Consider the following 94,321-nt stretch of genomic DNA (forward strand, 5'->3'; position numbering starts at 1 on the left):
CCTGTTCTTCCTGTTTGTCGTCGTGCTCCTGGTCGCCCGGGGCCACGGCCAGGACCGCGACTTCCGCGTTGCCGCGACCCTATTCCTCGTGCCCATCTTTTGCTTCCACGCCTTCGCCAGCTTTCCGCTGGTGGCCGGGCGGGTCTACGAGTTCCTGGGCGTGCTGCAGGTGCTGTTCGTCGGCTGGGTGGCGACGCGGCTGCGTCGCGACGCCGTCGTCAACCTGCTGCTGGCGGTGATCGTCGTCGCGCAGTTTTCCATCCTGGTCTATCACGTTCGTTTCGTCGACTTCTTCTATTTCTACGGCCAGCCGTACAAGATCGATACGGACCACCGGAACTGATAGGGGCCGGAGCCTTGGGCTCCCCCTTTTGACAATGAAAACCCGATGAAGCAACACCTGGTGCAATTGATCGTGGAGCGCCTCGCGAACGAGCGTGAGGCCCTGCGCAAGGCTTTCGAGGCCTCCAAGGCCGAAGTCGGCGTGCGCTATTGCGTCGTCGACGACCTGCTGCCACAGGCCATGGCGGAGCGCATCCATCAGGTCTTTCCCAAGCCCGAGGCGATGCGGCTGATGGACAGCTTCCGCGAGAGGAAGTACACGTCCAAGAACTTCGACCAGTTCGACCCGCTGATGGCCGACATCACCTTTGCCGTGCAGGACCCTCGCGTGCTGGCCGAGGTGGAGCAGATCACCGGCATCCGCGAGCAGATCCCGGATTCCAGCCTGTATGCCGGTGGCCTCAGCGCCATGACCCGCGGCCACCACCTGGGGCCGCACATCGACAACTCCCACGACGGCTCGCGCAGCCACTACCGCACGCTCAACTTGCTGTACTACGTGACGCCCGGCTGGGCGCTGGAGAACGGCGGCAACCTCGAGCTGTGGGACCTGGACGTGCGCAGGAACGCCACCATCGTCAGCCGCTTCAACCGCCTGGCCATCATGGAGACGACGCCCACCTCCTGGCATTCCGTCAGCCCGGTCGTTGCCGACGGCACGCGCAACTGCGTTTCCAACTACTACTTCTCGCCGCGCTCGCCGACCGGGGAGGACTATTTCAACGTCACCTCCTTCAGTGCCCGTCCCGAGCAGCCGTTGCTGCGCCTGCTGGCGCGCGTGGACAACGGCCTGCGCCAGGGCGTGCGCGCGCTGGTGCCCCAGGGCCTGGGCAAGAAGGACGTGTACCAAGGCCGCAAGCCGTGACGGGGTCGGCTGGGCGCCTGCTGCTGTACGCGCCCAATGTGCATACCGGCGGCGGCTTCGTGCTGCTGCAGGCCTTGCTGGCAGCCTGGCCTTCAGACCGACCCCTCGTCGCCTGGCTCGACGCGCGGGCGCGTGAGCGCCTGAGCCTGCCGCAGCAGGCTTCGGTGCAATGGGTGCAGGCCGCGGCGGCTTCGCGCCTGGGTGCCGAGCTGTCGCTCGCCGCGGCCGGCAGGGCCGAGGACCGCGTGCTGTGCTTCCACGGCCTGCCGCCGCTCAAGCGCAATGCCGCGCCGGTGTGGCTGTTCCAGCAGAACCGCAACTATCTCGGCCAGGTGCCGCTGGCGGCCTTCGGCTGGAAGACGCGCCAGCGCCTGCGCTTCGAGCAGGCCATCAGCCGCTGGTTCCGCCACCGCGTGGCCTGCTACTGGGTGCAGACGCCGTCGATGGCGCGCGCCGTGCGGGACTGGTATGGCCCCGGGAAGGCCGACATCCGGGTGTTGCCGTTCGCGCCGCCGGCGCCGCAGGCCTTGCCGCCGGCTGGCGGGTCGTTTGACTTCATCTATGTCGCCGATGGCGAGGCGCACAAAAACCACCGCGGCCTGGTCGAGGCCTGGAAGCTGCTGGCAGCGCAGGGCCTGCGGCCGACGCTGGCGCTGACGCTGTCGGACCGCGACGCCGGCTTGGCCGCCTGGGTGCAGGCGCAGGCGGCCGAGCACGGCCTGAAGATCAGCAACCTCGGCCCGCGCTCGCATGAGGAGGTGCTGACCCTGTACCGCTGCGTCCGGGCCCTGGTCTTCCCGTCCAAGGGCGAGTCCTTCGGCCTGCCGCTGATCGAGGCCGCCCAAGCCGGCCTGCCCATCCTGGCCGGCGAGCTGGATTTCGTGCGCGACGTCTGCGAGCCGGTGCAGACCTTCGACCCGGCCTCGGCCGTGTCCATCGCCCGGGCCGTCAAGCGCTTCCTCGGCGCGGCCGAGGCCCCGCTGGAGCCGGCTCGCGCGGCGGACTTCCTGCAGGCGCTCTTCGACGCGACCGCATGAAGGTGCTGCTGCTGAGCCAGCATTTCTGGCCCGAGTCCTTCCGCATCAACGAGATCGCCCAGTCCCTCGTCGAGCAGGGTTGCGAGGTCACGGTGCTGACGGGCAAGCCCAACTACCCGGAAGGCCAGCTCTTCCCCGGCTACCGTGTCGGCGGCATCCAGCGCGAGCGCCGCGAGGGCTTCGAGATCGTGCGCGTGCCCCTGCTGCCGCGCGGCAGCGGCGGCGCGAAGAAGCTGGTGCTGAACTACCTGTCCTTCCTGTTCTGCGCCTCCGTCATGGGGCCCTGGGCCCTGCGCGGGCGGCGCTTCGACGCCATCTTCGTCTACGGCACCAGCCCCATCCTGCAGGCCATCGCGGCTGTTCTGTTGAAGTGGATCAAGGGCGCCGCCCTGGTCGTTTGGGTGCAGGACCTGTGGCCCGACAGCCTGCAGATCACCGGCTTCGTGAAGAACGCGAGGCTGCTGGCGACCGTCGCGGCCGTCGTGCGCTGGATCTACCGGCGCAGTGACCTGCTGCTGGTGCAGTCGCCGGCCTTCGTGGCGCCCGTGCAGGCCATGGCGGGCGGCACGCCGGTGCGCGTGCACGAGAACCCGGGCGACCGCGCCGCGGCCGGCCCGCGCCTGCCGACGGCGCTGCGGCTGGACGGCGGCGTGTTCAACATCGTCTTCGCCGGCAACCTGGGCACGGTGCAGTCGCTGGACTGCGTGCTCGATGCCGCCGAACTGCTGGGTGCCGACAGCGGCGTGCGCTGGGTGCTGGTGGGCAGCGGCGCGCGCGACGCCTGGCTGGCCGAGCAGGTGGCACGGCGCGGCCTGGCCCAGGTGCAGCTCGCCGGGCGGCTGCCGCCGGAGCAGATGCCGGCCGTCTTCGGCCAGGCCGATGCCCTGCTGGTCAGCCTGACCGGCGGCCCGGCCTTGAGCCGGACGGTTCCGAGCAAAATACAGGCCTATCTGGCGGCGGGCCGGCCCATCCTCGCGTCCATGGACGGCGAGGGCGCCCGCGTCGTGCAGGCGGCCGGAGCCGGCCTGGCCAGCGCGGCGGAGGATGCCCGGGGGCTGGCCGATGCGGCGCGGGCCCTGCAGTCCCTGTCGCCCGAGCAGCGGCAGGCCATGGGCGAGGCCGGCCGGCGCTATTACGCCGAGCATTACGAGCCCGAGCGTCTGGCCCAGGCCCTGGTGAAACATTTCGAGCGCGCCGTCGCGGCGCGCCGTTGAAGAGAGTGATGGTGATGAGTCAGAACAAGCAGCGCGTCCTGGTGCTGGGCGCCAGCGGCATGCTGGGCAATGCGGTGCTGCGCGTCTTCGCGGCCGATCCTGCCTTCGAGGTGTTCGGTTCGGTGCGCAGCCCTGGCGTCATCGCGACGCTGCAGGCCAAGGCGCCCACGGCCCGCTTCGTCGCTGGCGTCGACGTCGAGAGCCTGGACAGCCTGACCCGCGTCTTCGGCCAGGTGAGGCCCGCCCTCGTCATCAACTGCATCGGCGTCGTCAAGCAGCTGGCCGAGGCCGACGACCCGCTGACGGCCATCCCCATCAATGCGCTGCTGCCGCACCGCCTGGCGCGTCTCGCGCAGGTGGCCGGCGCCCGCCTCATCCACGTCAGCACCGACTGCGTGTTCTCGGGCAAGCAGGGCGGCTATCTCGAGAGCGATCCGTCCGACGCCTACGACCTGTACGGCCGCAGCAAGCTGATGGGCGAGGTCGACTACGAGAACGCGGTCACGCTGCGCACCTCCATCATCGGCCACGAGCTGGCCAGCGCCCATGGCCTGATCGGCTGGTTCCTGGCGCAGACCGGGCCGGTGCGCGGCTTCACCAAGGCGGTCTTCTCGGGCTTCCCGACCGTCGAGCTGGCCCGCATCATGAAGGACTTCGTCGTGCCGCATCCCGAGCTGCGCGGCACCTGGCATGTGTCGGCCGAACCCATCGACAAGTACAGCCTGCTCAAGCTGGCCGCCGCTGAATACGGCCGCGACAACGCGATCGCGCCCGACGACAAGCTGGTCATCGACCGCTCCCTCGATTCGAGCCGCTTCCGCGCCGCCACCGGCTATGCGCCGCCCTCCTGGCCCGAACTGGTGCGCCAGATGCGCGCCTTCGGCTGACCCTTTTCCAGAGGTTTCCATGTTCAAAGACAAAGTCCTGCTGATCACCGGCGGCACCGGCAGCTTCGGCAATGCCGTGCTGCAGCGCTTCCTGAAATCCGACTTCGCCGAGATCCGCATCTTCAGCCGCGACGAGAAGAAGCAGGAGGACATGCGCATTGCGCTCAAGAGCGACAAGGTCAAGTTCTACATCGGCGACGTGCGCGACTACGACAGCGTGCACGACGCGCTGAACGGCGTGGACTACGTCTTCCATGCCGCGGCGCTCAAGCAGGTGCCGTCCTGCGAGTTCTATCCGATGGAGGCGGTCAAGACCAATGTCGTCGGCGCCGAGAACGTCATGCGCGCGGCCATCGCCCAGGGCGTCAGCCGCGTCGTCGTGCTGTCTACCGACAAGGCCGTCTATCCCATCAATGCGATGGGCATGTCCAAGGCCATGATGGAGAAGGTCATGGTCGCCAAGTCGCGGCTGTGCGACCCGGCCAAGACGGTGTTGTCGGCCACCCGCTACGGCAATGTGATGGCCTCGCGCGGCTCGGTCATTCCTCTCTTCCTGCAGCAGCTGCAGGAGGGCAAGCCGCTGACCATCACCGACCCGACGATGACGCGCTTCCTGATGTCGCTGGAGGAGTCGGTCGACCTGGTGCTCTACGCCTTCGAGCATGCCCACCCCGGCGACATCTTCGTGCAGAAGGCACCGGCCTCGACGGTGGGCGACCTGGCCGAAGCGATGCGCCAGCTGCTGAAGAAGGACAACGACATCAACATCATCGGCACCCGCCACGGCGAGAAGCTGTACGAGTCCCTCGTCTCGCGCGAGGAGATGGCCCGCTCCGAGGACCTGGGCGGCTACTACCGCATCCCGGCCGACTCGCGCGACCTGAACTACGCCAAGTATTTCGTCGAGGGCGAGACGGCCATCTCCGAGATCGACGACTACACCTCGCACAACACCCAGCGCCTGAGCGTCGAAGAGGTCAAGCAGGTGCTGCTGCAGCTGGACCTCATCAAGGAGGCGGTCAATGCTTAAGGTCATGACCGTCGTGGGCACGCGGCCGGAAATCATCCGGCTGTCCCGCGTCATCGCCCAGCTCGACCGGCATACCGAGCATGTGCTGGTGCACACCGGCCAGAACTACGACTATGAGCTCAACGAGGTCTTCTTCAGTGACCTCGGCATCCGCAAGCCCGACCATTTCCTGGAAGCCGCCGGCGCATCGGCCGCCGAGACCATCGCCCAGGTCATCGCCAACGTCGACAAGGTGCTGGCGCTGACCAAGCCCGACGCGCTGCTCATCCTCGGTGACACCAACTCCTGCCTGGCGGCCATTGCCGCCAAGCGTCGCAAGGTGCCCATCTTCCACATGGAGGCCGGCAACCGCTGCTTCGACTTCCGCGTGCCGGAAGAGATCAACCGCCGCATCGTCGACCACACCTCGGACATCAACCTCAGCTACAGCCAGATCGCCCGCGACTATCTGCTGCGCGAGGGCTTCCCGCCCGACCAGGTCATCGTCACCGGCAGCCCGATGCGCGAGGTCATCGAGCACTACCGCGAGGGCATCGAGGCCTCGGACGTGCTGCAGCGCCAGGGCCTGACATCGGGCCAGTATTTCGTCGTCAGCTCGCACCGCGAGGAGAACGTCGACGCGCCGGAGAACCTGCAGCGCCTGCTGGGGGTGCTGAACACCCTGGCCGAGCGCTATGACGAGCCCGTCATCGTCTCCACCCACCCGCGCACCCGCAAGCGCCTGGAGAGCCTGCTGGCGACCCAGGCCATGCATCCCCAGGTGCAGTTCATGAAGCCCTTCGGCTTCCTGGACTACATCAAGCTGCAGAGCGGCGCCCGCGCCGTGCTGTCGGACAGCGGCACCATCACGGAAGAGTCCTCGATCCTGAACTTCCCGGCCCTGAACCTGCGCGAGGTGCACGAGCGCCCCGAGGGCTTCGAGGAAGCGGCCGTGATGATGGTGGGCTTCGACGTCGAGCGCGTGCTGGACGGCCTGCGCATCCTGGAGGCCCAGCCGCGCGGCGACGAGCGCCTGCTGCGCCTGGTGCACGACTACGCGCCGGCCAATGTCTCCGACAAGGTGCTGCGCATCATCGTCAGCTACACCGGCTTCGTGAACCGCAAGGTCTGGCGCAAGCCGGGGGCCTGAGGGCCGCACCAACAAAAAGGCCGCTCAACCGAGCGGCCTTTTTTGTTGCCGGGTCACCCGCTCAGCTGCGGCGGCCGGCCATCAGCTCGCGCCGCAGCACCAGACCGGCGCACAGGGCGAAGGTGAGGCCGAAGGCCACCATCATGAAGATGCTGCGCTTGGGCTTGGACTTGCGCTCCGGCACCTGGGCCGCGTCTACGAGCTGGAGCTGGCCGCCGTCGCGGCTTTCATCGATGCGGGCCAGCTCGTACTGGCGGCCGATCTGCTCGAACAGCGTTTCCTGGTATTTGTATTCCCGGTAGGCGCTGATGTAGCCGTTCTGGGTCGACGGCTCCTCGTTCTGACCCTGCCTGGCCATCTCGGCACGCAGTGCATCCACCTTGGCCGATTGGGCAATCACCTCGGCCGCGCTGTCGTGCATGACGCGCCGCAGCACCTGCAGCTTCACCTCGGAGGTCGTCAGTTCGGCCTTGAGCTTGGCGAAGCCCTCGGCCGTGGCCTTGGGCTCTGCCTTCATCGATCCGATGCTGATGCCGGTGGCCGCCAGCGCCTGCTGGGCGGCTGTCAGCTTTTCGCGCACCTGGGTCAGCTGGCGCTCGAAGAAGGCGCGCCGCTGCTGGGCTTCCGTCAGGGCCAGGCCGGCGGTCAGGACGCGCAGCTCCTCGATGTAGGCCTTGGCCATGCCGGCGGCCGCGACGGGGTCGTGGTCATCCACCTCCAGCACGATCTGGCCGTCACGGCGGCCCAGGGACACGCGGGTTTTCTCGCTGAGTTCCTTGCGGGCATCGCTCTTGAACTTGCTGTCGTACTTCTCCACCAGGTTGAAGCGCTCGACGATCTTGTCCGTCACCGTGTAGCTCTGCACCAGCGCGACGTACTGGTCGCCGGTGTTGCGGCCGGCGCCCCCGCCGCCCGCCAGGCCCGCGAGCGCACCCAGCGACGCCAGGGCCCCGGCCGCGGCGCCTTGCTGCTGCTGGGGCGGCAGGAAGGCCACCCGCGCCGTGAAGGTCGGCTTCACCAGATAGCTGGCGCCCAGCGCGACAAAGCTGGCAAGCAGGGGGGCGCCCACCATCAGCAGACGCTTGCGCCACAGCGCGGCAATCAGCGGACCGAGCGCGAACGATTCCGACGCTGCAGGCGCGCCGTGAGCGGCGGTTTCAGGCCGCTCGACTGTGCTGGAACTGTTCATTGCTTAGTTCTTCAGGGAGTTCAGGGCCGCAGCACCCAGGCCGAACTGGTAGAGGATCTGCGTCCATTCCTTCGCCTCCTGGCTGAAGGTGACCTTGGTCAGGTCCTCGGGCACATAGATGGTGTCGCCCGGCTGGGCCGCGACGGCCGACAGGCCCGTGCCCGAGCTGAACCAGCCGCTGCTGTGCTGGCGCGAGCTGACCACATTGCCGTTGGCGCGGATGACGAAGGTGCTGCCGGCGTCGGATCCGCGCGTCGGGCCGCCGGCCAGGCGCAGCATGTCGTCGATGCTGGCGCCCTGGCTGTAGACATAGCTGCCGGTGTTGAAGACGCTGCCGAACACGCCCACGGTGGTCGGGCGGGCCGGGATGGTCAGGCGGTCGCCATCCTCGACGGCCAGTTCGGGCAGGCTGCCGGCCGTCGGGGCGATCTGCATCACGACCCGGCCGGTCAGCTTGACGGCGCGCAGGCGGTCGATCAGCCGGCCGGAGGCCTGGCCGCGGTTGCTCTGGGTGGTGGGGTCGTCGGGGGTCGTGGTGGCCCGCGGCTTGACCATGACGCGGGCGAACTCGCCCTCGAGGTCGCGCAGCGCCCGGTCGTACTGGGCCTGCTGGGTGACGCGCACGCTTTCGCGGCTCAGTTCGGAGCCATAGATGAAGGCTGCAGGCGTCAGGCCGCCGGCGGCCTTGACGATGTCGCTCAGCGTGCTGTTGGGGGCCAGGATGTATTCGCCCGGCCTCTGCACTTCGCCGTCGACGCGGACGCGCTTGTTCTGCTTGTGCTGGGGCAGCACGGTGTCCAGGGCATTGAAGGCGCGCACGACGTCGCCACCCTGCAGGGCGAGGTTGCCCTGCTGCGGCAGCTTGACCTCGGCGACGCGGCCCTCGTTGCGCTGGGCCATGCTCTCGATGGCCAGGCGGCCGCGCTCGGCCGCGGCGCTCAGGCCGCCGCCCATCAGCATCAGGTCGTTGACCGTCTCGCCGGTCTTGAGCTCGAAGATGGCCTGGCGGTTGACGCTGCCGATCAGTGCCACCTGCTGGCCGATGGGGCCGATGTGGACGACGTCGTCGGCCTGCAGCAGGCGGTCGCCGCTGCGGTCGCCGCGCAGCAGCAGGTCATAGAGGTCGAAGCTGCTGACCAGCTTGCCGCCGCGGCGCAGTTCCAGGTTGCGGAAGCTGCCGGAAGCCGACGGGCCGCCGGCCTGGATCATGGCGTTGACGATGGTCGACAGGCCGCTCACCGTGTAGGCGCCGGGGCGCTGGGTGAAGCCCGTCACATAGATGCGGATGCCGCGCAGCTTGCCCAGCGAGGCGCTGAGCCGGTAGTTGCGGAACACCTGGCCGACGCGCTGCTCCAGCGCGGTGTTGAGGTCGGCATAGCGCACGCCGGCGACGAGGACGGGGCCGACGCGCGGGATGGTGATGCGGCCGGAGCGGTCGACGGTCAGGCGCAGGTCGGCCTCGACCGCGCCCCAGATGTTGACCAGCACTTCATCGCCGACGCTGATCACATAGTCGGACGGGATCTGGCTGGAGGTCTCGCCCAGCGACGACAGGCCCGAGCGTTGCTGCTGCGTCTGCTGCTGCGACTGCGGCAGTTCATAAGTCTGGGGCAGGGCGGGCGTCATCAGCTCCGCGCCGAAGCGCTTGATCTCGACGTCGTCGCCCACGGCGCGCTGCACATAGCGCTCGAACTCGGTCTGCTGGGCGGCGCGGGCGGCCAGTTGTTCCCGCGTCAGCGGCTGGCCGGGGATGGGCTGCAGCAGCATCTGCAGCTGCAGCAGCATCTGTTGCTGCTGCTGCAGCACGGTGTCGCGCTGCGAGGGCGTCAGCGGCGCCGCGTTCTGCTGGTCGGCGCTGCTGTTGTTGCCGAGCCGGTTGGGCACCAGCAGGCGCACCGGGCCGACGGCATTGGGGTCGTTTTCTTCGGCCGCCGTCGCCGTGGCAGGCAGCCCGAGGCTGACCGCCAGGGCCATCAGAGTCATTCCCTTGAGCAACCCGGTCAAAAACGGTGTTCGGTCCCGGGGCAGGCTGATATTCATTGACGAGGCTCGCATGGATTGACTGTTCGCGCACTTTCACGCCCGCCGAGACGGGGGCAAAGGCGGCGCGGATTCTAGCCAGCGCTCCGGGCACTGCTGCGGTGCGCAAAAGTCACTGGCTACACTTCGGTTCTCGGGTCGACAGGCGGGCTGGCCGCCGGACATCCCTGCCCATGGCCCGCGGAACTTCATGCTCCCCATCCTTGCCCTGAGCTTCGCCATCGCGGCAGCCGCCACACTGCTCATCATCCGCTCGTCGCACCTGCATGGTGCCTTGTCGGCCGACCATGACCTGTCAGGGCCCCAGAAATTCCACTCGCGGCCGGTGCCGCGCATCGGCGGCCTGGCCATCTTCAGCGGTTTCACCGTCGGTACGGCCTTGCTGGCCTGGCGCTACCCGGCCATGCGCACCATGGCGGTCCTGCTGCTGGCCTGCAGCGTGCCGGCCTTCGTCTCGGGCGTCATCGAGGACCTGACCAAGCGCGTCAGCCCGCTGCGCCGCATGCTGGCCACGCTGGTGGCCGCGGCCCTGGGCGCCTGGCTGCTGGGGGCCCAGATCAAGGAGACGGCCATCCCGGGCCTGGACCTGATCGCCTCGACGGCCATCGGCGGCTATGTGCTGGCCCTGCTGGTCGTCAGCGGCGTGGCGAATTCCATCAACATCATCGACGGCATGAACGGCCTGGCCTCGATGTGCTCGGCCATCATGCTGGCGGGCCTGGCCTATGTCGCGCTGCAGGCCGGCGACCAGCTCGTCGCCGCCATGGCCATCGCCGTCATCGGCGCCGTGCTCGGCTTCTTCATGTGGAACTACCCCTTCGGGCTGATCTTCCTCGGTGACGGCGGCGCCTATTTCCTCGGCTTCATGCTGTCGGAGCTGGCCATCCTGCTGCTGGTGCGCAACCCCGACGTCTCGCCGATGTTCCCGCTGCTGCTGTGCGCCTACCCGGTCTGGGAGACGGTCTTCTCCATGTACCGCCGCAAGGTCGTGCGCGGCCGCCCCGTCGGCATGCCCGACGGCATCCATCTGCACAGCCTGATCTACCGCCGCCTGATGCGCTGGGCCATCGGCAGCAAGGACGCCGCCGTGCTGACGCGCCGCAACGCGCTGACCGCGCCTTATCTGTGGGTGCTGTGCAGCCTCTCCGTCGTGCCGGCCACGATCTGGTGGGACGACACCGTCATGCTGCAGGTCATCCTGGGCCTGTTCGTCGTCTTCTATGTGCTGCTGTACTGGCGCATCGTCCGCTTCCGCACGCCGCGCTGGATGGTGCTGAATCCGCGGGCCGAATCCCAGCCGCCGGTGGCCCGGCCGGAGTAGGGCGGGCGTAGTTTTCCTGCATCCGGGATAATCAGCGGATGCAAGAAACCCCCGAGTCCGCAGCCGCGGCGCCCGTTGAGGCGGCGCCTGCCCGCTTCGACACCCTTCCTCTCGACGCCAAACTGCTGCGCGCGGTGGCCGATTCCGGCTACCTGACGATGACGCCCATCCAGGCCAAGGCGATCCCCATCGTCCTGGAAGGCCGCGATGTCATGGGCGCCGCCCAGACCGGCACGGGCAAGACGGCCGCCTTCTCCATCCCGCTGCTGCAGCGCATGCTGCGCCACGAGAACCCCAGCGTCTCGCCGGCCCGCCACCCGGTGCGCGCCCTGGTGCTGGCCCCGACGCGCGAACTGGCCGACCAGGTCGCCGAGAACGTCAAGAAGTACGCCAAGCACACGCATCTGCGCTCGACCGTCGTCTTCGGCGGCATCGACATGAAGCCGCAGACGGCCGCGCTGAAGGCCGGCGTCGAGGTGCTGATCGCCACGCCGGGCCGGCTGCTGGACCACATCGAGGCCAAGAACTGCGTCCTCAACCAGGTCGAGTACGTCGTGCTGGACGAAGCCGACCGCATGCTGGACATCGGCTTCCTGCCCGATCTGCAGCGCATCCTGAGCTACCTGCCCAAGGCCCGCCAGACCCTGCTGTTCTCGGCCACCTTCTCACCCGAGATCAAGCGCCTGGCCCAGAGCTATCTGCAGGACCCCATCCTGGTCGAGACGGCCCGCCCCAACCAGACGGCGTCGACGGTCGAGCAGCGCTTCATTGCCTGCACCGACGACGACAAGCGCGCCGTGGTCAAGCAGATCCTCAAGGACCGCGCCATCCGCCAGGCCATCGTCTTCGGCAACTCCAAGCTGGGCGTCGCCCGCCTGGCCCGCTCCTTCGAGCGCGACGGCCTGCGCACGGCGGCCCTGCACGGCGACAAGTCCCAGGACGAGCGCCTGAAGTCGCTGGACGCCTTCAAGCGCGGCGAAGTGGACCTGCTGGTAGCCACCGACGTGGCGGCCCGCGGCCTGGACATCGCCGACCTGCCGGCCGTCTTCAACTTCGACGTGCCCTTCAACGCCGAGGACTATGTCCACCGCATCGGTCGCACTGGCCGTGCCGGCGCCTCGGGCCTGGCCGTCACCCTGGTCACCAAGTCCGATGCGCGCCTGATGGCCGACATCGAGAAGCTGATCAAGCGCAAGATCGACCTCGACCCCTTCGAACTGCAGGACAGCCGTCCGCCGCGCTTCGAGCGCCGCCGTCCGGAAGAAGAGGAACAGCCGGCCAGCCGGCCCGCGCCGCGTGCGGCCTTCCGTCCGCCGGCTCCGCCCAAGGATCCCTTCTTCGACAAGCCCTACGAGGCCCATGCGGGTGGCAGCGAGCCGCCGGCATGGGAGAAGGCCAAGGCCGCGACGCCCGCCGCCAAGGGCCTGTCCAGCTATATCAAGCCCAAGAAGCAGGTCGCCGCGCTGTTCGGCGCCAAGAAACCGGCGCCGGCAGAGAGCTAAGCCAGCAGGGCGAAGACCGCAGGGATGCGGTCGGGCAGGGTGGTGCGATTGGCTCGCCAATCCGCCACCGTGGCGGTCTGTGTCCAGCCGCCTGGCAGCGTCAGGCCGACGCTGATCGACAGCCGCGTGCCCGGCTTCAGCGTCGCCAGCAAGGCCTGGCGCAGCGCCTCGTTGCGATAGGGCGTCTCGATCAGCAATTGCGTCTGCTGGGCCTTGGCGGACAAGGCCTCCAGCTCGCGGATGCGCGCCGTGCGGCCGCCCGCATCCACCGGCAAGTAGCCGACAAAAGCAAAGCTCTGGCCGTTGAGGCCGCTGGCGGCCAGGGCCAGCAGCAGCGAACTCGGCCCGGACAGGGCCACCACCTCGATGCCGGCCTCGTGGGCCAGTGCGACGAGGCGTGCGCCGGGGTCGGCCACGGCGGGCAGGCCGGCTTCCGAGATCAGCCCGAGGTCGTGCCCGGCATGCGCGGGCTCCAGCAGCGCCAGCCAGGCGGCCGAGTCATCGCCGCCGCCTCGGCCGCCCTTGGGGGGGCGCGGCAGCTCAGCGATCTGCATGGCCTGCAGCGGCTGCACCAGAGGCGCAATCGCATCGACGCGTTTGAGCAGCGAGCGCGTTGTCTTGGCGTTCTCTGCCGCCCAGTGCGTCAGGCGTGCCGCCTGCTCGATGACGCGCTGGGGCAGCACATCGCGCAGGTCCAGCGAGTCATCCACGCCGAAATCCAGCGTGTTGGGCATCAGGATGAGGCGACCGGGCTTGCTCATGCCAAAGGCTCCAGGCCGGCGCGGCGCAGCAGGGCGCAGGTGCGGATCAGCGGCAAGCCGATCAGCGCGGTCGGATCGTCGGACTCGACGGCCTCCAGCAGGGCGATGCCCAGGCTCTCGACCTTGGCGCTGCCGGCGCAGTCATAGGGTTGGTCGGCGCGCAGATAGGTTTCGATGGCGGCATCGCTCAGCTCGCGCAGCCGCACGCGCACCTCGGCCCGCTCGATGGCAGCGAGGCCCGGCGCGACGACGGCCACGGCGGTCTGGAACACCACCTCGCGGCCGCTCATGCGGCGAAGTTGCGCAGTTGCAGCCTCGTGCGTGCCCGGCTTGCCAATGGCCTCGCCGCCCAGGTCGGCGACCTGATCCGAGCCGATGACGATGGCGCCGGGAAAGCGCGCCGCAACGACCCGCGCCTTGGCCAGGGCCAGTCTTTCGGCCAGCGCCGCCGGAGCCTCGCCGGGCTGGGCGGTCTCGTCGACCTCGGGGGCGACGGCCTCGAAGGGCAGGCGCAGCCGGGCCAGCAATTCCTGTCGGTAGCGCGATGTCGAGGCGAGGATCAACTGGGGCATCGCGGCATTCTCCCCCGCCTAAACTCTCGTCCATGAAATCGCGCGCCTTTGTTCCCGAGAAGCTCGACGTCGCAGCCCTGGCCCACGACGACGCCAGCCTGGCTGGGGAGTGGCCTGCCGCGTCGCTCGAGCGGCTGGCCGACTCCGCCGCTCCCGAGGCCCCGGCCAGTGGCTGGCCTGCGCTGCAATGGAGGCTGCATGGCGAGATCCGCCAGCCCAAGGGCGCCAAGGCCCAGACCTGGCTGCACCTGACCGCCTCCGGCCGGGTCGCATTGACCTGCCAGCGCTGCCTGAAGCCGGTGCATGAAGACATCGACATCGATCGCTGGATCCGCTTCGTCGACACCGAGGCCGAGGCGGCCGCGCTGGACGTCGACAGCGACGACGATGTGCTGGCTCTGCCGCGCCACCTGGACGCCCGTGAACTCATCGAAGACGAATTGCTGCTGGCCCTGCCGCTGGTGCCGCGCCATGAGGCCTGCCCCGAGCCTTTGGCCCACAGCGATGAGCTGCCGGAAGCAGATGAGGACGAGCGCCCCAATCCTTTTGCCAAGCTTGCCGCCTTGAAGCGAGGCGGCAGCGCCTGAAACCATGGCCCGTACCGCTTTCTCCCGGCGCCCCATCGGCGCGGCTTGGCGGTTTCCCTATCCGGTGCTACACTCGTGGGCTTTTCTGCGGCCTGGAGTTCGAGCTTTGATCTCACTCCCAGGGGTCGCGCCCCCAAACCCCGCAGATTCTGGAGAATTTCATGGCTGTTCAGCAAAACAAGAAGTCGCCTTCCAAGCGCGGCATGCACCGTTCCCACAATGCCCTGGTCACCCCGGGCACGGCCATCGAGCCGACGACCGGCGAAGTGCATCTGCGTCACCACATCAGCCCGACCGGTTTCTACCGTGGTCGCAAGGTGCTGAAGAGCAAGGCCGACGCGGCCTGATGGTGCCGGGTGCCGCCTGGTGCGGCGCCAAACCATCGATGAATCTGCCGACCCGGCCTGCGTACCGCGCAGGGCCGGGTTTGGTCTTTGTGGCTCACGAAAACCACTGAGATGACCGTCGCCCCCCTGTCTGAAGCTATCCGCCTGTCCGTCGACTGCATGGGCGGCGACCACGGCCCCTCGGTCACGCTGCCGGCCTGCCGGGCCTTCCTCGACAAGCATCCCGGCGCCGAACTCATCCTCGTCGGCAAGCCCGAAGAACTGACCGCCGCTGCCGCCTGGCCGCGTTGCCGCATCGTCGCGGCCAGCGAGGTCGTCACGATGGAAGACCCGGTCGAGGTCGCCCTGCGCCGCAAGCGCGACTCGTCCATGCGCGTTGCCATCCAGCAGCTCAAGGCCGACCGCGAAGGCAACCCGGCCCTGGCCCATGCCTGTGTGTCCGCCGGCAACACCGGCGCGCTGATGGCCGTGGCCCGCTATCTGCTGAAGACGCTGGACGGCATCGACCGCCCGGCCATCGCCACCGTCATGCCCAACCAGCGCGGCGGCTTCACGACGGTGCTGGACCTCGGCGCCAACGTCGACTGCACGGCCGAGCACCTGCTGCAGTTCGCCGTGATGGGCAGCGCCCTGGTGTCGGCCGTCGAAGGCAACGAAGAACCCAGCGTCGGCCTGCTGAACATCGGCGAGGAAGCCATCAAGGGCAGCGAGACCATCAAGCAGGCGGGCGAGTTGCTGCGCGCCGCGGGCTCGGCCGGCCAGCTGAACTTCTTCGGCAATGTCGAAGGCAATGACATCTACAAGGGCACGACGGACATCGTTGTGTGCGACGGCTTCGTCGGCAACGTCATGCTGAAGACCTCGGAAGGCCTGGCAACGATGATCGGCGCCTTCATCAAGGAAGAGTTCAGCCGCAACTGGCTGACCAAGATCGCCGCCTTGATCGCCTTGCCCGTGCTGAAGGCCTTCAAGCACCGCGTCGACCACCGCCGCTTCAACGGCGCGGCCCTGCTGGGCCTGCGCGGCCTGGTCTTCAAGAGCCATGGCTCGGCCGATGCCTTCGCCTTCGAGCAGGCTTTGGCCCGCGCTTATGATGCCGCCCGCAACCGGCTGCTTGACCGGGTCCACGACCGCATCGTCGCCACGCTGCAAGTGAAGGCGAGCGATGCAGGAGACAACGCGGCGAACTCCGTCGCGCAGGCTGCATGAGCCCTACTGGAACTCACACCCCCCGCTATTCCCGCATTCTCGGCACCGGCAGTTTCCTGCCCGCCGACCGCGTGACCAACCAGGCCCTGGCTGATCGCCTCGCGGGCGACGGCGTCGAGACCTCGGACGACTGGATCGTCGAGCGCACCGGCATCCGCGCCCGCCATTTCGCGGCAGCCGATCAAGGCTCCAGCGACCTGGCCTTCCCGGCTGCGCAAGCGGCTCTGGAAGCCGCCGGCATCGCGGCCGAAGAGATCGACCTCATCATCGTCGCCACGTCCACGCCGGACATGGTTTTCCCGTCCACTGCCTGCCTGCTGCAGAAGAAGCTCGGCGTGCACGGCTGCGCGGCCTTCGACGTGCAGGCCGTCTGCTCCGGTTTTGTCTACGCGCTGAGCGTGGCCGACTCCATGATCAAGAGCGGCGCGGCCAACAAGGCCCTGGTCGTTGGTGCCGAAGTGTTCTCGCGCATCCTCGACTTCAAGGACCGCACCACCTGCGTGCTGTTCGGCGATGGCGCCGGCGCCGTCGTGCTGGGCGCGAGCTCTGAGCCCGGCATCCTTGCGACCGAACTGCATGCTGACTCCCGCCACGTCGACGTCCTCTGCACGCCCGGCACGGTCGCTGGCGGCCAGGTGCTCGGCAGCCCCTTCCTGAGGATGGATGGCCAGGCCGTCTTCAAGCTCGCCGTCGGCGTGCTCGAAAAGGTCGCCCGCTCTGTGCTGGAGAAGGCCGGCCTCACCGAGACCGACCTGGACTGGCTCATCCCCCACCAGGCCAATATCCGCATCATGCAGGGCACGGCCAAGAAGCTGAAGCTGGACCTGAACAAGCTCATCGCCACTGTCGACGAGCATGGCAACACGTCCGCCGCCTCGGTGCCGCTGGCCCTGGACGTCGCCGTTCGCAGCGGCCGCATCCAGCGTGGCGACACGATCATGCTGGAAGGTGTCGGCGGCGGCTTCACTTGGGGCGCCGCGCTGCTCAAATATTGAGCGACGCCGGCTGCGCCGACGAATCAACTGGAACTGATCTCATGACTGCACCTTTTGCCGTTGTCTTTCCCGGCCAAGGCTCGCAGGCCGTCGGCATGCTCGACGCCTGGGGCGACCACCTCGAAGTCCGCCGCACGCTGGAAGAGGCGTCTGCCGCTCTCGGCGAGGACATCGGTGCGCTGATCCACGCTGGCCCCAAGGAGCAGCTGGACCTGACGACCAACACCCAGCCCGTCATGCTGACGGCCGGCATCGCCTGCTGGCGCGCCTTTGTCGCCGAGACCGGCGCCGTGCCGGTGGCTGCCGCTGGCCATTCGCTGGGCGAATACACGGCCCTGGTCGCCGCCGGTGCCCTGAGCCTGGCCGATGCGCTGCCCCTGGTGCGCTTCCGCGCCCAGGCCATGCAGGAGGCCGTGCCCGTGGGTGCCGGTGCCATGTACGCCATCCTGGGCCTGGACGGTGACGCTGTGCGCGCGGGTTGCGCCCAGGCCGCCGCCGAAACGGGCGAGGCCGTCGAGGCCGTCAACTTCAACGACCCCAAGCAGACGGTGATTGCCGGCAGCAAGGCCGGTGCCGACAAGGCCGCCGAGATCCTGAAAGCCGCCGGTGCCAAGCGCGCGCTGCCGCTGCCGGTGTCCGCGCCCTTCCATTCCAGCCTGATGAAGCCAGCGGCCGAGCGCCTGAAGGAAAAGCTGGCCTCGGTGCAGTTCCAGGCTGCCGCCTTCCCCGTCATCAACAACATCGACGTGGCCGTCACCGACAACGACGCCGCGCTGCGCGATGCCCTCTACCGCCAGGCCTTCGGCCCGGTGCGCTGGGTCGAGGTCGTGCAGGCCTTGAAGGCGCACGGCGTCGGCCACCTCATCGAAGCCGGCCCCGGCAAGGTGCTGACCGGCATGGCCAAGCGCATCGACGGCGAGCTGCAGGCCGCCTGCGTCTTCGACCCCGCTTCGCTTGCCGAAGCTCGCGCCCTGCTGGGTGGAGGCTGAACCCATGACTGAATCCGCATCCAAGGGCGTCGCCCTCGTCACCGGCGCCAGCCGCGGCATCGGCCGCGCCATCGCGCTGGCCCTGGCCAGCGAAGGCTGGCGCGTCGTCGGCACCGCCACGACCGAATCCGGTGCCGCCGCCATCACCGAAGCCCTAGCCGCCCACGGCGGCCGCGGCATCGCACTGAACGTGACCGACGCCGCCGCCAGCCAGGCCGCCGTGGACGACATCGTCGCCAAGGAAGGCGGCCTGCATGTCCTCGTCAACAACGCCGGCATCACCCGCGACACCCTGTCCATGCGCATGAAGGACGAAGACTGGGACGCCGTGCTGGACACCAATCTGAAGGCGGTGTTCCGCCTCGCCCGCGCCGCGACCAAGCCGATGATGAAGCAGCGCAGCGGCCGCATCATCAACATCACCTCCGTCGTCGGCGCCTCCGGCAATGCCGGCCAGGCCAACTACGCCGCCGCCAAGGCCGGCGTGGCCGGCCTGACGCGCTCGCTGGCCCGCGAGCTGGGCAGCCGCGGCATCACGGTCAACTGCATCGCGCCGGGCTTCATCGCCACCGACATGACCGAGGTCCTGCCCGAGGCCCAGAAGGCCGCGCTGCTGGCCCAGATCCCGCTGGGGCGCCTCGGCGCGCCCGAGGAAATCGCCGCTGCCGTCGCCTTCCTGGCATCACCGGGAGGTGCCTACATTACGGGCACCGAGCTGCACGTCAACGGTGGCATGTACATGGCCTGAAGTGGCCCGGACGCCTTGATTTAGGGGCGTCCATCTAGTGCCCGTAGAATGCTGGGCTGTTTTCTGCAAACCTCTCCTGGAGGAGTTTCATGAGCGATATCGAAGCACGAGTGAAGAAGATCATTGCCGAGCAACTCGGCGTGGCGGAAGCCGACGTCACCAACGAGAAGGCTTTCGTTGCTGACCTGGGCGCCGACTCTCTCGACACCGTGGAACTGGTGATGGCCCTCGAAGACGAGTTCGGCATCGAGATCCCGGACGAAGAAGCCGAGAAGATCACCACCGTGCAACTGGCGATCGACTACGCCGTCAAGCACCAGAAGGCCTGAGCGCTTCGGCCTCAGCCCTTTTCTCTCGCAACTCTGATCCGCACTGCATGAGCCGTCGTCGCGTTGTCGTCACCGGTCTTGGCCTGATCAGTCCTGTCGGCAATACCGTTGCCGAAGGCTGGGCCAATATCCTCGCCGGTCGTTCCGGCATTGCCACCGTCACCCGCTTTGATGCCAGCAACCTGGCATGCCACTTCGCGGGTGAGGTCAAGGGCTTCAACATCGAGGACTACATCCCCGCCAAGGAAGCCCGGCACATGGATGGCTTCATCCATTACGGGCTGGCGGCGGCTTTCCAGGCGGTGCGTGACTCCGGTATCCCGACCGGGGATCAACTGACCGAAGAACAGGCCGAGCGCATCGGCGTGCTCGTAGGTTCGGGCATCGGCGGCCTGCCGCTGATCGAAGACACCCACACCGAGCTGATGAACCGCGGCCCGCGCCGCATCTCGCCGTTCTTCATCCCGGCCTCGATCATCAACATGATCTCGGGCCATGTCTCGATCAACTTCGGCTTCCAGGGACCCAACCTGGCGATCGTGACGGCCTGCACCACGGGCCTGCATGCGATCGGCGAAGCCGGCCGCCTCATCGAGTACGGCGACGCCGACGTGATGATCGCGGGCGGTGCCGAAGGTGCGGTGTCGCCGCTGGGCATCGGCGGTTTCGCCGCGGCCCGGGCGCTCTCCACCCGCAACGACGACCCCGCGACCGCGTCCCGCCCCTGGGACAAGGACCGCGACGGCTTCGTGCTGGGCGAGGGTGCCGGCGTGCTGGTGCTCGAAGAGTACGAACACGCCAAGAAGCGCGGCGCCAAGATCTACTGCGAACTGGCCGGTTTCGGCATGGGTGCGGACGCGTACCACATGACCGCGCCCAACGTTGACGGCCCCAAGCGCTCCATGCGCGCGGCGCTGCGCAACGCGGGCATGAACCCGGATCAGGTCCAGTACATGAACGCCCACGGCACCTCCACGCCGCTGGGCGACGTGAACGAGACCAACGCGATCAAGCTGGCCTTTGGCGACCACGCCAAGAACATGGTCATCAGCTCGACCAAGTCCATGACCGGCCACCTGCTGGGTGGCGCGGGTGGCATCGAGTCGGTGTTCACGGCCCTGGCCATCCGCGACCAGGTGGCGCCGCCGACGATCAACATCTTCAACCAGGATCCCGAGTGCGACCTGGACTACTGCGCCAACGAGGCGCGGCCGATGAAGATCGACGTCGCCGCCAAGAACAACTTCGGCTTCGGCGGCACCAACGGCACGCTGATCTTCAAGCGCGTCTGATCGCGCCCGCCGGCGATGCGCCGCACGCCGCCGGTCGTTGCGCATCTGCAGCCCCAGCCGGCCGTGCAGGCCATCGTCGCGCTGATCGCGATGCTGGCGCTTGGCGGTCTGCTGGCCTGGGCCTTCAGTCATGGATTCCAGGCCTGGCCGGCCTTGCTGGCCATTCCCGCCTTCGCTTTCTGGGCCTGGCGCCAAGCCGGCGTGCTGCCACGGCGGCTGCGCTGGGACGGCCAGGCCTGGTGGCTGGCCGACGCGGGCCGCGATGACGAAACCCAGGTGCAACTCGCCGTGCTGATCGACCTCGACGCCTGGCTGCTGCTGCGTGCTCAGCCGGGGCCGTGCTGGCTGCCGCTGTCGCGTGCCCAGCAACCGGCCTGGGCCGCCTTGCGCGCGACCTTGTTTGCCGCTCCACACGGGGCGGGCCGGCCATGACGGCGGACGCCGACGCCCTGTTGGTGCGCCAGGCCCAACAGGGCAGCCGCGCCGCCTTCGACATGCTGGTGCTGAAATACCAGCGCCGCGTCGAGCGCCTGCTGTCGCGCAGCGTGCGGGACCCGGCGGACGTGGCCGACCTCTGCCAGGAGACCTTCCTGGCCGCCTACCGGGCCCTGCCGGCCTTTCGCGGCGACAGCGCCTTCTACACCTGGATCTACCGCATCGCCATCAATGCGGCCAAGCGTCACCGCTCGCAGCAGCGGCCGCTCGAATCCCTGGCGGACGACGAGGGAACTTTCGGCACCGCAGCTGCTCCAAGCGACGATGCGACTCCCGAAGCCCTGCTCGCCGGCCGCCAGCTGGCGCGCGAACTGGACGAGGCGGTCGCGACCCTGGCCGAGGAGCAGCGCCGGGCGCTGCTGTTGCGAGAGGTGGATGGCTTGAGCTATGACGAGATCGGCGATTTGATGGGCTGCCCACCGGGCACCGTGCGCTCGCGCATCTTCCGGGCCCGCGAGGCGGTGGCTGCGAAGCTGCGGCCGCTGCTGGGCGGAGGAGGGCGGCCATGGTGAACGAGATCGACGACCCGCTGGGCCAGGCCCTGTCCGCCGTGATGGACGGCCGCGCGACGCCGGCCCAATGGGCGCGCGTCGAGGCGGCCTGGGCCGGGGATGCCGGGCTGCGCGAGCGCTGGGCGCAGTGGCATGCCGCGGGCGACGGCCTGCGTTCCGCGGAACTCGCCCCGCTGCATCGCGATCCCCAGCTGCTGCTGGACGCCTTGCATGCGCAGATGCCGGCGCCCGTGCCGGCCCACCCGCGGCGATTCGACTGGCTGGCGCCCATGGGCGTGGCGGCCGGCTTCATTGCCCTGGCCCTTGGCGTGGTCGCCCTGCGCCCGCCGGCCGTACAGGAGCCGGTCCTGGCCGCTGCACCGATTGCAACACCGCGCGCGCAAGGGCTTAGCGGCATGAGTTTTGCCCAGACGGCCGCAGGCCGTACCCTGACGGGAGATGCGCCCCCGGAAGTCATCGACTGGGGCCTGGCCCTGCCCGAGCCGACGGCCTCCCAGCCGCGGCCTTGAAGCCTCGCCGCACCGCCCCACCTGTTTTGCCCGCCCCCGCTGTATCCCTGGAATCTCCTATGCACGCTGAGAACCGCTTCCCTCCCGCCCGCGCGCGCTTCCTGCTTTCCGGCGCGGCGCTGGCCTTGATGCTGGCCCTGGGCCAGGCTCCCGCCACGGCGCAGGCGCGCGAGCTGCCCGACTTCGCCGAACTCGTGGAGCGTGTCGGCCCGGCGGTCGTCAACATCCGCACCGCCGAGAAGGTCAAGGTGCCCGAAGGTCAGGCGGAGATGAACGAGCAGATGCAGGAGTTCTTCCGCCGCTTCGGCATCCCCGTGCCCAACCAGCGTCGCGGCGCGCCGCGCGGCGGCGGCACGCCGGAAGACGACGGCCCGACGCGCCGCGGCGTCGGCTCCGGCTTCATCCTCAGCGCTGACGGCTACGTGCTGACCAACGCCCATGTGGTGCAGGGCGCCGACGAGGTCATCGTCACGCTGACCGACAAGCGCGAGCTCAAGGCCAAGCTGATCGGCGCCGACCAGCGCTCCGACGTGGCCGTCGTCAAGGTCGAGGCCACCGGCCTGCCCGTCATCAAGGTGGGCGACAGCAACAAGTCGCGCGTCGGTGAATGGGTCATGGCCATCGGCTCGCCCTTCGGCCTCGAGAACACCGTGACGGCCGGCATCATCAGCGCCAAGCAGCGCGACACCGGCGACCTGCTGCCGCTGATCCAGACCGACGTGGCCATCAACCCCGGCAACTCCGGCGGCCCGCTCGTCAACATGCGCGGCGAGGTCATCGGCATCAACTCGCAGATCTACAGCCAGAACGGCGGCTACATGGGCATCTCCTTCGCGATCCCCATCGCCGATGCCATCCGCGTGGCCGACGAGCTGCGCGCCGGCGGCCGTGTGGTGCGCGGCTTCCTGGGCGTGCTGCCCCGCGACGTCACGAAGGAAGAGGCGGAGGCCCTGGGCCTGAGCAAGCCGCTCGGCGCCGTCGTCAGCAATGTGACCGCGGGCAGCCCCGCCGAGAAGGGCGGCATCGAAGGCGCGGACGTGATCACCAAGGTCGACGGCAAGGTGGTCGAGAAGGCGCTGGACCTGCGCCGCATGATTGCCGCCGTGAAGCCCGGCTCCAAGGTGACGCTGACGGTGCTGCGCCGCGGCGCCTACAAGGATGTGGTGGTCGCCATCGGTGAAGTGGAGCGCCCCAAGGCGGAGGCCGAGAGCCCCGCCGGCAAGGAGGCGCCGGCCGCCTCGGGCGCCACGGCGGCCCTGGGCCTGAAGGTGTCCGAACTGACGGACGCGCAGCGCAAGGAGCTCAAGCTCAAGACCGGCGTCAAGGTCGACAGCGCCACGGGGGCCGCTGCCCGCGCCGGCCTGCGCGAGGGCGACCTCATCCTGTCGGTGGACAACGTCGAGGTGTCCTCGGTCAAGGCCTTCCAGGCTCAGATCGCCAAGGCCGACAAGAACAAGACCCTCAACCTCGTCGTGCGCCGGGAAGACGTCACCAGCTTCGTGCTGCTGAAGCCGACCCGCTGATCTAGCGGAAAACCTCAGCCGGCGCCTCGGGCTTTCCGCGATGCGGCAAGCCGGGGCTGGCGGGTGGTCAGGGTTGTCCACCGTTTTGGGAAGTTGGCGCCGGCTAACTTTCGTGCTCCGGCACGGATTGTTCGCGCCATCCGCTAAAATCAGGGTTCGACGCGCCCTAGAAAGCGGTGTCTGGCGGTGGAATCGAAGGCCGTTCATGACACCAGGATTTCTTCCACAGGCGATCCACAAGGAGTTGTGGATAAGCTGTGGTTAAAATCCTTGTTGGCAGCCTGCAACGGCCGGAAAACCAATGCTGGTGCGGCTTCCCGGCTGGGCCTTTTCGCTACAATGAAAGCCCAACAAGCAGTTGCCATACCTTTTGTTGGAAGGCACGTCGCCTCTTCGACGTGCCTTTTTTTTACCTCCGACACGGCGCTCCCGCGCCTTCACATCGCTGCGCGATATGAGTCTCGGTGCAACGGCTGAAGCCGTCGCATGTCCGGCGATCAAGCGCAGCAGGTCAGCATGAATCACATCCGCAACTTCTCCATCATTGCCCACATCGACCACGGCAAGAGCACGTTGGCCGATCGCATCATTCAGCGTTGCGGAGGCTTGAGCGATCGCGAGATGGAAGCGCAGGTGCTGGATTCCATGGACCTGGAGCGCGAGCGCGGCATCACCATCAAGGCCCAGACCGCCGCGCTGCAGTACAAGGCCAAGGACGGCCAGATCTACAACCTGAACCTGATCGACACGCCGGGGCATGTGGACTTCTCTTATGAAGTCAGCCGTTCGCTGTCGGCCTGCGAGGGCGCGCTGCTGGTGGTGGACGCGTCACAGGGTGTCGAGGCCCAGACGGTGGCCAACTGCTACACGGCACTGGACCTCGGCGTCGAGGTCGTGCCGGTGCTGAACAAGATGGACCTGCCGTCGGCCGATCCGGACAACGCCAAGGCCGAGATCGAGGACGTCATCGGCATCGACGCCGACGACGCCATCCCCTGCTCGGCCAAGACCGGCATGGGCATCGACGAGATCATCGAGGCCGTCATCGCCCGCATGCCGCCGCCGCGCGGCAACCCCGAGGCGGCACCGCGCGCCATGATCATCGACGCCTGGTTCGACAACTACGTCGGCGTCGTCATGCTGGTGCGTGTGGTGGACGGCGAACTGCGCAAGGGCGAGCGCATCCGCATGATGAACACCAACACGGTCTACCCGATCGATCACCTGGGCGTGTTCACGCCCAAGAGCGAGAACCGCGAGGGGCTGAAGGCCGGCGAGGTGGGCTTCATCATCTGCGGCATCAAGGAACTCGCCGCGGCCAAGGTGGGCGACACCGTCACGCTGGAAAAGAAGCTGCCCAACAACGCCGGCCCGGCGACCGAGGCCCTGCCCGGCTTCAAGGAAATCCAGCCCCAGGTCTTCGCGGGCCTGTACCCGACCGAGGCCAGCGAATACGACCAGCTGCGCGACGCGCTGGAAAAGCTCAGTCTGAACGACTCCTCGCTGCGCTACGAGCCCGAGGTCAGCCAGGCCCTGGGCTTCGGTTTCCGCTGCGGCTTCCTCGGCCTGCTGCACATGGAGATCGTGCAGGAGCGCCTGGAGCGCGAGTTCGACCAGGACCTCGTCACCACCGCGCCCAGCGTCATCTATGAGGTTGAGCTGAACACCGGCGAGGTCATCCAGGTCGAGAACCCGTCCAAGATGCCCGAGATCGGCGCCATGAAGGAGATCCGCGAGCCCATCGTCACGGTGCATCTCTACATGCCGCAGGACTACGTCGGCGTCGTCATGACGCTGGCCAACCAGAAGCGCGGCGTGCAGCTGAACATGGCCTACCACGGCAAGCAGGTCATGCTGACCTACGAGATCCCGCTGGCCGAGATCGTGCTGGACTTCTTCGACAAGCTGAAGAGCGTCTCGCGCGGCTATGCGTCCATGGACTACGAGTTCAAGGAATACCGCGCCGCTGACGTCGTCAAGGTCGACATCCTGATCAACGGCGACAAGGTCGACCCGCTGTCGATGATCGTGCACCGCAGCCAGAGCCAGTACCGTGGCCGCGGCGTGGCTGCCAAGATGCGCGAGCAGATCCCGCGCCAGATGTATGACGTGACCATCCAGGCCGCCATCGGCGCCAACATCATCGCCCGCGAGAACATCAAGGCGCTGCGCAAGAACGTGCTGGCAAAATGCTACGGTGGTGACATCACCCGCAAGCGCAAGCTGCTGGAAAAGCAAAAAGCCGGCAAGAAGCGCATGAAGCAGATCGGCTCGGTCGAGGTGCCGCAAGAAGCCTTCCTCGCCATCCTGCAAGTCGACGACTGACCCCCCCATCCAGCCTTGAAAACCTCATTGATGAGCGCTCTGACCGGTGTTTTGTACGCGGCCCTGGTGGCCTATCTGGGTGGCTGGTACATGGGGCGCTGGAACGGCAACTTCGCCCTGCTGCTGTTCGCCCTGACGGCCGTGACCTTTTTCTACTGGCTGGCCGAGCGCTTCCATTTCGCGCCGGCGCGCCGCGCCGCTGCCGATGCACTGGCGGCTGCCGACGCCAAGCGCCGCGACGCGCTCGCAGCCCAGGGCATTGCCCGCGTCGATGGCGACATCGAGCCGGCCCGCCAGCAGATCCTGCAGCAGCCCTGGTGGCTGGACTGGACCGCCGGCCTGTTCCCGGTCATCCTTGTCGTCTTCCTGCTGCGCAGCTTCCTGTTCGAGCCCTTCAAGATCCCGTCCGGCTCCATGGTGCCGACGCTGCTCGTGGGCGACCTGATCCTGGTCAACAAGTTCCACTACGGCATCCGCCTGCCGGTGATCAACAAGAAGATCGTCGCCAACAACGACGTCAAGCGTGGCGACGTGATGGTCTTCCGCTACCCCGAAGACCCCAGCACCGACTTCATCAAGCGCGTGGCCGGCATCCCGGGCGACGAAATCAGCTACGTCAACCAGAAGCTCTATATCAACGGCCAGCTCGCGCCGACCCAGCCGCAGGGCACTTTCTACGACGACAGCGGCTCGCCGCGCGTCTACCGGCCGCGTTTCCTGGAGAAGCTCGGCGACAAGGAACACCAGATCCTCGTGCAGCCGCAAGCCCAGACCTTCTTCCGCGCCGACCGTGCAGACGGCCCCTTCCCCTTCCAGGAGAATTGCCGCTACACCATCGAGGGCGTGACCTGCAAAGTGCCCGCCGGCCACTACTTCATGCTGGGCGACAACCGCGACAACTCCCGCGATTCGCGCTTCTGGGGGTTTGTGCCGGATGAAAACATCGTCGGCAAGGCCTTCTTGGTCTGGATGAATTTCGGTAATCTCAAGCGCATCGGTACCTTCTTCAATTGATGCCCCCCAGATGAGCTGCCGCCGCCTACCGCCGTCCTCCCCCTCGTTCCGCAGCCAGCGTGGCCTCACGCTGATCGGCCTGCTGTTCTGGGGCGCCGTCGTCGCCGTTTCCGTTGTCGTCGCCATGAAGGTCTTCCCGACCGTCCTGGAGTACTACACCGTGCAGCGCGTCGTTGACCGCATCGCTTCGGGCAACCCGGCCACCGTGCCCCAGGTGCGCCAGGAGTTCGACAAGGCCACGGCCACCGAATACTCGATCCAGAGCATCAAGAGCGCCGACCTGGTGGTCACCAAGGACGCCAACGACAAAGTCGTCATCGAATTCGCCTGGGACAAGGAGATCGACCTCTTCGGGCCGGTCTATCTGCTGATCAAGTACCAGGGCAAGTCGCGTTGACGGCGCCGAGCGCGCCGCGCCCCCGACGATGAGCGCCTCGCTGGACGACCTGCAGCTCCGCATCGGTCACCGCTTCCAGCGGCCCGAGTTGCTTGCACGGGCCCTGACCCACCGCAGCTTCGGCGCGGACCACAACGAACGCCTGGAATTCCTCGGCGACGCCGTGCTGAGCCTGGCCGTGTCCAGCCTGCTCTATGAGCGCTATGCCGGTTCCGACGAGGGCGACCTGACCCGCGTGCGCGCCCATCTGGTGCGCGAGGACAGCCTGCACAAGCTGGCCCTGGCCCTGGGCCTGCCCGCCGTGCTGAAGATGTCCGACGGCGAAGCCCGCGGTGGCGGCGCCCAGCGCCCGTCCATCCTGGCCGATGCCGTCGAGGCCGTGCTGGGCGCGGCCTATATGGATGCCGGCTACGACGCGGCCCTGGCCATCGTGCGCCGGCTGCTGGGCGACACCATCTCGACCGCCAGCAGTGCCGGCGACTTCGCCAAGGACGCCAAGACCGCGTTGCAGGAATGGCTGCAGGCCCGGCGCATCGCCGTGCCGAACTACCGTATCGTCGCCACGCGGGGCCAGGCCCACGCCCAGACCTTCGAGGTCGAATGCGCCGTGCCCGCCCTGGACGCGGCTGAACTCGGCGAAGGCCGCTCGCGCCGCACCGCCGAGCAGGAGGCCGCCCGCCGCCTGCTGGATAGACTGACCGCCGAACGAGGCAGACCATGACCACCGAGCCCAAGCCTGATTCCAGTGCTTCCGAAGTCCCGCAGCGCTGTGGCCTCATCGCCATCGTCGGCCGGCCCAATGTCGGCAAATCCACGCTGCTGAACGCCCTGGTCGGCCAGAAGGTCAGCATCACCTCCGACAAGGCCCAGACGACCCGCCACCGCATCACTGGCGTTCGCACCGTCGACGAGGCCCAGTTCGTCTTCGTCGACACGCCCGGCTTCCAGACCAAACACAACGCCGCGCTGAACCGCACGCTGAACCGCACCGTGCACGGCGTGCTGGCCGACGTCGACCTGGTGCTCTTCGTCGTCGAGGCCGGCCGTTTCGGCCTGGACGACGCCAAGGTGCTGGGCCTGCTGCCCGAGGACAAGCCCGTCGTGCTGATCGCCAACAAGCTGGACGCCGTGCACCGCCGCGCCGAGCTGGCGCCCTGGCTGAAGGGCATGCAGGAGCGCCGCAATTTCAGCGAGTTTGTGCCGCTGTCGGCCAAGAAGGAGGCCGACGTCACCCGCCTCTTCAAGATCCTCAAGCCCTATCTGCCGGAGCAGGGCTGGTTCTACGAGGAAGACGCGCTGACCGACCGCAGCGAGAAGTTCCTGGCCAGCGAAATCATCCGCGAGAAGCTGTTCCGCCTGACCGGGGACGAGCTGCCCTACACCTCCACCGTCGTCATCGACAAATGGGAAGAGGAGGGCGAGCTGCGCCGCATCAGCGCCAGCATCGTCGTCGAGCGCGACGCCCATAAGGGCATGATCATCGGCCAGGGTGGCGAGCGCCTGAAGCGCATCGGCTCCGAGTCGCGCCAGGAGCTGGAGCATCTGATGGATGGCCGCGTCTTCCTGGAGCTGTGGGTCAAGGTGCGCTCGGGCTGGGCGGACACGGAAGAGCATCTGCGCAGCTACGGCTACGAGTGAGATGACGACGTCGTCGGGCCGAGCGCCGGGCCGCTCCCAAGCAGGCCCGCGTCCCCCCGGGGGACCGTCCGGCGTACCCGCCGGGCGAGGGGCGCCAGCTCAGCCGGCCTATGTGCTGCACCAGCACGACTGGAGCGAGTCCAGCCTCATCCTCGACCTGTTCACGCGCGAATCCGGCCGCATCGCCGTCGCCGCCAAGGGCGCCAAGCGGCCTTATTCGCAGCTGCGTGCCGTGCTGCTGCCGCTGCAGCGCATCACGGTCAGTCTCAGCAAGCCTGCCAAGGCGGACGGCGGCGAGGTGCAGACACTGCGCAGCGCCGAATGGGGCGGTGGCGCGACCCTGCCCGGCGGCGCCGCGCTGTTCTCCGGCTACTACCTGAACGAGCTGCTCCTCAAGCTGCTGGCCCGACACGACCCGCATCCCGGGCTCTTCGACGCCTATGCCGATACCTTGGCCCATCTGGCCGAGGGCGATGTGGCGCTGCGGGCCTTCGAGATCAAGCTGCTGGCCGAACTGGGCCTGCTGCCCGACCTCAGCGTCGTCACGCCCACCCAGGCGCCCATCGAGCCGGCGCGCAAATACCAGCTCTCGCCCGAGTCCGGCCTCATCCCGCCCACCGGCGACGCCCATCTGCCCGGCGCCCTGCTGATCCAGCTGCAGGCGGCGCTGCTGCACGGCAGCCCGGCGGCCCTGCGCCAGGCCTGCTCGGCCGCACCCGCGGCCCTGAAGACGACGCTGCGCGGCCTGCTGCACTTCCATCTCGGCCACCAGGCGCTGCGCACCCGCGCGCTGATGGTCGATGTCCAGCAGCTGCTGGACGGCGCTAGGGCCAGCCGCAGCTAGGGTTGGTGCTCGGCTAGGGCCAGACGCAGCTTTCGGCGCTGTCGCCGGCTGCGAAGAATGCGCTGCACGAGCCGGGCCCGTCCCCGGTGCCCTGCAGTCCATCTGAGAGCCCCCATGCCGCCCAATACCGTCGACACCGCCGTCAAGGACATCCGCCACCACATGGAGTCGGGACTGTTCAATCCCGTCACCAACGGCGACATCAAGAGCGTCAAGTCCATCCTGTCCAACCTGGACGCGGCCGACAGCCGCGCGGTGATCGCCAAGCTCGGCAAGGACGAGCTGCGCCAGATCGCCGACGAGATGAACGACGACTCGTGGTTCGGCAATGGCGGGCTGAGCCAGGGCGAGCGCCGCGACTTCTTCAACGAGATGGCTCGCGACCTCGATGGCGCCGGCCTGGCCCAGCTGTCGCAGGCCTTCGACCGCACCACCGGCCGCCAGACCTCGCGCGATCGCCTGCTGTCCGACGACAACATCACGGCCCTGGCTGCCGCCGTCGGCCAGCACAGCAGCAACGCCACCAAGCTCGATTTCGTCAAGCAACTGGCCGGCGCCTCGACCGACCAGACCGCCATCGACACGATGCACGAGTCGCGCCTGCACGACCCGCAGGCCCGCGCCATCGCCGAGGTCATCGGCAGCATGGATTCAGCCACCGCGCAAACGGCATTGCAGGGCCTGCTGCCCGAACAGCGCCAGGCGGTGCTGAAGTCCGCCACCAACGAGGTCCTCCGGGTGAGTGGCGGCATGGGCGGCGGCACCGGTGCCGTGCTCACCGACACCAAGCCGCTGGAGCAGCTGCTCAAGGTCGCCAGCGGCATCAGCGACGCCGACACCAAGGCGCGCGTCTTTGCCGATGCTGCGGGCGTCATGACCGACCTGGCCGCCCGCGGCCGCGGCGACGCCGCCGAGAACGTGCGGCGCAGCATGGGCCAGCTCATCCTCAGCGACACCAATGGCGTCATGCGCGAGCTGGCCGCCAACCGCGAGACTGCCAACGGCTCGGCGCTGGCCTCCTATCTGAAGGCCTCGCTGAACGCCAAGGACTTCGGCACCCTGGGCGAGATCCAGGCGCAGATCTCCCTGGGCAACGCCAAGAACGAGAACCCGGCCGCGCGCTTCGAGGCCCAGATTGACGCACCCGGCGGCGGCAAGCGCTTCGTCAACGCCGAGACGGCCGGCTACTACGCCGGCGCGGTCAGCGCTGCGGTCAAGGACATCACCCAGGACGCCAAGGAGCAGGGCGACCTCATCAATGCGACGCTGAAGAGCGTGCTCACCGTCGTCGACAAGACGGCGGGCCGCGCCCATCCGGGCGTCGGCATTGCCGCATCCGTGCTGAAGGAGTGGACGCAGTTCGGCGTCAAGGCAGCCATGGACGCCAAGATCAGCGACCAGGTCAGCGCCGACGACAAGTTATTCTGGGCCCTCGTGCCCACCGCGACCACGCGCACCCTGCCCAATGGCCGCCCCGACCTGGAGCAGGCCGCCAGCAGCGGCGCCGGCGCCGCCTTCAACGGCACCTGGATCGTCACCCGCGAACATGCCAAGGCATGAGCTCCCGCCCCTTGCCGCTCCGGCCTGCCGCCGGCGCCTGCTGGCCGGCTTCGGCCTGCTGATGATGAGCGCCGCCGCCGTCTCCGCCCCCCCCACGACCTTGCCCCCGCCGCCGGCCACCGCCAGGGCGGTGGACTGGGACCATTTCGGCGAACCCTCGCTGTCCGCCGCGCGCCGCGCCAACGTGACGGTCAGCCGCCTGCTGCAGGCGCCTGCCGTGGACACCCAGCTCTACCGGCTGCCCGGCGACACCGCCTGGGAGCTGGTGCTGGGCCACTACCAGCGGGCCGCCAAGCCGGCCTGGAAACTGGCCGCCAGCGCCGGCCGGGTCGAGACCGGCAACCCGGCCTGGCAGCAGCGCTTCACGGCCTCGGGCGATGCCGGGCGTGGCTTTGCCGTTGTCTGGTTGCCCGCTCTCGGCGAGGGGCGCGATGCCCTGCTGATGGTGCTGAGCACCACGCCGGCGCGCTGAGCGGCACAGGGCTACCATGTGGGTGATGAACCCGCTAGCCCATGCCGGCGCGCGCTGCGCCCTCTCGGTCAACGTCAACAAGGTCGCGCTGCTGCGCAACACCCGCCACCTCGGCATTCCCAGCGTGCTGCGTGCCGCCGAGCAATGCCTGCTGGCGGGTGCCCAGGGCATCACCGTGCACCCGCGGCCCGATGCGCGCCATATCCGCACCGGCGATGTCGACGACCTCGCCGCCTTCCTGAAGGACTGGCCCCAGGCCGAGTTCAACATCGAGGGCAACCCGACCCAGAACCTGATGGACTTCGTGCGCCGGCACCGCCCTCACCAGGTCACCTTCGTGCCCGATTCCGAAGACCAGTTCACCTCCGACCATGGCTGGACGCTGCCGCAGGACGCGGAGCGCCTGAAGCCGCTGATCCGGGAGGCCCAGGAGCTGGGTGTGCGCGTCAGCCTCTTCATGGACCCGAACCCGGCCGCGATGGCTGCCGTGGCCGAACTGGGCGCCGACCGCATCGAGCTCTACACCGAGACCTTCGCCAGCGCCTTCGGCACCGAGCGCCAGGCCGAGGTGCTGGCGGGCTTTGCCGCCACCGCCGAAGCGGCCATCAAGGTGGGGCTGGGCATCAACGCCGGCCATGACCTGAACCGCGACAACCTCAGCGTCTTCCTGCGCCATGTGCCCGGTGTGCAGGAGGCCTCGATCGGCCATGCGCTGATCGCCGACGCGCTGGAGATGGGTTACGCGGAAACCGTGCGGACCTATCTGCGCGTCATCGCGACGGCCTATCAGTGATCTACGGCATCGGCACCGACGTCTGCGACATCCGCCGCATCCGCGCCACGCTGGCGCGCCGCGGTGAGCGCTTTGCCGAGAAGGTGCTGGGGCCGCATGAGCTGGCCGTGTTCCGCGAACGCCTGGCCAAGGTGGAGGCGCGCGGCGAGGCCTATCTGGCGACGCGCTTCGCCGCCAAGGAGGCCTTCTCCAAGGCCATCGGCATGGGGATGCGCATGCCCATGACCTGGCGGGCCATGGAGGTCGTCAAGGCGAAGAGCGGCAAGCCCGAGATCGCCCTGCATGGCGCCCTGGCCGAGTGGTTCGCGGCGCGGGCCCTGCGCGCCCATGTGACGGTCAGCGACGAGCAGGACTATGCCGTCGCCTTTGTCGTCGTGGAGAAGGCGGCCCCGTAGAGCCGCACCCTGATCAGCGCGCTGGCTGGAACAGCAGGCGCTCGGCGAGATCCCGGCGTGCCGGCGTCTGGCCCTGCAGCCGGTCCAGCATCGCGATGACGGGATCGCAGCTCGCCGCGGCAGCGGGCTTGGCGGCGTCGGGCGCGTCCGTCCAAAGCCGGGACAGCATGCCCATGGCGGTCGGGCCTACGGTGCGCTCCAGCACCTCGATCTCGATGGTGCTGGGCGGCTTGGCCTGACGGCGCGCGGGTGTGCCGTCGGCGGCTTCCTTCACCCATCGCGCCTCGCGCACCTGAAGAGCCTCGGGCAGCTGCTGGCGCACACCGAGGCGACCATCCAGCAGATCGCGGCAGGCACCGGGGGCCACGCCGGCCGGTGGCGTGCGCAGGGCCTTCAGCTGGTCGGACACCAGTTGCACATAGCGGTGGCGCAGGATGGGGTCGGTGCCGCCGAGCAGCTCGGGCATCTGGCGGGCCAGTGGCGACAGCAGTGTGGCCTGCACCTCTTCCTCGCTGGCGCCGGACTGGTGGACGGCCAGCATGCGTTTGGCCAGGTCATCCACGAGGCCCGGCGAGCGCTTGTCCAGCGCCTCCCACACCGGGTGCAGGTGCAGGGCGTCGTCGAAGTCGGCCAGCGTGGCATTGGCGGCCGGCAGCGGCACGGCCAGCGTCGTCGGGGCCGGCGCGATCAGCGCATAGGAGATCAGCTCGTCGCGCGGCACGAACCACATGCTGCGCGAAGGCGTGCTCAGCGTCTTGTCGATCATGGGCTGGGGCAGGCCCAGCTCGGTGTAGGTCTTGGCGAGCTGCTGGTTGGCCAGCTCCTCGAAGACCGGGTTGTAGGTGCCGGTGGAGGCGCGATGGAAACCGAGTTCGCCGGTGCCCGTCATGTGGCGCGGCTGGCCGGCCAGGAAGACCAGGGTGCAGGCGCTGGCGCAGGTGCCCACGGCACGGCTGGCATGGCCGCGCGCTTTCAGGGCCGTGGCCATGCGCTCGGCCTCGCGCACGCGGCCGCCGGGCGAGGCCAGCTCCACGCGCTTGATGTCCTTGGCGGCCTCGCTGGCGAGCAGCTGGCGCAGGCGTTCGCCGTCGCCCATGCCGATGACGCCGTCCAGGCGCAGGCTGCGGCCATCGGCGGAGAAGGTGAACTTGGCCTGGCCCAGCGGGTCGACACCCCGGGCCATCGACCAGTACTGGCCCAGGCTGGGCAGGAAGCCGAGCAGGATGGAAAGGCCCAGCTGCAGGGTGCCCAGCGCAATCGTGATGCGCGCGAGCCAGCCCCACAGCCCCGAGCCGCCGTCGCGCAGGTAGTTGGTCGCCGCGCGCCAGGCGCCGACGATGCACCAGACATCCAGCGACATCAGCAGCGGGACGCCCACCAGCAGCACGATGGCGCTGACCTGCAGCGAGTCGCCCTTGACGCTGATCCAGGTCATCAGGCCCGTCAGCAGGAAGGCCAGCGGCATGGCCACGACGATGTTGTTGACCCAGTAGCTGCGCACCAGGCTCATCTCGCCATGCCAGTGGCGGGCGAAATAGCCGCGCCGGGCTTCCTTGGCGACGCGGCTGCGCGCCGGCCGCGCGCTGGCTGGCCGCGGGCGGTGAGATGACTCCTGCCAGGCGGCTGGCTCAGGGGCCGGCTCGGGGGCCGCGCGCGGCTTGTCGTAGTCGACCAGCGTGGGATCGACGTAGGGGCGGGGATTGCGTGCGTCTGTCATGTGCCGCGCAGCTTACTGAGGCGGATGCTCAAGCCAAGGTGGCTATTCACCGCCGGGTGTCAATTGCGGTAGTTGTTCAACATCGGGTAGCGCCGGGCCACCAGCGCGAACAGCGCCGCGGCCACCAGCGCGAAGCCGGCGAAGAAGAACATCAGGCAGGCCGTCTCGCTGTAGCCGGTGGATTTGATGGCGCCGAGCGCCGCGGGGCTCTTGATGCTGACGTTGGACAGCAGCACCCACAGATTGCCGACCGTCACCGACAGGTTCCAGAAGCTCATGATGGTGCCCTTCATGGACAAGGGCGCCTGGCTGTAGGCGAACTCCAGGCCGGTGGCCGACACCAGCACCTCGCCCAGCGTCAGCAGGGCATAGGGCAGCATCTGCCAGACGATGCTGACCGTGCTGCCTTCGTCCAGCCACAGCTGCAGCACGCCAGCGACGATCCAGGCCGCGCCGGCCAGCGCGATGCCCGCGCCCATGCGGCGCAGCGCCGTCACCTTCAGGCCCATGCGCTGCAGCGACGGGTAGAGCACCAGGTTGTTGAAGGGGATGAGGATCATCACCAGCAGCGGGTTCAGCGCCTGCATCATGGAAGACTGGAACCACTCGGGCTTGGCCATCTGGTCGGCCTGCAGCACCCAGGTCGAGGCCTTCTGGTCGAACAGCGACCAGAACGGCGTGACGAGGGCAAACAGCACCAGCACGCGCAGCACGGAGCGCACGCCGTCGACGGCTTCATCCGGGTGGATGCCGCGGGCACGGTCCAGCTGCAGGGCGGCGCCCACACCGCCGAAGCCCATCACCAGCACCAGGGCCAGGCAGACACCGGCGACGATGCCCAGGCTGGGAATCTGGCTCAGGCTGTAGGCCGCCAGCAGCAGGCCCAGCGCAGCGACGCCCATGCCGAGGCCGCCGGCCTTCAGCGCCGTCCAGACCACCTTCAGGAAGCTGTGCGGGTTGGCGCCGCGGGGCGGCTGGTGCACATACTTCTTGCGGCCGCTCCACAGGATGATGGTGGCCAGCAGCATCAGCAGGCCCGGCAGGCCGAAGGCGACGCTGGCGCCGTAGCTCTTCAGCACGATGGGCATCAGCAGCGAGGCGAAGAAGCTGCCGAAGTTGATGATCCAGTAGAAGGCGTCATAGACCTTCTGGGCCAGCGAGCGGTTGCTCTTGTCGAACTGGTCGCCGACGAAGCTGGTCACCAGCGGCTTGATGCCGCCCGAGCCCAGCGAGATCAGGAAGAGGCCGAAATAAAAGCCCTTGATGTTGTTCTCGAAGATCGCCAGGCAGGCGTGGCCGCAGCAGTAGAGAACGCTGAACCAGAAGATGGTCGGGTACTTGCCGAAAAATCGGTCGGCCAGCCAGCCGCCCAGCAGCGGGAAGAAATAGACGCCGATGACGAAGGTGTGGAAGACCTCCTTGGCCTCGGCCTTGCGCAGGTCCTCGGGGATGGCCAGCAGCAGGCTGGTCATCATGAACACCGTCAGGATGTTGCGCATGCCGTAGAAGCTGAAGCGCTCACATCCCTCGTTGCCGATGATGTAGGGGATCTGCGGCGGCATCTTGGCCGCGGGTTGGGCCGCGGTGGCGGCGTCGGCGGTGACGGTCTTCGTCATGGGGGCCTCGTGTTCAGGCTATGAGAAACGCCGCACGGCTTGTGGCCGGCGGCGTTCGGGGAGGGCACTACAGGGCGGTGATCAGGCCTCGAACGGCAGCTTCACCTGGCTCAGGTCCTTGCGGGTCTCGACCAGCACCAGCGGGCCCTCGTCGACGACGACGACGGGCGCCGGCTCGCGGCCCAGCGGGGCCGGTGCGGGCTCGGCGGCGATGGCGGCCTGGGCGGCGGCGATCTTGTCGGCATCGGAGTTGACCCATTGCAGGCCGGCACCTTCGGCGATGGCCTGCAGATCACCCATGGGCAGCTTGAAGGCCTCGACGACGGGTGCGGGCGCCGGAGCGGGCGGCGGCGGTGCAACGATGGGTGCCGGTGCTGCGATCGGCGCGGCAGGCGCGGCCGTGCTGGCCATCGCGTGCTCGATCAGCGAGCTCTGCACGGGCGCAGCTGGCTCGGCGGTGTCTTGCTCGGCTGCTGCGGCCTCCTGGCCTTCGACGGCACCTTCCTCACGGCGGTTGCGATTGCGGTTGCGACCACCGCGGCGACGGCCGTCGCGGCCATGGCCTTCACCGGCGTCGTCGCCCTCGACCGCCGGAGCGGCCTCAGCGGCGGCTTCGGCAGGTGCGTCCGTGCCGGCTTCCGCGGCGCCTTCGGCAGGGGTCGCTGCCTGGTCGTCACGGTCACGGCCACCACGGCGGCGGCGGCGGCCGCGGCCCTGGCGCTCTTCGCCGGCCGGCGTGTCGCCGGTCGGGGGCAGGGCGGCTTCGGCCTGGCTGTCGACGAAGGCCGGCGGCGCGTCATGGACGGCGGCCAGGTCTTCGCTCAGCGGTGCGGCGATGGATTGGGCAGCTTCGACCGGCGGGCGCTCCTGGCGCTCACCGCGCGGGCGGCGCTCGCCGCGTTCCTGGCGCTCGCCACGTTCACCACGCTCACCGCGTTCGGCACGCTCGCCGCGCTCAGGACGCTGCTGCTGTTCGGGCTTGTCGCCAGCCTCGGCGCGCGGCTTGCGATCGCCACGCTCAGCGCGGTCGCCACGGCCTTCGCCTTGTTTGCCGTCACGGCGGCCACCCTGGCCGCGCTGCTCGTTGCGTTCACCGCGCTCGCCACGCTCACCGCGTTCGCCACGGCGGCCACCGTCGCGGCGGCCGTCACGGCCGCCTTCGCGCTTGGGCTTGTCGGTCGTGGCCGGCGCTGCGGGCTTGGCCTCGACGGCCGGCACGGGTGCCGGGGCGGGCGCGCCGCCACCGAAGAAGCTGAACAGGCGGCTGAAGAAGCCCTTGGCCTCGGGAGCCGGCGGAGGCGGCGCCACGATGGCGACCGGCGGCGGAGGCGCCACTACGGGCGCCGGGGCCGGCAGCGGCGCGGGCTGCTCGGGCAGGATGCCCTTGATGACCGGCTCCTGCTTGTTCTTCTTGTCGCCGGCGTCGCGGCGGGTGATGCCCACCTCGTCGTCCGGCTCCTCGATCATGGTGTAGCTGGCCTGCAGGTTTTCCAGACGCGGGTCGTCGTGGCGCAGGCGCTCCAGCTTGTAGTTGGGCGTCTCGAGATGCTTGTTGGGCACCAGCAGCACGGTGACGCGCTGCTTGAGTTCGATCTTGGTGATCTCGGTGCGCTTCTCGTTCAGCAGGAAGGAGGTCACTTCCACCGGCACTTGCACGTGCACGGCGGCGGTGTTGTCCTTCATGGCCTCTTCCTGGACCATGCGCAGGATCTGCAGCGCCGAGCTTTCCGTGTCGCGGATGTGGCCGGTGCCGTTGCAGCGCGGGCAGGTGATGTGGTTGCCTTCGCTGAGTGCCGGGCGCAGGCGCTGGCGGCTCATTTCCAGCAGGCCGAACTTGCTGATGGAGGCGAACTGCACGCGGGCGCGGTCCTGGCGCAGCGCATCGCGCAGGCGCTGTTCCACGTCACGGCGGTTCTTGCTCTCCTCCATGTCGATGAAGTCGACGACGATGAGGCCGCCGAGGTCGCGCAGGCGCATCTGGCGGGCGATTTCATCGGCCGCTTCGAGGTTGGTGCGGGTGGCGGTCTCTTCGATGTCGCCGCCGCGGGTGGCGCGGGCGGAGTTGACGTCGACGGAGACGAGGGCTTCGGTGTGGTCGATGACGATGGCGCCGCCCGAGGGCAGGTTCACCGTGCGGCTGAAGGCCGTCTCGATCTGGTGCTCGATCTGGAAGCGGCTGAACAGCGGCGCGTCGTCACGGTAGCGCTTCACGCGATGGCCCTGGTCGGGCATCACGTGGTTCATGAACTGGTGGGCCTGCTCGAACAGATCGTCCGTGTCGATCAGGATCTCGCCGATGTCTGACGTGAAGTAGTCGCGGATGGCGCGGATCACCAGGCTGGATTCCTGGTAGATCAGGTAGGCGCCCTTGCCGCCCTTGGCCGCGTCATCGATCGCGGTCCAGAGCTTGAGCATGTAGTTCAAGTCCCACTGCAGCTCCGGCGCCGAGCGGCCGATGCCGGCGGTGCGGGCGATCAGGGACATGCCCTTGGGGTACTCGAGCTGGTCGAGGTTTTCCTTCAGCTCCTCGCGGTCCTCGCCCTCGATGCGGCGCGAAACGCCACCGCCGCGCGGGTTGTTGGGCATCAGCACGAGGTAGCGGCCGGCCAGCGAGACGAAGGTGGTCAGGGCGGCGCCCTTGTTGCCGCGCTCTTCCTTCTCGACCTGGACCAGCAGTTCCTGGCCTTCCTTGATCGCGTCCTTGATGGTCGCGTTCTTGACGTCGGTGCCTTCGCGGAAGAACTGGCGCGAGATTTCCTTGAACGGCAGGAAGCCGTGGCGGTCCTCGCCGTAGTCGACGAAGCAGGCCTCGAGCGAAGGCTCGACCCGCGTCACGACGGCCTTGTAGATATTGCCCTTGCGCTGTTCGCGGCCTTCGATTTCGGTTTCGAAGTCCAGCAGCTTCTGGCCATCAACGATCGCGAGGCGCCGCTCTTCCGGCTGCGTCGCATTGATCAGCATGCGTTTCATGTCATCACTCCTTCGCGCGTCCCGTGCGGGAACGCGCCACGTCATGCCACCCAAAGGTGGCGTTCAAGACGCACGAGCGACAGCGTGGAACCGTGGAAGGAGTGCCCTGGACCGCTCGGGTTTCTGACGGAGGTCAGACGACGAGCGGCGTTGGCGCATGCGACCGGGCCGTCATGTCGCAGGGAAGCTCTGCCTCGACCCAGCCGCGCGTGAACGCGAACGCGCAGGGCCGGACGACCACCGCAGCTTCTGGCTGGGGTCGCGCGGCGGGGCGCATCGGGTGGGGGAGGAAGGGGCTCATCCGCGAAGGAGGGCTGGAAGCTGGCGCGAGCTGTTGCGGTGGGTACCGCGCGTTCTCGCGCCGTGAAAACCTTGTTCGGCAACCGGATCTCTTTGGGCTGTTAGCCATGGAAGAGAGGCCGGGTGGGTTCCGGGTGTCATCGCTCTGCCACACCGCGCCGCCAACCGCCGTTTCACTTGGGGAAACTGCCTGTCGGCCGCAGGATGCGTTGCATCGCCTGTTGTGACCCGAGGGGCAAGCCCGTCGAGCCCCGCGTTGTCGCCGCTAAAATCAAAAGAATCAAACACTTACGGCAGCAACGTGGTGAAAAGGATTATAGGGGCAGGCAATACCGCCCCTGCCACGGGGTCGGCAGCCGCCGTGAGTACGGACAAACCCGCAGTCCGGCGCGTCATCGTGGACGAAGGATCGGCCGGGCAGCGCCTGGACAACTTCCTGCTTCGCGAGCTCAAGGGCGTGCCCAAGACCCATGTCTACCGCGTCATCCGCGCGGGAGAAGTGCGGGTCAACAAGGGGCGCGCCCAGGCCGACACGCGGCTGGAGATCGGCGACGAAGTCCGCATCCCGCCGGTGCGGGTGCCCGAGAGAGCCGAAGCGCCCGCCGCACCCGCGCGCGAATTCCCCATCGTCTTCGAGGACGAGCACCTGCTCGTCATCGACAAGCCGGCCGGCGTCGCCGTGCATGGCGGCTCGGGCGTGAGCTACGGCGTCATCGAGGCCCTGCGCCGCTCGCGGCCGACCGCCAAGTTCCTGGAACTGGTGCATCGCCTGGACAAGGAAACCTCGGGCCTGCTGATGATCGCGAAGAAGCGCAGCGCCTTGGTCCATCTGCAGGACCAGTTGCGGGAGCGCGAGACCGGCAAGACCTACGCAGCGCTGGTCTGGGGCGACTGGCCGGCCAAGCTCAAGGTCATCGACGTGCCGCTGGTGAAGTTCGTCGGCAGCGACGGTGAGCGCTGGGTCAGGCCGGGCAAGGAAGGCGAAGAGGAGGCCAAGCGCTCCATCAGCCTGGTCAAGGTGATGCAGAAGACGCCGCGCTTCAGCCTGCTGGACGTGACCATCAAGACCGGCCGCACCCACCAGATCCGCGTGCACCTGCAGCAGGCGGGCCACTCGATCGTCGGCGACCCCAAATACGGTGATTTCGAGAAGAACCGTGAGCTGGCGCGTGGCGCGGCGAAGTTTGATCGCATGTTCCTGCATGCAAGGCGGCTGCAGTTCCAGCATCCGGCGACCGGGGAGGCGGTGACCTGCGAGGCGCCGCTGCCGGTCGATTGTCAGCATCTGGTGGCGGGGGGCGTATGAAGCTTTGGCGGGCGATCGAGAAGGTGGGTCGGGTGATCTGCGTCGTCGCGGCCGCGCTGGGAGGCTCGGCCGCCTGCGCTTATTCGATCTCGCCCCCGGCCGCCATTGCCCTGCAGTTCGAAGCCCGCACGGACCGCCTGACGCGCGAAGGGCTGCTTGCCCTGGACGAACTGGCCGTGCTTGCCGGGCAGTGCTCGGCCGAAGCACTGGCCGTGCACGTGTTGCCGGCCGCAGGCGTCGAGAGGTCAATGACCGAGCGCCGGATCGCGGTCGTCCAGAAGCGGTTGGATCGCCTCGGATTGAAGCTGACGGTGGAAATGAAACCCCTGCGCCATGAGAACACGGCGCGCCCGCGGCACCGCGGCATGCTGCTGGCCGACGTGGGCGCTGACGACGATGTCTGGTGTGACCTGCGAGAGGGATCGCAGGCCTTCACATGGGCTGACGAGTTGGGGCGCCATGTCGAAGGTGTCGAGCCCAGGCTGCCGGCCTTCTGGCAGCGCTTGTCGGAGCAGGGCAGGTTGAGCCTGGCCCTGCCGCTGGCGACCGCGGCCCTGTGCGCCGAGTCCTCGGGCTGCACGCGCCATCCGGAGCTCTATCACTGGCTGGCCGAGAAGGCGTTGGCGACCACATCGCCCAAAGGCCAGCGCTGGTGGCTGCTCAATCTGTGGGCGCAGGCGGAGGACGCCGAAGTGGAGCGATTCCGGCGCCGCTGGGCCCTGGCGCCACTGACCCTTGAAGAGCGCGCCCGCCAGGCCCATGAGCTGGGCTCTGGTGGCCTGCCTTGGGCCGTGATCGAGCAGCGCCTGCTGCAGCCCGGCTTGATGATGCAGTTTGGCGGGCAGCCGATGATCGCCGGCGGGCCGGGGCCGCATTGGCTGCTGAGCGCGGCTTCCAGACGCGGCGAGCTGGATTCCTTTGATCGACTCATCGATGCGGCCGGCCCGGCGAAGACCTGCTTCGTCGCAGACGCCTTCCAGAGAGCCGCGGCACTGGAGGACGAGTTCGAAGGCCTGAGGCCCCATTTCGAGAACTGGTCTCGTGGCATTGCCACGCCCTATTCGCCGCCGCAGGCATTCGACGCCTGCAATCCCCTGGAGCAGGTCCTGGTGGGGGCCTTTTGCGAGAAGGTGCCGGAAGACGGTGGAATTGCGGACCGCTACCAGGTGATCTGGGGCGCTCTCCAGCAAGCGGGCATCACCAAGGACATGGCCGCCGTCCAGTCGCTGTTCGTGCCGGGCCAGGAGGTGCGTGCCTGGCAATGCAAGCTGGAACCTGAACCGGGTTCGGCATCGCGCTTCCGACCGGTCGCCAAGCCCTGAGACCCGCCAGACCGACGCCGCCACCGCCGACAATCTCTCCATGACCTCCCGCCCCCAACGCTTCGACCTGATCGCCTTCGACTGGGATGGCACGCTGTTCGATTCCACCGCGCTGATCGCCCGCTGCATCCAGCGTGCCGCCGTCGACATCGGCCTGCCGGAACCCGACTTCGACAACTGCCGTTACGTCATCGGCCTGGGCCTGCGCGATGCGCTGGAGCATGCGGTGCCCGGGCTGGCGGAGGATCGCTATCCGGAACTCGGCCTGCGCTATCGCCACCACTATCTCGCCTCGGAGCATGAGCTGGCACTGTTCGACGGCACGCTGCAGATGCTGGAGGCGCTGAAGGCCCGCCACCACTGGCTGGCCGTGGCCACCGGCAAGAACCGCGTGGGCCTGGACCGGGTGCTGGCCTCCAGCGAACTGGGCCATCTGTTCGACAGCAGCCGCACCGCCGACGAAACGCGCTCCAAGCCGCATCCGCAGATGCTCAACGAGCTGATGCGCGAGTTCGGCACCGAGCCCGAGCGCATGCTGATGATCGGCGACACCACGCACGACCTGCAGCTGGCCATGAACGCCGGCGTGCCTTGCGTGGCCGTCAGCTTCGGCGCGCACGACCACGAGACCTTCGCCGAGTTCAAGCCGCTCTTCGTCGCCCACTCGACGCGCGAGCTGCACGACTGGCTGATCGCCAATGCCTGAACCCGAGATCGCACCTCTGCAACGCCTTTGTGCTTCCGCCGAATTGGAAGAGCGCGGCAAGGCGGTCAGCTTCGACGTCATCCAGTGGCGCGAGCATGTACGTGCTTTCGCACTGCGCTTCGACGGCCAGGCCGTGGCCTATCTGAATCGCTGCGCCCATGTGCCCACCGAGATGGACTGGCAGGAAGGCGAATTCCTCGACCACGACAAGCGCTTCATCATGTGCAGCATCCACGGTGCGGTCTACGACCCGCTGACCGGCCAATGCCTGATGGGCCCCTGCAACCGCGGCCGGCTGACCAAGATCGAGCTGACCGAGCGCGACGGTGAAGTCTTCTGGCACCCCACGCGCGACACCAAACCTGCTTTCGAAGGCTGAAGTGAAGCAGCCCCTCGCCCAGTCCTGCGGCGCTGAGCGCGCGCAAACCTGGTCGGTCCCCCGCGGGGACGGCGATGCTTGCCGGATTGACCGGCAAGCACATCGCCTTACGCGGGCCGGCTAGGAGCGGCCCGGCGCTCGGCCCGCAAATTCAGAACGGAAACGATGACATGACCTCCACCTCCGACGATTCCCTGCCGCCTCCGACGCAAGAGCCCGTGGGCGTGCCCGCGCCGCCGCCCCTCGTGGCGGCCCAGCATGAGACCGTGCTGGCCCAGCTGGCGCGCGAGTTCCTGCAGGAGAGGCGTGTCGAGAGGCGCTGGCGCACCGTGTTCCGCCTCTTCTGGCTGACGCTGGCGGCCCTGCTGGCCTACAGCCTGTGGCTGCAGGGCAAGCACGTCACGCCGACGACCGCGCCCCACACGGCCCTCGTCGAGGTGCGTGGCGAGATCGCCGCCGACACCGAGGCCAGCGCCGAGCTGCTGCTGGCCGCGCTGAAGGATGCCTTCAAGGACGACGCGGCCCGGGCCGTTGTGCTGCGCATCAACTCGCCTGGCGGCAGCCCCGTGCAGGCCGGCATCGTCTACGACGAGATCCTGCGGCTGAAGAAGCAGTACGACAAGCCGGTCTATGCCGTCGTCGAGGAGATCTGCGCCTCCGGGGCCTACTACATCGCCGCGGCGGCCGACGAGATCTATGTCGACAAGGCCTCGGTGGTCGGCTCCATCGGCGTGCTGATGGACGGCTTCGGCTTCACCGGCCTGATGGACAAGGTCGGCGTCGAGCGCCGCCTGCTGACCGCCGGCGAGAACAAGGGCATGCTGGATCCGTTCAGCCCGCTGACGGCCAAGCAGCGCGGCTATGCGCAGGCCATGCTCGACCAGATCCACCAGCAGTTCATCGCCGTCGTGCGCGAAGGCCGCGGCAAGCGCCTGAAGGAAACGCCGGAGATCTTCTCGGGCCTGTTCTGGAATGGCGAGCAGGCCGTCAAGCTGGGCCTGGCTGACCGCTTCGGCAATCTCGACTACGTCGCCCGCGAGGTCGTCAAGGCCGAGGACGTCATCGACTACACGCCGCGCGACAACGTCGCGGAGCGCCTGGCCAAGCGCTTCGGCGCCGCCATGGGCGCCGGCGCCGTGAAAGCGCTGAGGGAGATGGCGCCTATCCGCTGATCAGGCGCGACGGCGGCGGGCGATGCCTGCCGCCGCGAGGCCCAGCGCCACCAGGGCCAGCGAGGCCGGCTCGGGCAGGCGCTGCAGCTGGTTGGACCGGCTGTTGGGCATGGGCGCGTCATTGACCTGCACGCTGCTGTTCCAGTCCTTCACGACGACCTGGCCGTTGATCTGGCCCCAGCCCTGGCCGACGCTGGCGTTCATCGCCAGCAGCGAGGCATTGATGCCGCCGTTGAGCATGACGCTGGCGGCTTCGGGCAGGTTGAACAGCACCTGGCCCTTGTTGAATCCGGTGTAGCCGTGGTTGCCGAAGTCGACCGCCGTGCCGTGGATGTTGATCAGCACCTGGGCGCCGTCGGCCAGCGCGTCGATCTGCATGTTCTTCAGCGCGTCGGCGGCCTGGATGTCGAAGATGGCCAGCGACAGGCCCGCGGCATTGAAGTGCAGGGTGCCCCACTGGTCCACGGCCATGCCGGTGTTGGCGCGCGAGTCCAGCGAAGACGACAGCGCGCTCAGGCGCTGGTACTCGCTCGCGAAGCCAAAGCCCTGGCCCTGGGTGACACCGCCCATGACGGTGCCCGAGGCATGGGGCGTGTAGCTGCCGCCGACGATGGCGCCGCCCCAGATGGAGCCGCTCGTGAAATCGAGGTTGCCGCCCACCGTCAAGCCGGTGCCGCCGTACAGCGCGCTGGAGCCGGTCTTGGTGTTGATCGAATACGCGCCGATGGTCGCGTTGCCGCCGACGGCCACGCGGCCTTCGACGTCGCTGCTGCCGACGTTCATGTTGCCGAAGGCCAGCAGGTTGAGGCTGGCATCCAGACCCAGGCTGATGGGGCTGGCATGGGCGGCGGTGGCGAAGCAGGCGGCGGACAGCGCGAGGCCGCGCACGGAGCGGGTGAGGGACAACTGCATAGCCCGCCAGTCTAGGAATCGGCCCTCGAGCGCGACACGCCTCGACGCGGGGGTTGGCGAGGCCGTTCGCGACGCAGTTCACAACTTGCTGGTGCCCTGGAACGAAAAAGGCCGCAGCCCTTGCGAGCTGCGGCCTGCGCGGAGCGCTGTTGCGCTTACTGCGTCTTGGTCTCGGTCTTGGCGACGGCCTCGGCCTTGACGGCCGCATGCTTCTTGGCGTGATGCTTCACGGCCGGCTTGGCGGCGCTGGCGGCTTCGGCCGGCGCGGTGGCGGCCGGCATCGCGGCGGCGGTCGTGGTCGGAGCGGCCTTCGCGGCCGTGGTGGCAGCTGCAGGAGCGGGCGTCGCCGTCGCGGTGGTGGCCTGGGCCACCGTCGTGGCGGCCGGCGTTGCCACGGCTGCCGTGGTCGTGGCCTTGGCGGCGGCGGGGGCGGTGGTGGCAGCAGCCGGGGTCGGGTTTTGCGCCAGGGCCACGCCAGAGGCGAGCGTGATGAGGGCGGTGGCGATGGCGGTCTTCAGCGTGTTCATCTTGAGGGCTCCAGGGTGGTTTCGAATTTCGGTTCGGCTTGCGCAAGCTTGTGGCCACAACGACGCCTCGAATCGCCGCGTTGACCCGGTTGCAAAGCCTTACACCGGCAGAATCGGCCCTCATGAACACCGCCACCCACTTCGACTGGAGCGCCGGCTATCCCAGCCGCCGCAGCCCGCTGTTCGCACGCAATATCGTGTCGACCTCGCATCCGCTGGCCGCGCAGGCCGGGCTGCGCATGCTGCAGGCGGGCGGGAATGCGGTCGATGCCGCCATCGCGGCCGCGGCCTGCATGACCCTGCTCGAGCCCTGCAGCAACGGCCTGGGCTCGGATGCCTTCTGCATCCTGTGGGACGGCCAGCAGCTGCACGGCCTCAACGCCTCAGGGCCGGCACCTGCGGCCTGGACGCCGGAGTTCTTCGGGGGTCAGGTCATGCCCAAGCGCGGCTGGGGCGCTGTCACCGTGCCCGGCGCCGTGGGTGGCTGGGTGGCGCTGAGCGAGCGCTTCGGCAAGCTGCCGTTCGCGGACCTGATGCAGCCGGCCATCGAGATCGCCGAGCGCGGCTACGCGGTGCCGCCCATCGTGAGCGCGAAGTGGGCCATGGCCGCGGCATTGAGCGAGATCACGTCGCAGCCCGGTTTCGCGCAGGCCTTCCTGCCCAAGGGGCGGGCGCCCGAGGTCGGCGAGCTGTTCCGCTTTGCCGATGCGGCGCGAAGCCTCAAGCTGATCGCCGAGACCAAGGGCGAAGCCTTTTACCGCGGCGAGATCGCAGCGGCCCTGGCCCGTTTCGCGCGCGAGACCGGCGGTGCGCTGACCGCGGCCGATCTGGCGGCCTACCGGCCCGAATGGGTCACGCCGCTGGCCAAGGACTTTGCCGGCCATACGCTGCACGAGATCCCGCCCAATGGCCAGGGCATCGCGGCGCAGATGGCGCTTGGCCTGCTCGAGCATTGCAACGTGACGGCCCACGCCGTCGACAGCCCCGAGGCTCAGCACCTGATGATCGAGGCGATGAAGCTGGCCTTCGCCGACGTCTATCGCTATGTGGCCGAACCCGGTGCGATGCAGGTCAGCGCAGCCCAGCTGCTTGACCCCGGCTATCTCGCTGCGCGCGCCAGCCTCATCGATCCCAGCCGCGCCCAGAGTTTCGGCGCTGGCAACCCCGTCAAGGGCGGCACCATCTACCTGAGCGCCGCCGACGAGTCGGGAATGATGGTCAGCTTCATCCAGAGCAACTACATGGGCTTCGGCTCGGGCGTCGTGCTGCCGGGCTATGGCATCAGCCTGCAGAACCGCGGCCACGGCTTCACGCTGGAGGCCGGCCATGCCAACCAGGTGGCGCCGGGCAAGCGGCCCTTCCACACCATCATCCCGGCATTCCTGACCCGGGACGGCGTGCCCGTCATGAGCTTCGGGGTCATGGGCGGCAACATGCAGCCCCAGGGCCATATGCAGACCCTGGTGCGCATGCTCTGCTACGGCCAGAACCCGCAAGCGGCCTGCGATGCGCCGCGCTGGCGCTTCAACGAGGGGCTGTCCATCAACATCGAGCCCCACATGCCCACGGCGACCATCGAGGCCCTGCGCGCGCGCGGCCACGAGATCGGCGACATCCACGACAGCTACCAGGACTTCGGCGCCGGCCAGTTCATCTGGCGCATGGGCGATCCGGGCGTGGAAGGCTATGTGGCCGCCAGCGACCCGCGCCGCGATGGCGCTGCCGTGGGCTGGTGAGGATGCAAGCGCTGCGGCTCAATCCGGGCGACGACCTGCGCGGCGCGCTGGAGGCGGGCGGCCGTACCGGCTTCGTCGTGGCCGGCATCGGCAGCCTGTCTCGCGCCGAGCTGCGCCTCGCGGGTGATGCGGGCCCGACCCACCTCGAAGGCCCGCTCGAGATCCTGACCCTGAGCGGCAGCCTGACGCCGGCCGGCGCTCATCTGCACGCCAGCCTGTCTGATGCATCGGGCCGCGTGCTGGGCGGCCATATCTGCGCCGGTTGCGAGGTGCTCACGACGGCCGAGCTGCTGATCGCGCCGCTGCCGGCCGGCAGCCTCACCCGGACCTTCGATGCGGCCACCGGCTACACCGAGCTGCGCATCCTCAATCCATGACCGCCGGCACGCGACGCCGCCGGGCTGCGCTGCTAGGATGCAACGCATGACCAAGCTCCTCGACCTCGACTGACCGCGCCCTTCGGCGTGTCCTGTGTCCGCGTGGGCGATGCCCGCGTGTCGAGCGATCCTGAGTAGAGCCAAACCATGTGGTCTCGTCTGATCCAATATTTCACCCTCGCGCCCGGCGACCTGCTGCGTGATGCGGTCTATCGGCGGCTGTGGTCGTCCATCCTCATCTCGTCCCTCGGTGGCCAGATCACCATGCTGGCCCTGCCGTTGACAGCGGCCGTGCTGCTGAATGCCAGCCCGACGCAGATGGGCCTGCTGCAGGCGATGGAGATCCTGCCCTTCGTGCTGTTCTCGCTGCCGGCCGGCGTGCTGCTGGACCGCTGCGCCAAGCTGCCCGTCTACATCTGGGGCGAGAGCCTGCTCGCCGTGGCGGTCGCCACGGTGCCGGTGGCGGCCTGGCTGGAGGTGCTCGGCATGGGCTGGCTCTATGTCGTCGGCTTCGTGCTTGGCTGCGTCTACACGGTGGCCGGCAGCGCCGCGCAGATCGTGCTGACCCAGGTCGTGCCGCGCGAGCGCCTGGTCGAGGCGCATGCCAAGAACGCGCTGGCCTCCTCGGGCGCCGAAGTCGCAGGGCCGGGGCTGGCGGGCGCGCTGATCAAGATGCTGGGAGCGCCGCTGGCCCTGGCCGTGGACGCGCTGCTGCTGCTGGTCTCGGCCGCTATCCTGCGCGGCATCCAGGTCAAGGAGACGCTGGCCGAGCGCAGCGGCAAGGACTTCTGGACCGAGCTGAAGGCCGGCCTGCAGTTCGTGCGCGAGCGTCGCCTGCTGGTCAGCCTGGCCATGGCCACCGGCGGCTGGCAGCTCTTCCATAACGCGGCCCTGGTGGTGCAGATCCTGTTCGCGACGCGCGAGCTGCAGCTGAGCCCGCAGGCCGTGGGCCTGTCCTATATCTGGCTGGGGGCGGGCACGGTGCTGGCCAGCATCTTCGGCCACCGCATCAGCCGAAGCATCGGCCCCGGGCCCTGCCTGGTGCTGGGCTATGGCGCCTGCGGCGTCGGCTGGCTGCAACTGGCCCTGGCGCCGGCGGGTCATCTTGGCGTGATCAGCTTCGGGCTGATGCTGTTCGCCTTCGGCTTCGGCGCCGTGCTGATCTTCATCAACTTCCTGTCGCTGCGCCAGGCCGTCACGCCCGCGCCCATGCTGGGCCGCATGACCAGCACCATGCGCTGGCTCATCCTGCTGCCAGCCGGCCCGGGCGCCCTGATAGGCGGCGGGCTGGGCGAGTACATGGGCCTGCGTTCGGCCCTGGCCTTCTCCGGCGTGGGCGCCTGCGTGCTGGCGGTGCTGGCCTGGCGCCATCCCGTCATCCGCGGCGTGCGCGAACTGCCCAAACCCGTCGAGGTGGTGACGGCATGAGCACGTCGCTGGATCCGCTGCTGATCGACATCCCCGAGCGCCTGGACGGCGAGCACACCGTGCTGCTCGCGCCGCGGGCGGGCGTCGGCGCGGAGATGGCGGTCGTCATCACGCAGTCCATCTCGCATCTGCGGCCGTGGATGCCCTGGGCGAAGGAAGCACCGACGGCCGAAAGCTCGGAACTGGTCGTGCGCCGCATGCAGGCCGACTTCATCACGCGACGTGACCTGTGCTTCCAGATTTATGCCCGCAAGCCCGATGGCAGCGCCGGGCGGATGCTCGGCGGCACGGGCCTGCACCGCATCGACTGGGCCGTGCGACGCTTCGAGATCGGCTACTGGATTCGCCCCGAGGCGATGGGGCAGGGGCATGTCAGCGCGTCGGTGCGCCTGCTGACCGCGCTGGCCTTCGAACGCCTGGGTGCACGCCGCGTGGAAATCCGCTGCGACCCGCGCAACGTGAAGAGCTGCGCTGTGGCCGAGCGCTGCGGCTTCGTCCATGAAGGAACCCTGCGCTGCGACATGCTGGGCGTGGACGGAACGCCGCGGGACACCAGCATCTATGGCAAGGTGGCCTGATCTCCAAGTCGCAGCGACGCGGCCCGCGGCGATCAGACCTGCGTCATGCCGCCGTCGGCGAACAGTTCGACGCCGTTGACGAAGCTGCTGTCGTCAGAGGCGAGAAACGCCGCGGCCTTGGCGATCTCGTCGGTCGTGCCGACGCGGCCCAGGGGAATCGTCTGCGCCTGCATCTCGATGAACGCGGTGAGCTGATCTCCCTTCAGTCCCAGCAGTTCATAGGCCGGCGTCGGGACCACGCCGGGGCTGAGGACGTTCACGCGGATGCCTGCTTCCTTCAGGTCCAGCATCCAGCTTCGCGCGAGGTTGCGCACGGCTGCCTTGCTGGCGCTGTAGATGCTGAAACCCGGCGTGCCCTTGATCGAGGTGGTCGAGGCGTTCAGGACGATGGTGGCTCCCTTGGGCATCAGCGGCAGCGCCTTCTGCACCGTGAACACCAGGCCGCGCACATTGGTGGCGAAGATACTGTCGAAGTGCTCCTCCGTGATCTGACCCAGCGGCGCGACCTGGCCGCCACCGGCGTTGGCGAACAGCACATCGAGCCGGCCCTTGTCCTTCTGGATCGTGGCGTAGAGGCGATCGAGGTCGCTGAGGTTGGACACGTCGCTGCGCACGCCGGTCACGTTGTGGCCGATTTCCCGGACGGCCGCGTCGAGTTGCTCCTGCCGGCGGCCGGTGATGAAGACGTAGGCGCCTTCGGCAACGAAGCGCTTCGCGGTCGACAGGCCGATGCCGCTGGTGCCGCCGGTCACGAGGGCGATCTTGTCGGTGAGTCTGGATGTCATGGGATTGCCTTGCCTGTTGGTTGAAGAGGAACGCAGTTTGGGAGCGCAGCCGCCTCGCACAAAGATGGCAACCGGAACATGTTTATTAGCCATTTGCTAATAATGGTTTGATGGACCAGATCACCGCCATGCGCGTGTTTGCACGCGTTGTCGAAGCAGGCACCTTCACGCGCGCCGCCGATCAGTTGCAGATGCCCAAGCCCAGCGTGACCAAGCTGGTCCAGCAGCTGGAGAAGCATCTGAAGGTCAAGCTGCTGCATCGGACGACGCGGCGCGTGACGGTCACGCCCGAGGGGGCGGCCTACTACGAGCGCACGGCGCGCGTGTTGACCGAACTGGACGACATCGAATCGGACCTGACGCAGGAGCGCAGCAATCCCAGGGGCTGCGTGCGCATCGACGTCGGATCGGTGGTGGCCAATCTGATCCTGATGCCGCAGCTGCCCGTGTTCTACGAACGCTATCCGCAGGTTCAGCTCGCCCTCGGTGTCAGTGACAGGCCGGTCGATCTGGTGGGCGAAGCGGTCGATTGCGTGATCCGCGGCGGCACGATGAACGACCAGTCCCTGGTGGCACGCCGCATTGCGCAGATGGCCTTCACCACGGTCGCCGCGCCGGCCTATCTGAAGCGGCACGGCACCCCCCGCACGCCACAGGATCTGCTGGATGGCGGGCATGTCATGGCCAGCTACTTTTCAGCCGGGACCGGCAGGATCGTGCCGGCGCCCTATGTGCGCGGCACGGAGCGCTTCGAGATTGCCGGCCAGGGGCGGATCTCGGTCAACGAGAGCACCGCGCACCTGAATGCCGCCCTGACCGGCCTGGGGCTGGTACAGACCTTCGGCCCCATCGTGCAGCCCCACATCGACAGCGGCGCGCTGGTGGAGGTGCTGGCTGACTGGGCACCGCCCCCCATGCCTTTCTATGTGGCTTACCCACCGAACCGCCACCTCAGTGCCAAGCTGAGGGTCTTCGTGGATTGGGTGGTTCAGGTTTTCGAGCCGTACAACGTCGAGCGTTGAGGGATCTACCTGCTGGCAGGCCCCAGCCGGTCAACCGCATCCGTGATGATGCCGTCGATGCCCTCCGCGATGAGGCGCTTGGCGATGTCCGCATCGTTCACCGTGTAGACCAGCGCTCGCCAGCCTTTGGCGTGCAGGCGCTCGATCAGCGCGCGGTCCATCAGCCGGTAGTTGGTGATCACGGCGACGACGTCCAGGGCCTCGGCGGCTTCGAACCAGCCGTCCCAGAGCTTGTCCAGCAGCAGTCCGCGGGGCAGGGTGGGCTCGGCGTCGCGCGCCGCGGCCAGGGCCTCGGGCTTGAAGCTGCTCAGCAGCGGCGGCAGTGCGCCCGCCCACAAGCGAGCCGCCTCGCGCGCCACGGCCGCGCCGGTGCGCGCCTCCTCGCCCGGGCAGGGCTTGATCTCGATATTGATGGCGCAGCCATTGGCCTGGCAGAAGGCGGCGATCTGCGCCAGCCGGGGCAGGGGCTCGGCCACGAAGGGCGGGCTGTGCCAGGCGCCGGCGTCCAGGCGAGCCAGCTCGGCCCAGTCCTGGTCGGCCGGCGAGCCCTGGCCGCTGCTGGTGCGGTCCAGCGTGTCGTCGTGCAGCAGAAAGCATTCGCCGTCGCGGCTCAGTTTCAGATCGCACTCGTAGGCGCGAAAGCCGTGCTGCAGGCCCAGGCGGAAGGCCGCCAGCGTGTTCTCCGGCGCCAGCTTGCCCGCGCCGCGATGGGCGATCCACAGCGGGTAGAGCCAGGGCGTGTTCACAGCCTCTGCCCCGTCTTGGCGTCGAAGCGGTGCAGATGCAGGGGATTGAAGGCCAGGTGCAGGAACTCGCCCGGCTGGGGCGGAGGCAGGGTGGCGTCCAGGCGCAGCGTGAAGGGCGTGGCGCTGCCCAGCTTGCCGTAGACGAGTCGCTCGGCACCCAGCATCTCGATCATTTCGACACGCAGCGGCCAGCCGCGGTCGGCCAGCTGGGCATGCTCGGGGCGCAAGCCCAGTGTGAGGTCGCCTTCAACACCCGGCGGCACGTCCAGCGCTGCGCCTTCGATGTGGAACTGCCCGCCGTGCTGGCGGCCGGGTAGCAGATTCATGGCCGGCGAGCCGATGAAGCTGGCGACGAAGGTGGAGGCGGGCTGGCCGTAGACCTCTTCTGGGGTGCCCATCTGCTCGATGCGGCCGCCGTTCATGACGATGATGCGCTGGGCCAGGGTCATGGCCTCGACCTGGTCGTGGGTGACGAAGAGCGAGGTGACGCCCAGCTCGCGGTGCAGCTTCTGGATCTCCAGGCGCGTCTGCACGCGCAGCTTGGCGTCCAGGTTGGACAGGGGCTCGTCGAACAGGAAGACCTGCGGGTCGCGCACGATGGCGCGGCCCATGGCGACGCGTTGGCGCTGGCCGCCGGACAGTTCGCGCGGCTTGCGCTCCAACAGATGGCCCAGCTCCAGGATCTTGGCGGCACGCTGCACGCGCTCGTCGATCTGGGCCTTGGGCATCTTGCGAAGCTTCAGGCCATAGGCCATGTTCTCGGCCACGCTCATGTGCGGGTAGAGGGCGTAGTTCTGGAACACCATGGCGATGTCGCGGTCGGCCGGCTCCACGTCGTTGACCAGGCGGGCGCCTATGGCGATCTCGCCTTCGCTGACCTCTTCCAGCCCGGCCACCATGCGCAGCAGCGTGGACTTGCCGCAGCCCGAGGGCCCGACGATGACGACGAACTCGCCGTCCTTGACCTCGGCATCGACGCCGTGAATCACCTGCACGGCCTTGGGGCCGTGGCCGTAGCGCTTGACCAGCTTTCTGATGGAGATGCTTGCCATTATTTTTCTGTGTCCACGAGACCTTTGACAAACCACCGCTGCATCAGGATCACGACCAGCGCGGGCGGAATCATGGCCAGCAGCGCCGTCGCCATGACGAGATTCCAGTCGTTGGCCGCCTCGCCGCCACTGATCATGCGTTTGATGCCGATGACGACGGGGTACATGGACTCGTCGGTGGTCACCAGCAGCGGCCAGAGGTATTGGTTCCAGCCGTAGATGAACTGGATGACGAAGAGGGCGGCGATGCTGGTGGTGGACAGCGGCAGCAGCACGTCCTTGAAGAAGCGCAGCGGCGAGGCGCCGTCGATGCGCGAGGCTTCCACGAGTTCGTCGGGCACGGTCAGGAAGAACTGCCGGAACAAAAAGGTGGCCGTGGCGGAAGCAATCAGCGGCACGGTCAGGCCGGCATAGCTGTTGAGCATCTGCAGATCGGCCACCACCTGGTAGGTCGGGCCGATGCGCACCTCCACCGGCAGCATCAGCGTCACGAAGATGGCCCAGAAGAACAGCTGGCGCATTGGGAAGCGAAAGTAGACGATGGCAAAAGCCGACAGCAGCGAGATGGCGATCTTGCCGACGGCGATGACCATGGCGGTCACGAAGCTCACCCACATCATGCGGGCCACCGGTGCGCTGGAACCCGCGCCGGTGCCGCCGCCCAGGGCCGTGGCCATGTTGTCGATCAGATGCCCGCCGGGCACGAGCGGCATGGGCGCGTGGACGATGTCCTGGGCCGTGTGGGTGGCGGCGACGAAGGTGACGTAGAGCGGGAAGGCCACGACGGCCACGCCGAGCAGCAGGATGGCGTGGGCCAGCCAGTCGAGAAGGGGGCGGCGCTCGACCATCAGTAGTTCACTTTCTTCTCGACGAAGCGGAACTGCAGCACCGTCAGGCTGATGACGATGACCATCAGCACCACGCTCTGGGCTGCCGAGCCGCCCAGGTCCAGGGCCTTGAAACCGTCGTGATAGACCTTGTAGACCAGGATGGCCGTCTCCTTGCCCGGGCCGCCCTGGGTGGCGGCGTCGACGATGCCGAAGGTGTCGAAGAAGGCGTAGACGATGTTGATGACCAGCAGGAAGAAGCTGGTGGGCGACAGCAGCGGGAAGGTCACGTCCCAGAAGCGCCGCCAGGGGCTGGCGCCGTCGATGGCCGCGGCTTCGATCAGCGAGCGCGGGATGGACTGCAGCCCGGCCAGGAAGAACAGGAAGTTGTAGGAGATCTGCTTCCACACGGCGGCCATGACGATGAGCGTCATGGCGTGGTCGGCATTGAGCAGGTGGTTCCAGTCCAGCCCCACGGCCCGCAGGCCGTAGGCCACGATGCCGATGGACGGCGCGAACATGAAGAGCCACAGCACGCCGGCGATGGCCGGGGCCACGGCATAGGGCCAGATCAGCAGGGTCTTGTAGACGCCGGCGCCGCGCACGACGCGATTCGCCATGACCGCCAGCAGCAGCGAGATGGACAGGCCCAGCACCGCGACGAGGATGGAGAACAGGGCGGTGGTCTTGAAGGCCGCGAGGTAACTCGCATCGGCCCACAGGGCCTGGAAATTGGCCAGACCCACCCATTCGGTCGACAGGCCGAAGGCGTCCTGCTGCTGCAGCGACTGCAGCAGGGCCTGGGCCGCCGGCCAGAAGAAGAACACGGCGATGACGGCCGCCTGCGGCGCCAGCAGCAGCCAGGGCAGCCAGCGGGAGCGGAAGACGACGCGTTTTTCCTGGGCCACTTCAGCGACTCCTGCCTTTCGGGCCGAGCGCCGGGCCGCTCCCAAGCCGGCCCGTCATGGCGATGTGCTTGCCGGTCAATCCGGCAAGCATCGCCGTCCCCGCGGGGGACCGGCCAAGGTCGTCCTTGGACGAGGGGCTCATAGCTTCGCGGTTCTCTGGAACTTCTCGAGCTGCTCGTTCCCGCGCTGGACCGCCGCATCGATCCCTTCCTTGGCGGTCTTCTTGCCGGCCCAGATCAGCTCGAATTCCTCGTCCACGATGGTGCGGATCTGCGGGTGGTTGCCCAGGCGCACACCGCGCGACTTGTCAGTCGTCTTGCGGATCATCTGGTTGACGGCCACGTCGCTGCCCGGGTTGGCCTTGTAGAAGCCGCCGGCCTCGGTGGTGGTGAAGGCGGCCTTGGTGGCGGGCAGGTAGCCGGTGCGCTTGTGGCTTTCAGACGCGACATCGGCCCGCGCCAGGTATTCGAAGAACTTGGCCACGCCCTTGTATTCGGCCGGCTTCTTGCCTGCCATCACCCACAGGCTGGCGCCGCCGATGACGGTGTTTTGCGGTGCGCCGGGCACGTCGGGGTAGTAGGGCAGAGCGGTGATGCCGAAGGCGAACTTGGCGTTCTTCTTGATGTCGCCGTAGATGCTGGACGAGGCCGTCGTCATGGCGCATTCACCCGAGACGAAGGTGGCGTCGGACGCATTGCCGCGGCCCTTGTAGACGAACAGGCCCTGCTTGGCCATGTTGGCCAGGTTCTCGATGTGGCGCAGGTGCAGGGGCGTGTTGAAGGCCAGCCGCGCGTCCAGGCCGCCGAAGCCGTTGTTCTTGGTGGCGAACTCGACGTTGTGCCAGGCCGAGAAGCTTTCCAGCTGGGTCCAGCTCATCCAGGAGGTGGTGAGCGGGCATTTGCTGCCATTGGCCTTGAGCTTGGCGGCCGCCGAGGCCACCTCGGGCCAGCTGGTGGGCGGCTTGTCGACGCCGGCCGCCTTCAGCGCGTCGCGGTTGAAGAAGAAGACGGTGGTGGAGCTGTTGAAGGGAAAGCTCAGCATCTGGCCGCTGGGGGCCGTGTAGTAGCTGGCCACGGCCGGCACATAGGCGCCGGGCTCGAAGGGGATGCCGGCCTCTTTCATGATGTCGGCGGCCGGCTTGATGGCCGCCTTGCTGGCCATCATGGTGGCCGTGCCGACCTCGAAGACCTGCAGGATGTGGGGGGCGTTGCCGGCCCGGAAGGCCGCGATGGCCGCCGGCATGGACTCGTCGTAGCTGCCCTTGAAGGTGGGGATGACCTTGTAGTCCTTCTGGCTGGCGTTGAAGTCCTTGGCCAGGTCGTTGACCCATTCGCCCCGCGCCCCGCCCATGGCGTGCCACCACTGGATCTCGACCTGGGCCTGGGCCGAGCCGGCCAGCCCCAGAGCTGCAATGAACGTCACGACCGGGGCAAACGACTTCATCGGGGTGTCTCCTTGAGGGTATTTGCGGGCCAGCATAGCGCCGTTGATGAGGTGCGAATGGCGGGCAAACACGGTGGCTCCCTAGGGGGAAGCCCCCCTCGGTTACGATCCCATTCCCTGCCGCGAGGGGCCGTGGCCACAAGCCGGGCGTCCCCGCCCGCCCTGCTGCCGACCCGAGCCGCTGCCCGTCCGAACCAGCCTGCCAAGGCTTCTTTCCCGGTCAAGCCGGTTGCCATGAACGCTCCGCATCCCCTGATGCCCACCGCCGATGCCTCGAATTCGGCGGACGAGAGCGCAGCCCCCCGGTTGCGTGAGATTCCGTACAACTACACGTCGTTCTCCGACCGCGAGATCGTCATCCGCCTGCTGGGCTCCCGGGCCTGGGAGCTGCTGGACCAGCTGCGGCTGGAGCGCCGCACGGGCCGGTCCGCGCGCATGTTGTACGAGGTGCTGGGCGACATCTGGGTGGTGCAGCGCAACCCCTATCTGCAGGACGACCTGCTGGACAACCCCAAGCGCCGCGCCCTGCTGATCGAGGCCCTGCACCATCGCCTGGGCGAGGTGCAGAAGCGCCGCGACCCGGCCGGTGACGCCCAGCGCGACGCCGCCGTCGGCGAGCTGCTGCTGGCCGCGCGTGCTGCGGTTGCCGAATTCGGCAAGTTCTTCGACAGCGTCGGCACGCTGCGCAAACGTGCCGCCAAGACGCTGGGCCGCCAGACGGCCAAGGACAACATCAAGTTCGACGGCCTGTCGCGCGTCTCCCATGTGACGGATGCGACCGACTGGCGCGTGGAGTACCCCTTCGTCGTGCTGACGCCCGATACCGAGGCCGAGATGGCCGGCCTGGTGGCCGCCTGCTTCGAGCTCGGCCTGACCGTCATCCCGCGCGGCGGCGGCACCGGCTACACGGGCGGTGCGATCCCGCTGGTGTGGAACAGCGCCGTCATCAACACCGAGAAGCTCGAGGCCCTGCGCGGCGTCGAGATGCTGAAGCTGCCAGGCCTGGACCGCGAGGTGCCGACCATCTTCAGCGAGGCCGGCGTCGTCACCCAGCGCGTGGCCGACATGGCCGAGGCAAATGGCTTCGTCTTCGCCGTCGATCCGACCTCGGCCGAGGCCAGCTGCATCGGCGGCAACGTCGCGATGAACGCTGGCGGCAAGAAGGCCGTGCTGTGGGGCACGGCTCTGGACAACCTGGCCAGCTGGACCATGGTGACGCCCGAGGCCAAGTGGCTGGAGGTCGTGCGCCTCAACCACAACCTCGGCAAGATCCATGACGTCGAGGTGGCCAGCTTCGAGCTGCGCTATTTCGATGCTTCCGGCAAGACGCTGGAGCGCACCGAGAGGCTGGACATCCCGGGCCGCGTCTTCCGCAAGGAGGGCCTGGGCAAGGACGTGACGGACAAGTTCCTCGCCGGCCTGCCGGGCATCCAGAAGGAAGGCTGCGACGGCCTCATCACCAGCGCACGCTGGATCGTGCACCGCATGCCGGCGCACACGCGCACCGTCTGCCTGGAGTTTTTCGGCAACCCCAAGGACTGCGTGCCCAGCATCGTCGACATCAAGGACTACATGTTCTCGATTGCCGACACCGGCGTGCTGCTGGCGGGCCTGGAGCATCTGGACGACCGCTACCTGAAGGCGGTGGGCTATGCCACCAAGAGCAAGCGCGGCGGCCTGCCCAAGATGGTGCTGGTGGGCGACATCTCCGGCGACGACGCCGATGCGGTGGCGCGCGCCACCTCGGAAGTCGTGCGCCTGGCCAATGGCCGATCGGGCGAAGGCTTCGTGGCCGTCAGTGCCGATGCGCGCAAGAAATTCTGGCTGGACCGCAAGCGCACCGCGGCCATCAGCAAGCACACCAACGCGTTCAAGGTGAACGAGGACGTGGTGATCCCCCTGCACCGCATGGGCGAGTACACGCTGGGCATCGAGCGCATCAACATCGAGCTCAGCCTGCGCAACAAGCTCGAGCTGGTGACGGCCTTGCAGGCCTTGTTCGCCACCGGCAAGCTGCCGCTGGGCAAGAGCGACGACGCCGGCGACATCCCGACCGCCGAGCTGCTGGAAGACCGCGTGCAGCAGGCCCTGGCGCTGCTGCGCGAGGTGGGCGACCTGTGGCTGCAATGGCTCAATGGCCTTGATGCCGGCTTCTTCGAGGGCCTGCAGACCCATGAGCTGCGCGCTTCGTGGAAGACGCAGATCCTCAAGCCCCTGCAGGCCCTCTTCAACGGCGCGGCCTTCGAGCCGCTGATCGCCGAGCTGAAGCGCATCCACAAGGAAGTGCTGCGCGGCCGCGTCTGGGTGGCCCTGCACATGCACGCCGGCGACGGCAATGTGCACACCAACATCCCCGTCAACAGCGACAACTACCAGATGCTGCAGACGGCCCACGAGGCCGTGGCCCGCATCATGACGCTGGCGCGCTCGCTGGATGGCGTCATCTCCGGCGAGCATGGCATCGGCATCACCAAGCTCGAGTTCCTGACCGACGACGAACTGGCCAACTTCACGGCCTACAAGAAGCGCGTCGATCCTGAGGGCCGCTTCAACAAGGGCAAGCTGCTGCGTGACGAGAGCATGCCGGCCGACCTGCGCAATGCCTACACGCCGTCCTTCGGCCTGATGGGGCATGAGTCGCTGATCATGCAGCAGAGCGACATCGGCGAGATCGCCAACTCGGTGAAGGACTGCCTGCGCTGCGGCAAGTGCAAGCCGGTCTGCGCCACGCATGTGCCGCGCGCCAACCTGCTCTATTCGCCGCGCAACAAGATCCTCGCCACCTCGCTGCTGGTCGAGGCCTTCCTGTACGAGGAGCAGACGCGCCGCGGCGTGTCCATCAAGCACTGGCAGGAATTCGAGGACGTGGCCGACCACTGCACGGTCTGCCACAAGTGCCTGTCGCCTTGCCCGGTCAAGATCGACTTCGGCGACGTGACGATGAATATGCGCAACCTGTTGCGCAAGATGGGCCAGAAGACCTGGCGCCCCGGCAACGCGGCGGCCATGTTCATGCTGAACGCGACCAACCCCGAGACCATCAAGCTGGCCCGCACGGCGATGGTGGGCATCGGTTTCAAGGCCCAGCGCTTTGCGGTGGACCTGTTCAAGCCGGCGGGCCGCAAGCAGACGAGCGCGCCGCGCGCCACCGTCGGCGCGGCGCCGATCAAGGAACAGGTCATCCACTTCATCAACAAGAAGCTGCCCGGCGGCCTGCCCAAGAAAACGGCGCGCGCGCTGCTGGACATCGAGGACAAGGACTACGTGCCCATCATCCGACCGCCGGCGACGCCGAGCGAGACGGAAGCCGTGTTCTATTTCCCCGGCTGCGGCTCGGAGCGCCTGTTCAGCCAGGTCGGCCTGGCGACCCAGGCCATGCTCTGGCATGCCGGCGTGCAGACGGTGCTGCCGCCCGGCTACCTGTGCTGCGGCTACCCGCAGCGCGGCTCGGGCCAGTTCGACAAGGCCGAGAAGATGATCACCGACAACCGGGTGCTCTTCCACCGCGTTGCCAACACGCTGAACTACCTCGACATCAAGACGGTGGTGGTCAGCTGCGGCACCTGCTACGACCAGCTGCAGGGCTACAAGTTCGAGGACATCTTTCCCGGCTGCCGCATCATCGACATCCACGAGTACCTGCTGGAGAAGGGCATCACGCTCGGCTCCAAGAACAGCTACCTGTACCACGACCCCTGCCATTCGCCGATGAAGCTGCAGGAGCCGATGAAGACGGTGAAGGCGCTGGTGGGCCCGGACGTCGTCAAGAGCGAGCGCTGCTGCGGCGAGAGCGGCACGCTGGGCGTGACGCGGCCGGACATCTCGACGCAGGTGCGCTTTCGCAAGGAAGAGGAACTGCGCAAGACCGAGACGGCGTTGCGCGAGTCGGGCAAGGTCGGCGCGAACGACAACCTGAAGATCCTGACCTCCTGCCCGAGCTGCCTGCAGGGCCTCTCCCGCTACGGCAACGACCTGCAGAACGGCCTGCTCGAGGCCGACTACATCGTCGTCGAGATGGCCAACCAGATCCTCGGCCCCAACTGGATGCCCGACTACGTGGCCAAGGCCAACAACGGCGGCATCGAGCGGGTGTTGGTGTGAGTTGCGTGCTGTGTGATGGCGACGGCGGTCTTGTTGTCGCCCGCACGCCGCAGTTCCGCGTCGTGCGCGTTGTGGACGGCGAGGAGGCGCGGCGTTTCCCGGCCTTCTATCGACTCATCTGGAACGCGCATGTCGCCGAGTTCAGCGACCTGTCGGATACGGACAGACACGCCTGCATGGACGCTGTCACCGAGATCGAGCGGGTTCTGAGGTCTTTGCTCGCGCCGACCAAGGTCAACATCGCCAGCCTGGGCAATGTCGTGCCTCATCTGCACTGGCATGTCATCGCGCGCTTCGGCTGGGACAGCCATTTCCCGGGGCCGGTCTGGGCCGCGGCGCAGCGCGATGAAGTGGTGGGCGGCGCGGCCGCGCATCTCGCGCAGCCGCTGACGGCCGTCGATGCGGCCATCGCCGCCGCCCTCACACGCTGATCAGTCGCTGATCACTCGTCGGCGAGGGCGAGCGTCACGCCGGTCTGCCTGGCCTTGGCCGTCATCGTGTCGCGGCTGGTGTGATTGGCATAGGGGTCGATGAAGTCGACGCGGAAGCGGTAGACGCCGGCCGCCTTCTGGGCATTGCCGCAGTGCAGGGCGTTCACCGCGTTGCGCACCGAGCGCTCGATCGTGTGCGAGATGCCCTTGGCCTTGACGGCCGTGATCTCGCCGCCGTCCATGACGAGCTGCACCTTCACCTGGCCGGCGCGGCGCTCGCGCACCCAGGTCGTCTGCAGCGCGTCCTGCAGCTGCTCTTCGATGTTGTTGCAGTTGGCGCGCACGTCGAAGCGCGTCGGCGCCTCGTAGACCTTGCCGCTGATCTCAACGCGCTCCAGGTCGCCGGGCTGGGCCAGCGCCGGGCCCGCGGCGAGAGTCAATGTGATGGCGCAGGCGATGCCGGCGAACAGGCTGTTTTGCAGGGGTGAGCGCTGGGCGATCGAGTAGCGGTTGGACATGACAAGCTCCTGTGGGGTTCTGCGGGAGGCGGGCGTCGCGAAATGCGTCGACCTGTCGTCAGGCTAGGCGTCAGGGCAGGGCGTCCCAAGCCGCAAGCGATGAGTTGCCGCTGGCGTGCGACGGTCCGCAGAAAACCGCGCCTGAATTGCGGGCGGGCGAAATGGCGTTTTTCAGGCCCGCATGCCATTCGTCACGACCGCTGTCATCCGTGATTGCCCGCTAGGGTTACTTACGTCACTGCGGCTGGTGACAAGGCTGGCTTCGTTGAGCGGACACACTGCGCGCCGCTTCGGATAGCGCCAGGTTGGCCACGGACGTCTTTGTTGTTGTTGTTGGGTTGAGTCCGGTCAGCGAGCTGAACACAGCGGCGCTCCTCGTGGAGATCCCACGGGCGGAGCCGGTGCGCCGTCCGCCACGGTGACTTTTCCGGAAACACCAAATGAAGTTTGCTTTTGCCAACAAAAGAACCCTGCTCGCACTGGCCTGTGGCCTGCTGACGGCAGGCGCAGGCCAGGCCGGCGTGTCCAACACGCAGGTCGACGTGGGCGTTGCCAGCCTGGCACGCTCGAGCAGCACCGACCGCCTCATCATCAGCTACCGCGACGCCTCCCAGGTCGATGCCAAGGACGCCAGCGTGCTGCGCGCCGTCGGCGTCGCCTCCAACGCCCTGGAAGCCCGCCTGAGCAACGTCAACTCGGCGCTGGCCCTGCGCGGCGCCAAGGCGCGCATCCTGCGCCAGATGGGCACCGGCCCCCACATCTACAAGCTGGACAAGGCCCTCTCGCACGGCGAGATGCAAAGCCTGGCCAACCAGCTCAAGGCGGCTGACGCGAACATCGCCTATGCGGAACCCGACCGCAAGATGTACCCCATGATGACGCCCAACGACACGAGCTACAACTCGCAGTGGGACCTGTTCGAGACGACCGGCGGCATCCGCGCCCCGGCAGCCTGGGACCTGGCCACCGGCTCCGGTGTCGTCGTCGCCGTCATCGACACGGGCATCCGTCCCCACGCCGACCTGTCGGGCCAGACCGTGGCCGGCTACGACATGATCAACGACACGGCCGTCTCCAATGACGGCTCGGCCCGCGACAGCGATCCCAGCGACCCGGGCGACTGGACGGCGGCCAACGAGTGCGGCAGCGGCGAACCCGCGAGCAACTCCAGCTGGCACGGCACCCATGTGGCCGGCACCATCGCCGCCAAGACCAACAACTCGCTGGGCATCGCCGGCATCGCCTTCAACGCCAAGATCCAGCCCGTGCGCGTGCTGGGCAAGTGCGGCGGCTACACCTCGGACATCGCCGACGGCATGGTCTGGGCTTCGGGCGGCAGCGTCTCCGGCCTGCCGGCCAACGCCACGCCTTCGCGCGTGATCAACATGTCCCTGGGCGGCGGCGGCGCCTGCGACACGACGTCGCAGAACGCCATCAACAGCGCCCGTTCGCGCGGCACCGTCGTCATCGTGGCGGCCGGCAACGAGAACCAGAACGCCAGCAACTCCAACCCGGCCAACTGCTCCGGCGTCATCACTGTCGCCGCAACGGACCGCAACGGCGCTCGCGCCTACTACTCGAACTATGGCAATGTCGTGGCGCTGGCAGCGCCCGGCGGCGACGTGCGCTCGAGCAGCAGCAACGGCATCCTGAGCACGCTGAACGCCGGCACCAAGGCGCCGGGCGCCGACAGCTACGCCTACTACCAGGGCACGTCGATGGCGACGCCCCACGTGGCCGGTGTCGCGGCGCTGATGCTGAGCGCCAAGCCCAGCGCCACGCCTGACCAGATCAAGGCCGCCCTGCAAAGCAGCGCGCGCGCCTTCCCGGGCAGCTGCTCGGGCTGCGGTTCGGGCATCCTGAACGCCCAGGCGGCCATCCAGGCCATCACGGTCACCCAGCTGCCGACCGTCAACGAGACCGAGTCCAACGGCACGATCGCCACGGCCAACACCGTGTCGGCCTCGGCCAATGTGGCGGGCTCGATCGGCTCGACCAGCGACACCGACTACTTCAAGGTGACGCTGCCGGCCGGCAAGACGCTTGCTGCAACGCTGACCGCGGCCAGCAACAGCAACGACTTCGACCTGTACATCAAGAACAGCTCGGGCACCCAGCTCGCCGCCAGCGAGAAGGCTGCCGGCCAGGTCGACAGCACGAGCTACGCCAACGGCGGCTCGGGCTCGGTCACGCTGTATGTGCAGGTGCTGCGCTACAGCGGCACCGGCGCGTACACGCTGAAGCTGCAGTGGTAAGTGGTTTGGTGGGTTAAACGGAACGGGGCTTCGGCCCCGTTTTTTTGGGGTGGTTGCTTTTGCGTAGAGCGTGCCTGCTCGCTGCATTGCCGGGAGTCCGTCCCGGCGGCCGGGTAACTTTCTTCTGCGGGGCCAGAAGAAAGTCACCAAAGAAGAGGCCCTGAACCGCACTCGAGCAGCACGCTGCCATCAACGGCGCGCGAAAACGTCCACCGTCATTCCGACGAGAAGCGAGCCGCTGCGCTCTCGCGTCTGACTTGGCATCAGCAGCGCTCATCGCTGCATCGCACCTGTTAACGCGCGGCTGCACGCCGTGCTCACGAGCAAAGACCAATGCAGCGTCGCTCGGGCGACGCGGCTGTTCGGTATTCCTTGATGAGCCCGGCGTGCAGCCGGCGTCAACCGGCTTGAAGGGGCGATGGATGGTGCTCGTCACAAGTGGTAGGCGAGAGCGCAGCGGCTCGCTTCGGGGTGCGGCCTAGTTCGAGCAACGCGAGCGCGTCATCCCGCTCGAGTGCGGATTGCATTGAGCGCTCCTCTTTTGGTGACTTTTCTCTGGCGCGTCAGAGAAAAGTTACCCGCCCTCGCCGGGCGGATTCCGGCGGCACTGCACGCGAGTCATGAGGACCTGGGCAGAGGCAACCACAAACCAAAACGGGGCCGAAGCCCCGTTTCCATTGCATCAAACCAACCCGAGATCACCAAACCGTCAGCGGATCTTTCGCCACCATCGCACTCCCCGCCTTGCAACTGAAGGCTTGCGCGAAGTAGGGCGTGTTGGCCATCGGCGTCAGCACGCGGAACTTGGCCGGTGAATGTGAGTCGGTGCGCAGCTGGTTGATCAGGAACTCGGTACGCACCTTGGTGCGCCAGATCAGCGCATTGCTGATGAAGAAGCGCTGGGCCGGCGTGTAGCCGTCCACCTTCCTGTCGGCGCCGCCCGTGCGCTTGAGCGCACGCAGCAGGCCCTCGTAGGCGATGGGCATGCCCGAGATGTCGGAGATGTTCTCGCCCAGGGTCAGGCGGCCGTTGATGTTGTAGCCGGGCAGCGGCGAGATCGCGGCATAGCGGTCGGCCACCTTGTCGGCGCGGGCTTTGTAGCCGGCCGCGTCGGCGGGCGTCCACCAGTCGGTCAGCGAGCCACCAGCATCGAAGTTGCGGCCGCTGTCGTCGAAGTGGTGGGTGATCTCGTGGCCGATGACCATGCCGATGCCGCCGTAGTTGACGGCGTCGTCGGCCTTGGCGTCGAAGAAGGGCGGCTGCAGGATGCCGGCCGGGAAGGTGATCTGGTTCAGGCCGCCGGCGAAGGCGTTGACGATGTGCGGGCTGGTGCGCCAGCGGCCGCGCTCGACGGGCGAGTCCAGGTCCTTCATCTGCTGGCCGCTGTGCCACAGGGCCACCTTCAGCCAGTTGCCGGCGAAGTCATTGCCGCTCAGCTGCAGGCCCTCGTACTGCGGCCATTTCTCGGGCGCGCCGATCATGGGCTGCATCTGGGCCAGCTTCTCGATGGCCTTGGCCTTGGTGGGCGGCGTCATCCATTCCAGCTTCTCGATGCGCTCCTTCATGCTGGCGCGGATGTCCTCCACCAGTTGCGACGAGCGCTTCTGCGCCTCCGGCGAGAAGGCGCGCGCGACAAAGAGCTCGCCCAGGGCCAGGGCCACCGGCTCGGTGCCGTAGCGGCCGCCGATCAGCACGATGACCTCCTCGCTGCGTGGCGGCGGGGCCTGCAGGCCGGTGATGGCCTTGCCGCGGTACTCGAAGGCCGGCGTGGCGAAGGCCTTGGGCAGGCGCGGTGCGGCAGCGTCCAGCACGCGCAGGGCCAGGTAGCGGCGCCAGACGTCGACCGGCGCCTCGGCGGCCAGCTTGGCCACGCGGGTGGCGAACTCGGGCTGGCCGACGATGAAGCGCTGCGGCGTCTTGGCGCCGGCCGTCAGCACTGCCAGATAGGCGGCCCAGTCCAGGCCCGGTGCCGCGGCGGCCAGCTCGGCCGTGCCCATGGGGTTGTAGTTGGCGTTGGGGTCGCGCATCTTGGCGCGTTCGCGCGTCGCTTCGGCCAGCTGGGTCTCGAAGGCGAGCAGGGCGTCCAGCTCGGCCTCGCTGGCCGGGCGGCCGGCGGCGGCCAGCACGGCCTGCGCGAAGCCGCGGTAGGCGCTGGTGAGGCCGCGGGTGCGGTCGTCATTGCGGAAGTAGTCGTCGCGGTCCGGCAGCCCGAGGCCCGACTGGCCCAGGCCCAGCACATTGCGGCGCGTGTCCTTGCGGTCGGGCTGAACGCTGTAGCCCAGCGGCGCGGCGATGCCGCTGCGGTTCAGCAGGGCGAGCAGGGCCGGCAGGTCCTCGCGGCGCTGCAGGGCATTGATGCGGTTGAGCAGCGGCGTGATCGACGTGAAACCGCGCGCCTCGATGGCGGCCTCGTCCATGCCGCTGGAGAAATAGGCGGCCATCAGCTTGAGGCCGGGCGTGGTCTGCAGCGTCGGCTTGTCGGCCAGCTCCTTCAGGGCCTTGTCGAGCAGGGCGTCGTTGTTCTGGCGCAGTTGCTCGAAGCTGCCGATGCGGGCGCGGCTGGCCGGCAGCTCGGTGGCGGCCTCCCAAGGGCCGTTGACGAAGGCATAGAAGTCGTCGCAGGGCTGGGCCTCCTTGGACAAGCCGTTCAGGTCGAGGGCTTGCGCGGCGGCGGCCAGGCCGAGCAGGGTGGCTGCGGCGGCGAGGCGGTGGCGGGTGAAGGGGTGCATGACAGGGCGATGAATGGCCGTGGAAACTCAAGATTAGAGCGCCCGTCGCTGGCGCACGTCGGAAGACACAGGGCATGATTGCGGGTTTTCACTGAATATCGAGCCCCCGGCCATGCCCGTTTTCCAGCGCCTGATCCTGGCCCTCGCGACCCCTTTGCTGCTGACGACTGCAGCCATCGCCCAGCCTGTGCAGGGGCAGGGCGCCACCTTCCCCGCCAAGATCTACGACACCTGGGCACGCGCCTTCGACAAGGCCGGCGGCGGCAAAGTTGCCTACAAGGGCACTGGTTCGGGCGACGGCATCAAGCAGATCGGCGCCCGCCAGGTGGATTTCGGCGGCACCGACGCGCCGCTGCCGGCGGCCGAGCTGGCCAAGCAGAAGCTGGTGCAGATCCCCATGCTGGTGGGCGGTGTGGTGCCGGTCGTCAACCTGCCCGGCGGCGCCGCCCTGCAGCTGGACGGCGAGCTGCTGGCCGACATCTTCATGGGCCGGGTGAAGACCTGGAACGATGCCCGCATCGTGGCTCTCAACCCGGGCGCAGGCCTGCCGGCCCTGCCCATCAAGCGCGTCGTGCGCGCCGAGAAGTCGGGTACCAGCGACGGTTTCAGCCGCTATCTCGCCGGCGTTTCGGCCCCCTTCAAGGCCGAGGTGGGCGCCAGCCAGGCGCCGGCCTGGCCGGGCGAGCCGCTGAAGGCCGAGGGCAATGACGGCATGGTGCAGACCCTGCGCGCCACGCCGGGCGCCATCGCCTATGTCTCCTTCGACCGTGTGCTGCGCGACAAGCTCGCGGCCGTGAAGCTGCGCAACGCGGCCGGCAAGTTCGTGCTGCCCACCGAGGCGGGCTTCCGCGCCGCCATCCTGGAAAGCGACATGCATCGCCAGGGCGATGACCTGGCCACGCTGCTGGACCGCCCGGGCAGCGAGACCTGGCCGATCACGCTGACCAGCTTCGTGCTGGTGGACGCTGAGCCCGCCACCTCGGGCAAGGCCGCGCCGACGCTGAAATACCTGTACTGGTGTTTCATGCACGGCGATGACCTGACCCGCGGTACCGGTTTCGCGCCGCTGCCCGTCAGCGTGCAGTCGCGTCTGGCGGCGCGCTTCACGCTGGTCAGGCCCAAGGACGGCGTCGTGCCGGCCTACCTGATGCTCTGAGCGCAGGCCTACACTGGCTGCATGCCCGCTCCCACCGAGATCACCGTCCACCAGCAGTCCCGCGTGCTGGAGATCGCCTTCGACGACGGCGCGCGCTTTCGCATCCCCTTCGAGCTGATGCGCGTCTACAGCCCCTCGGCCGAGGTCATGGGCCATGGCCCGGGCCAGGAGGTGCTGCAGACCGGCAAGCGCGACGTCGTCATCACCGGCCTGGAGCCCGTCGGCCACTACGCCGTGCGGCCCGAGTTCAGCGACGGCCACAACAGCGGCCTGTTCTCCTGGGACTATCTCCATCGGCTCGGCAGCCAGCAGGACGCGCTCTGGCGCGACTACGAGGCCCGCCTGGCCGCCGCCGGCATGGGCCGCGACGACGCCATGCCCGTCAAGGGCGGCGGTTCCTGCCATTCCCATTGAGCCTATGAGCAGCACACATTTCGGATTCAGCACGGTCGACGAGAACGAGAAGGCCGGCAAGGTCAAGGGCGTCTTCGACTCGGTCGCGTCCAAGTACGACCTGATGAACGACGTCATGTCGGCCGGCCTGCACCGGGCCTGGAAGGCCTACACCGTGCAGGTCGCCAACCTGAAGCCCGGCGAGCGCGCCCTGGACATCGCCGGCGGCACCGGCGATTTGTCGCGCGCCTTCGCCCGCAAGGTGGGCGAGACCGGCGTCGTCGTGCACACCGACATCAACGAGGCCATGCTGCGCCAGGGCCGCGACCGGCTGCTGGACGAAGGCCTGATCCTGCCCACCAGCCTGGCCGACGCCGAGAAGCTGCCCTTCAAGAGCGAGAGCTTCGACCTCGTCAGCGTCGCCTTCGGCCTGCGCAACATGACGCACAAGGATCTCGCCCTGGCCGAGATGTGCCGCGTGCTCAAGCCGGGTGGCCGCCTGCTGGTGCTGGAGTTCTCCAGGATCGCCGAGCCGCTGCGCAAGCCCTACGACTGGTACTCCTTCAACATCCTGCCCAAGCTCGGCTCCCTGCTGGCCGGCGACGCCGAGAGCTACAAATACCTGGCCGAATCCATCCGCATGCACCCCGACCAGGCGACGCTGAAGGCCATGATGAAGACGGCCGGCTTCGGCCATGTGGATGTGCACAACCTCAGCGCGGGGCTCGTGGCGCTGCACGCCGGCGTCAAGTGTTGACCCCTCGCTCAGGCTCGCCCTGCTGAACGCGGGCAGCCTGATCGGTCCCCCGAGGGGACGGCGACGCTTGCCGGATCGACCGGCAAGCACATCGCCAAGCGGGCCGGCTCGGGAGCGGCCCAGCGCTCGGCCCGAATGCCCAATACCGGGCGGCGAGTGCTGCCTATCGATGACGCCGGGAGGCGTCATCCTCAATTGCGAGCGACCAACCCCCAAGAACGTGGGGGATCCGGGAACTTCCCGCTTGCAAATGCTCTAACCGCGAGCCACCCACGAACCTAGTTATGGCTTCGTGGCAGCCCCAGAAGCGACTTATCGCGCCGCTACACTCGTTCGCTCTTTGGGGCGGGTGCCCTTTCTCTGCATAACAAGGACCTTCATCAGATGGCAATCCAACAGATCAAGCACCGTGCCCCCCTGCTGCTGGCAGTCGTCGCCGCGGCCGCCCTGCTGACCGCCTGTGGCGGCGACAAGGGCGAAAAGGCATCCCAGACTGCCGCCAAGGTGAACAAGGAAGAGATCACCGTCCATCAGATCAATTTCGTGCTGCAGCGCCAGCCCGGCCTCAAGGCCGAGCAGGCCGAGGCCGCCAGCCGCCAGGTGCTGGAACGCCTGATCGACCAGGAACTCGCGGTGCAGAAGGCCCAGGAGCAGAAGCTGGACCGCGACCCGCGCGTCGTGCAGCAGATCGAGGCCGCCAAGCGCGAGATCATCGCCCGGGCCTATGCCGAACGCGTCGGCGAAAGCGTTGCCAAGCCCGGCAGCGAAGAGATCAGCAAGTACTACAACGACAAGCCGGCCCTGTTCAAGGACCGTCGCATCTACAGCCTGCAGGAACTGCAGATCGAAGCCAAGCCCGAGCAGTTCGAGACCATTCGCGCCAGGCTGGCCGCGGCCAAGAACCTGAACGAGTTCGCCGAGTACCTCAAGTCGGCCGACATCCGCTTCGCCGGCAACCAGGCCGTGCGCGCCGCCGAACAGCTGCCGCTGGCCGGCCTGGACGCCATCGCCAAGATGAAGGACGGCGATTCCATGGTCAGCCCCAGCCCCACCGGCATGACGGTGCTCTTCCTGGTCGGCTCGCGCAGCCAGCCCGTCGACGAGGCCCGCGCCAAGCCGGCCATCGAGGCCTTCCTGCTGAACCAGCGCAAGGCCGAGGTCGTGCAGAAGGATGTCAAGGCGTTGCGCGACAGCTCCAAGATCGAATACGTCGGCAAGTTCAGCCAGCCGGCCCCGGCTGGTACGCCGGCGGCCACCGCGCCTGCGCAGGTCCTGCCGGCCGCTTCCGAACCCGTCGCGCCCGCCGCGGCACCCGCTCCGGCCGCCAGTGGCCTGGATCCTGCTTCCATTTCCAAGGGCATGGGCCTGAAATGATGATGCGTATTTCCCGACTGATTCTTGGTGCCGCCCTCGGCCTGACCGCTGCGGTCGCGCAGGCCCAGACACCTGCCCCAGCCAAGGCGCCTGCCGCCGCTGCCGTGGCCGAATACAAGCTGGGCGCCGGCGACGTCGTGCGCGTCGTCGTCTACCAGAACCCCGACCTGACGCTCGAAACCCGCGTGTCGGAGACGGGTGTCATCAGCTACCCGCTGCTCGGCAATGTGCGCATCGGTGGCCTGGGTGTCAGCGCGGCCGAGAAGCTGATCGCCGACGGCCTGAAGACCGGCAACTTCGTCAAGGCGCCGCAGGTCACGCTGATCCTGATGCAGGTCAAGGGCAACCAGGCCAGCGTGCTGGGCCAGGTCAACCGCCCCGGCCGCTACCCGATCGAGACGGCCGACATGCGCATGACCGACCTGCTGGCCAATGCCGGCGGTGTCGCCAGCACCGGTGCCGAGATCCTGGTGCTCAGCGGCACCCGCGCCGGCAAGCCCTTCCGCATGGAGATCGACCTGCCCAGCGTCTTCGGCCCCAGCGCCGAGCAGGGCCGCCCGAACGACGTGCTGATCCAGAACGGCGACGTCCTCTGGGTCGACCGCGCGCCGCTGGCCTATATCTATGGTGAAGTGCAGCGTCCGGGCCCCATGCGCCTGGAGCGCGGCATGACCGTGATGCAGGCCCTCGCATCCGGCGGCGGCCTGAACCAGCGCGGCACCGAGCGCGGTATCCGCGTGCACCGCAAGTCCGCCGACGGCAAGGTGCAGGTGATCCAGCCGACCATGGACGACGCCCTAAAAGACGGCGACGTGGTGTATGTCAAAGAGAGCCTGTTCTGATCGGGGCATAGCATGACCTTCCGCCAATTCCTCGCCATTCTGGTTGCCCGCAAGAAGCTCTTCATTGCCATCCTGCTGGGGGTGCTGATCCCCGCCGTGGTGCTGAGCTTCGTGCTGCCCAAGCGCTATACCGCGATGGCCAGCGTCGTCGTGGACGTCAAGCCCGACCCGCTGTCGGCGATTGCCTACCAGTCGCTGATGACGCCTGGCGTGATCGCCACGCAGATCGACATCATGCAGAGCGACCGGGTGGCCCGCCGCGTCGTGCGCGCGCTCAAGCTGACCGAAGTGCCTCAGGTGCGCGAGCAGTGGCGCGACGACCAGAATGGTCAGGGCGACATCGAGAGCTGGCTGGTCGAGCGCCTGCAGAAGGACCTCGACGTCAAGCCCGGCCGCGAGAGCAGCGTCATCAATGTGTTCTATCGCGCGCCCGATCCGCGTTTCGCCGCGGCCCTGGCCAACGCCTTCGTGCAGGCCTATATCGAGACCTCGGTGGAACTGCGCGTCGACCCGGCCAAGCAGTACAGCAGCTTCTTCGACGTCCGCGCCAAGGAAGCCCGCGAGAACCTGGAGAAGGCGCAGAGCAAGCTGAGCGCTTTCCAGAACGAGCACGGCCTCATCATGACGGATGAGCGCCTGGACGTGGAGAACCAGCGGCTCAACGAGCTTTCCAGCCAGCTCGTGATGGTGCAGTCGCTGTCCGCGGAAGCCAACAGCCGCCAGGCCCAGGCCAATGCGGGCTCCGGCGACAAGATGCTGGAAGTCACCAGCAATCCGGTGGTCGCATCGCTGCGTGCCGACATGTCGCGCTCCGAGGCGCGCCTGCAGGAGATCAGTGCGCGCCTGGGTGACCAGAATCCTCAGGTCATCGAGCTGAAGGCAAGCATCAACGAGCAGCGCCAGCGTATCGATGCCGAGGTCAAGCGCCTCACGGCGGGTGTCGGCATCAGCGGCAACATCAGCCGCCAGCGCGAGGCCCAGCTGCGTGCCGACCTCGAGGCCCAGCGCAGCAAGGTGCTGAAGCTCAAGCAGGTGCGCGACGAAGGCGCCGTGATCACCCGCGACATCGAGAACGCCCAGCGCAACTACGACAACATCGTCCAGCGCCAGTCCGTCACCAGCATCGAGAGCCAGGCCACGTCGAGCAACGCCAGCCTGCTGACTTCCGCCACGCCGCCCATCGATCCTTCCTTCCCCAAGATCCCGCTGAACGTGGCCCTGGGCATCTTCGTCGGCGCCCTGCTGGCGGTCGGTGTCGTCATGGCCGCCGAGCTGCGCGACCGCCGGGTCCGCGACGTCGACGATGTGCGGGAACTGCTGGGCCTGCCGGTGCTCGGCGTCCTGCCCGGCCAGAAGAGCAAGCGTTCCTCCGGTGCCCTGGCTGACGGGGCCCAGCGCCATCGGCTGTTGAGCTCGTCCTCTCCCAACGCCGCCTGACGAATCGATCATGCAACACAACATGAGCAGCCATTCCGCCGAAGACATCCGTCCCACGGCACTGCACGATCGCTCCATCGGCGACATCATTGCCGAGGCCAACAACCTCACCACCGAGCAGGTGGAGCGCATCCTGGCCCACCAGAAGAGCCACGGCCTGCGTTTTGGCGAAGCCGCCGTGTCCCTCGGCCTGGCCAAGGGCGAGGACGTGCTGTGGGCGCTGAGCCAGCAGTTCCACTATCCCTACGCCGCCGGTGGCGGCCCGGCGCCCAGCGACGAGCTGGTGCTGGCTGCCAAGCCTTTCAGCGACCAGGCCGAGTCCTTCCGCGTGCTGCGCAGCCAGATCAACATGAAGCTCTATTCGGCGGATGCGCCGCGCCGGGCTCTCGCGGTGATCAGCGCCAACGAGGGCGACGGCAAGACCTTCTTCGCGGCCAATCTCGCAATCGCATTCAGCCAGCTGGGTGGCCGCACCCTGCTGGTGGATGCTGACATGCGCAGCCCGCGCCAGCACGAGATCTTCGGCCTGGCCAATGGCGCCGGCCTGTCGGGCATCCTGTCCGGCCGTTCCGAGTCGAATGTGATCCGCCCGATCCGCGACCTGCCCAGCCTGTTCGTCATGCCCGTCGGCACGCTGCCGCCGAACCCGACCGAGCTGGTCGAGCGCCCCGCCTTCGCCCTGCTGATGCGCGAGCTGTCGAACAAGTTCGACCACGTCATCGTCGACACGCCGGCTGCCATCCACGGCGCCGACTACGCGGTGATCGCCGCCCGTTGCGGCGCGGCGCTGGCCTTGGCCCGCAAGGGCACGACGCGCGTGGCGGCGTTGAAGGACCTCATCGGCGCTCTGGGCAATACGCCCACGGAGCTGGCCGGCGTGGTGATGAACGAGCACTGAAGTGCCCACCTTGAAGGTCACGATGGTTCCGGCGAGAGAGAGCCGAGAGGCACTGGTGCCCTGGCTGCTGGCAGGGGCGGGCTTGCTCGCCCTCTATGTGCCGACGCTGGTCAGCCTGTTCAGCACCATCTGGGCTTCGGACGCCCAGGGCCACGGCCCCATCGTGCTGGGCATCAGCATCTGGCTGATCTACCGCCGCTGGCCGGAGATCATGGACACCCGCCTGTCGAGCCCCAAGCCGCTCTTGGCCTGGCCGCTGCTCATCTTCGCGGGCCTGATCTACGCCGTCGGCCGGTCCCAGGGCATCTGGATCTTCGAGGTGGGGTCCGCCATCGTCGTGGTGTCGGGCCTCGTGCTGCTGCTGCGCGGGCCGGCTCATCTGCGGCTCATCGCCTTCGCCCTCTTCTTCATGCTGTTCATGATCCCGCTGCCCGGGGCCATCGTGGACGCGCTGACGCAGCCCATGAAGATGGCCGTGTCCTATGTGGCGGAGAACATCCTCCATGCCTTCGGCTACCCCATCAGCCGCAGCGGCGTCATCCTGCAGATCGGCCCCTACCAGCTGCTGGTGGCCGACGCCTGCGCCGGCCTGCACACCCTCTTCACGCTGGAGGCGCTGGGCCTGCTCTACATGAACCTGGTGCGGCACTCCTCGCTGTTCCGCAACATCGCGCTGGCCATCCTCATCGTCCCGATCAGCTTCGCTGCCAACGTCATCCGGGTCTGCGTGCTGACGCTCATCACCTTCTATTTCGGCGATGAAGCCGGCCAGGGCTTCCTGCATGGCTTCGCCGGCATGGTGCTTTTCCTCAGCGCCCTCATGCTGATCATCGCGACCGACGGCCTGCTGCGCTTTGGTGCCCGTCGGGGCGGCACTCAGGAGCGCGCATGAACGACGTGGCGGTGAATCCCGGCAACCCCATCGATCGCCAGAACCGGCGTGCCGTGCTGGCCACCCTGCTGATGGGGGCCGCGGCAGCCGCTGCGTGGAAGCTCACGCCCACCCAGCGCATGGCCACCCTGCATGGCGAGCTGAATCTGGAAGCGCAGATCCCCAAGCAGTTCGGCGACTGGCAGCTCGACACCAACGTGGTGGGCGGCGTGGTGAATCCGCAGCAGGAAGAACTGCTCAAGCAGCTCTACAGCCAGATCCTGTCCCGCACCTATGTCAACCGCAGCGGGCAGCGCGTCATGCTGTCCATCGCCTATGGCAATGACCAGCGCGACGGCCTGCAATTGCACTATCCCGAGATCTGCTATCCCGCGCAGGGCTTCCGGCTGATCAGCAACCGCAAGGTCGACCTCCGGTTGACCAGCCTCACCATTCCGGCGCGCCGCCTGGAGACCGTGCTCGGCAACCAGCGCTACGAGCCCGTCACCTACTGGACCGTCATCGGCGAGACCGCGGTGCGCGGCGGCACCGACAAGAAGCTGGCCGAGATGCGCTACGGCTTTCGCAACCTCATTCCCGATGGGCTGTTGTTCCGCGTGTCCTCCATCGACCGCGACACCGCTGCTGCCTATGCCCTGCAGGATCAGTTCGCCAGCGCGCTGCTGACCGCCGCGCCGAGCGCCGTTCGCGGCCGCATCGCGGGCGTCGACCGTATCGACTGAGCTGCCTTCCCTTTCGTCTTTCGGCCCCACCGCAATCCTGGCGCAGGCCGCTGCCGTGTTCTTGCATGTCTATCGTCCGCAACCTAGCCCTGATGGGGACCAGCACCGCCATGCGCCTCGGCTTTGGCATGCTGACCTTCGTCGTCATGGCACGCCTGCTCGGCCCGGCCCAGTTCGGCGTCGTCATGCTCTGGCTGTCGGTCGCCACCTTGCTGGCACTGCTGGCCAACTACGGGCTGACGCCCTATCTGCTGCGCGAGATCGGCGCCGCCCCTGAGCGGGCCAATGAGGTCATGGCCGAGGTGTTGTCGGCCAAGCTGCTGCTGACCCTGTTCGTCCTGGCCGTTGCCATCGCCGCCCTCCCTCTGCTCGACGGCAGCGTTCGCGCTGTCTTCCTGCTGTTGATGGGCGCCCAGCTGGCCGACGCGCTCACCGAGTTTCTCAACGTCGGCTTCAGGGCCACCAACCGCTTCGGGCACGAGACCCGCATCGCCTCGCTGGCCGTGCTGCTGCAGTTCGGCATCGTCACCCTGCTGCTCTGGTGGCAAGCCTCGCCGCTGATGGCCGCTGCCGCCTTCCTGCTGTCGCGCCTGGCCGTCCTGCTCGTGACCTGGCTGGCCCAGCGCCGCTACTTCGCCGAGCTGCGGCCGGCCCCTGTTGCGCAGGCGCTGGCACGCCTGCGCGCCACCCGCTCCTATGCCGTCGACTTCAGCCTGCAGAGCCTGCTGGGCCAGGTCGACAGCGTCGTGCTCAACCATTTCGTGGGTGCCGCGGCCGTCGGCGTCTACCAGGCCGGCATGCGGCTCTTCAACGGGGGCGCGCAAGCCGCAGGCGTGCTTGCCAACGTCTTCCTGCCGCGTGCGGCTGCCGCAGCCGAGGCGCAGGACGACGGCCGCAGCCTGCGCAAGGAGTCGGCCCGCGTGCAATGGGCCTTCGTCGGATTCGGCCTGGTCTTCGGCCTGGCGCTCTGTGGCCTGGCCGAGCCCCTGGTGCGGCTGCTCTTCGGCGCGCAGTACCTCGCATTGGTCGATGTGCTGCCTTGGTTCGGCCTCCTCTTCTTCGTGCGCTTCTTTGCCTCGTCATGGGGCGTGTTGCTCACTTCCGCGGGCGCGCAGCGCTACCGGGCCGCGATGAATGCCGTGCATTGGGCCCTCATTGGTGCGCTCAGCCTGGTCCTCGTGCCTCGCCTCGGGCTCGTCGGCTGGCTGCTCTGCCTCACCGCCGGCAACGCCCTGCTCGCCGTGGCCTATGTGTGGAGGGGGCGGCAGCTTTCCGGCGCGGGCTGGCGCCAGCCTGCGCTGGCCACGCTGGCCCTGGCCGGCTTCTTGCCTTTTCTTCAGGTGCCGCATTGAGCGCGGCCACAACCTCTTCCTCGATGTCTTCCATGTCCGCAGCCGCTTCGCTGATTCCTGATGTCGTGCAGAACGGCCTGTGCGCCGGCTGTGGCCTCTGCGAAGCCGTTGCCACGCCTGGCGTCATCCAGATGCGCATGAGCCGCGACGGCTATCTGCGGCCGCAGCAGCGCGCGCCGCTCGAGGCCGCCCAGGCGCGCATCCTGGCCGACGTCTGCCCCGGCTCGCGCATCGAGCACGCGCCCGCCGAAGGTGCAACGCCACCCGCCTATCACCCGCTGTGGGGTCCGCTGGTGGGGGTGCGCGCCGGCCATTCCCTGGACGCCGAGATCCGCCGCCAGGGTTCCTCGGGTGGTGGCATTTCCGCGGTGGCAGCCTGGCTGCTCGAAACCGGCCAGGTGGATTTCGTCGCCCAGATCGCCGTCAGCCGCGACGACCCGCTGCGCAACGACCTGCAGATCAGCACCACCCGAGCCGACGTGATCGCCGCTGCCGGCTCCCGCTACGCGCCGTCGGCGCCGCTGGCGGGCCTGCGCCAACTGCTCGAGCGGGGCCAGCGCTTCGCCTTCGTCGGCAAGCCCTGCGACGTCGCTGCCCTGCGCCAGTACGGGCGGCACGATCCGCGCGTCGGCGAGCTCGTCGTCGCCATGATCTCCTTCATGTGCGCCGGCATTCCCAGCCTCAAGGGCACGCATGAGCTGCTCGACAAGCTCGGTGCCGACCGCAACCAGCTCAGCAGCTTCCGCTACCGTGGCGACGGCTGGCCCGGCATGGCGCGCGCCGTGCAGCATGACGGCCAGGTCTTCGAGACCGACTACAACAGCTCCTGGGGCACCGTGCTGAACAGGCATCTGCAGTTCCGCTGCAAGATCTGCCCCGATGGCACCGGCGAGTTCGCCGACATCGTCTGCGCCGACGCCTGGTACGGCAAGGACGGCTATCCCGACTTTGCCGAGCGTGATGGCCGCAGCCTCATCCTGAGCCGCACGGCCCTGGGCGAGCGCCTGGTCACCCAGGCCATGGCCGCCGGCGTGCTGGCTGCCGACCCCTTGCCCGTCGACGACATCGCGCGCATGCAGCCCTACCAGGTCAACCGCAAGCAGATGGTGCTGGGCCGCGTCATCGCCACCTGGCTGGCGCGCCGGCAGGCGCCGCGCTACCGGCGCCTGGCCCTGTGGCGCAACGCCCTCCAGGCCCGCAAGATCGAATGGTTGAGAAACGCGTGGGGCACCTTGCGCCGCGCCAAAGGTGAGTCTCCCCTGTGAATCAGAACAAGTCCTCGTCGCTCCCCGCCGCTCCCGCGCGGCTCGTCACCGTCGGCCTCATGTGGCATTCGCTCGGCTCCGGCAACCTGGGTGTCGGCGCGCTGACCGAGTCCAACATCGCCATCGTGCGCGGCGTGGCCGAGGAGCTCGGGCTGCGCGTGCGCTTCGTCGTGCTCGGCACCAGCGAGGCCACCGTGCCCGAGCTGGCCGCTGAACTGGCAGCGGCCGGCCACGAGCTCCAGGTGCGCCGCATCCGCGTCTATCGCAAGGACTTCCGCGACGCCGTGCGCGGCTGCGACCTCGTGCTGGACATCGGCGAGGGCGACAGCTTCGCCGACATCTACGGCATGCAGCGCTTCCGCTTCCACTGGCTGAGCAAGAACATCGTCTGCTCGCTGGGCAAGCCCCTCATCCTGTCGCCGCAGACCATCGGGCCCTTCGACGGCACGCTGGCCCGCCTCATGGCGCGCCAGATCATGCGGCGCTGCACCCGCGTCTTCGCGCGCGACAACCTGTCCAGCGCCTACCTGCGCGAGATCGGCATGACGGGCAACGTCGACGAAGCCATCGACGTCGCCTTCCGCCTGCCTTTCGGCCGCGCCGAGCGTGCCGCGGACGGCAAGGTCCGTGTCGGCATCAACGTGTCGGGCCTGCTGTTCAACGGTGGCTACACCGGCAACAACCAGTTCGGCCTCAGCATCGACTACGCCGCCACCATGCGCGAGCTGCTGCGCCAGCTGACGGCGCGCCCCGAAGTCGAGGTGCATCTCGTCAGCCACGTCATCGAGCCCCACATGCCCGTGGAAGACGACGTGACCGCGGCCCGGCAGCTGGCGCAGGAGTTCCCCGGCGTCATCGTGGCGCCCGCGTTCACACGGCCTTCAGAGGCCAAGTCCTACATTGCCGGCATGGACTTCTTCACCGGCGCCCGCATGCACGCCTGCATCGCGGCCTTCTCCAGCGGCGTGCCGGTCGTGCCGATTGCCTACAGCCGCAAGTTCAACGGGCTGTTCGGCACCCTGGGCTATCCAGTGCTGGCGGACGGCAAGAAGATGCGCGATGCCGAGCTGGTCACCCTCGTCATGCAGAGTCTGGATCGCCGGGCCGAGATCCAGCCCCAGGTGGCCGCCGGTGTCTCCCAGGCCCTGCAGCGACTGAAGGCCTACGAGAACACCCTGAGAAATCAGTTGGGCCAATACCGATGAGCACTGCGAACAGGAGCGTCAGCATGTTCAAGCAAGGTCGATCGCCTTTGGGCTATCTCGGGCTGGCGCTGGGCATCGGCGTGGCCGGGTTCGTGCTGTTCATCATCGGTGCGATGACCGCGCTGGCGCCCGAGTTCGTGGTGCGGCTGACGCCCATCTTCCTGGTCGCCATCGTGCTGCTGTCCGCGGGCTTCGTCCGGACCACGGCCGTCAGCAGCCGGCTGGTCACCTTCTGGCTGGCGGCCATTGTCGTCACGGCCACCCTGTGGCCGTCCTATATGGCGGTGCGGGTGGGTGGGTTGCCGTCCATCGATTTGCGGAAGATTGTTTTTGGTATTTCGCTGTTGATGTTTCTTTATCTGGTGGCCGCGCGTCCGATCATCAGTCGCAATTGGAAAGAGATGTCCGTTGGCGCAAAGTGGCTGACCTGGTGTGTCGCGCTTTACGGCATGCTGAGAATCGTCACGGCGCTCGAATCTCCTGCGCCCATTGCATCGTTCTTGGCTATTGCATGGGAATGGGTGTATTACTACATGCCATTCTTTGCGGCCATATTCATCCTGCGTGGACAGGACTCACGGCAGCAGTTTGTGAAGCTGCTGTTCTGGTTGGCTCTGCTGGTTTCAATTCTGGTGGTTGCAGAGCGTGTTACCAGCGTCAATCCATTTACGCGCTTTGGACCGATCTCGGCTGATTCGGCAGATTTCCAGGCGGCCCTCAAACTTTCGCGCTTGCGGGACGGCGTGTTCCGTGCCCAAGGACCCTTCGAGCATCCGCTGATGCTGGCGGAGTTTGCCGCCATCGTCTGTGCGTTCAGCCTGAGTGAACTGCTGACAGGGCGCAAGGGGTCGGTGCGCATGCTGGCTTTCCTGGCGTTCATGGGCAGCGCCATTTCAGCGGCGCTCAGTGGCTCCAGAATTTCCTTGGTGGCCTTGGCCATCGTTGTCGGAACGGTGGGGATCGCAACGGCAGTTCGGGCGCGAGGGGAGCGCACGACAGCCACAGCGGTGAGCACGCGCGCGTTCATCCTTCTGGCTCTGGCCATTCTGTTGGTGCTGGCCATGCCAGTGCTGCAGACCCTGATGGAAGGACGGACGGCATCCGAAGCCTCCAGTTCTTCGGCTCGGCTGTTGATGTTGAAGGCGGGTCTGCCGGCGATGCTTGACGCGCCAATCTTCGGAAATGGGTATGGCCAAGTTGTGGCAATCGCCGGCGTGCAAGGTACCGGTGGCATTTTGACGGTCGACAACTATCTGCTCAGCGTGGGTGTCGACAGCGGGATTCCTGCGCTGCTTCTGTTCATCGCGATTTTCTTGATTCCGATCTGGATGGCATTCAAGAGAATTACCGCAGAGGCTGGCTCCGAGCAAACCTTTCTTATCGCCGGCATGGCGGCCTTGATGGGTTTGCTGGCAGTGCGCATGATTTTGAGTATTTCCTACAATCTGGTGTTTGCCTTCGTCATCGCTGCGATGGTGGCTGCGGCAGCTTCCGTAAAGCAGTCCCATCATGGAACACCACCCAAACGATAAGGTTGCAGCACCCGCTACCGCAATCGTCCTGCTGAATTGGAATGGCTGGCAAGACACCCTGGCTTGTCTGGAAAGCCTGGCCGGACTTGAAGGCGATGATTTCTATGTCATCGTGGTCGACAACGCCTCGAGCGATGCCTCCTGGGAGCGCTTGAATGCAGCGGCGCCGCAGGTTCAGCGGCTCGGGCTGGGGCGGGATTGGCGGCAGATGTCGCGCGCGGATTCCGAAGCGCCGGATGTGCCGCCTGCCGAGCCTCGCTCGGTCTGGCTGATCCAGGCGGGCGAGAACGGCGGCTTCGCCAAGGGCAACAACATCGGCCTGCGGCTCGCGCTGCGCCACGGTGTGCGCTTTGCCTGGGTGTTGAACAACGACACGCTGGTCCGGCCGGATTCCCTGCGCGAACTGGTCGACTGCGCGGGTCGCAATCCCAAGGCCGGCATGGTGGGCTCCGTGCTGCTGTACGCGGCGCACCCGACGACCATCCAGGCCTTCGGCGGCGCGACCTTCTATTTCGGTCGTGCCCGCGGCTCCCAGATCGGCAATGGCCAGGACATCGCCAACGCCGACTTCGCGGCCCTGCGCAGCGAAAGGCTGGACTACGTGGCCGGCGCGTCCATGCTGGTTCGCGCCGACCTGATGCGCGGCGTGGGCCTGTTCGCGGAGCACTACTTCCTGTACTTCGAGGAACTGGACTGGGCCTGGCGCGCGCGCCGCGACTGGGGGCTGGCCATTGCCGAGCGCAGCCTGGTGCTGCACAAGGAAGGTGCCTCCATCGGCACCGCGACGCTCACCAAGCGCTCGCTGCTCTCGGAGTACTACCTGGCACGGAATCTGATTCTTTTCTACACCGGGCATCGGCCCTGGCTGCTGCTGCCTGCCTTGTTGCGCAACTTGCGCGAGGCGCTGGGCATGTGCCTGCGCCGCGATGAGTCGCGGCGCATCGCCACCGTGCTGCGCGCCAGCTGGCACGGCCTTCTGGGAAAAACGGGAGCGACACATTGACGAGCCGGTCTGACAACCGAGCCGGGGAGAAGGCGCCAGGCCGGCGAATGAAGATCGAGGTCGTCAGCTTCACCGGAGATTCCGGCCTGACGGACTACGCGGTCTCGCTGGCGCGCGCCCTGGCGGCCCATCACCAGGCGAGCGTGGTGACGTCCCAGGCCTTGCCCAGCCGTTTCGAAGGCATGGGCTTCGACGTCTTCCGCATCTTCAGGCGGTCGCGCCACTACCTGCTGGACATCCCCAAGTTCCTGGCCCATGTGCTGCGCCGCCGGCCCGACTGGATCGCCCTGCAGGGGCCGCTGAAGTTCGCCTTTCTCGACGGCCTGTGGATCCGGCTGCTGCGCCTGTTCGGGCAGCGCGCGGCCATCACGGTGCACGACGTGCTGCCGCACTACCCGCGTCCGTGGAGCCGCTTCAGCTACGGCTTCTACTACCGCTCCTTCGACCGCGTCGTCACGCACTCCGACAGCGCCAGGCAGCAGCTCGCCGGGCTGGGAATTGCAGGCGAGGTGCTGGTGGTGCCGCACGGCATCTACGACGTCTTCCGGCTCACCGGCATCGGCCGCCAGGAGGCTCGCGCCAAGGTCGGCGGCCTGGCCGACGGTGACTTCGTGGTGCTCTTCTTCGGCCATCTGGAGCCGCGCAAGGGGCTGATGGAGTTCCTCGAAGCCGCCCGGCGGATGCAGCACCGCCAGGACGTGAAGTTCCTGATCGCGGGTGCCGACGCCATGTCGCGCCACGGCAAGCCGTATGCCGACGCGCTGGCGGCCGCCCGCTCGTCACCCAACGTCGTGCTTCGCGACAGCCGCATCCCCTTCGAGGAGGTGGAGAACTACTTCGCCGCCTGCAACCTGGTGGCCTTGCCCTACCTCGAGGGCACGACGAGCGGCGTGCTCAAGCTCGCGCTGGCTTTCGAGCGGCCCATGGTGGCGACGGCGGTCGGCGACTTCCCCGAGCAGGTGCCGGCCGATGCGGGCCTGCTGATCGAGCCGGGCCCGCAGCTGGTGGATGCGCTCGTCGCTGCCATCACGCGGATTCGGGAGGATGAATCGCGCTATGCCCTGGCCGTGCGCGCGGCCGGCGCCGATGCGCAATGGCCGGATATCGCCGAAAAGCTGACCCACTATTTGGCCAAGGACTGAGACATGCCGAGATTGCTTAGCGTCAACAGCTATCACTACCGACGAGGGGGCTCAGACGCCGTCTATCTCGACCACGCCGGGCTGGTGCAGGAACTGGGCTGGGAGAACGCCTATTTCTCGATGCACCACCCCAAGAACAACCCGACGCCCTGGTCGAAGTACTTCGTCGACGAGCTGGAGTTCGGCCACGAGTACTCCTTCGGCCAGAAGCTCAAGATGGCGTCCAAGGTGGTGTATTCGTTCGAGGCGCAGCGCAAGCTGCGCAGCCTGATCAACGACTTCAGGCCTGACGTCGCCCACCTGCACTGCATCTACCACCACCTGTCGCCGTCCATCCTGCCGACGCTGCACAAGGCGGGCATCCCGGTGGTGATGACCGCGCATGATCTGAAGATCGCCTGTCCGGCCTACAAGATGCTCAACGACACCGGCATCTGCGAGCGCTGCAAGGATGGCTCGGTGCTCAATGTCGTGAAGCACCGCTGCATCCGCGGCTCGTTCGGCGCGAGCGTCATCGTCGCGGCCGAAAGCGGCCTGCACCGCAGCCTCAACACCTATCAGCGCTATCTGTCGAAGGTGGTCGTGCCCAGCAAGTTCTTCATGGAGAAGTTCATCGAATGGGGCTGGCCGCGGGAGCAGTTCCGCTATGTGCCCAACTATGTGGACGTGTCGCGTTTCGAGCCGCAGTTCAGTCCCGGAAGCTACTTCCTGTACTTCGGCCGGCTGGCGCCGGAGAAGGGCGTCGGCACCTTGCTGCGTGCCGCGGCCAAGGCCGGCGTGACGCTCAAGCTCGCGGGCACGGGCCCGGAGGACGAGGCGCTGCGCAAGCTGAACGCCGAGCTGGGCGGGCAGGCCGAGTTCCTGGGCTTCCAGGGCGGGACGGCGCTGTGGGATCTGATCCGCGGCGCGCGTGCCGTCGTGCTCCCCTCCGAGTGGTACGAGAACGCGCCGATGAGCCTGCTGGAAAGCTTTGCACTCGGCAAGACCGCCATCGGCGCCCGCATCGGCGGCATCCCGGAAATGATCGACGAAGGCGTCAACGGCTGGACCTTCGAGAGTGGCGATGTGGGCGGCCTGACCGACAAGCTTCAGCAGGTCGCGGCCCTGCCCGACAGCCGCCTGGAAGAGATGGGCCATGCAGCGCGCGACATCGTCGCCAGCCGCTTCAGCCGCAGCCGCTACGTCGAGGCCACCTTGTCTCTTTACGCTGAATTGGGTGTCCCCACGCCATGAAATCCAAGACTCTCCGCATCCTCGGCACGCGTGGCGTGCCCGCCGCTCACGGCGGCTTCGAAACCTTCGCCGAGCAGCTGGCGCTGTATCTCGTGGCCCGTGGCTGGCGCGTCGTCGTCTACTGCCAGGAAGAGGGCGAGGGCCCGGTCTTCGAGGACCGCTGGCAAGGCGTCGAGCGCGTGCACTTCCCCGTGAAGGGCGATGGACCCAAGAGCACCATCGTGTTCGACTGGCAGGCCACGCTGCACGCCAGCCGGCACCGCGACCTGTGCCTCACGCTGGGCTACAACACCGCCATCTTCTGCGCGCTGCTGCGCCTGAAGGGTGTGCCCAACGTCATCAACATGGACGGCATCGAGTGGTCGCGCGCGAAGTGGGGCCCGGTGGCCAAGACCTGGTTCTGGCTCAATGACTGGGCCGGCTGCTGGCTGGGCAACCACCTCGTGGCCGACCACCCGCAGATCAAGGTCCACCTCAGCTCGCGCGTGCGGCCGGACAAGATCACCACCATCGCCTACGGTGCCGACCGCGTCACCGCCATGCCCGAGGATGCCGTGCGCGCCAAGGGCCTGGAGCCGGGGCGCTATCTGACGCTGGTGGCCCGGGCCGAGCCCGAGAACTCCATCCTGGAAGTCGTGAGCGGCTTCTCGCAGCGGCCGCGCGGCATGCAGCTGGCGGTGCTGGGCAACTACAACGATGCCAATGCCTACCACCGCGCCGTCAAGGCCGCCGCCGGCCCCGAGGTGAAGTTCCTCGGCGCCATCTACGACAAGCCGGTGGTGCAGGCCCTGCGTTTCCACAGTGCCGCCTATGTGCACGGCCACCAGGTGGGCGGCACCAACCCGTCGCTTGTCGAAGCCCTGGGGGCCGGCAATGCCGTCATCGGGCACGACAACCGTTTCAACCGCTGGGTGGCCGGGGAGGGCGCGCGCTATTTCTCGACGGCCGAGGGCTTCTCTGCCCTGCTGGATGAGCTGGTGGCCGACCCCGCGAAGCTCGAGGGCATGAAGCAGGCCAGCGTGAAGCGGTTTGAGGACGGACTGACCTGGGAAAGCATCCTGGCTCAGTATGAGCAGCTGCTGCTGAAATTCACGGCCGACGCGGCTTCGCATTGAAGACCATGAAGGCGTGGATAGGTTCCCGGGCCAGTGTTCCGCTGAAGGACGTTATTCGCGGACGTGACAACAACCTGAATCTCATCAGGTTCATCGCTGCGACCATGGTCCTCGTGTCGCACAGCTTTGCCCTGTTCACCGGAGACGCTTCTACCGAGCCTTGGCGCAAGACGCTGGGCATGAGTATGGGGGGCGTTGCTGTTGATATTTTCTTCTGTGCCAGTGGATTTCTGGTTGCGGGTAGCCTGGTGGCAAGCCAAAGCGCCCGGGACTTTCTTTCCGCCCGGGCCTTGCGGATATACCCCGGCCTTTGGGTGGCTTTGTTGTTGACGGTCCTTGTCATGGGGCCAGCCGTCTCGACTTATTCGGTGGGTGACTTCTTCGGGTCGATGGAAACCTGGAAGCATCTCGCCAGAAACGCCGTCATGGTTTTTGGTGGCGCTTACCAACTTCCCGGTGTGTTCGAGCAGAACCCCTGGAAGGGTGCTGTCAACGGCTCGTTGTGGACTCTGCCGTTTGAGTTGAGGGCTTATCTGGCTCTTCTCTTCATCTGGGCTGTCTCGGTCGCACTGCGTCGGCGACTCAGTTTTTCTTTTTCGAAAACCTGTCTGGTTGCGGGACTATTGGTAGTTGTCTGGGCAGGTTGGGGTGTGATTACTGGGCAGCCGAACAAGTTCGCGGCGTTGCTTGCGGTGTTCCTGCTGGGTGCGCTGTGCAGGTTGTACGGACAGCGGATTTTGCTGAATGTATGGGCGGCGCTGGCGGTGGTCGCCGCACTGGCTGTGGCGCTTTGGTTCGACACTCGCTTCTTCGCACTGGGCTATTTGCTGGCCTTGCCGTATCTGCTGCTTTGCCTGGTTTATTTGCCGGCAGGATATTTGAGAAAGTTCAATGACGTCGGAGACTATTCGTACGGCATTTATATCTATGCATTTCCGATCCAGCAATTGCTGATGCTGGGATGGGCTGCTTCCGTGGAGCAGTTGATAGGCGCTTCCTTTGCCTTGACATTGGTGTTGGCCATCATTTCTTGGCATGCGATTGAAAAGCGCGCGCTGGCGCTGCGAGAGCGGTCGCGCAGGAACTGATTCTCAGATTTTGAAAATGGAATGGCTATGAATTCGGCAGGCCGTATCGCCTACGTTCCCGCCATTGACGGGCTGCGTGCTGTGGCGGTCTTGTCAGTGCTCTTCTTCCATCTGGGCGGCTGGCTGCCATCCGGATTCGTCGGCGTTGACGTCTTCTTTGTCATCTCTGGCTATGTGGTGGCGTCGGCGGCGAAGGATTTGCCGGCCGTCAATTTCCGCAGCTTTGTCGTGGCCTTCTATGCACGGCGATTGCTGCGCATCGCGCCCGCGCTGATCTGCTGTCTCCTCGTGACCATGATGGTCATGGCCAGCATCGTGCCGGTGGCACCCGATGGGCGTTTGACAGAAGCCAACACCAAGACGGGCCTGGCAGCCTTCTGGGGTTTCAGCAATTTCGTCCTCGCCGGCTCAAGCAATGACTACTGGTCGCCTCGAGCAGAGCTGAACCCTTTCACCCACACCTGGTCACTGGCTATCGAGGAGCAGTTCTATCTGGTGTTCCCGCTGGTCTACTTCGCCTGGTTGCGCGGCAAGCGCCGCACGGCAAGGCTCGTGCTTGTGGGTGCCATCGTTGCGTCTTTGGTGGCGGCCGCGGCACTGACCGACCGAGCGGTCTTTTCCTTCTACATGCTGCCCACCCGTTTTTGGGAGCTGGGTCTGGGGGTCGCCCTGTTCTTCTTCCGGGACAGTCTGACCGGCAGGTTAGCGGCCGCGCCCAAGGGAGTGGCAGAAGGAACAGCCGCTGCTGCATTCCTGGCGTTGATCTGGAGCCTGCTTTTTACTGACGCCGCGCATTTCCCCTGGCCCGGGGCTCTGGTGCCAGTTCTTGCTGTTGCAGCACTGATCGTTTCGATCCTGGCTCGACCAGACACTTTTGTGGCGCGGCTGCTGGCGACAAGACCGGCGGTACAGGTGGGCAAGATTTCCTACTCCCTGTACCTCTGGCACTGGCCTGTCGTCGTGTTCGGACGCTGGACATTCGGTATGGAACATCCGGCCGAGTTGGTGGCGGCCCTGCTGCTCAGTTGGGCGCTCGCCTATCTTTCGTACCGGTACGTGGAATGTCCGATTCGGTACGCGAAGTCGCTCCAGACGTACCGGCGCGGTGTCCTGGTGACGGCATCCATGGCCGTTGTCGGGCTTTCCTGTGCCGGCGCGATCGGCATCGCCATCAACCGTTTGAACATTTCACAGAGCGTCACGGCCGATCCGTTGACTTGGCGCTGGGACGGCACCTGGCCAAGCCAGCACGCCAATTGCTCGGTGACGCGCTCGAAGTCGTCGTTTGGTGCGGGCCAGCAGATGGAGTTTCTGCCTCAGGGTTGTGCGTCGAACACGCGCACCTTGTACGTGGCGGGTGACTCTCACGCAGGTGCCTACACGGCCATGCTGGACCTGTACGCGCGTGAAAGTGGCGCCAAGGTTCATCTGTATGGGAGGCCGGGCTGTGGCTTCTTCAACTTGCGCCGAAAGGTGGCTGAAGAAGCAGCGGACTGCCAGGAATTCGTCCGAGCGGTGGTGAGCGATATCCAGAAGAACGCCAAGCGCGGCGATCTCGTGTTCCTGCCGGGGCTGCGTGTCTCGAGGTATCTGGATCAATGGGCGCCTGGCAAGGCGGCGTCAACTGCAGGAGATGACGAAGCCTTGGACGCAGCCATCGTCGACGAGGCTTATGCGCAGCTGCAGCCGCTTTCTGCCGCGGGCCTGGAGGTGATCTGGGAAGGCCCCAAGCCCGTGCTCAAGGCGCCGCCTTTCCGCTGCTCCGACGGGTTCAACAAGATGAATCCCATCTGCCGTCCCGGATTGGTCGTGCCTCGGGCGGAGGCTGAGCTTCATCGCGAAGCAGCCATGCGCCGCATCCACACACTGGTCGGGCGCATGTCTGCGGCGACGGTTTGGGACCCACTGCCCCTGCTTTGCCCCAATGAGGCTTGTGGGTCCGTCGATCCGTTGCAGCCACTGCTGTTCGATGGAGACCACATCAGCGGCTTTGCCAATCGTCAGCTGGCGACCGACTTCATCCAAAGGTTCGGCGCGGCTCGCTGAGCCGTGCCGGCCGGAGCTCAGTAGGCGAAGACTGGCGGCGTGATTGCCTGCAAGGACTGATTGGTCACGGTCTTTGCCTTGAGCAGCACCGTTGAATAGCGCCAAGAACCCGTTGACTTCATGAATCGGCCGCTACCGGCGCCGGGAATGTAGGTGGCGTTCAGGTCTTTGACGCGAGCCCCGCGATAGGGGTAGTAGTCAATGCCGGCTTGAACGGTGTAGTTCGCCAGATCGCGGTCATCACGGCCGTTGGGGTTCTTCAGAACCAGTCGGTGCCTGACGGAGGCGTAGAGCGCGCTGATGTCGCCGGTGTTCGTGCTGTCGTTCCAGGGCGTGTCGGTCTGATTGAGGCCGCCATGGATGATGTTGTTGCTTGTCGGAGCGAATGCTGCGGTCGACTGAGTAACCACTTTGTAGGTCGTGGCTGTCGTGGACACGGCGATCGCGTTCAGGTCATAGGAGCCGTTCCACTCCGGGTACTTGGCCGATTGGATTTTTTTCCACACTTTGTCCTTGGTGGACAAATACCAAAGCTCGACACCCGTGACTTCGACGGCGGTGTTGGTGGCCTGGTTGCCGCCAACGCCTTCGTAGATGACGAACCAGGTCAGGATGGACTTCCAGTTCTGGTACCGAGTGCCAGGCCAGTTGCTGGGAATCGATTTGCCGTAGGGCTCGGTGTTCATCACGATCAATGGCGCGATGCCCCAACCCGTCTTCGGGGCGCCTGCCGGCTTGACTTCGTGGCCAAGGCCCATGTCGGTCGCGGCGGTCTGCAGTCGTGCCAGGCGATCCTGCACAGACGCGACGTTGGCGACCTGTCCGATCGTCACATTGCTGGTCGTTTGAGCAGACGCTGCAGGGGCTGGAGCTGGTGCTGGTGCCTGTGCCGCTGCCTGCGCGGCAGCTGCGACCACTTGGGCGCCGAGGCTCGCCTGGGCGTTTGCCACCTGTGCAGGCGTCGGGGCGGGAGCCGGTGCAGCCTTGGGTGCCGGCGCAGGCGCTGTCGCAGCCTTGGGCGTGACCACGGTTTCGCCGCCCCTGCCTGCCATCGCATGCGCGGTGGGGCCCGAAGCTGCCTCGTCGGCCGCCGCGGCTTCGGTGGCCGGGCTGGAGGCGGGCGCTGCCGCTGTTTCCGCCGCCGGGGTTTCGGCTGACGTCGGGGCGCTGGCCGGCTCGCTCGCGGCTCCGGCCGAGGCCGTCACGACCGAGGGCGTGCTGGGCGTGACGGCTTGGGAGCCCGAGGTGTCAGCGCTACCGCCGCTGCCGCCGCCGCAACCGGCGATGAGGCTGCATGACGCGATCAGGGCGGCCAACGTGGTCATCGCGGGCTCGCGGGAAGGACGGTGGGTGTTCATGAGGATCTCCCTTGTTGGGCGTGGTACTGCTGCGCCGCAACCAGCATCCGGGCATTGTGGGGCCAGCCTGCCGTAGCCGATGTGCCAGATGTCGCGCTGGCCGGTGGTGTTCCGCGCTTGAAGATGCAAGCTTCCAGCAAGACCTGAAATAGTGCTCGTTCAGCCCCGTGCGCGGCGCAGCCTGGGCAGCAATGCCAGGCCGCTGAGCATGAGCATCCATGTCCCGGGTTCGGGCACCGGCGTCATGGTGGCCCAGTTGATGAATCCCGAGCCGAGGTCGACGACATCGCCGCTCGAATCCCTGAGCTTGGTCAGCTCGAGGGTGACCACGAATGGCACGGTGAGCGCCGCGCTGGTCTCGAAGGTGAAGGTGGTTCGAGCCAGGTTGGCGTAGCTGGTGGAAATGAAGCTGCCCGCTCCACCGAGGGGATCCGCCGCCCACGAACCCTGGATGGCCGTGGGGCCGATGAAGCCGGCACTCGCGGTGCCCTGGGCGCTCAAGCGGGCAACCCAGTCAGCCACCGAGCCAGCGCCGCTGGCCACCGGTGCCGCCAGCGCGTTGTCCCACGAGAGCGTGAACTCGAAGCTGCTGAGGGCTATGGCGGGCCGGGTGCCGAAGTAGAAGGTCGTGCTCACCGTGTCGCCAGGGCTGTAGCTGGCATGGGTGAGATAGAAGGTGACCTCTTCCCAGGAAACGATGGCCTGCGCCGGTTGGGCGCCGGCCAGCGACAGGGCGGCGATGGCGGCCAGCCTGGCAGGGCTGAGGCGCTTGCGGGGTGAGGCGGGACTGCACCGCGAGACTTGCATGGCGAATCCTTTGACCCCGGACCATCCGGGCGGATTCAGTGGACGGCGTGCCGGGCGCGTCCGTCCATCCCTAAACGGCTATTTCCATGGCATATCCGCAGTGTGCCGCGGCAGGCGTGGCCTCAGGCGAACAGGGCCGGTCCTGCGCCGAAGCTGCCGAGGTTGGGCAGCACGATCTGCTGCTCGGCGGCGCTCAGGCCCATCCAGCCTGCCAGGCTGCTGGCCAACTGGGTCACGCCCGTGGTGGGCAGGAGGCGGCCGGCGCTGATGTCGGTGTCGGTGCCGAGGGCGGTGACGGGGAAGTTGCCCAGGATCTGCCGGCCCCGGACGGCGCCGCCAGCCACGAAGTGGTGGCTGCCCCAGCCGTGGTCGCTGCCGTCGCCGTTGCTCAGCAGCGTGCGGCCGAAGTCGGAGGCGGTGAACAGCGTGACGTTGTTCTGCAGGCCGAGGCTGTTCAGCGCGGACATGAAGTAGCTGATCGACTGGGCCACCTGGGCCATCTGGGCGGGCTGGTCGCGCATCTGGTTGTTGTGGGTGTCGAAGCCGCCCATCTGCACCATGAACACCTGGCGCCGCATGCCCAGCGACTGGTTGGCCGCGATCATCTGCAGCACCATGCGCAGCTGGCGGGCCAGGCTGAGCTTGTCCAGCGTGGTGTTGGCCGCGTTGACCTGCGCGATGGCGGTGGCGGGGATGGCGGGTACGTTGACGCCCGACAGCGCCGATTGCAGCGTGGCGTTGGCACTCAGGCCGCGCTGCATCACGCGGGCATATTCCATCTGCACGCGATCGCTGGATGCGGCCGCGTAGGCACGCTGCAAGGCGCTGCCGGCGGTGGAGGAGCCGAACACGCTGGAGCTGGTCATGCTGCTGGCCAGCACGGGGCCTTCCTGGCCGACCTGGTACTGGCTGACCTGGCTGCCCGCCAGGAACACGGCATTGCCGCTGGCCGATACCGCGGTGAACACGGGATGGGCGTTGGCCGACATGAGGATGTCGCCCATGCGTCCGCCCCAGCCCGACGGAGCGCCCTCGGGGGCCAGGCTCTGCCAGGTGGCGGCCTGGTCGTTGTGCGAGAACAGCTTGGCCGGGATGCCAACGCCCGCGAGGTACTCGGCCTTGGTGATGGGCCGGGCCAGCGGCCCCACATTGGCCACGATGGCGGCCTGGCCGGCTTCGTAGCAGTCGCGCAGCGGGGCCAGTTCCACCGGCATGCCGAAACTGCGGCCAGCGGCCTGGCCGGCGGCCGTGATGCCCTGCAGGCGGTTGGCCGCCCAGGCCAGTTCGCCCCGGACGCGGGCGTACTCGGCGTAGCCGGAGGCATCGATGGGCACGACCCAGTTGTGGGTGTCGCTGCCGCCGTTCATGTACAGGCACACCAGCGCCTTGTAGCCGCTGGTGGTGGCTGCATGGCTGCTGAGTGCGGCCATGCCGGCCAGGCCGGTCACGAGGGACAGGCTTTGCTGGGGAATGGCGGCGCTGGCGGCGAGGCCACCGACGGCGCGGAGAAAGCTGCGGCGCGAGGCGTCCGTGCGGATAGGTTGGGTCATCGTTGCACCAGGTATTCGGGAGAGGCCAGGGCCAGGAAGACGGCGACGCGGGCCCGGTTGATGTGGCTGGAGGCGTCGGCACCGCTCACGCTGACCATGGCTTCCATCAGGTCTTGCTTCAGGGTGCTGCTCATGCGGCCGGCATAGAGCAGCAGGTTCAGGTGTTCGATCGCGGCCGTCACCTGACCCGCGGTGACCATCTGGACCAGGGTTTGCATCTGGGCGGTCACGTCGCTCTGTGTGCCGTTCCAGCCCAGGCCATTGCCGGCCATGCGCTCGGCCAGGTTCACCCATTGCGCGGTGGTGGCTTCGCTGACGATCTGCATCGTGGGCACGGTGATGCGCTCGGCGGAGAAGACCGTGTTCGGCGGTACGTAGCCGGGGCGGAAGTAGCCGAACACCGAGCCCGCGTACAACTGGCGCTGGCCCACGGCGCCGAGATCCATGTCGACGGCGTACTGGCCGCTGGCCGAAGTGGCCTGCAGGCTGCGCATCCAGTGCGAGACACGCAGCACCGGCTCGCGCAGCAGGCCCACGCTGCTGGCCGGGGCATTGACGGCCTCGCTGTCCAGCAGGATGGCGCGGGCCACGGCGGCCAGGTCGCCGCGCGCGCCCTTGCCGTTGTTGTTGAACACCGCGGCCACGCGCGCCACGTAGGCATTGCTCGGGTGGCTGCTCACCAGGTGCTGGATGAGCTGGCGGCTGACGAACGGCCCGACGTTGGGGTGGTTGAACAGGGCGTCCAGGGCCATCTTCAGGTCGGCCTGCGCGCTGGCGCCTGCCGGCATGACGACGGCCTGCGGCTTGCCGCTGAACAGGCGCTTCTCGGCCGTCGAGTGCTGGCCCGGGTAGGCCTTCATCGGCTGGATGTCGATGCGGGTGTCGGCGGCTGCGCTGAGGTCGGGGACGGAGTAGCGGAACTTCTGCTCGGTGAGCTGGGCATCGGGGAAGGCCCAGCTCCAGCCCGTGAACACCTTGGACAGGGCCATCACGTCCGCATTGGTGTAGGTCTCGATGGGCTGCCCGTTCGCGTTGAGCTTGGGGCTGCCATCGGCGTTCAGCTCATGCAGGCCGATGGTGAACAGCTGCATGATCTCGCGGGCGAAGTTCTCGTCGGGCGCGCGACCCGAACCGGCGTCTTCGGGACGGTTGCGCATGTGCGAGAGATAGATGCCCATGGCCGGGCTGAGGGCCACCTGCTCCAGCAGGTCGCGGTAGTTGCCCAGCGCATGGCGGTTGAGCGTGTCGACGTACTGGGCGTAGGCGCGGGCGTGGTAGTAGAGGTTGGAGTCGGCCTGCGAGATCATCAGGATCTGGTGCAGTGCAAAGCCCATGCGACGGCGCAGCTGGTCCGGGCTGGTGGCTGCCGAGGTCCAGAAGCGCTGGCCCACCCAGTTGGGCGTGTAGTTGGCGCCGCCGGGACGGTAGCTGTCGCCCAGGTCGAAGCGGGACTGCACGGCGCTGACCATGTCGGCTGCGAAGGGCAGGGCCAGCTGTTCGTCGATCCAGGCGGCCTGGCCGATCTGCACCACCCGGTTCACGTCCGCGAGCGTCGGCCCGAAGCTGGCCTGCTGCAGCAGGCGCGAGGCGGCATGCTGAGCTGCGCTGACGGGCGCCGGCGCGGCCGGAACGTTGATGCGCAGGGCGCCATTGCCGTACATGCCGCCGCTGCTCGCGCTGGTTTCCGATCCGTCCAGTGCGGCCTCGCCGGAGCCGGCATCGAACACCGCATTGCTGGCAAAGGGCACCAGCGTGGTGTCGCCCGTGCGCAGGTATTGCACGAACAGGTTGCGGTCGACGCCGCCGACCGTGGCGTCGTTGGTGTAGACCAGGTCGATGCGGCTGCCCGGCAGGAGCTTGGGCACGGCAAAGCGATAGTCGGTGGGGGTGCCGCTGCGCACTTCGACGCTGCCGACGATCACGCCATCGATGCGCAGTTGCATGACGGCGCCAACGCCACCGGCGACCGTGGCGTAGGCCCGGACGGTGAGCGTGTCGGTGAGGTTGGCGGCGGGCCACGTGGCCGTCAGCACGCCGCCGGCATAGGTGGCGCCGGGGCTGGTGGGGGTGACGAAGGTGGAGCCGGCGATGGCGTAGTGGACGTTGAGCTGGCGCACGGTGCCGCCGGCGATGCCGGGGTTGCCGATGGCCACGGCGATCTTGCTGCCCGGCTTGAGGGCGGTGGTGGGCATCACGAAGTCGGTGGGCGTGGTGCTGGTGACTTCGGTGGCGCTGACGGCCACGCCGTCGACCCACAGGATCATCAGCGCGCCCACGCCGCCGGCAGGCACGGCGCTGGCGCGCACGGTGACGGTGCTGGTGATGTTGGGCTCGGGCCAGGTGCCGCGCAGCGCGCCGGCCCAGTACATGTCGCCGCTGGCGGCGAGGATGTCGACGCCGTCGAAGGCGGCGGCACCGTTGCCACGGTC

84 protein-coding genes (1 of these 84 cut by a window edge) are annotated in these 94,321 nt (G+C 67.6%); 63 read left to right on the top strand and 21 right to left on the bottom strand.

Annotated features, from left to right (window positions below; translation table 11 throughout):
* The 7 genes in view from AC07OY_RS15915 to wecB are tightly spaced (at most 45 nt apart) and all read left to right on the top strand, a layout consistent with a single transcriptional unit that may run on beyond the window.
* A protein-coding gene (locus AC07OY_RS15915; protein ID WP_495043583.1) for an EpsG family protein crosses the window boundary here: on the top strand, nucleotides 1-343 show its 3' portion. It extends 797 nt beyond the left edge of the window; the window shows 343 of its 1,140 coding nt (coding positions 798-1,140); its start codon lies beyond the left edge, outside the window; the stop codon is at nucleotides 341-343.
* A 45-nt stretch (nucleotides 344-388) separates the two neighbouring features.
* Nucleotides 389-1,207 carry a 2OG-Fe(II) oxygenase gene (locus AC07OY_RS15920; RefSeq protein ID WP_495043584.1) on the top strand — a complete coding sequence of 273 codons (819 nt, stop codon included), beginning with the start codon at nucleotides 389-391 and terminating at the stop codon, nucleotides 1,205-1,207.
* On the top strand, nucleotides 1,204-2,244 hold the full coding sequence (locus AC07OY_RS15925; protein ID WP_495043585.1) for a glycosyltransferase: 1,041 nt from the start codon (nucleotides 1,204-1,206) through the stop codon (nucleotides 2,242-2,244). Before AC07OY_RS15920 ends, AC07OY_RS15925 begins: the two co-directional genes overlap by 4 nt.
* On the top strand, nucleotides 2,241-3,458 hold the full coding sequence (locus tag AC07OY_RS15930) for a glycosyltransferase family 4 protein (protein ID WP_495043586.1): 1,218 nt from the start codon (nucleotides 2,241-2,243) through the stop codon (nucleotides 3,456-3,458). The genes AC07OY_RS15925 and AC07OY_RS15930 overlap by 4 nt, the downstream gene beginning before the upstream one ends.
* Before the next feature lie 14 nt (nucleotides 3,459-3,472).
* Nucleotides 3,473-4,345 carry a dTDP-4-dehydrorhamnose reductase family protein gene (locus AC07OY_RS15935; protein WP_495043587.1) on the top strand — a complete coding sequence of 291 codons (873 nt, stop codon included), beginning with the start codon at nucleotides 3,473-3,475 and terminating at the stop codon, nucleotides 4,343-4,345.
* A gap of 19 nt (nucleotides 4,346-4,364) precedes the next feature.
* On the top strand, nucleotides 4,365-5,375 hold the full coding sequence (locus AC07OY_RS15940) for an SDR family NAD(P)-dependent oxidoreductase (protein ID WP_495043588.1): 1,011 nt from the start codon (nucleotides 4,365-4,367) through the stop codon (nucleotides 5,373-5,375).
* A complete protein-coding gene (gene wecB, locus AC07OY_RS15945) occupies nucleotides 5,368-6,504 on the top strand; it encodes a non-hydrolyzing UDP-N-acetylglucosamine 2-epimerase (protein ID WP_495043589.1) in 1,137 nt (378 codons plus the stop codon). The genes AC07OY_RS15940 and wecB overlap by 8 nt, the downstream gene beginning before the upstream one ends.
* A 61-nt stretch (nucleotides 6,505-6,565) precedes the next feature.
* Here the strand turns inward: wecB and AC07OY_RS15950 are convergent, their stop codons facing one another.
* Nucleotides 6,566-7,693: a Wzz/FepE/Etk N-terminal domain-containing protein gene (locus tag AC07OY_RS15950; protein WP_495043590.1), complete on the bottom strand. Its 1,128-nt coding sequence runs from the start codon at nucleotides 7,691-7,693 to the stop codon at nucleotides 6,566-6,568.
* Between the two features lie 3 nt (nucleotides 7,694-7,696).
* Nucleotides 7,697-9,667 carry an SLBB domain-containing protein gene (locus AC07OY_RS15955; RefSeq protein ID WP_495043591.1) on the bottom strand — a complete coding sequence of 657 codons (1,971 nt, stop codon included), beginning with the start codon at nucleotides 9,665-9,667 and terminating at the stop codon, nucleotides 7,697-7,699.
* Nucleotides 9,668-9,923: 256 nt separating this feature from the next.
* Between AC07OY_RS15955 and AC07OY_RS15960 the strand changes: the two genes are divergently transcribed.
* Both AC07OY_RS15960 and AC07OY_RS15965 read left to right on the top strand, forming a co-directional pair.
* Nucleotides 9,924-11,054 (top strand): MraY family glycosyltransferase, encoded by a 1,131-nt coding sequence (locus AC07OY_RS15960; protein ID WP_495043592.1) that lies wholly within the window; start codon nucleotides 9,924-9,926, stop codon nucleotides 11,052-11,054.
* A gap of 38 nt (nucleotides 11,055-11,092) precedes the next feature.
* A complete protein-coding gene (locus AC07OY_RS15965) occupies nucleotides 11,093-12,556 on the top strand; it encodes a DEAD/DEAH box helicase (protein WP_495043593.1) in 1,464 nt (487 codons plus the stop codon).
* On the opposite strand, the gene AC07OY_RS15970 is transcribed toward AC07OY_RS15965, so the two are convergent.
* Nucleotides 12,553-13,317 carry an SAM-dependent methyltransferase gene (locus tag AC07OY_RS15970; protein WP_495043594.1) on the bottom strand — a complete coding sequence of 255 codons (765 nt, stop codon included), beginning with the start codon at nucleotides 13,315-13,317 and terminating at the stop codon, nucleotides 12,553-12,555. The two genes, AC07OY_RS15965 and AC07OY_RS15970, sit on opposite strands and share 4 nt — an antisense overlap.
* Complete coding sequence (locus tag AC07OY_RS15975; RefSeq protein ID WP_495043595.1) at nucleotides 13,314-13,889, bottom strand: Maf family nucleotide pyrophosphatase; 576 nt, start codon at nucleotides 13,887-13,889, stop codon at nucleotides 13,314-13,316. The genes AC07OY_RS15970 and AC07OY_RS15975 overlap by 4 nt, the downstream gene beginning before the upstream one ends.
* A gap of 32 nt (nucleotides 13,890-13,921) precedes the next feature.
* Here AC07OY_RS15975 and AC07OY_RS15980 point away from each other — a divergent pair, with 32 nt between their 5' ends.
* From AC07OY_RS15980 to acpS, 22 genes are all read left to right on the top strand, one after another.
* The gene (locus AC07OY_RS15980) at nucleotides 13,922-14,476 is read left to right on the top strand and encodes a YceD family protein (RefSeq protein WP_495043596.1); all 555 of its coding nucleotides are present in this window, start codon (nucleotides 13,922-13,924) and stop codon (nucleotides 14,474-14,476) included.
* Nucleotides 14,477-14,637: 161 nt separating this feature from the next.
* Entirely contained in the window at nucleotides 14,638-14,823 is a 186-nt protein-coding gene (rpmF, locus tag AC07OY_RS15985) for a 50S ribosomal protein L32 (protein WP_056876082.1), read from the top strand.
* 111 nt (nucleotides 14,824-14,934) lie between these two features.
* A complete protein-coding gene (gene plsX, locus AC07OY_RS15990) occupies nucleotides 14,935-16,032 on the top strand; it encodes a phosphate acyltransferase PlsX (protein ID WP_495043597.1) in 1,098 nt (365 codons plus the stop codon).
* Nucleotides 16,029-17,027: a beta-ketoacyl-ACP synthase III gene (locus AC07OY_RS15995; protein WP_495043598.1), complete on the top strand. Its 999-nt coding sequence runs from the start codon at nucleotides 16,029-16,031 to the stop codon at nucleotides 17,025-17,027. Before plsX ends, AC07OY_RS15995 begins: the two co-directional genes overlap by 4 nt.
* A 41-nt stretch (nucleotides 17,028-17,068) precedes the next feature.
* Nucleotides 17,069-18,016, top strand: coding sequence for an ACP S-malonyltransferase (gene fabD / locus AC07OY_RS16000; RefSeq protein ID WP_495043599.1), 948 nt, complete (start codon nucleotides 17,069-17,071; stop codon nucleotides 18,014-18,016).
* A gap of 4 nt (nucleotides 18,017-18,020) precedes the next feature.
* Nucleotides 18,021-18,764, top strand: coding sequence for a 3-oxoacyl-ACP reductase FabG (fabG, locus tag AC07OY_RS16005; protein WP_495043600.1), 744 nt, complete (start codon nucleotides 18,021-18,023; stop codon nucleotides 18,762-18,764).
* 89 nt (nucleotides 18,765-18,853) lie between these two features.
* Entirely contained in the window at nucleotides 18,854-19,093 is a 240-nt protein-coding gene (gene acpP / locus AC07OY_RS16010; RefSeq protein ID WP_056204266.1) for an acyl carrier protein, read from the top strand.
* Nucleotides 19,094-19,140: 47 nt separating this feature from the next.
* Nucleotides 19,141-20,385, top strand: a complete 1,245-nt coding sequence (gene fabF, locus AC07OY_RS16015; RefSeq protein WP_495043601.1) for a beta-ketoacyl-ACP synthase II — start codon at nucleotides 19,141-19,143, stop codon at nucleotides 20,383-20,385.
* 15 nt (nucleotides 20,386-20,400) lie between these two features.
* Nucleotides 20,401-20,817 (top strand): hypothetical protein, encoded by a 417-nt coding sequence (locus AC07OY_RS16020; protein ID WP_495043602.1) that lies wholly within the window; start codon nucleotides 20,401-20,403, stop codon nucleotides 20,815-20,817.
* Nucleotides 20,814-21,392, top strand: coding sequence for a sigma-70 family RNA polymerase sigma factor (locus AC07OY_RS16025; RefSeq protein WP_495043603.1), 579 nt, complete (start codon nucleotides 20,814-20,816; stop codon nucleotides 21,390-21,392). Before AC07OY_RS16020 ends, AC07OY_RS16025 begins: the two co-directional genes overlap by 4 nt.
* Nucleotides 21,386-21,901 carry a sigma-E factor negative regulatory protein gene (locus tag AC07OY_RS16030; protein ID WP_495043604.1) on the top strand — a complete coding sequence of 172 codons (516 nt, stop codon included), beginning with the start codon at nucleotides 21,386-21,388 and terminating at the stop codon, nucleotides 21,899-21,901. Before AC07OY_RS16025 ends, AC07OY_RS16030 begins: the two co-directional genes overlap by 7 nt.
* A gap of 59 nt (nucleotides 21,902-21,960) precedes the next feature.
* Nucleotides 21,961-23,424, top strand: a complete 1,464-nt coding sequence (locus tag AC07OY_RS16035; RefSeq protein ID WP_495043605.1) for a DegQ family serine endoprotease — start codon at nucleotides 21,961-21,963, stop codon at nucleotides 23,422-23,424.
* Nucleotides 23,425-23,940: 516 nt separating this feature from the next.
* On the top strand, nucleotides 23,941-25,749 hold the full coding sequence (lepA, locus tag AC07OY_RS16040) for a translation elongation factor 4 (protein WP_495044064.1): 1,809 nt from the start codon (nucleotides 23,941-23,943) through the stop codon (nucleotides 25,747-25,749).
* A gap of 30 nt (nucleotides 25,750-25,779) precedes the next feature.
* Entirely contained in the window at nucleotides 25,780-26,763 is a 984-nt protein-coding gene (lepB, locus tag AC07OY_RS16045; protein ID WP_495043606.1) for a signal peptidase I, read from the top strand.
* Nucleotides 26,764-26,773: 10 nt separating this feature from the next.
* Nucleotides 26,774-27,160 (top strand): DUF4845 domain-containing protein, encoded by a 387-nt coding sequence (locus AC07OY_RS16050; RefSeq protein WP_495043607.1) that lies wholly within the window; start codon nucleotides 26,774-26,776, stop codon nucleotides 27,158-27,160.
* Nucleotides 27,161-27,188: 28 nt separating this feature from the next.
* Nucleotides 27,189-27,881, top strand: a complete 693-nt coding sequence (gene rnc / locus AC07OY_RS16055; RefSeq protein ID WP_495043608.1) for a ribonuclease III — start codon at nucleotides 27,189-27,191, stop codon at nucleotides 27,879-27,881.
* Nucleotides 27,878-28,798: a GTPase Era gene (gene era / locus AC07OY_RS16060; protein WP_495043609.1), complete on the top strand. Its 921-nt coding sequence runs from the start codon at nucleotides 27,878-27,880 to the stop codon at nucleotides 28,796-28,798. The genes rnc and era overlap by 4 nt, the downstream gene beginning before the upstream one ends.
* Nucleotides 28,799-28,910: 112 nt before the next feature.
* On the top strand, nucleotides 28,911-29,642 hold the full coding sequence (gene recO / locus AC07OY_RS16065) for a DNA repair protein RecO (protein WP_495043610.1): 732 nt from the start codon (nucleotides 28,911-28,913) through the stop codon (nucleotides 29,640-29,642).
* Nucleotides 29,643-29,756: 114 nt separating this feature from the next.
* On the top strand, nucleotides 29,757-31,202 hold the full coding sequence (locus tag AC07OY_RS16070) for a hypothetical protein (RefSeq protein WP_495043611.1): 1,446 nt from the start codon (nucleotides 29,757-29,759) through the stop codon (nucleotides 31,200-31,202).
* A complete protein-coding gene (locus tag AC07OY_RS16075; RefSeq protein ID WP_495043612.1) occupies nucleotides 31,189-31,674 on the top strand; it encodes a hypothetical protein in 486 nt (161 codons plus the stop codon). Before AC07OY_RS16070 ends, AC07OY_RS16075 begins: the two co-directional genes overlap by 14 nt.
* A gap of 25 nt (nucleotides 31,675-31,699) precedes the next feature.
* Nucleotides 31,700-32,467, top strand: a complete 768-nt coding sequence (locus AC07OY_RS16080) for a pyridoxine 5'-phosphate synthase (protein WP_495043613.1) — start codon at nucleotides 31,700-31,702, stop codon at nucleotides 32,465-32,467.
* Complete coding sequence (gene acpS / locus AC07OY_RS16085; protein ID WP_495043614.1) at nucleotides 32,464-32,862, top strand: holo-ACP synthase; 399 nt, start codon at nucleotides 32,464-32,466, stop codon at nucleotides 32,860-32,862. The genes AC07OY_RS16080 and acpS overlap by 4 nt, the downstream gene beginning before the upstream one ends.
* 13 nt (nucleotides 32,863-32,875) lie before the next feature.
* Here the strand turns inward: acpS and AC07OY_RS16090 are convergent, their stop codons facing one another.
* From AC07OY_RS16090 to AC07OY_RS16100, 3 genes are all read right to left on the bottom strand, one after another.
* A complete protein-coding gene (locus AC07OY_RS16090) occupies nucleotides 32,876-34,579 on the bottom strand; it encodes a COG3904 family protein (RefSeq protein WP_495043615.1) in 1,704 nt (567 codons plus the stop codon).
* A 59-nt stretch (nucleotides 34,580-34,638) separates the two neighbouring features.
* Nucleotides 34,639-36,195, bottom strand: a complete 1,557-nt coding sequence (locus AC07OY_RS16095; RefSeq protein WP_495043616.1) for a POT-type proton-dependent oligopeptide transporter — start codon at nucleotides 36,193-36,195, stop codon at nucleotides 34,639-34,641.
* Nucleotides 36,196-36,276: 81 nt separating this feature from the next.
* Nucleotides 36,277-39,165 (bottom strand): Rne/Rng family ribonuclease, encoded by a 2,889-nt coding sequence (locus tag AC07OY_RS16100; protein WP_495043617.1) that lies wholly within the window; start codon nucleotides 39,163-39,165, stop codon nucleotides 36,277-36,279.
* 604 nt (nucleotides 39,166-39,769) lie between these two features.
* Here AC07OY_RS16100 and AC07OY_RS16105 point away from each other — a divergent pair.
* The 5 genes from AC07OY_RS16105 to AC07OY_RS16125 all read left to right on the top strand — a co-directional run bounded on the left by AC07OY_RS16105 (nucleotide 39,770) and on the right by AC07OY_RS16125 (nucleotide 44,350).
* A complete protein-coding gene (locus AC07OY_RS16105) occupies nucleotides 39,770-40,771 on the top strand; it encodes an RluA family pseudouridine synthase (RefSeq protein WP_495043618.1) in 1,002 nt (333 codons plus the stop codon).
* Entirely contained in the window at nucleotides 40,768-42,093 is a 1,326-nt protein-coding gene (locus AC07OY_RS16110) for a hypothetical protein (RefSeq protein WP_495043619.1), read from the top strand. Before AC07OY_RS16105 ends, AC07OY_RS16110 begins: the two co-directional genes overlap by 4 nt.
* Before the next feature lie 40 nt (nucleotides 42,094-42,133).
* Complete coding sequence (locus AC07OY_RS16115) at nucleotides 42,134-42,799, top strand: HAD family hydrolase (RefSeq protein ID WP_495043620.1); 666 nt, start codon at nucleotides 42,134-42,136, stop codon at nucleotides 42,797-42,799.
* The gene (locus tag AC07OY_RS16120) at nucleotides 42,792-43,178 is read left to right on the top strand and encodes a Rieske (2Fe-2S) protein (protein ID WP_495043621.1); all 387 of its coding nucleotides are present in this window, start codon (nucleotides 42,792-42,794) and stop codon (nucleotides 43,176-43,178) included. Before AC07OY_RS16115 ends, AC07OY_RS16120 begins: the two co-directional genes overlap by 8 nt.
* 170 nt (nucleotides 43,179-43,348) lie before the next feature.
* Nucleotides 43,349-44,350: a S49 family peptidase gene (locus tag AC07OY_RS16125; protein WP_495043622.1), complete on the top strand. Its 1,002-nt coding sequence runs from the start codon at nucleotides 43,349-43,351 to the stop codon at nucleotides 44,348-44,350.
* Here the strand turns inward: AC07OY_RS16125 and AC07OY_RS16130 are convergent, their stop codons facing one another.
* On the bottom strand, nucleotides 44,351-45,262 hold the full coding sequence (locus AC07OY_RS16130) for a choice-of-anchor A family protein (RefSeq protein ID WP_495043623.1): 912 nt from the start codon (nucleotides 45,260-45,262) through the stop codon (nucleotides 44,351-44,353). It abuts the gene before it with no gap.
* Between the two features lie 155 nt (nucleotides 45,263-45,417).
* The gene (locus AC07OY_RS16135) at nucleotides 45,418-45,789 is read right to left on the bottom strand and encodes a hypothetical protein (protein WP_495043624.1); all 372 of its coding nucleotides are present in this window, start codon (nucleotides 45,787-45,789) and stop codon (nucleotides 45,418-45,420) included.
* Between the two features lie 122 nt (nucleotides 45,790-45,911).
* Between AC07OY_RS16135 and AC07OY_RS16140 the strand changes: the two genes are divergently transcribed.
* From AC07OY_RS16140 to AC07OY_RS16155, 4 genes are all read left to right on the top strand, one after another.
* Nucleotides 45,912-47,525: a gamma-glutamyltransferase family protein gene (locus AC07OY_RS16140; protein WP_495043625.1), complete on the top strand. Its 1,614-nt coding sequence runs from the start codon at nucleotides 45,912-45,914 to the stop codon at nucleotides 47,523-47,525.
* Between the two features lie 2 nt (nucleotides 47,526-47,527).
* Nucleotides 47,528-47,902 (top strand): PPC domain-containing DNA-binding protein, encoded by a 375-nt coding sequence (locus AC07OY_RS16145; RefSeq protein WP_495043626.1) that lies wholly within the window; start codon nucleotides 47,528-47,530, stop codon nucleotides 47,900-47,902.
* Nucleotides 47,903-48,049: 147 nt separating this feature from the next.
* Nucleotides 48,050-49,330 (top strand): MFS transporter, encoded by a 1,281-nt coding sequence (locus AC07OY_RS16150; RefSeq protein ID WP_495043627.1) that lies wholly within the window; start codon nucleotides 48,050-48,052, stop codon nucleotides 49,328-49,330.
* Nucleotides 49,327-49,908, top strand: a complete 582-nt coding sequence (locus tag AC07OY_RS16155) for a GNAT family N-acetyltransferase (RefSeq protein WP_495043628.1) — start codon at nucleotides 49,327-49,329, stop codon at nucleotides 49,906-49,908. The genes AC07OY_RS16150 and AC07OY_RS16155 overlap by 4 nt, the downstream gene beginning before the upstream one ends.
* Nucleotides 49,909-49,940: 32 nt before the next feature.
* Here the strand turns inward: AC07OY_RS16155 and AC07OY_RS16160 are convergent, their stop codons facing one another.
* The gene (locus AC07OY_RS16160) at nucleotides 49,941-50,693 is read right to left on the bottom strand and encodes an SDR family oxidoreductase (protein WP_495043629.1); all 753 of its coding nucleotides are present in this window, start codon (nucleotides 50,691-50,693) and stop codon (nucleotides 49,941-49,943) included.
* Between the two features lie 110 nt (nucleotides 50,694-50,803).
* Between AC07OY_RS16160 and AC07OY_RS16165 the strand changes: the two genes are divergently transcribed.
* Nucleotides 50,804-51,715: a LysR family transcriptional regulator gene (locus tag AC07OY_RS16165; protein WP_495043630.1), complete on the top strand. Its 912-nt coding sequence runs from the start codon at nucleotides 50,804-50,806 to the stop codon at nucleotides 51,713-51,715.
* 5 nt (nucleotides 51,716-51,720) lie between these two features.
* Here the strand turns inward: AC07OY_RS16165 and ugpQ are convergent, their stop codons facing one another.
* The 5 genes from ugpQ to ugpB form a co-directional block, all read right to left on the bottom strand.
* The gene (gene ugpQ / locus AC07OY_RS16170) at nucleotides 51,721-52,461 is read right to left on the bottom strand and encodes a glycerophosphodiester phosphodiesterase (RefSeq protein WP_495043631.1); all 741 of its coding nucleotides are present in this window, start codon (nucleotides 52,459-52,461) and stop codon (nucleotides 51,721-51,723) included.
* Nucleotides 52,458-53,513, bottom strand: coding sequence for a sn-glycerol-3-phosphate import ATP-binding protein UgpC (locus tag AC07OY_RS16175; protein WP_495043632.1), 1,056 nt, complete (start codon nucleotides 53,511-53,513; stop codon nucleotides 52,458-52,460). Before AC07OY_RS16175 ends, ugpQ begins: the two co-directional genes overlap by 4 nt.
* The gene (gene ugpE, locus AC07OY_RS16180; protein ID WP_495043633.1) at nucleotides 53,513-54,361 is read right to left on the bottom strand and encodes a sn-glycerol-3-phosphate ABC transporter permease UgpE; all 849 of its coding nucleotides are present in this window, start codon (nucleotides 54,359-54,361) and stop codon (nucleotides 53,513-53,515) included. The genes AC07OY_RS16175 and ugpE overlap by 1 nt, the downstream gene beginning before the upstream one ends.
* Nucleotides 54,361-55,248, bottom strand: a complete 888-nt coding sequence (ugpA, locus tag AC07OY_RS16185) for a sn-glycerol-3-phosphate ABC transporter permease UgpA (protein WP_495043634.1) — start codon at nucleotides 55,246-55,248, stop codon at nucleotides 54,361-54,363. Before ugpA ends, ugpE begins: the two co-directional genes overlap by 1 nt.
* Nucleotides 55,249-55,386: 138 nt before the next feature.
* Nucleotides 55,387-56,691, bottom strand: coding sequence for a sn-glycerol-3-phosphate ABC transporter substrate-binding protein UgpB (ugpB, locus tag AC07OY_RS16190; protein WP_495043635.1), 1,305 nt, complete (start codon nucleotides 56,689-56,691; stop codon nucleotides 55,387-55,389).
* A 234-nt stretch (nucleotides 56,692-56,925) separates the two neighbouring features.
* Between ugpB and AC07OY_RS16195 the strand changes: the two genes are divergently transcribed.
* Both AC07OY_RS16195 and AC07OY_RS16200 read left to right on the top strand, forming a co-directional pair.
* Entirely contained in the window at nucleotides 56,926-60,792 is a 3,867-nt protein-coding gene (locus tag AC07OY_RS16195; protein ID WP_495043636.1) for a DUF3683 domain-containing protein, read from the top strand.
* Nucleotides 60,789-61,223, top strand: coding sequence for an HIT family protein (locus tag AC07OY_RS16200; RefSeq protein WP_495043637.1), 435 nt, complete (start codon nucleotides 60,789-60,791; stop codon nucleotides 61,221-61,223). Before AC07OY_RS16195 ends, AC07OY_RS16200 begins: the two co-directional genes overlap by 4 nt.
* A gap of 11 nt (nucleotides 61,224-61,234) precedes the next feature.
* Here the strand turns inward: AC07OY_RS16200 and AC07OY_RS16205 are convergent, their stop codons facing one another.
* Nucleotides 61,235-61,741, bottom strand: a complete 507-nt coding sequence (locus AC07OY_RS16205) for a hypothetical protein (protein WP_495043638.1) — start codon at nucleotides 61,739-61,741, stop codon at nucleotides 61,235-61,237.
* Nucleotides 61,742-62,181: 440 nt separating this feature from the next.
* Between AC07OY_RS16205 and AC07OY_RS16210 the strand changes: the two genes are divergently transcribed.
* Entirely contained in the window at nucleotides 62,182-63,996 is a 1,815-nt protein-coding gene (locus AC07OY_RS16210) for a S8 family peptidase (RefSeq protein ID WP_495043639.1), read from the top strand.
* Between the two features lie 698 nt (nucleotides 63,997-64,694).
* Here the strand turns inward: AC07OY_RS16210 and AC07OY_RS16215 are convergent.
* Nucleotides 64,695-66,725, bottom strand: coding sequence for a M13 family metallopeptidase (locus AC07OY_RS16215; RefSeq protein WP_495043640.1), 2,031 nt, complete (start codon nucleotides 66,723-66,725; stop codon nucleotides 64,695-64,697).
* Nucleotides 66,726-66,837: 112 nt separating this feature from the next.
* On the opposite strand from AC07OY_RS16215, the gene pstS reads away from it, so the two are divergent.
* From pstS to AC07OY_RS16310, 19 genes are all read left to right on the top strand, one after another.
* On the top strand, nucleotides 66,838-67,881 hold the full coding sequence (gene pstS, locus AC07OY_RS16220) for a phosphate ABC transporter substrate-binding protein PstS (protein ID WP_495043641.1): 1,044 nt from the start codon (nucleotides 66,838-66,840) through the stop codon (nucleotides 67,879-67,881).
* 21 nt (nucleotides 67,882-67,902) lie between these two features.
* Nucleotides 67,903-68,295 carry a gamma-butyrobetaine hydroxylase family protein gene (locus AC07OY_RS16225; protein ID WP_495043642.1) on the top strand — a complete coding sequence of 131 codons (393 nt, stop codon included), beginning with the start codon at nucleotides 67,903-67,905 and terminating at the stop codon, nucleotides 68,293-68,295.
* Nucleotides 68,296-68,299: 4 nt separating this feature from the next.
* The gene (gene ubiE / locus AC07OY_RS16230; protein WP_495043643.1) at nucleotides 68,300-69,031 is read left to right on the top strand and encodes a bifunctional demethylmenaquinone methyltransferase/2-methoxy-6-polyprenyl-1,4-benzoquinol methylase UbiE; all 732 of its coding nucleotides are present in this window, start codon (nucleotides 68,300-68,302) and stop codon (nucleotides 69,029-69,031) included.
* A 384-nt stretch (nucleotides 69,032-69,415) separates the two neighbouring features.
* The gene (locus AC07OY_RS16235; protein WP_495043644.1) at nucleotides 69,416-70,405 is read left to right on the top strand and encodes an EpsD family peptidyl-prolyl cis-trans isomerase; all 990 of its coding nucleotides are present in this window, start codon (nucleotides 69,416-69,418) and stop codon (nucleotides 70,403-70,405) included.
* On the top strand, nucleotides 70,402-71,247 hold the full coding sequence (epsE, locus tag AC07OY_RS16240; protein WP_495043645.1) for a polysaccharide export protein EpsE: 846 nt from the start codon (nucleotides 70,402-70,404) through the stop codon (nucleotides 71,245-71,247). The genes AC07OY_RS16235 and epsE overlap by 4 nt, the downstream gene beginning before the upstream one ends.
* A gap of 12 nt (nucleotides 71,248-71,259) precedes the next feature.
* Nucleotides 71,260-72,684, top strand: coding sequence for a chain length determinant protein EpsF (gene epsF, locus AC07OY_RS16245; protein WP_495043646.1), 1,425 nt, complete (start codon nucleotides 71,260-71,262; stop codon nucleotides 72,682-72,684).
* A gap of 22 nt (nucleotides 72,685-72,706) precedes the next feature.
* Nucleotides 72,707-73,582 (top strand): polysaccharide biosynthesis tyrosine autokinase, encoded by an 876-nt coding sequence (locus tag AC07OY_RS16250; protein WP_495043647.1) that lies wholly within the window; start codon nucleotides 72,707-72,709, stop codon nucleotides 73,580-73,582.
* A gap of 55 nt (nucleotides 73,583-73,637) precedes the next feature.
* Nucleotides 73,638-74,474, top strand: coding sequence for an exosortase B (xrtB, locus tag AC07OY_RS16255; protein ID WP_495043648.1), 837 nt, complete (start codon nucleotides 73,638-73,640; stop codon nucleotides 74,472-74,474).
* Nucleotides 74,471-75,196 (top strand): exosortase-associated protein EpsI, B-type, encoded by a 726-nt coding sequence (gene epsI, locus AC07OY_RS16260; RefSeq protein ID WP_495043649.1) that lies wholly within the window; start codon nucleotides 74,471-74,473, stop codon nucleotides 75,194-75,196. The genes xrtB and epsI overlap by 4 nt, the downstream gene beginning before the upstream one ends.
* Before the next feature lie 65 nt (nucleotides 75,197-75,261).
* The gene (locus AC07OY_RS16265) at nucleotides 75,262-76,548 is read left to right on the top strand and encodes an oligosaccharide flippase family protein (RefSeq protein ID WP_495043650.1); all 1,287 of its coding nucleotides are present in this window, start codon (nucleotides 75,262-75,264) and stop codon (nucleotides 76,546-76,548) included.
* Between the two features lie 32 nt (nucleotides 76,549-76,580).
* A complete protein-coding gene (locus AC07OY_RS16270) occupies nucleotides 76,581-77,813 on the top strand; it encodes a Coenzyme F420 hydrogenase/dehydrogenase, beta subunit C-terminal domain (RefSeq protein ID WP_495043651.1) in 1,233 nt (410 codons plus the stop codon).
* Between the two features lie 59 nt (nucleotides 77,814-77,872).
* The gene (locus tag AC07OY_RS16275) at nucleotides 77,873-79,018 is read left to right on the top strand and encodes a polysaccharide pyruvyl transferase family protein (RefSeq protein ID WP_495043652.1); all 1,146 of its coding nucleotides are present in this window, start codon (nucleotides 77,873-77,875) and stop codon (nucleotides 79,016-79,018) included.
* 23 nt (nucleotides 79,019-79,041) lie between these two features.
* On the top strand, nucleotides 79,042-80,550 hold the full coding sequence (locus AC07OY_RS16280; protein ID WP_495043653.1) for an O-antigen ligase family protein: 1,509 nt from the start codon (nucleotides 79,042-79,044) through the stop codon (nucleotides 80,548-80,550).
* A gap of 208 nt (nucleotides 80,551-80,758) precedes the next feature.
* Nucleotides 80,759-81,553, top strand: a complete 795-nt coding sequence (locus AC07OY_RS16285; protein WP_495043654.1) for a glycosyltransferase — start codon at nucleotides 80,759-80,761, stop codon at nucleotides 81,551-81,553.
* Between the two features lie 47 nt (nucleotides 81,554-81,600).
* A complete protein-coding gene (locus AC07OY_RS16290) occupies nucleotides 81,601-82,695 on the top strand; it encodes a glycosyltransferase (RefSeq protein WP_495043655.1) in 1,095 nt (364 codons plus the stop codon).
* A 3-nt stretch (nucleotides 82,696-82,698) separates the two neighbouring features.
* A complete protein-coding gene (locus AC07OY_RS16295; RefSeq protein ID WP_495043656.1) occupies nucleotides 82,699-83,928 on the top strand; it encodes a glycosyltransferase family 4 protein in 1,230 nt (409 codons plus the stop codon).
* Complete coding sequence (locus tag AC07OY_RS16300) at nucleotides 83,925-85,043, top strand: DUF1972 domain-containing protein (protein ID WP_495043657.1); 1,119 nt, start codon at nucleotides 83,925-83,927, stop codon at nucleotides 85,041-85,043. The genes AC07OY_RS16295 and AC07OY_RS16300 overlap by 4 nt, the downstream gene beginning before the upstream one ends.
* A gap of 5 nt (nucleotides 85,044-85,048) precedes the next feature.
* A complete protein-coding gene (locus AC07OY_RS16305; protein WP_495044065.1) occupies nucleotides 85,049-86,131 on the top strand; it encodes an acyltransferase family protein in 1,083 nt (360 codons plus the stop codon).
* Nucleotides 86,132-86,158: 27 nt separating this feature from the next.
* Nucleotides 86,159-88,177: an acyltransferase family protein gene (locus AC07OY_RS16310; RefSeq protein ID WP_495043658.1), complete on the top strand. Its 2,019-nt coding sequence runs from the start codon at nucleotides 86,159-86,161 to the stop codon at nucleotides 88,175-88,177.
* 17 nt (nucleotides 88,178-88,194) lie between these two features.
* Here the strand turns inward: AC07OY_RS16310 and AC07OY_RS16315 are convergent, their stop codons facing one another.
* From AC07OY_RS16315 to AC07OY_RS16330, 4 genes are all read right to left on the bottom strand, one after another.
* Nucleotides 88,195-89,535, bottom strand: coding sequence for a hypothetical protein (locus AC07OY_RS16315; RefSeq protein ID WP_495043659.1), 1,341 nt, complete (start codon nucleotides 89,533-89,535; stop codon nucleotides 88,195-88,197).
* A 159-nt stretch (nucleotides 89,536-89,694) separates the two neighbouring features.
* Nucleotides 89,695-90,342 (bottom strand): hypothetical protein, encoded by a 648-nt coding sequence (locus tag AC07OY_RS16320; protein WP_495043660.1) that lies wholly within the window; start codon nucleotides 90,340-90,342, stop codon nucleotides 89,695-89,697.
* A gap of 122 nt (nucleotides 90,343-90,464) precedes the next feature.
* Nucleotides 90,465-91,892, bottom strand: coding sequence for a DUF1501 domain-containing protein (locus AC07OY_RS16325; RefSeq protein WP_495043661.1), 1,428 nt, complete (start codon nucleotides 91,890-91,892; stop codon nucleotides 90,465-90,467).
* The coding region (locus AC07OY_RS16330; protein ID WP_495043662.1) for a DUF1800 family protein at nucleotides 91,889-94,321 on the bottom strand (2,433 nt) is incomplete at its 5' end. The genes AC07OY_RS16330 and AC07OY_RS16325, both read right to left, overlap by 4 nt.

This window comes from Roseateles sp. GW821-FHT09H10 (assembly GCF_059415865.1).

Excerpts from the sequence above, each read along its gene's own strand:
- AC07OY_RS16195 (WP_495043636.1), top strand. The coding sequence starts at position 56,926 with ATGAACGCTCCGCATCCCCTGATGCCCACCGCCGATGCCTCGAATTCG.
- AC07OY_RS16115 (WP_495043620.1), top strand. The coding sequence starts at position 42,134 with ATGACCTCCCGCCCCCAACGCTTCGACCTGATCGCCTTCGACTGGGAT.
- AC07OY_RS16070 (WP_495043611.1), top strand. The coding sequence starts at position 29,757 with ATGCCGCCCAATACCGTCGACACCGCCGTCAAGGACATCCGCCACCAC.
- AC07OY_RS16275 (WP_495043652.1), top strand. The coding sequence starts at position 77,873 with ATGTGGCATTCGCTCGGCTCCGGCAACCTGGGTGTCGGCGCGCTGACC.
- AC07OY_RS16325 (WP_495043661.1), bottom strand. The coding sequence starts at position 91,892 with ATGACCCAACCTATCCGCACGGACGCCTCGCGCCGCAGCTTTCTCCGC.
- AC07OY_RS16110 (WP_495043619.1), top strand. The coding sequence starts at position 40,768 with ATGAAGCTTTGGCGGGCGATCGAGAAGGTGGGTCGGGTGATCTGCGTC.
- AC07OY_RS16225 (WP_495043642.1), top strand. The coding sequence starts at position 67,903 with ATGCCCGCTCCCACCGAGATCACCGTCCACCAGCAGTCCCGCGTGCTG.
- pstS (WP_495043641.1), top strand. The coding sequence starts at position 66,838 with ATGCCCGTTTTCCAGCGCCTGATCCTGGCCCTCGCGACCCCTTTGCTG.
- AC07OY_RS15975 (WP_495043595.1), bottom strand. The coding sequence starts at position 13,889 with ATGCCCCAGTTGATCCTCGCCTCGACATCGCGCTACCGACAGGAATTG.
- AC07OY_RS16270 (WP_495043651.1), top strand. The coding sequence starts at position 76,581 with ATGTCCGCAGCCGCTTCGCTGATTCCTGATGTCGTGCAGAACGGCCTG.
- AC07OY_RS16215 (WP_495043640.1), bottom strand. The coding sequence starts at position 66,725 with ATGCACCCCTTCACCCGCCACCGCCTCGCCGCCGCAGCCACCCTGCTC.
- AC07OY_RS16210 (WP_495043639.1), top strand. The coding sequence starts at position 62,182 with ATGAAGTTTGCTTTTGCCAACAAAAGAACCCTGCTCGCACTGGCCTGT.
- AC07OY_RS15930 (WP_495043586.1), top strand. The coding sequence starts at position 2,241 with ATGAAGGTGCTGCTGCTGAGCCAGCATTTCTGGCCCGAGTCCTTCCGC.
- AC07OY_RS16145 (WP_495043626.1), top strand. The coding sequence starts at position 47,528 with ATGCAAGCGCTGCGGCTCAATCCGGGCGACGACCTGCGCGGCGCGCTG.
- AC07OY_RS16100 (WP_495043617.1), bottom strand. The coding sequence starts at position 39,165 with ATGAAACGCATGCTGATCAATGCGACGCAGCCGGAAGAGCGGCGCCTC.
- AC07OY_RS15970 (WP_495043594.1), bottom strand. The coding sequence starts at position 13,317 with ATGAGCAAGCCCGGTCGCCTCATCCTGATGCCCAACACGCTGGATTTC.
- AC07OY_RS16135 (WP_495043624.1), bottom strand. The coding sequence starts at position 45,789 with ATGAACACGCTGAAGACCGCCATCGCCACCGCCCTCATCACGCTCGCC.
- AC07OY_RS16265 (WP_495043650.1), top strand. The coding sequence starts at position 75,262 with ATGTCTATCGTCCGCAACCTAGCCCTGATGGGGACCAGCACCGCCATG.
- AC07OY_RS15920 (WP_495043584.1), top strand. The coding sequence starts at position 389 with ATGAAGCAACACCTGGTGCAATTGATCGTGGAGCGCCTCGCGAACGAG.
- AC07OY_RS16280 (WP_495043653.1), top strand. The coding sequence starts at position 79,042 with ATGTTCAAGCAAGGTCGATCGCCTTTGGGCTATCTCGGGCTGGCGCTG.
- AC07OY_RS15940 (WP_495043588.1), top strand. The coding sequence starts at position 4,365 with ATGTTCAAAGACAAAGTCCTGCTGATCACCGGCGGCACCGGCAGCTTC.
- AC07OY_RS16030 (WP_495043604.1), top strand. The coding sequence starts at position 21,386 with ATGGTGAACGAGATCGACGACCCGCTGGGCCAGGCCCTGTCCGCCGTG.
- AC07OY_RS16020 (WP_495043602.1), top strand. The coding sequence starts at position 20,401 with ATGCGCCGCACGCCGCCGGTCGTTGCGCATCTGCAGCCCCAGCCGGCC.
- AC07OY_RS16120 (WP_495043621.1), top strand. The coding sequence starts at position 42,792 with ATGCCTGAACCCGAGATCGCACCTCTGCAACGCCTTTGTGCTTCCGCC.
- AC07OY_RS16300 (WP_495043657.1), top strand. The coding sequence starts at position 83,925 with ATGAAATCCAAGACTCTCCGCATCCTCGGCACGCGTGGCGTGCCCGCC.
- epsF (WP_495043646.1), top strand. The coding sequence starts at position 71,260 with ATGACCTTCCGCCAATTCCTCGCCATTCTGGTTGCCCGCAAGAAGCTC.
- AC07OY_RS16025 (WP_495043603.1), top strand. The coding sequence starts at position 20,814 with ATGACGGCGGACGCCGACGCCCTGTTGGTGCGCCAGGCCCAACAGGGC.
- AC07OY_RS16140 (WP_495043625.1), top strand. The coding sequence starts at position 45,912 with ATGAACACCGCCACCCACTTCGACTGGAGCGCCGGCTATCCCAGCCGC.
- rnc (WP_495043608.1), top strand. The coding sequence starts at position 27,189 with ATGAGCGCCTCGCTGGACGACCTGCAGCTCCGCATCGGTCACCGCTTC.
- AC07OY_RS16320 (WP_495043660.1), bottom strand. The coding sequence starts at position 90,342 with ATGCAAGTCTCGCGGTGCAGTCCCGCCTCACCCCGCAAGCGCCTCAGC.
- epsE (WP_495043645.1), top strand. The coding sequence starts at position 70,402 with ATGATGATGCGTATTTCCCGACTGATTCTTGGTGCCGCCCTCGGCCTG.
- AC07OY_RS16150 (WP_495043627.1), top strand. The coding sequence starts at position 48,050 with ATGTGGTCTCGTCTGATCCAATATTTCACCCTCGCGCCCGGCGACCTG.
- ugpE (WP_495043633.1), bottom strand. The coding sequence starts at position 54,361 with ATGGTCGAGCGCCGCCCCCTTCTCGACTGGCTGGCCCACGCCATCCTG.
- AC07OY_RS16165 (WP_495043630.1), top strand. The coding sequence starts at position 50,804 with ATGGACCAGATCACCGCCATGCGCGTGTTTGCACGCGTTGTCGAAGCA.
- AC07OY_RS15980 (WP_495043596.1), top strand. The coding sequence starts at position 13,922 with ATGAAATCGCGCGCCTTTGTTCCCGAGAAGCTCGACGTCGCAGCCCTG.
- AC07OY_RS15995 (WP_495043598.1), top strand. The coding sequence starts at position 16,029 with ATGAGCCCTACTGGAACTCACACCCCCCGCTATTCCCGCATTCTCGGC.
- AC07OY_RS16310 (WP_495043658.1), top strand. The coding sequence starts at position 86,159 with ATGAATTCGGCAGGCCGTATCGCCTACGTTCCCGCCATTGACGGGCTG.
- plsX (WP_495043597.1), top strand. The coding sequence starts at position 14,935 with ATGACCGTCGCCCCCCTGTCTGAAGCTATCCGCCTGTCCGTCGACTGC.
- era (WP_495043609.1), top strand. The coding sequence starts at position 27,878 with ATGACCACCGAGCCCAAGCCTGATTCCAGTGCTTCCGAAGTCCCGCAG.
- AC07OY_RS16035 (WP_495043605.1), top strand. The coding sequence starts at position 21,961 with ATGCACGCTGAGAACCGCTTCCCTCCCGCCCGCGCGCGCTTCCTGCTT.
- AC07OY_RS16175 (WP_495043632.1), bottom strand. The coding sequence starts at position 53,513 with ATGGCAAGCATCTCCATCAGAAAGCTGGTCAAGCGCTACGGCCACGGC.
- AC07OY_RS16160 (WP_495043629.1), bottom strand. The coding sequence starts at position 50,693 with ATGACATCCAGACTCACCGACAAGATCGCCCTCGTGACCGGCGGCACC.
- wecB (WP_495043589.1), top strand. The coding sequence starts at position 5,368 with ATGCTTAAGGTCATGACCGTCGTGGGCACGCGGCCGGAAATCATCCGG.
- AC07OY_RS16125 (WP_495043622.1), top strand. The coding sequence starts at position 43,349 with ATGACCTCCACCTCCGACGATTCCCTGCCGCCTCCGACGCAAGAGCCC.
- fabD (WP_495043599.1), top strand. The coding sequence starts at position 17,069 with ATGACTGCACCTTTTGCCGTTGTCTTTCCCGGCCAAGGCTCGCAGGCC.
- AC07OY_RS16090 (WP_495043615.1), bottom strand. The coding sequence starts at position 34,579 with ATGACAGACGCACGCAATCCCCGCCCCTACGTCGATCCCACGCTGGTC.
- rpmF (WP_056876082.1), top strand. The coding sequence starts at position 14,638 with ATGGCTGTTCAGCAAAACAAGAAGTCGCCTTCCAAGCGCGGCATGCAC.
- fabG (WP_495043600.1), top strand. The coding sequence starts at position 18,021 with ATGACTGAATCCGCATCCAAGGGCGTCGCCCTCGTCACCGGCGCCAGC.
- AC07OY_RS15950 (WP_495043590.1), bottom strand. The coding sequence starts at position 7,693 with ATGAACAGTTCCAGCACAGTCGAGCGGCCTGAAACCGCCGCTCACGGC.
- AC07OY_RS16285 (WP_495043654.1), top strand. The coding sequence starts at position 80,759 with ATGTCGCGCGCGGATTCCGAAGCGCCGGATGTGCCGCCTGCCGAGCCT.
- AC07OY_RS16235 (WP_495043644.1), top strand. The coding sequence starts at position 69,416 with ATGGCAATCCAACAGATCAAGCACCGTGCCCCCCTGCTGCTGGCAGTC.
- ugpB (WP_495043635.1), bottom strand. The coding sequence starts at position 56,691 with ATGAAGTCGTTTGCCCCGGTCGTGACGTTCATTGCAGCTCTGGGGCTG.
- AC07OY_RS16205 (WP_495043638.1), bottom strand. The coding sequence starts at position 61,741 with ATGTCCAACCGCTACTCGATCGCCCAGCGCTCACCCCTGCAAAACAGC.
- ubiE (WP_495043643.1), top strand. The coding sequence starts at position 68,300 with ATGAGCAGCACACATTTCGGATTCAGCACGGTCGACGAGAACGAGAAG.
- AC07OY_RS16290 (WP_495043655.1), top strand. The coding sequence starts at position 81,601 with ATGAAGATCGAGGTCGTCAGCTTCACCGGAGATTCCGGCCTGACGGAC.
- AC07OY_RS16295 (WP_495043656.1), top strand. The coding sequence starts at position 82,699 with ATGCCGAGATTGCTTAGCGTCAACAGCTATCACTACCGACGAGGGGGC.
- fabF (WP_495043601.1), top strand. The coding sequence starts at position 19,141 with ATGAGCCGTCGTCGCGTTGTCGTCACCGGTCTTGGCCTGATCAGTCCT.
- AC07OY_RS16075 (WP_495043612.1), top strand. The coding sequence starts at position 31,189 with ATGCCAAGGCATGAGCTCCCGCCCCTTGCCGCTCCGGCCTGCCGCCGG.
- AC07OY_RS16095 (WP_495043616.1), bottom strand. The coding sequence starts at position 36,195 with ATGACGAAGACCGTCACCGCCGACGCCGCCACCGCGGCCCAACCCGCG.
- AC07OY_RS15960 (WP_495043592.1), top strand. The coding sequence starts at position 9,924 with ATGCTCCCCATCCTTGCCCTGAGCTTCGCCATCGCGGCAGCCGCCACA.
- AC07OY_RS16250 (WP_495043647.1), top strand. The coding sequence starts at position 72,707 with ATGAGCAGCCATTCCGCCGAAGACATCCGTCCCACGGCACTGCACGAT.
- AC07OY_RS15955 (WP_495043591.1), bottom strand. The coding sequence starts at position 9,667 with ATGGCCCTGGCGGTCAGCCTCGGGCTGCCTGCCACGGCGACGGCGGCC.
- AC07OY_RS16130 (WP_495043623.1), bottom strand. The coding sequence starts at position 45,262 with ATGCAGTTGTCCCTCACCCGCTCCGTGCGCGGCCTCGCGCTGTCCGCC.
- AC07OY_RS16315 (WP_495043659.1), bottom strand. The coding sequence starts at position 89,535 with ATGAACACCCACCGTCCTTCCCGCGAGCCCGCGATGACCACGTTGGCC.
- AC07OY_RS16050 (WP_495043607.1), top strand. The coding sequence starts at position 26,774 with ATGAGCTGCCGCCGCCTACCGCCGTCCTCCCCCTCGTTCCGCAGCCAG.
- lepA (WP_495044064.1), top strand. The coding sequence starts at position 23,941 with ATGAATCACATCCGCAACTTCTCCATCATTGCCCACATCGACCACGGC.
- AC07OY_RS16080 (WP_495043613.1), top strand. The coding sequence starts at position 31,700 with ATGAACCCGCTAGCCCATGCCGGCGCGCGCTGCGCCCTCTCGGTCAAC.
- lepB (WP_495043606.1), top strand. The coding sequence starts at position 25,780 with ATGAGCGCTCTGACCGGTGTTTTGTACGCGGCCCTGGTGGCCTATCTG.
- acpP (WP_056204266.1), top strand. The coding sequence starts at position 18,854 with ATGAGCGATATCGAAGCACGAGTGAAGAAGATCATTGCCGAGCAACTC.
- AC07OY_RS15935 (WP_495043587.1), top strand. The coding sequence starts at position 3,473 with ATGAGTCAGAACAAGCAGCGCGTCCTGGTGCTGGGCGCCAGCGGCATG.
- AC07OY_RS15965 (WP_495043593.1), top strand. The coding sequence starts at position 11,093 with ATGCAAGAAACCCCCGAGTCCGCAGCCGCGGCGCCCGTTGAGGCGGCG.
- AC07OY_RS16305 (WP_495044065.1), top strand. The coding sequence starts at position 85,049 with ATGAAGGCGTGGATAGGTTCCCGGGCCAGTGTTCCGCTGAAGGACGTT.
- AC07OY_RS16155 (WP_495043628.1), top strand. The coding sequence starts at position 49,327 with ATGAGCACGTCGCTGGATCCGCTGCTGATCGACATCCCCGAGCGCCTG.
- epsI (WP_495043649.1), top strand. The coding sequence starts at position 74,471 with ATGAACGACGTGGCGGTGAATCCCGGCAACCCCATCGATCGCCAGAAC.